The sequence below is a fragment of the Streptomyces sp. NPDC002701 genome (genome assembly GCF_042889045.1).
In the GTDB taxonomy this organism is placed as follows: domain Bacteria; phylum Actinomycetota; class Actinomycetes; order Streptomycetales; family Streptomycetaceae; genus Streptomyces.
Map to the genome: position 1 here is coordinate 1 of NZ_JBIAQL010000007.1, position 115343 is coordinate 115343.

Genomic DNA, 115343 nt, shown 5'->3' on the forward strand with positions numbered 1-115343 from the left:
ACGAATTCCGGCGTCACACCCCACGACTCCACCAGCCGGTACAGCGCCACCTCGATCGCGAACAGCGCGGGCTGCGTGTACCCGGTCGTGTCCAGCAGGGAGCTGTCCCGCGAGCCCTCCTCGGCGAACAGCACCTCCCGCAGCGGACGGTCGAGCCGCGGGTCCAGCAGCGCGAGCACCTCGTCCAGTGCCGCCGCGAACACCGGGAAGCGCGCGTACAGGTCACGCCCCATCCCCGCGCGCTGCGAACCCTGACCGGAGAACAGGACCGCGAGCCGGCGCTCGACGGCACGGCCCCGGGCCACCTCGACAGGGTCGCCCTCAGCGCCGGCCAGCAGGACGACGCGGTGGTCGAAGGAGGAGCGGCCGGTGGCGAGGGAGTAACCCAGGTCGAGCGCGGACGCGTCGAGCGCGGTGACGCGCTCCAGCTGTCCCGGCAGCGCTTCCTCGGTACGGGCGGAGACGGGCCACGGCACGACGCCGGGGGTGACCTCCGGGTCCGCCACCTGCGCCTCCAGGGGCTGCGGCTCCGGCTGTTCCAGGATCACGTGGGCGTTGGTGCCGCTGAGTCCGAAGGAGGACACACCGGCCCGCCATGGGCGCCCGGTCTCGGGCCAGGCGGTCTCCTCGGTGAGCAGGCGGACCGCTCCGGCCGCCCAGTCGACGTGGGTCGACGGCCGGTCGATGTGCAGGGACTTGGGCAGCGCGCCGTGGCGCATGGCGAGCACCATCTTGATGACGCCGGCGACACCGGCGGCGGCCTGGGTGTGGCCGATGTTCGACTTGATGGAGCCGAGCAGCAGCGGCCGGTCCTCGGGCCGGTCCCTGCCGTAGGTGGCGAGGAGGGCCTGCGCCTCGATCGGGTCGCCCAGGGTGGTACCGGTGCCGTGTGCCTCGACCGCGTCGACCTCGGCGGCACCCAGTCCGGCGCTCGCCAGGGCCTGGCGGATGACGCGCTGCTGGGAAGGGCCGTTCGGGGCGGTGAGGCCGTTGGAGGCGCCGTCCTGGTTGATGGCGGAGCCCCGGACCACGGCCAGTACCTCGTGGCCGTTGCGCCGGGCGTCGGAGAGGCGTTCCAGGACGAGCATGCCGACGCCCTCGGACCAGCCGGTGCCGTCGGCGGCGTCCGCGAACGCCTTGCACAGGCCGTCGCCGGCCAGGCCGCCCTGCCGGGTGAACCCGGAGAAGTTCATCGGGGTCGACAGCACGGTGACCCCGCCCGCGAGGGCGAGAGAGCTCTCCCCGCTGCGCAGCGACTGGGCGGCGAGGTGGAGCGCGACGAGCGAGGAGGAGCACGCGGTGTCGACGGTGAGCGCCGGGCCCTCCAGACCGAGGGCGTAGGAGACCCGGCCGGAGATGACGCTGGTGGCCAGGCCGGTGCTCGCGTGTCCCTCCACGTCCTCGCGGGACGTCATGACGAGGTTGGCGTAGTCCTGGCCGGTGGTGCCGACGAAGATGCCGGTGGCGCTGCCGCGCAGGCCGGCGGGGTCGATGCCCGCGCGCTCGAACGCCTCCCAGGAGGTCTCCAGGAGGAGCCGCTGCTGCGGGTCCATCGCCAGGGCCTCGCGCGGGGAGATCCCGAAGAACCCGGCGTCGAAGCCGCCGACGTCGTGCAGGAAGCCGCCGCGGCGGGTGGCGCTGACACCGCGGTTGTCGTGACCGCCGCCGAACAGGGCGTCCAGGTCCCAGCCGCGGTCGGTCGGGAACCCGGTGATGCGGTCCTCGCCACCGGCGAGCATCCGCCACAGGTCGTCCGGGGTGGTGACGCCACCGGGCATCCGGCAGGCCATGCCGACGATGACGACCGGGTCGTCGGCGACGTCGGCCGCCACGACGGGCGTGCCGGTCTCGCCGTGCTCGTCGAGCAGTTCGGCCACCAGGTGCTCGGCGAGGCCGTGCGGGGTGGGGTAGTCGAAGACCAGGGTGGCGGTGAGGCGCAGACCGGTGACGGTGGTCAGTCGGTTGCGCAGTTCGACGGCGGTGAGCGAGTCGAAGCCCAGCTCGCGGAACTCCCGGCCGGGTTCGACGGCCTTGGCCGAGGCGTGCCCGAGCACGGCGGCCGCTTCGGCGCGGACCAGTTCGACGGCGTGGCGGACCCTGTCCTCCGGGGCGAGCTGGAGGAGGTGGCGGGCGAGGTCGGCCGCGGTGCTCGCGCCGCCGGTGGCGGTCGCGGCGGCACGACGGGTGCCGCGTACCAGATTCCGCAGCAGCGGCGGGACGGCTCCGGGTATCCGGGTGTCGCCGGAGGTGGCGCCGATGACGACGACCAGGGGTTCGTCGGAGCCGGTGGCCGTGTCGAAGAGGGTCAGACCTCGCTCGACGGGGAGCGGCGCGGCGCCGGAGGCGGCGATGCGCTGCATGTCCGCCTCGGAGAGCGTGCCGGTCATGCCGGCGGACTGTTCCCAGGCGCCCCAGGCCAGGGACTGGCCGGGCAGCCCCTCGGCCGCGCGGTGCTGGGCCAGGGCGTCCATGAAGACGTTGGCCGCCGCGTAGTTGGCCTGCCCCGCACTGCCCATCACCCCGGACACCGAGGAGAACATCACGAACGCCGCAAGGTCCAGGCCACGGGTCAGCTCGTGCAGGTGCCAGGCCGCATCCACCTTCGGCCGCAGCACGGCCGACAGCCGCTCCTGCGACAGTGATGTGACCACCCCGTCGTCGAGGACGCCCGCGGTGTGGACGACAGCGGTCAGCGGGTGCTCGGCCGGTACGGCGCCGATGAGGGCGGCGGTGGCGTCACGGTCGGCGGTGTCGCAGGCGGTGACGGTGACCTCGGCACCCAACTCACGGAGCTCTGCCGCGAGTTCGGTGGCGCCGGGGGCGTCCGCACCGCGCCGGCTGGTCAGCAGCAGGTGCCGCATACCGGCGGCGGCGAAGCGACGGGCCAGATGCCCGCCCAGAGCACCGGTACCGCCGGTGATCAGCACCGTGCCCTCGGGGTCCCAGCGCGGCGGCATGGACAGCACGATCTTCCCGATGTGCTTGGCCTGGCTCATGAACCGGAACGCCTCACGCGCCCGCCGCACATCCCACACCCGCACCGGCAACGGCCGCAGCACACCCCCGGCGAAGAGGTCCAGCAACTCGCCCAGCAGTTCACCGGTCCGCTCCGGACCCGCCTCACCCAGGTCGAAGGCCCGGTACCGCACATCCCCGACCGACTCCGGGTCACGGATGTCGGTCTTGCCCATCTCCAGGAACCGGCCCCCGGACGCCGTGATCCGCAGCGACGCGTCCACGAACTCACCCGCCAGCGCGTTCAGCACCACATCCATGCCGCGACCGCCGGTGACCGCACGGAACCTCTCCTCGAAACCCACATCACGCGACGACGCGATGTGCTCCTCGTCCAGCCCGAGACCCCGCAGGGTGTCCCACTTGCCCTCACTCGCCGTCGCGAACACCTCGGCACCCAGATGACGCGCCAACTGCACCGCCGCCATCCCCACACCACCCGCACCGGCGTGGATCAGCACCCGCTCCCCCGCCGACAGACCGGCCAGGTCACGGAAGGCGTACAGCGCCGTCAGGAACACCAGCGGCACCGACGCCGCCGTCTCGTCGCTCCACTCCGCCGGGGCGGGGGCGAGGTATCGCTCGTCGACGAGGACCTGGTCCGCGAGGCCGCCGGGCACCATGCCCGTCACCCGGTCGCCGACCGCGAGGCCGGTCACCTCGGGGCCCGCGGCGGTGACGACACCGGCCGCCTCGGAACCGAGCAGCCCGGCCTCGCCGGGGTACATGCCCAGCGCGTTGAGCACGTCACGGAAGTTGAGGCCCGCGGCCCGCACCTCGATGCGCACCTGGCGGCCCGTGGGCTCGTCCAGGGCCTCGGGGGCGGGGACGAGGGCGAGGCCGTCGATGCTGCCCGGGGCGGTGCTGTCCAGGCGCCACGGCAGTCCGGGTACGGGCAGGAGGCCCGCGCCGGTGGTGAGTCGGGCCAGCCGTGCGACCAGCAGGGCGTCGTCCCGTACGGCGAACTGGGTGTCGCCGTCCGCCAGCAGGGCCGGGAGCCGTGCGAGGACGTCGTCGGAGGGGGCGTCCGTTCCGGGGTCCAGGTCGAGCAGGGCGAAGCGGCCGGGGTTCTCGGCCTCGGCGGTGCGGACCAGGCCGTGCGCGGCGGCGGCCGCGAGGTCCCGGACGGTCCCGGGGGCCCCGGCGGCGACGGCACCGCGGGTGACGAAGACCAGGCGTCCGGCGTCGGCGTCCAACTCCAGCCACTGGCGCACCAGTTCCAGGGTGCGGGCGGTGAGGGCGTGGACGGCGGCCGGGGTGTCGCCGTCGGGGCTGTGCAGCGGGACCAGTACCAGGTCGGGGGCCGGGGTGCGGGCGGCGGCCTCGGCGAGACCGGTCACGGGGGCGGGCCAGGAGGCGTCGGCGCCGAGGGTGACCGGGCGTACGGCGGTGGTGGTGCCGTCGTCCGGGGCTGGCACCCATTCCAGGCGGAGCAGTCCGTCCTGTTCGCCGCGGTGCAGGGCGGGGGCGTGCAGTGCGGAGGGGGCGCGCAGGGTCAGCGACTCGGCGGAGAGCACCGGGGCGCCCTCGACGTCGACGGCGGCGATGGACACCGAGTCCTCGCCGACGCGGGCCACGCGGACCCGGACGACGGAGGCGCCGCCCGCGTGCAGGGAGACCCCGGACCAGGAGAACGGGACGAGCTTCTTGCCGTCGCCGAGGCCGGCGAAGCCGACGGACTGCACGGCGGCGTCCAGCAGGGCGGGGTGCATGCCGTAGTACTCGGCGTCGTCGACCTGTGCGGGCAGGGCGACCTCGACGAAGGCTTCGTCGCCGCGGGTCCACACGGCGCGCAGGCCCTGGAAGACGGGTCCGTACTCGGTGCGTTCGTAGAAGCCCTCCAGGTCGGCGGCGACGGCGCCGCGCGGCGGCCAGACGGTGGCGTCGAAGCCGGCGGTGCGCTCGCCCGTGGTCAGCAGGCCGGAGGCGTGTTCGGTCCACCGCTGCTCGGGGTCGTCGACCGTCTGGGAGTAGACGGTGACGGGGCGGGCGCCGCGCTCGTCGGGGGCGCCGACCAGGACCTGGACGACGGCGGCGGAGTTCTCGGTGAGGACGAGGGGCTTGGCGAGGGTGAGTTCGTCGATGCGGTCGCAGCCGACCTGGTCGCCGGCGCGGACCGCGAGCTCCAGGAAGCCGGTGGCGGGGAAGGCCGCCATGCCGCCGACGGTGTGGTCCATCAGCCAGGGGTGCGTCTGGGCGGAGAGGCGTCCGGTGAACAGGACGCCGTCCGTGCCGGCCAGGGAGACGGCGGCGCCGAGCAGCGGGTGCTCGGCGGAGACCAGGCCCGCGGCGCTGACGTCGCCGGCGGCGGCCATCAGCACCGGCCAGTAACGCTCGTGCTGCCAGCTGTAGGTGGGCAGGTCGGTGCGGCGGGCGCCGGTACCGTCGAAGCAGGCCGTCCAGTCGACGTCGACGCCTGCCGTGTGCAGCCGGGCCAGGGCGGTGAGGAGGCAGCGCTCCTCCGCGCGGTCCTTGCGCAGCACCGGTACGGCCACCGTGCCGTGGTCCTCGACGGTCTGCTGGACGAGGGCGGCGAGTACGCCGTCGGGTCCGAGTTCGAGGAAGGCGTTGGCGCCGGCGTCGGTGAGGGCGCGGATCCCGTCGGCGAAGCGGACGGTCGCGCGGACGTGGTCCACCCAGTAGTCGGGGCTGGTGAGCAGGTGTTCGTCGGCGAGGGCGCCGGTGACGTTGGAGACGACCGGGAGGAGGGGTTCGTGGTAGGTGAGGCTCTCGGCGACGCGGCGGAACTCCGCGAGCATCGGTTCCATGAGCGGCGAGTGGAAGGCGTGACTGACCGTCAGGCGCTGGGTCTTGCGGCCGTCGGCGGCGAACGCGGCGGCGAGGGCGAGGACTTCGCACTCCTCGCCCGCGAGGACGACGGAGTCGGGGCCGTTGACGGCGGCCAGGGCGACACCGGCGGTCAGCCGCGGCGCGACCTCGGCCTCGGTGGCCTGCACGGCCACCATGGCGCCCCCCGCGGGCAGTTCCTGCATGAGGCGGGCGCGGGCGGCGACCAGCGTGCAGGCGTCCGCCAGGGAGAAGACGCCCGCCACGTGCGCGGCGGTGATCTCCCCGATGGAGTGGCCGGCGACGAACTCGGGGGTCACACCCCATGACTCGACCAGGCGGTGGAGGGCGACCTCGACGGCGAACAGGGCGGGCTGGGTGCAGCCGGTGGTGTCGAGGAGCGCGGCCTCGGGGGTGCGGCGGCCGGCGAACAGCACCTCGCGCAGGGGGCGTTCGAGGTGCGGGTCGAGCAGTTCCAGGACCTCGTCGAGGGCCGCCGCGAACACCGGGAAGCGCGCGTACAGTTCGCGCCCCATCCCGGCACGCTGTGAGCCCTGGCCGGAGAACAGCACCGCCAGGGAGCGTTCGGCGGCGTGCGCGCGGGCCGCCTCGGTGCGGACACCGTCGACGCCGGTGAGCAGGACGGCGCGGTGCTCGAAGGTGGAGCGGCCGGTCGCCAGGGAGTGGCCGATGTCGAGGGGGGTGGCGCCGGTGAGGGCGGTGAGCCGGGCGATCTGGTCGTCGAGGGCGGCCTCGGAGCGGGCGGAGACCGGCCACGGCACGACGGCCGGTACGGCCACCGGTTCGGGCTCGGCCGAGGATTCCGGCGCCGGGGCCGGTTCGGCCTGTTCCAGGACCACGTGGGCGTTGGTGCCGCTGATGCCGAAGGAGGAGACGCCGACGCGGCGGGGCCGTCCGGTCTCGGGCCACTCGGTGCGGTCGGTGAGCAGCCGGACGGATCCGGAGGTCCAGTCGACGTGCCGGGAGGGGCGGTCGGCGTGCAGGGTCTTCGGCAGGACCCCGTGGCGCATCGCCATGACCATCTTGATGACACCGGCGACCCCGGCGGCGGCCTGCGCGTGGCCGATGTTCGACTTGACGGACCCGAGCAGCAGGGGGCTCTCCGCGGGCCGGTCCTGGCCGTACGTGGCCAGCAGGGCCTGGGCCTCGATGGGGTCGCCGAGCGGGGTGCCGGTGCCGTGCGCCTCGACGGCGTCGACGTCGGCGGGGGTGAGGCCGGCCGCGCCCAGGGCCTGGCCGATGACGCGCTGCTGCGCGGGCCCGTTGGGTGCGGTGAAGCCGTTGGAGGCGCCGTCCTGGTTGACGGCGGAGCCACGGATCACGGCGAGGACGGGGTGGCCGTTGCGGCGGGCGTCGGACAGCTTCTCCAGCAGGAGCACGCCGACGCCCTCGGACCAGCCGGTGCCGTCGGCGTCGTCGGAGAAAGCCTTGCAGCGGCCGTCGCCGGCCAGTCCGCCCTGGCGGCTGAACTCCAGCAGCGAGCCGGGCGCCGACATCACGTTGACGCCGCCCGCGAGGGCGAGGCCGCACTCGCCGGCGCGCAGGGCGTGGGCGGCGGCGTGCAGGGCGACGAGCGAGGAGGAGCAGGCCGTGTCGACGGTGACCGCGGGGCCCTCAAGACCCAGGGTGTACGACAGCCGTCCTGAGGTGGCGCTGGCGGCGATGCCGGTGCCGATGTCGCCGGTGGCGTCGCCCAGGGAGCGGATCAGGAGGTACGCGTAGTCCTGGCCGTTGGTGCCGACGAACACGCCGGTGGGGCTGGAGCGCAGCGACCGGGGGTCGATGCCGGCGCGCTCGATCGCCTCCCAGGAGGTCTCCAGGAGGAGCCGCTGCTGCGGGTCCATGGAGACGGCCTCGCGCGGGGAGACGCCGAAGAACGCGGCGTCGAAGTCGGCGACCGAGTCGAGGAATCCGCCGCGCTGGCTGACGGAGTGGCCGCGGGCGTCGACGCCCGCGTCCCGCAGCGCGTCCAGGTCCCAGCCGCGGTCGGTGGGGAAGCCGGAGACGGCGTCGGTGCCGGAGGAGACGAGGTCCCACAGGTCCTCGGGGGAGGTGACGCCTCCGGGGTAGCGGCAGCTCATCGCGACGATCGCGATGGGCTCCGAGGCCGCGGCGGCGAGTTCGCGGTTCTGCCGCCTGAGGCGCTCGGTCTCCTTCAGCGAGGCCCGGAGAGCTTCGACAACTTTTTCGCTGGGCGTGGTCATGGTAGCTCCGTCAGTCCCGCTCTTCGTCAGGGTTGCCGTTGAGTGCCGCCTGCACCAGGTCGTCGATCTCCATGGCGTCGATCGACACGTCGTACGTGTCGTCGGCGGCGTCGGGGACCGCGGTGTCCTGGCCGGTGCCGGGTGCGGCCGGGGCCTGCCCGGCGAGTTGCAGCAGCTGCTCCAGGAGGCCGCTCTCGCGCAGCCGGTCCAGGGGGACACCGGCGAGGGCGGCACGCACGGCGCTCTCGTCGGCACCGGTGCCGGTGGCGCTCGCGGCACCGGCGGTACCGGCGGCCAGGAGCTGCTGGAGGATGTGCCCGGCGAGGGCGGCGGGGGTGGGGTGGTCGAACACGAGGGTGGCGGACAGGGCGAGTCCGGTGGCGGCGTTGAGCTGGTTGCGCAGCTCGACGGCGCCGAGGGAGTCGAATCCGAGGTCACGGAAGGCCCGGTCGGGGCCGACCTGGTCGGTACCGGGGTGGCCGAGGACCTCGGCGGCGCGTTCCCGCACCAGGGTGAGGACCGGCTGGACGCGGCGGCCCTCGGGCAGCCGGGCCAGCCGCTCACGCAGGGCGGGGCCGGCAGCCCGCGCGTCGCGTTCGCCGGCGGACGCGGTGGTGAGGGCGGTTCGGACGGGCATCTCGGCCAGCAGGCTGCTCGGCCGGACGCCGGTGAAGGCGCGGACGAACCGCTCGGGGTCGACGTCGGCGACGACGGCGACCGGGTCGGTGCCGGTGACGACCTGACGCAGCGCCAGGACGGCGAGGTCCGGGTCGAGCGGCCGGATGCCGGTGCGCCGGGCGAGGGCGGCGGCGCGCTCCCCGCCGGCCATGCCGTCGCCGTCCCAGGCGCCGTACGCGACGGAGGTGGCGGGCAGTCCTTCGGCGCGGCGGCGTTCGGCGAGGGCGTCGAGGACCGCGTTGGCCGCGGCGTAGGTGCCCTGGCCGGGGTTGCCGACCGCGGCGGACGCGGAGGAGAACAGCGCGAACACCTCCGGGTCGTGGGCGCGGGTCAGTTCGTCGAGCAGCAGCGCCGAGGTGACCTTGGCGCGGAACACCGGGGCGAACCGCTCCGGGGTGAGGCCGTCCAGGACGCCGTCGTCGAGGACGCCCGCGGTGTGGACGACGCCGGTGAGCGGCGCGTCCTCGGGCAGCTCCGCCAGGACGGCGGCCAGGGCGTCCCGGTCGGCGGTGTCGCAGGCGGTGATGACGGGTTCGGCGCCGAGCGCGCGCAGGTCGGCGGCGAGTTCGGCGGCGCCGGGCGCGTCGGGTCCGCGGCGGCTCAGCAGCAGCAGGCGGCGGGCGCCGGCGCCGGCCAGCCGGCGGGCGGTGCGGGCGCCGAGGGCGCCGGTGCCGCCGGTGATCAGGACGGTGCCGGTGGGCTGCCAGTCGCGGGGGGTGCCGGGCCGGACGGCGGCGAGGCGGCGGCCGAAGACCGCGCCGGGCCGGACGGCGAGCTGGTCCTCGCCCTCGGGGTCGGCGAGGACGGCGGCGAGGCGTTCGGCGGTCCGCCCGTCGAGGGTGACGGGCAGGTCGACGGTACCGCCCCAGCGCTGCGGGTGCTCCAGCGCGGCGACCCGGCCGAGTCCGTGGACGGCGGCCTGGAGCGGCGCGGCGACGGTCTCGGCGGGCGCGACGGAGGCGGCGCCACGGGTGAGGCACCACAGCGGGGCATCGGTGCGGGCGTCCCCGAGCGCCTGGACCAGGGTGGCGGTCAGGGCGGCGCCGAGGGGGGTGCCGTCGTCGGAGAGGCCACGGACGGCGGTGTCCGCGCCGGCGGACCGTCCGGGGACGGCCTCTTCGGCTACCGGCTCTGCGTCGACCGTCTCTGTGTCGACCGGCTCTCCGGCGAGGGCGAGCAGCGAGACCACGCCGGTGAACGGGCCCGACGCGTCGAGCCGTTCGCGGACGGCGGCGGCGAGCGTGGCGCGGTCCTGGCCCGCTTCGACCTCGAGCGTCACGGCGCCGGGGCCGAGGATCCGCAGGACTCGCGCGGTCCACGGGTCACCGGCGTGGCCGGCGGGCACCGCGGCGAGCCAGGTCCCGGTGGGCGTGCCGGTGCTGGCGCGGTTCAGGGGCCGCCAGGCGATGCGCTGGCGCCAGCCGTCCACGGTGGCCTGGTCGCCGTGCTTGCGGCGCCAGTCGCGCAGGGCCGGCAGGACGCGGGAGAGCGCGTCGCCGTCGACGCCCAGCTCCCCGGCGAGGGAGTCGAACTCCTCGTCCTGGACGGCGGACCAGAAGGCCGCGTCGCCCGCGGTCCCGGTGTCCTCCGGCGACTTGGCGGTTTCGGCGGCCGGAGCCTCGTCGGGCCAGAACCGCTGCCGGCGGAACGCGTACGTCGGCAGGTCGACGCGGCGGGCGCCGGTGCCGGCCAGGAGCGCGGTCCAGTCGACGCGCTGGCCGGCGGCGTGCAGCCGGGCCACCGCCGTGATCAGGGAGCGCTCCTCGCCGCGTCCGGTGCGCAGCGCCGGGACGACCGCCGGGGCGGGGCGGTTCTCGTCGGCGAGGGTGTCCAGGGTGTCCTGCGCCAGGGAGCACAGGACACCGTCGGGGCCGAGTTCGAGGTAGCGGGTGGCGCCGCGGGCCACGAGGGTACGGACACCGTCGCCGAAGCGGACCGCGCGGCGCACGTGCGCTACCCAGTACCCGGGGTCGCACACCTGCTCGTCGGTGGCCGGTTCCCCGGTGAGGTTCGACACCAGGGGCAGCTTCGGCGGGGTGTACGACACGCTACGGGTGACCCGTTCGAAGTCCTGCAGCATGGCGTCCATGTGCAGTGAGTGAAATGCATGGCTGACCCGCAAACGCCTAGTCTTGCGGCCGAGTGCGGCGAACTCGTCGGCGAGCGCGGTCACCGCGTCCTCGTCGCCGGAGACCACCACGGCCTCCGGGCCGTTGACGGCGGCCAGGGAGAGCCGGTCGGTCAGGCGCGGGAGAACCTCGTCCTCGGCGGCGCGGACCGCCAGCATGGCGCCGCCGGCGGGCAGGGCCTGCATCAGCCGGGCGCGGGCGGCGACGATCCGGCAGGCGTCCGCCAGGGAGAACACCCCGGCCACGTGCGCGGCCGCGATCTCCCCGACGGAGTGGCCGGCCAGCAGGTCGGGGCGTACACCCCAGGACCCGAGCAGCCGGTGCAGGGCCACGCCGAGCGCGAACAGGGCGGGCTGGGTCCAGCCGGTGCTGTCCAGGAGGTCCGCCTCGGCGGTGCCCTCCTCGGCGAACATCACCTCGCGCAGCGGACGTTCGAGCTCCTGGTCGAAGTGGGCCAGGACCTCGTCCAGGGCCGCCGCGAACACCGGGAAGCGGGCGTACAGGGTGCGGCCCGCGCCGGCCCGCTGGGAGCCCTGGCCGGGGAAGAGGAACGCGGTCCGGCCGCCGGGGGCCGCACGGCCGCGCAGCACCGCGGCGTCACCGCGGTCCTCGGCCAGGGCCGTGAGCGCGTCGAGCAGTTCGTCCCGCCCGGCGACGGCGAGCACGGCGCGGTGTTCGAAGGCCGAGCGGGTGGTGCCGAGGGAGAGCGCCAGGTCCGCCGTGGTCGGCCGGTCCTGCGAACCGGCGGCGAGCAGCCGGTCGCGGAGCCGTGCGGCCTGGTCGGGCAGGGCGTCCGCGGTGGCGGCGGAGAGGGGCACGGGCAGCAGGCGTACGGTGCCGTCCCCCGTGCCCGTGTCCATGTCTGTGCCCGTGTCCGTGTCTGTGCCCGTGTCCGTGTCCGTACCGGTGGGGGTGGGGGCCTGTTCCAGGATGACGTGGGCGTTGGTGCCGCTGGCGCCGAAGGAGGACACGGCCGCGCGGCGCGGACGTCCGGTCTCGGGCCAGTCGGCCGCCTCGGTCAACAGGTGTACGGCGTCCGGGTCCCAGGCGACGTGGCGGGAGGGCCGGTCGACGTGCAGGGTGCGGGGCAGGGTGCCGTGCCGCATCGCGAGGACCATCTTGATGATCCCGGCGACGCCGGACGCGGCCTGGGTGTGCCCGATGTTCGACTTGACCGAGCCGAGCAGCAGCGGCCGCCGCGGGTCGCGCTCGCGGCCGTATGTCGCCAGCAGGGCCTGGGCCTCGATCGGGTCGCCCAGGGTGGTGCCGGTGCCGTGCGCCTCCACCGCGTCGACCTCGCGGGCGGTGAGCCCCGCGGCGGCCAGTGCCTTGCGGATGACCCGCTGCTGGGAGGGGCCGTTGGGGGCGGTCAGGCCGTTGGAGGCGCCGTCCTGGTTGATGGCCGAGCCGCGCAGGACCGCAAGGACCTCGTGGCCGCGGCGGCGCGCCTCGGACAGACGCTCCACGACGAGCATGCCCACGCCCTCGGCCCAGGCGGTGCCGTCGGCCGCGTCGGAGAAGGGCTTGCAGCGGCCGTCCGGGGAGAGCGCCCCCATCTCGCCGAACTCGACGAAGCCGACCGGGGTGGACATCACGGTGACACCGCCGGCAAGGGCGAGGGAGCACTCGCCGCCGCGGATCGCCTGGGCGGCGAGATGCAGGGCCGTCAGGGAGGACGAGCAGGCGGTGTCGACGCTGACGGAGGGGCCCTCCAGGCCCAGGGTGTAGGAGAGCCGGCCGGAGAGCAGGCTCGCCGACTGGGCGGTCTCCACGTGCCCGGACTGGCCGATGACGGGGCGGTAGTCGCCGCTGCCGCCGCCGACGAAGACACCGGTGTCGCCGCCGCGCAGTACGGCGGGGTCGATGCCGGCCCGCTCCAGGGCCTCCCAGGCGGCCTGGAGCACGATCCGCTGCTGCGGGTCGATGACCAGGGCCTCGCGCGGGGAGATCCCGAAGAAGGCGGGGTCGAAGTCGGCGACGTCGTAGAGGAAGCCGCCCTCGCGGGTGACGCTGCGGCCGCGGCCGTCCCGGTCGCCGTGCAGGAGCCGTTCGAGGTCCCAGCCGCGGTCGGTGGGGAAGCCGCCGATGGCGTCGGTCCCGGCGCCGAGTGCCTCCCACAGGTCCTCGGGCGAGCGGATGTCACCCGGGTAGCGGCAGCTCATGCCGACGATGACGATCGGGTCGTCGGCGTCCGCGCCGGGACCGGCCGTGGACCGGGCGGCGGTGGCGGCCTCCTCACCGAGGAGCCCGCCGAGCAGTTCACCGAGGAGGTGTCCGGCGAGCGCGGTGGGCGTCGGGTAGTCGAAGACGAGCGTCGCGGGCAGGGTGAGCCCGGTGGCGGAGGCGAGCCGGTTGCGCAGGTCGACCGCGGTCAGCGAGTCGAAGCCCAGGTCCTTGAAGGCGTGGTCGGCCGGTACGGAGGCGGCGCCGGAGTGGCCGAGGACCACGGCGACCTCGGTGAGCACCAGGTCCAGCAGGGCGCGTTCGCGGTCGGTCCGGTCCAGCGGGCGCAGCCGGTCCCGCAGACCGGCCGCCGTACCGGTGTCGCCGGCCTCGCCGTGGCCGCCCGCGTCGCGCAGGGCCGCACGGACCTCGGGCAGCGCGGTGAACAGCCGGCCCGGACGGGTCCGGGTGAACGCCGGGGCGAACCGGTCCCAGACCACGTCCGCCACGGTCACGGAGGCGGGGGCCGCGGGTTCCGCGGCGGCCTCGCCGACCACCCCGGCGAGGGCGGCCAGGGCGCGGTCCGGCTCCATGGCGGGCAGCCCGTTGGCGCGCAGGTGGGCGGCGAGCCCGTCGGGTCCGGCACCCTGCCAGGCGCCCCAGGAGACGGAGACCGCGTTGGTGCCGCGGGCGCGGTGCGCCTGGACGAGGGCGTCCAGGGCGGCACCCGCGGCGGCGCCCTGGCCCTGTCCGCTGACGCCCCAGACGGCGGAGATGGAGCCGAAGACGACGAACGCGTCCAGGGTCCGCTCCCCCACGGCGGCCGTCAGCGCGTCGTACGCGGCGCGCACGGCTGCCACCTCCACAAACTCCACGGACTCCACGGAGGGCTCCCCCGTGTCGCCGGTGTGGACGACGGCGGTGAGCGGCCGGTCCGCCGGCAGGGCGGCGACGGCCTCGGCGAGCGGACCCGCGTCGGCCGGGTCGGTGTGGTGGACGGTGGTCAGGACCGCGCCCGCCGCCTCGATCTCGGCGCGGAGTTGCTCGAAGGCTTCGTCCGCCGGGTCCGTAGGACCGGCCAGCAGGATCCCGGCGGCGCCCTGCGCCACGAGCCGGCGGGCGACGTGGCCGCCGAAGCCCTCCGGGCCGCCGGTGACCAGGACGGTACCGGCGGGACGCCAGACGGCGCCGGGGTGCTGGGCGGCGGCCCGCGTCAGACGCCGGCCGAAGGCACCGGAGGCGCGCAGCGCCACCTGGTCCTCGGAGGCACCGTCCATCGCGGAACCGCCTGTCGCGGTACCGGTCGTCGCCGGTCCGTCCGTCGTCGCGCCCGTCAGCACGGCGCGGAGGCGGTCGGCGGTCCGGGCGTCGTCGACGTGGTCCACGTCGACGAGCCCGCCCCAGCGCGACGGCTCCTCCAGGGCGAGGACCCGGCCGAGCCCCCAGAGCGCGGCCTGCCCGGGATCGGCCGCCTCGTCGGAGCGGCCCACGCAGACCGCGCCGCGGGTGACGCACCACAGCGGCGCGTCGATCCCGGCTCCCAGGAGCCGCAGCAGGACGTCGGGCCGGGCGGGGCCGTCGGTCTCGCCCGCGCCCCCGGTGTCGGCGGCGAGCAGGGAGAGGACACCGGCGTACGCGGTTCCGTCGGCCGCCGCGCCGAGCAGGGCGGCGGTGCCCTCCTCGTCACCGGCCGGGACGGTGAGCCGTACCGCGTCCTCGCCCAACGCCCCGGCGAGGGTCTCCGCCCACGGGTCGCCGTCGAGCGCGGCCGGGGTCAGGACCAGCCACCGTCCGCCGGTGCCGGCCGGTTCGGTGCCGGCCGGTGCCGTGCCCGTCAGGGGCTGCCAGGTCACCCGGTAGCGCCAGCCGTCCAGGAGCGAGCGCTCGGACAGACCCCGGCGCCAGGTGGACAGGGCGGGCAGCACGCCGGAGAGGACCTCGTCGTCCAGGTCGAGAGTGGCGGACAGGGACTCCAGGTCCCCGCGCTCCACGGCCGCCCAGAACGCGGTGTCGACCGGGTCCTGACCGGTACCCGTACCGGCGCCGGAGGCCGGCTCGGGCCAGTAGTGCTCGCGCTGGAAGGCGTACGTCGGCAGGTCGGTGCGCCGGGCACCGGTGCCCTCGAACCAGGCGGCCCAGTCGACGCGTACACCGGCCGTGTGCAGCCGGGCCAGCGCGGTGAGCAGGGCGCGCTCCTCGTCGCGGTCCTTGCGCAGCGCGGGTACGACGGGGCTGCCGTCGGTGTCGTCGGTGGTGTCGAGCACGCGGGCGGCCATGCCGGCCAGCACGCCGTCGGGGCCGATCTCCAGGAACGCGTCGGCGCCGGCGCCGGTGAGGGCGCGCACCCCGTCGGCGAACCGGACGGTCTCCCGGACGTGCCGCACCCAGTACTCGGGGGCGGTCAGCTGTCCGGGCTCGGCGAGCGCACCGGTGACGTTGGAGACGACCGGGATGCGCGGCTCTGCGTACTCCAGGGTCTGGGCGACGCGGCGGAACTCCGCGAGCATCGGCTCCATCAGCGGCGAGTGGAAGGCGTGGCTGACCGACAGCCGCTGCGTCTTGCGGCCCTCGGCGGCGAACTCGGCCGTCAGCGCAGTCACTTCGGCTTCCGGACCGGCGACGACCACGGAGTCAGGCCCGTTGACGGCGGCCAGCGACACCCCCTCGGTCAGCCGTCCGGCGGCCTCCTCCTCGGTGGCCTGCACGGCCACCATCGCACCGCCCGCGGGCAGTTCCTGCATCAGCCGGGCTCGTGCGGCGACCAGCGTGCAGGCGTCCTCCAGGGAGAACACCCCCGCCACGTGCGCGGCCGCGATCTCCCCGATGGAGTGACCGGCGACGAACTCGGGGCTCACACCCCACGACTCCACGAGCCGGTACAGCGCCACCTCGACGGCGAACAGCGCGGGCTGGGCGTAGCCGGTGGTGTCCAGCAGGGCCGCCTCGTCGGTGCCCTCCTCCGCGAACAGCACCTCGCTCAGCGGGCGTTCCAGGTCGGCGTCCAGCCGGGCCGTCACCGCGTCCAGCGCCGCCGCGAACTCCGGGAAGCGGGCGTACAGTTCGCGCCCCATTCCCACGCGCTGCGAGCCCTGGCCGGAGAAGAGGACGGCGAGCCTGCGCTCGGCGGCGCGGTCGCGGAGGGTCTCCACGGGTTCGCCGTCGGGCGTCACCAGGAGGACCGCGCGGTGGGCGAAGGCGGAGCGGCCGGTGGCCAGGCTGTAGGCGGTGTCGAGGGCGGGGACCCCGGGCCGTTCCTGCGTGAAGGAGGTCAGCCGGGCGGCCTGGGCGGACAGCGCCGCCTCGGAGCGGGCGGAGAGCGGCCACGGCACGACGGCCGGAACGACCGCGGGCTCCGCGGGAGCCTGCGGCTCGGTGGTGGCCGGTGCGGGCTGTTCCAGGATCACGTGGGCGTTGGTGCCGCTGACGCCGAAGGCGGAGACACCCGCGCGGCGCGGACGGTCGGCCGTGGGCCAGTCCCGGTGCTCGCGCAGCAGTTCCACCGTGCCGCCGGACCAGTCGACGTGCGAGGAGGGGGCGTCCACGTGCAGGGTGCGCGGGAGTTCGCCGTGGCCGAGGGCGAGGACGGTCTTGATGACACCGGCGACGCCGGCCGCGGCCTGGGTGTGGCCGAGGTTGGACTTGACCGTGCCGAGCAGCAGCGGCCGTCCCGGCTCGCGGCCCTCGCCGTAGGCGGCGATCAGGGCCTCGGCCTCGATCGGGTCGCCCAGGGTGGTGCCGGTGCCGTGCGCCTCGACGGCGTCCACGTCGGCCGGGGTGAGCCGGGCGTCGGCCAGGGCCTGGCGGATGACGCGCTGCTGGGCGCGGCCGTTGGGGGCGGTGAGGCCGTTGGAGGCGCCGTCCTGGTTGACGGCGGAGCCGCTGAGGACCGCGAGGACGGGGTGGCCGTTGCGGCGGGCGTCGGACAGCCGCTCCAGGACCAGCACGCCGGCGCCCTCGCCCCAGGCGGTGCCGTCGGCGGAGTCGGCGAACGCCTTGCAGCGGCCGTCGCCCGCCAGCCCGCCCTGCGCGGTGAACTCCACGAAGGCGTCGGGGCTGGACATCACGGAGACGCCACCCGCGAGGACCAAGGAGCACTCGCCGGAGCGCAGCGCGCCCGCACCCATGTGCAGGGCGACCAGGGCGGAGGAGCAGGCGGTGTCGACGGTGACCGCCGGGCCCTCAAGGCCGAGGGTGTACGACAGCCGGCCCGACATCACGCTGGCGGTGGTGCCGGTGGCCGCGTGGCCCTGCACGTCGGTGGTGCCGCGGCGCAGCATGGTGGCGTAGTCCTGGCCGTTGGTGCCGACGAACACGCCGGTGGCGCTGGAGCGCAGTCCCTGCGGGTCGATGCCGGCCCGCTCCAGGGCCTCCCAGGAGGTCTCCAGGAGGAGCCGCTGCTGCGGGTCCATCGCCAGGGCCTCGCGCGGGGAGATGCCGAAGAAGGGGGCGTCGAAGAGTCCGGCCCCGTCGAGGAAGCCGCCCTCCAGGGTGGCGGAGCCGCCCCGGGCGAGGGCCTCCAGGTCCCAGCCGCGGTCGGCGGGGAAGCCGGAGACGGCGTCGCGGCCCTCCGCGAGGAGACGCCACAGGTCCTCGGGCGACTCGACACCGCCGGGGAAGCGGCAGCCCATGCCGACCACGACCACCGGGTCGTCGTCCGTGGCGCGGCCCGGCGTGCCCGCGGTGCCCCGGCCCGCGGCCGGTTCGGGCAGGTCGCCCACGATCTCGGTGAGGAGGTGGGCGGCGAGGTCGCGGGCGGTGGGGTGGTCGTAGACGAGGGTCGCGGGCAGCCGCAGACCGGTGGTGGCGGTCAGGGTGTTGCGCAGTTCGACCGTGGTGAGCGAGTCGAAGCCGAGGTCGGTGAAGGCGCGGTCGGGTTCGACGGCGTCCGGGTCGGGGTGGCCGAGCACGGCGGCGACCTGGGTGCGCAGGAAGTCCAGGACGTACCGTTCGCGGGCCGCTCCGGTCAGGGCCGCGACCTGGCGGCGCAGGACCGGTTCGGTGTCGGCGGAGGCGCCGTTCGCGCCGCCGGTGGCGCGCAGTTCGGGCAGGTCGCCGACGAGGGTCCGGTTCGGGGCGAAGACGGCGGCGTAGCGCTGCCAGTCGATGTCGGCGACGACGAGGGCGGTGTCGCCGTGGCCGACGGCGGTGTCGAGGGCGGCGAGGGCGTCCTCGGGGCTCATCGGGGTGAAGCCGCCGCGGCGGACCCGGTCCTCGACGCCGGTGCCGTCGCCCGCCATGCCGGTGCCGGACCAGGGGCCCCAGGCCACCGAGGTGGCGGGCAGGCCCTGGTCGCGCCGGTGCTCGGCGAGGGCGTCGAGGTAGGCGTTGGCGGCGGCGTAGTTGCCCTGTCCGGCGGCGCCGAGGGCGCCCGCGGTCGAGGAGAACAGTACGAAGTCGGTGCAGGCGGGGCCGAGGTCGCGGGTCAGCTCGTGCAGGTGCGCGGCGGAGCGGGCCTTGGCGTCGAGGACGGTGGCGAAGCGCTCGGGGGTGAGCGTGTCGAGGAGCCCGTCGTCGAGGACACCCGCGGCGTGCACGACCGCGGTGAGCGGGTGTTCCTCGGGTACGGCTGCCAGGAGTGCGGCGAGCGCGTCCCGGTCGGCGGTGTCGCAGGCGGCGACGGTGACCTCGGCGCCCGACTCGCGCAGCTCGGCGGCGAGTTCGGCGGCGCCGGGGGCGTCCGGGCCGCGCCGGCCGGCGAGCAGCAGGTGCGGGGTGCCGCGCCCGGCGAGCAGCCGGGCGACGTGGGCGCCGAGGGCGCCGGTGCCGCCGGTGATCAAGGCGGTGCCCTCGGGGGCGAACGGGCGGGGCGCCGGGCCCTGGGGGGCGGGGTGGTGGGCCAGGCGCCGTGCGTAGGTGGCGGAGGCGCGGACGGCGAGCTGGTTCTCCTCGCCGGGTGTGGCGAGCAGGTGGGCGAGGCGGCGTACGACCCGTTCGTCGGTCTGCTCGGGCAGGTCGACCAGGGTGAGGCGGCGCTCGGGGTGCTCCAGGGCGGCGACGCGGCCGAGGCCCCAGAGGGCGGCCTGGCCGGGGTGGGCGAGGTGGTCGGCGCGCCCGGTGCTGACGGCCTGCCGGGTGAGCACCCAGACGGGGGCGGTGATCCCGGCCTGGTCGAGGGCGGTCAGGGCGGCGGCGGTGGGCGCGAGCGCGGCGGTGCCGGCCGGGTCGTGCGCCGGGTCGGCGGCGGTGCCGGTGAGGGCGAGCAGGGCGAGGACGCCGGTGAACCCGCCCTCGGGGCGCGGCAGTTCACGCAGGGCCTCGGCGAGCGCCTCGCGGTCGGTGGTGTCGGCGGCGAGGTCGACGGTGTCCAGGCCGAGGGTGTCCAGGACCGCGGCGGCGCCGGGGGCGAGGGGTCCGGCCGGGCGCAGGAGCAGCCAGGTGCCGTCGGGGCGGCCGGTGGGGGCGCCGTCGAGCGGCTTCCACACGATGCGGTGGCGGCGGCCGTCGGCGGCGGCCCGCTCGGTGCGGCGGCGCCGCCACGAGGACAGGGCGGGCACCAGTGCGGTCAGTGTCTCGTCGTCCAGGCCGAGGTCGGCGCCGAGCGCGGGCAGGTCGCCGCGTTCGACGGCGGCCCAGAACGCGGCGTCCGCGCCGGTGTCGGCGGGTGCGCCTGCGGTGGCCGGGGTGAAGGTGGTGTCGGGCCAGTAGCGGCTGCGCTGGAAGGCGTACGTCGGCAGGTCGACGCGGCGGGCGCCGGTGCCGTGCAGGGTGCCGGTCCAGTCGACGGTGGTGCCGTGGACGTGCAGCCGGGCGAGGGCGGCGGTGAGGGAGGGCACCTCGTCGCGGTCGCGGCGCAGCGCGGGGACAGTGGTGAGGGGCACGGTGCCGTCCGTCCCCTCGGTGTCGCCGTCGAGGACGGCGCGGGCCGCGGCGGACAGGGTGCCGTCGGGGCCGAGTTCCAGGAACGAGGCCACACCCCGGCCGCGCAGGGTGCGTACCGCGTCGGCGAACCGGACGGTGGCGCGGACCTGGTTCACCCAGTACTCGGGTGAGCGCAGTTCCTCCGAGGTCGCGAGGTCGCCGGTGACGGTGGAGACGACCGGCAGGAGCGGCGCCTCGTAGGTGAGGCCGCGGGCCACGCGGGCGAAGTCGCCGAGCATGGCGTCCATGCGCGGCGAGTGGAAGGCGTGGCTGACCCGCAGGGCGCGGGTGCGGCGGCCGTCCGCGGCGAGGCGGGCGGCGACGTCCGCGACCGGCTCCTCGTCGCCCGCGATCACCACCGCGCGGGGGCCGTTGACGGCGGCGAGGGAGACGCGGTCCGCCAGACCCTCCAGGAGGGGCAGCACCTCGTCCTCGGCGGCCTCGACGGCGACCATGGCGCCGCCGGCCGGGAGGGCGGCCATGAGCCGGCCGCGGGCGGCGACGAGGGTACAGGCGTCCTCCAGGGAGAACACGCCGGCCACGTGGGCCGCGGCGATCTCGCCGATGGAGTGTCCCGCCACACCGTCCGGGGTGACGCCCCAGGACTCGACGAGCCGGTACAGGGCCACTTCGAGGGCGAACAGGGCGGGCTGGGTGTAGGCGGTGTCGTGCAGGAGGGCGGCCTCGGGGGTGTCCTCGGCGGCGAACAGCACCTCGCGCAGCGGGCGGTCGAGTTCCTGGTCGAAGCGGGTGAGGACGGCGTCCAGGGCTTCGGCGAAGACCGGGTGGCGGTCGTACAGTCCGCGGCCCATGGCGGCGCGCTGGCTGCCCTGGCCGGTGAAGAGGAAGGCCAGGCGGCCGCGGGCCGGGACGCCGGTGAGGAGGGCGCCGTCGGGGGTGTCGTCGCGCAGGGCGGCCAGCGCGCGCAGCAGCCCGTCGCGGTCGTCGGCGAGGACGGCGGCCCGGTGTTCCAGCGCGGTGCGGGTGGTGGCCAGCGAGTGGGCCAGGTCCGTCAGCGGCAGCGCGGGGCGGTCCGTGAGGTGGTCGAGGAGGCGGCCGGCCTGTTCGCGCAGGGCGGCGGCGGTGCGGGCGGAGAGCACGACGGGCACGCCGGCGGGCAGGGCGTCCGCGTCGGCGGCGGGGGCCGGGGCCTGCGCGGGCCGGGACTGCTCGGAGGCCCCTTCCGGTTCCGGGGCCTGTTCCACGATGGTGTGGACGTTGGTGCCGGAGAGTCCGAAGGAGGAGACGCCGGCCCGGTAGGGGCGGCCGGTCTCGGGCCAGGGCACGGTGTCGGTTGCCAGGTCGATGGCACCGGAGGTCCAGTCGACGTGGCTGGAGGGCGTGTCCACGTGCAGGGTGCGCGGGACGGTGCCGTGGCGCATCGCCATGACCATCTTCATGACCCCGGCGATACCGGAGGCCATCTGGGTGTGGCCGATGTTGGACTTCACCGAGCCGAGCAGCAGCGGCCGGTCGCCGGGCCGGTCCTGGCCGTACGTCGACAGCAGGGCCTGCGCCTCGATCGGGTCGCCGAGGGCGGTGCCGGTGCCGTGGCCCTCGACCACGTCCACCTCGGCCGGGGTGAGCCCGGCACTGGCGAGGGCCTGGCGGATGACGCGGGCCTGGGAGGGTCCGTTGGGTGCGGTGAGGCCGTTGGAGGCGCCGTCCTGGTTGACGGCGGAGCCGCGGATCACGGCGAGGACGGGGTGGCCGTTGCGGCGGGCGTCGGAGAGGCGCTCGACCAGGACCAGACCGACGCCCTCGGCGAGGCTCATGCCGTCGGCGCCCTCGGCGTACGCCTTGCAGCGCCCGTCGGGGGCCATGGCGCGCTGGCGGCTGAAACCGGTGAACGCCTGCGGGGTGGCCATGACGCTGACGCCGCCGGCCAGGGCGAGCGTGGACTCGCCGTTGCGCAGCGACTGGCAGGCCAGGTGCAGCGCGACCAGTGAGGAGGAGCAGGCGGTGTCCAGGGTGACCGCCGGGCCCTCCAGGCCGAAGGTGTAGGCGAGGCGGCCGGACATCACGCTGGAGATGGTGCCGGTGATGAGGTGGCCCTCGGCGCCCTCGGAACTGGCGCCGCCCGCCGTGTAGTCCTGGTAGCTGGCGCCGATGAAGGTGCCGGTGGCGCTGGAGCGCAGGGTCGCGGGGTCGATCCCGGCGCGTTCGATGACCTCCCAGCCGGTCTCCAGGAGGAGCCGCTGCTGCGGGTCCATGGCGAGGGCCTCGCGCGGGGAGATGCCGAAGAAGCCGGCGTCGAAGTCGGCGACGTCGTGCAGGAAGCCGCCCTGCGTGGAGTACGTGGTGCCGGGCCGGTCGGGGTCCGGGTCGTAGAGGGCGTCGGCGTCCCAGCCGCGGTCGGCGGGGAAGCCGGTGATGGCGTCGCCGCCGGCGGCGACGAGGTCCCACAGGGCCTCGGGCGAGCTGATGCCGCCCGGGTAGCGGCAGCTCATGGCCACGACGGCGATCGGCTCGTCGTCGGTGGCGGCCGTGCGGCGCTCCGGTGCGCCGCCCTCGGCGGCGGGGCCGCCGATCAGGCCGCGCAGGTACCCGACGAGGGTGAGCGGGTCCGGGTAGTCGAACACCATGGTGCTGGGCAGGGTGAGGCCGGTGACGGCGGCGAGCCGGTTGCGCAGGTCGACCGCGGTGAGCGAGTCGAAGCCGACGTCGCGGAAGGCGCGCCGCTCGGACAGCACCTCCGGGGAGGCGTGGCCGAGGACGGTGGCGGCCTCGGAGCGCACCAGGTCGAGCAGGAGGCGGTCCTGTTCGCCGGCGGGCAGGGCGCGCAGCCGGGTGGTGAACTCGCCGCCCTCGGCGGCACGGGTCGCGCTCTCCTCGGTGAGCCGGCGGACCTCGGGCACGTCCTCGAAGAGGTCGGTGGGCCGCGAGGAGGTGAACACCGGGTGGTAGCGGTCCCAGTCGACGTCGGCGACGGCGAGCGCGCCCTCGTCGCCGTCGAGGACCTGCCGCAGTCCGGCCAGGGCCAGCTTCGGGTCCATGAACTCCAGGCCGCTGCGGCGGATCTGGCCGGGGTCGACGCGGCCGAGCTTCATGTCGTCTGCCCAGATGCCCCAGGAGATCGCGATGCCGTGGGCGCCGCGGGCACGCCGGTGCTCGGCGAGGGCGTTGAGGTGGGCGTTGGCGGCGACGTACGCGGCGTGCCGGCCGCTGCCCCACATGCCGGCGGTGGAGGAGTACAGCACGAACGCGTCGAGCTGCTCGTCGTCGAGGAGTTCGTCCAGGTGCGCGGCGCCTGCGGTCTTGGCGTGCACGACCTTGGCGAACGCGTCGAGACCGGTCTCGTCCAGGGACTGCAGCTCGATGACGGCGGCGGTGTGGAAGACGCTGCGCACCGTGCGGCCCTCGGCGGCGAGGCCGTCCAGGAGGGCCGCGACGGCGTCGCGGTCGGCGACGTCGCAGGCGGCGACGGTGACGGCGCAGCCGCGCTCGGCGAGTTCGGCGACGAGGTCGGCGGCGCCGGGGGCGTCCGCGCCGCGGCGGCTGGTGAGCACCAGGTCGCGGGCGCCCTGGTCGGCGAGCCAGCGGGCCAGGTGGGGGCCGAGGGTGCCGGTGCCGCCGGTGACCAGGACGGTGCCGCGCGGGGTCCAGGCGCCGGAGCCGGTGGGCGCGGGGGCCGGGGTGATGCGGCGGGCGAGGACGCCGGAGGCGCGGACGGCGAGCTGGTCCTCGCCGGTGGTGCCGGCGAGGAGAGCGGCGAGGCGTTCGCCGGTCCGCCGGTCCAGGGTGCCGGGCAGGTCGACGGTGCCGCCCCAGCGCTCGGGGTGTTCCAGGGCGGCGGTCCAGCCGAGGCCCTGGATCATGGCCTGGGCCGGGCGGGTGAGGCGGTCGGCGCGGCCGGTGGAGACGGCGCCCCGGGTGAGGGCCCAGACGGGTGCCTCGACCGCGGCGTCGCCGAGTGCCTGCACCAGGACGACGCTGAGGGCGAGGCCGGTGGTCAGCACCGGGTGGGCGGCGCCGGTGTCCTCGGCGTCGGCCAGCAGGGACACCACTCCTGAGAGGGCCGACGCCGCGGTCAGGGCGCGCAGCCGGTCCGCGAGGGCGTCCCGGTCGGTGTCGGCGGGCGTGAGGACGAGGGGCAGCACCTCGGCGCCGGCCGCGGTCAGGGCGTCCGCGACGGAGGCGGCGTACGCGGGGTCGGTGCCGTCGGCGGTGACGAGCAGCCAGTTGCCGTCCAGGGCGGTGTCGGGGAGCGTGCCGAGCGGCTTCCAGGTGGCGCGGTAGCGCCAGGAGCCGACGGTGGAGCGCTCACGGCGCCCGCGGCGCCAGGTGGACAGGGCGGGCAGCAGCGGGGCGAGCGCGTCGCGGTCCAGGTGGAGCCGGGAGGCGAGGGAGTCCACGTCCTCCTGCTCGACCTCGGACCAGAACTCGGCGTCCGCCGGGTCCCCTTCGTCGGCGCCCTGCGAGCGGTCGGCCACCGCCCACAGGTGTTCGCGCTGGAAGGCGTACGTGGGCAGGGGTGTCCTGCGGGCCCCGGTCCCGGCGTAGACGGTGCTCCAGTCGGCGCGGCCGCCGCGGACCCACTGTTCGGCGAGGGAGGTCAGGAAGCGGGCGGTGGTGCCCTGGTCGCGGCGCAGGGTGCCGACGGCGGCGACCGGCCGGCCGGTGTCCTCGGCGGTGGCCTGGACGGCCATGGTCAGCACCGGGTGCGGGCTGATCTCGACGAAGACGGTGTGCTCGGTGTCGAGCAGGGCGCGCACGGCGTCCTCGAAGCGGACGGTCTGCCGCAGGTTGCGGTACCAGTAGGCGGCGTCCGTACCGGTGGCATCGAGCGGGGCCGCGGTGACGGTGGAGTGGAAGGGCACGCGGGGCGTGCGGGGCGTCACCGGGGCGAGTACGTCGAGAAGTTCGGCCTCGATGCGTTCGACCTGCGGCGAGTGGGAGGCGTAGTCCACGGCGACGCGGCGGGCGCGCAGGTCGCGGGCGGTGAACTCGGCCTGGAGGGCGACAAGGGCCTCGGGGGTACCGGCGAGGACGACGGAGCGGGGGCCGTTGACGGCGGCGACGGAGACCGCGCCCTCGTAGGGCGTCAGGTACCCCTCGGCCTCGGCGGCGGACACCTGTACGGACATCATGCCGCCGGCGCCGGCGAGGACGCGGCCGATGGCCTGGGAACGCAGGGCGACGACGCGGGCGCCGTCGTCCAGGGAGAGCGCGCCGGAGACGACGGCGGCGGCGATCTCGCCCTGGGAGTGGCCGATCACGGCGTCGGGGGTGACGCCGTGGGCGCGCCACAGCTCCGCCAGGGAGACCATGACGGCCCAGGTGGCGGGCTGGACGACGTCGACGCGGTCCAGGGTGGGGGCGCCGTCCACCTGGCGGACGACGTCGGTCAGGGACCAGTCGGTGTACGCGGACAGGGCGGCGGCGCACTCGTGGAAGCGTTCGGCGAAGACCGGTGAGGTGTCGAGGAGTTCGGCGCCCATGCCGGTCCACTGGGAGCCCTGGCCGGGGAAGACGAACACGGTGCGGCCGTCGGTGTCGGCGGTGCCGTGGACGACCTGGGCGGTGGGCTCGCCGGCGCCGAACGCGCTGAGCGCGTCGGTGAGTTCGGTGGTGCCGGCGCCGAGGGCGACGGCCCGGTGCTCCAGCACGGAGCGCGCGGTGATCAGGGTGTGGCCGACGTCGGCGGGGTGCGGCACGGGTCCGGTGGTGAGGTGGTCGGCGAGGTTGGCGGCCTGGCCGCGCAGGGCGGCGGGAGCGGCGGCGGACAGGATCCACGGCAGGGTGCCGCCCGCCGGGAGGGCGGGTTCGGGGGCCGGTGCGGGTTCCTCCGTGACGGGCGCCTGTTCCAGGATGGCGTGCGCGTTGGTGCCGCTGATGCCGAAGGAGGACACCGCGCAGCGCAGCGGGCGGTCGTCCCGGCTCCACCCGGTGTTCTCGGTGATCAGGCGGACGGCGCCGCCGGACCAGTCGATGTGGCTGGAGGGCTCGTCGGCGTGCAGGGTGCGCGGCAGTTCGCCGTGGCGCATCGCCTGGACCATCTTGATGATGCCGGCGACGCCCGCGGCGGACTGGGTGTGGCCGATGTTGGACTTCACCGAGCCCAGCAGCAGGGGCTGTTCGGGGTCGCGTCCCTGGCCGTACGTCGCCAGCAGGGCCTGCGCCTCGATGGGGTCGCCGAGGGCGGTGCCGGTGCCGTGCGCCTCGACGGCGTCGACGTCGGCGGTGGTGAGCCCCGCGGCGCTCAGGGCCTGGCGGATGACGCGTACCTGGGAGGGGCCGTTGGGCGCGGTGAGGCCGTTGCTCGCGCCGTCCTGGTTGATGGCGGAGCCGCGGACCACGGCGAGGACCTCGTGGCCGTTGCGGCGGGCGTCGGAGAGCCGCTCCAGGACGAGCATGCCGATGCCCTCGGCGAGCGTCATGCCGTCGGCGTCCTCGGAGAACGCCTTGCAGCGGCCGTCGCGGGCGAGGGCCCGCTGCCGGGAGAACGCGATGAACGGCATCGGGTTGGTCATGACGGTGGCACCGCCGGCCAGGGCGAGCGTGGACTCGCCGTTGCGCAGCGACTGGCAGGCCAGGTGCAGCGCGACCAGTGAGGAGGAGCAGGCGGTGTCGACGGTGACCGCCGGGCCCTCAAGACCGAAGGAGTAGGCGAGGCGGCCGGACAGGACGCTGGGGCTGGAGCCGGTGACGACGTGGCCCGCGGAGCCGTCGTCCATGCCGACGCCGTAGTCCTGGTAGGTGGAGCCGATGAAGGTGCCGGTGGGCGTGGAGTGCACCGACGCCGGATCGATGCCCGCGTGCTCGAACGCCTCCCAGGTGGTCTCCAGGAGCAGGCGCTGCTGCGGGTCCATGGAGACGGCCTCGCGCGGCGAGATACCGAAGAAGCCCGCGTCGAACTCGCCCGCGTCGTGCAGGAAACCGCCCTGCGTGGAGTACGTGGTGCCGGGCCGGTCGGGGTCCGGGTCGTACAGGGCGTCGGCGTCCCAGCCGCGGTTGACGGGGAAGTCGGAGATCGTGTCGGTGTTGTCGGCGACCAGCTTCCAGAACGCGTCGGCGGAGCGGGCACCGCCCGGGAAGCGGCAGCTCATGCCGATGATGGCGATGGGCTCGTCGGTGACGGCGGCTCCGGTGGCGGGGGTGGCCGCGTCGGCGGCGGTGCCGAGGAGTTCGTCCCGCAGGTGGCGGGCGAGGGCGACGGGGCTCGGGTAGTCGAAGACCAGGGTGGAGGGCAGGGCGAGCCCGGTGAGGGCGGCGAGCCGCTTGCGCAGCTCCACCGCGGTCAGCGAGTCGAAGCCGGCGTCCCGGAAGGCGCGCTTGGCGGGGACGCCCTCGGCGGAGGTGTGGCCGAGGACGACGGCCGCCTCGGAACGCACCAGGTCGAGCAGCAGCCGCTCCTGCTCCTCGCCGGTGAGACCGCCGAGCCGGCCGGCCAGCTCGGCGGAGGAGGAAGAGGAGGAAGAGTGGGTGGCGTCCGGGGCGGCGAGGGCGCCCACGCTGTCGATGGCGTCGAAGAGGCGGCTGGCGCGGGCGGCGGTGAAGACCGGGTGGTACTGCTCCCAGTCGACGTCGGCGACGGTGACGGCGGCCTCGCCCCGTACGACGGCACGGCGCAGCTCGGTCATGGCGGTGGCCGGCTGCAGGAGCCGCAGACCGGTGCGTTCGAGGCCCTCGGAGACCGACCGGTGGGCGCTGGCCATGCCGATCTCGGCCCAGGGGCCCCAGGCGACGGAGGTGGCGGCCAGGCCGCGGGAGCGGCGGTTCTCGGCGAGCGCGTCGAGGTAGGCGTTGGCGGCGGCGTAGGCGCTCTGGCCCGCACTGCCCCAGACACCGGCGACGGACGAGACCAGGACGAAGAAGTCGAGGTCGTGGCCGTCGAGCAGGTCGTCGAGGTGGGCGGCACCGAGGGTCTTGGCGGCCATGGCCGCGGCGACCTCGGACAGTTCGGTGGCGGCGAGCGGCGCGGCCTGGCCGACACCGGCGGCGTGCACGACGCCGGTGAGGGGCGCGTCCTCGGGCACCCCGGCGAGCACGGCGACGAGCGCGCCGCGGTCGGCGGCGTCGCAGGCGACGAGGGTGACGCGGGCGCCGAGTTCCTCCAGTTCCGTGCGGAGTTCGGCGGCGCCGGGGGCGTCGGGGCCGCGGCGGCCGGTGAGGATCAGGTGGGCGGCGCCGGACCGGGCGAGCCAGCGCGCGGCCTCGGCGCCCAGTCCGCCGGTGCCGCCGGTGATCAGGACGGTGCCGGAGGCGGTGAACTCGTCCTCGCGGGGCAGGTCGTCGCCGGGGTGGCGCACGACGCGGCGGGCGAGCGTACCGCCGGCGCGGACGGCGAGCTGGTCCTCGCCGGCGCGGGTGGCGAGCACGCTGACGAGGTGCTGGACGGCCGGGGCGTCGAGGACCTGCGGCAGGTCGACCAGGCCGCTCCACTGCTCGGGCCGTTCCAGGGCGGCGACCCGGCCGAGGCCCCAGGCGGCGGCGCGGGCGGGGTGGGTGAGGGGGTCGCCGGGGCCGGTGGAGACGGCGCCGCGGGTCACGGTCCACAGCGGGGCGGTGACGCCGGTGTCGCCGAGGGCCTGGGCGAGAACGACCCCGAGTGCGAAGCCGACCGGGAGCCCGCCAGCGAAAGCGTCCGAGGGGGCGGGTGCGTCGGAGCCGACGGGAGCGTCGAGGTCGGCGGCAACGCCGGAGCTCGTACGGGTGTCGGCGGCGGGCCGGGCGGTGTCGGCGAGCGGCAGCAGGGAGAGCACACCACTGATGCCGGGGGCGCCCTCGGCCGCGGCGTCCTGGACGGCGGCGCGCAGGGTGGCGGCGAGGTGGTCGCGGTCGAGGTGGCTCCCGTCCAGGACGAGGCGTTCGACGACGGCACCGTGGCCGCGCAGGGCGGCCAGCACCTCGGCGGCCTCGTCGGAACCGGCCTCCTCCGAACCGGTGGCGTCCGAACCGGTGCCGTTGGGACCGGTGGCGTCCGGACCGGCCTCGGTGGCGGCGGTGGTGACGGCGAGCCAGGTGCCGTCGAGGACGGGGGCGCCCTCGGCGGCGGCGGGGTGCCAGGCGACCCGGTAGCGGGCGGCGTCGAGGACGGCCCGTTCCTGGCGGGCGCGCCGCCAGGACGACAGTGACGGCAGCAGCGCGTAGAGGGAGGCGTGCTCCTCGTCGCGCAGGCCGAGCAGACCGGCGAGGGAGGCGGCGTCGCCGTGTTCGACGGCGCTCCACAGTGCGGCGTCGGCCGGGTCGGTGGCCCCCTCGGCGGTGCGGCGCACGGTGGGCGCGGTGGTGTCGGGCCAGTACGTCTCGTGCTGGAAGGCGTAGCTGGGCAGTTCGACCGCGGTGGCGCCGGTGCCGGCGTGGACGGCGGCCCAGTCGACGCGGACGCCGCGCACGTGCAGGCGGGCCAGTGCGGTGAGGGCGGACTCGTCCTCGGGGCGGCCGGTGCGCAGCAGCGGGACGGCGTCGACGGATATCTCGTCGCCGAGGGTGTCCTGGGCGGCGGCGCACAGCGAGCCGCCGGGACCGAGTTCGAGATAGGTGGCGGCGCCCGCCTCGTGGGCGGCGACCACCGCGTCGGCGAACCGGACGGTGGACCGGACGTGCCGTACCCAGTAGCCGGCGGTGCGCAGGTCGTCGCCCTCGGCGGGGCGGCCGGTGAGGTCGCAGACCACGGGCACGGTCGGCTCGTGGTACGTGAGTCCCTCGGCGACCTCGCGGAAGGCGTCCAGCATCGCGTCGGTGCGGGGCGAGTGGAAGGCGTGGCTGACCCGCAGGCGGCGGGTGGTGCGGCCGAGCCCGGCGAAGTGCTCGGCGATCCGGGCGGCGGGCTCCTCGTCGCCGGAGACGACCACCGCCGAGGGGCCGTTGACGGCGGCGAGCGCGACCTGGTCCTCCTGCCCCGCGAGGAGCGGCAGCACCTCCTCCTCGGACGCCTGGAGCGACCACATGGCGCCGCCCTCGGGGAGGGCCTGCATGAGGCGGGCGCGGGCGGCGACCAGCGCGCACGCGTCCTCCAGGGTGAGGACGCCCGCGGCGTGGGCGGCGCTGATCCCGCCGATGGAGTGGCCGAGCAGCACGCCGGGACGTACGCCCCAGGAGCGGACGAGCCGGTACAGGGCGGTCTCCAGCGCGAACAGCGCGGGCTGGGTCCAGCCGGTCTCGTACAGGGCGGCGGCGCCGGGGGTGCCCTCCTGGGCGAACAGCACGTCCTTGAGGGAGCCGTGCGGGGCGCCCTCCGGGGTGTCGAGGAGCAACGGGTCGAGGCGGGCGACGACCTCGTCGAGGGCCTCGGCGAACACCGGGTACCGCTCGTACAGTTCGCGGCCGGTGCCGGGGCGCTGGCTGCCCTGGCCGGTGAAGAGCAGGGCGGTGCGGCCCGCGCCGCCGGTCTCGCCGAGGACCAGCGCCGCGTCGGGCCGGTCGGCGGCCAGCGCGGTGAGGGCGCGGCGGGCGTCGTCGGCGGTGCCGACGACGACGGCGCGCTGCTCGAAGGCCGGGCGGGTGGTGGCCAGCGAGAGGGTGAGGTCGGCGGGGGCGGCGCCGGGACGGGCGTCGAGGTGGGCGAGGAGGCGGGCGGCCTGGGCGCGCAGCGCGGGACGGGTGCGGCCGGACAGCGTCCAGGGCAGGACGGCCGCCTCGGTGGTCCCGGTGGCGGCGGAGGTGTCGACGGCGGCGGGGTCGCCCTGTTCGAGGACGACGTGCGCGTTGGTGCCGCTGAAGCCGAAGGAGGAGACGCCGGCGCGGCGCGGACGGCCGGTCTCGGGCCAGGCGGTGTGCTCCTGGACGAGGGTGACCGCGCCCGCCTCCCAGTCGACGTGCCGGGAGGGCTCGCCGGCGTGCAGGGTGCGCGGCAGCTCGCCGTGGCGCATCGCCTGCACCATCTTGATGACCCCGGCGACACCGGCGGCGGCCTGGGTGTGCCCCAGGTTGGACTTCACCGAGCCCAGCAGCAGCGGCCGCTCGGGGTCCCGGTCCTGGCCGTACGTCGCCAGCAGGGCCTGCGCCTCGATGGGGTCGCCGAGCGGGGTGCCGGTGCCGTGCGCCTCGACGGCGTCGACGTCGGCGGTGGTCAGACCGGCGGCGCCGAGCGCCTGGCGGATGACGCGCTGCTGCGAGGGGCCGTTGGGGGCGGTCAGCCCGTTGGAGGCGCCGTCCTGGTTGACGGCCGAGCCGCGCACCACGGCCAGGACGCGGTGGCCGTTGCGGCGCGCGTCGGAGAGCCGCTCCAGGACGAGCATGCCGACGCCCTCGGACCAGCCCACGCCGTCGGCCCCGTCGGAGAACGCCTTGCAGCGGCCGTCGAGTGACAGACCGCGCTGGCGGGAGAACTCGATCAGGGAGGTCGGGGTGGACATCACGGTGACGCCGCCGGCCAGGGCGAGTGAGCACTCCCCCGACCGCAGGGCCTGCATCGCCCAGTGCATGGCGACCAGGGACGAGGAGCACGCGGTGTCGACGGTGACCGCCGGGCCCTCCAGGCCGAGGGCATACGAGACCCGGCCGGAGGCGATGCTCGGCGCGGTGCCGCTGCCCTGGTGGCCCTCGAAGCGCTCGTCGGCGAGGGTCGCCGAGTAGTCGCTGTACATGACGCCGGCGAAGACACCGGTCTGGCTGCCGCGCAACGCCACCGGGTCGATACCGGCGTGCTCGACGGCGGTCCAGGACGCCTCCAGGAGCAGCCGCTGCTGGGAGTCGGTGGCGAGCGCCTCACGCGGGCTCATCCCGAAGAACCCGGCGTCGAACTCGCCCGCCTCGTGCAGGAATCCGCCGTGGCGGGTGTACGAGGTGCCCGGGTGGTCCGGGTCGGGGTGGTACAGGTGGTCGAGGTCCCAGCCACGGTTGACGGGCAGTCCGCCGATCGCGTCGGTGCCCTCGGTGACCAGGCGCCACAGGTCGTCGGGCGAGCCGACGCCGCCGGGGTAGCGGCAGCTCATGCCGACGATGACGATCGGGTCGTCGGCGCCGGCGGCGGCACGACCCTGCGGGGCGGCGCCGGACGCGGCGGCCCCGGGGGCGGCGGCCCCGGGGGCGGTGTCGGTCAGTTCCCGCAGGAGGTGGCCGGCGAGGGCGGCGACGGTCGGGTAGTCGAAGATGACGGTCGCGGAGGTGCGCAGACCGGTGGCGGCGGCCAGCCGGTTGCGCAGTTCGACGGCGGTCAGCGAGTCGAACCCGAGGTCCTGGAAGGCCCGTTCGGCGTCGATGTCGTGCGCGGAGGCGTGTCCGAGCACGATGGCCGTCTGGGCGCGGACCAGGTCGACGACGGCCTCGGTACGGGCCTCCTCGTCGAGCCGGGACAGCCGCTGGGCGAGGCCCAGGGCGGTTCCGGAGCCGGTGCGCACGGTACGGCGGGTCCGGGTGCGGACGAGGCCGCGCAGCAGCGGCGGCACGTCGTCGGCAGAGGGTCCGCGCAGGACGGCGAGGTCCAGACGGGCCGGGACGACGGTGGCGCGGGGCAGCGCGAGGGAGGCGTCGAACAGGGCGAGGCCCTGCTCGACGGTGAGCGGGGGCGTGCCGGAGCGGGACATGCGCTCCAGGTCCCGCGCGGACAGCTCGCCGGTCATGCCGCCGGTGGGCACCCAGGGCCCCCAGCCCAGGGAGAGGCCGGGCAGGCCCGCGTCACGGCGCAGGGTGGCGACGGCGTCCAGGAAGGCGTTGCCCGCGGCGTAGTTGGCCTGGGCGGGGGCGCCGGTGGTGCCGGCGAGGGAGCTGAACACGACGAACGCGGCGAGGTCCAGGCCGGCGGTGGCCCGGTGCAGGTGCCACACGGCGTCGGCCTTGGGCCGCAGGACCGCGGCGAGGCGGTCCTCGGTGAGGGATTCCACGAGGCCGTCGTCGAGGGTGCCGGCGGTGTGCACGACGGCGGTGACGGGGTGGTCGGCGGGCACGGAGGCGAACAGCCGCTCCACCGCCCGCGGATCGGCGGCGTCGCAGGCGGCGAGGGTGACCTCGGCGCCCGACTCGCGCAGTTCCGCGAGGAGTTCGGCCGCGCCTGGGGCGTCGGGGCCGCGGCGGCCGGCGAGCAGCAAATGCCGTACGCCGTGCTCGGTGACCAGGTGACGGGCGAGCACGGCGCCCAGGCCGCCGGTGCCGCCGGTGACGACGACGGTGCCGTCGGGGTTCCAGGGCGCGACGGTGTCGCCGTCGCCGGGGCGGACCCGGGTGAGGCGGGCGCCGAGCACCGCGCCGTCGCGCAGGGCGGTCTGCGGCTCGTCGCCGGCCAGGGCGGCGACGAGTCCGGCGGGCAGGTCGTCCGCGGGCGCGCCGGGGTCGAGGTCGAGCAGGCCGAAGCGGCCGGGGTGTTCGGTCTGGGCGGAGCGCACCAGGCCCCAGACGGCCGCGGCGGCCGGGTCGGTGACACCGCTGCCGCCCGCGGCGACCGCGCCCCGCGTGACGAACACCAGCCGGGAGCCGTCCGGGGCGTCCCCGGCGAGCCACTGCTGCACCTGCCCGAGGACACGCGCGGTGAGGGCGTGGACGGCGGCGGGTACGCCTTCGCCGACGAGTACGCCGTCACCGGCGGGTACGCCGTCACCTGCACCCGTGACGGGCGCGAGCACCAGCGCGGGCGTGTCGGCGCCGAAGACGGGTTCGGTTGCGGTTGCGGTTCCGGTGGTGGCTCCGGCTCCGGCTCCGGCGAGGACGCTGACCGGGGTTCCGGCGGCCGTGAGGGCGGCCGCGAGCCGGTACGGGTCGGTGCCGAGCAGGCCGACGGTACCGGTGAGGTCCTCGTCGGCGGAGCCGGAGGTGCGGGCCCAGTCGAGCGCGAACAGGGCGTCCCGTTCCAGCGCGGTCGCGGCGGCACCGCGTGCGTCGGGGGCGGACCGCAGCACCAGGGAGCCGACGGTGGCGACGGGCGCGCCCGTGGTGTCGGCGACGGCCAGGGTGACGGCGTCGTCGCCCGCCGGGGTGATGCGCACCCGGGCCTCGGCGGCGCCGCTCGCGTGCAGGGTGACGTCCTGCCAGGCGAAGGGCAGCCCGCCGCGGGCGTCCTCGCCGAGCGGGGCGAGGGCGGTGACGTGCAGGGCGGCGTCGAGCAGCGCGGGGTGCAGACCGAAGGAGGCGGCGTCGCCGGCCGGTCCGGCGTCGAGCGCGACCTCGGCGAAGGTCTCCTCGCCGCGCCGCCAGACGGCGCGCAGGCCGCGGAAGGCGGGCCCGTAGGAGAAGCCGGCTTCGGCGAGACCGTCGTAGAAGCCGTCGAGTACGACGGACTCGGCGTCCTGCGGCGGCCAGACCGCGGCGTCGAAGCCCCCGGCCTCCCCGGCGCTGCGGTCACCGGGGGCGAGGGTGCCTGCGGCGTGCTGGGTCCAGGGCCGGTCCTCGTCGCCGTCGGGGCGGGAGTACAGGCTCAGGGTGCGGCGACCGGTCTCGTCGGGGCTGCCGATCCACACCTGGACCTGGACCCCGCCGTCCTCGGGCAGGGCGAGCGGCGCGGCCAGGGTGAGGTCCTCGACGCGCTCGCAGCCGACCTCGTCGCCGGCCCGCACTGCCAGCTCCAGGAAGGCGGTCCCGGCCAGCAGGACGGTGCCGCGCACCGCGTGGTCGGCGAGCCAGGGGTGGGTGCGTACCGAGAGGCGGCCGGTGAGGAGCAGGCCGTCGGAGTTGGCGAGGGTGACGGCGGCGGCCAGCAGCGGGTGGTGGGCGGCGCCGAGTCCCGCGGACCGCAGGTCGCCGGGGAGCCCGGTGACGCCCTTGGGCCAGAAGCGGCGGTGCTGGAAGGCGTAGGTCGGCAGGTCGGCGCGGGCGGCACCGGTGTTCTCGAACCAGCCCTTCCAGCGCGGGGCGGTGCCTCGCAGGTAGAGGCCGGTCGCGGCCTCGGTGAGGGCGGTGGCCTCGGGGCGGTCCTTGCGCAGCGCGGGCAGCACGGCGGCGGGCTCGTGTCCCTGGGCGTCCAGGACGGTGCGGGTGAGGGCGGCGAGGGTGGCGTCGGGGCCGAGTTCGAGGAAGAGGCCCGTGCCGTGTCCGGCCAGCCAGGAGACGCCGTCGGCGAAGCGCACGGCGTGGCGGACGTGGTCGGTCCAGTGGCCGGCGGAGGTCAGTTGCTCGACGGTGGCGGGCGCGCCGGTCAGGTTGGAGACGACCGGGATGGTGGGCGCCTGCGGGGAGAGTCCGGCGACGACCGTCCGGAACTCGTCCAGCATCGGGTCCATGAGCGGCGAGTGGAAGGCGTGGGACACCCGCAGGCGGCGGGTGCGGCGGCCCAGGGCGGCGATGTGTCCGGCCACGGCCTCGACCGCGTCGCGCTCACCGGCGACCACCACGGCGGAGGGGCCGTTGACGGCGGCGACGGAGACCTGTCCGGCGTGTTCGGCGACGAGCGGCGCGACCTCGTCCTCGGTGGCCTCCAGGGACACCATCGCGCCGCCCTCGGGCAGCGCCTGCATGAGCCGGCCGCGCGCCAGCACCAGGGTGCAGGCGTCCTCCAGGGTGAACACCCCGGCCACGTGGGCGGCGGCGATCTCCCCGACGGAGTGGCCGGTGAGGTGGTCCGGGACGACTCCCCAGGACTCGACGAGCCGGTAGAGGGCCACTTCGAGGGCGAACAGGGCGGGCTGGGCGTACTCGGTCCGGTCGAGCAGGGCGGCCTCGTCGCTGCCCTCCTCGGCGAACATCAGGGTGCGCAGCGGCCGGTCGAGCCCGGCGTCGAGGTGGCTCAGTGTCTCGTCGAGGGCGCGGGCGAAGACCGGGAAGCGTAGCGACAACTCGCGTCCCATGCCCGGCCGTTGGGAGCCCTGGCCGGAGAAGAGGACGGCGAGCTTGGTCCGGCCGCGCAGCTGGTGGGTGGTGAGGCCGGGGGCGTCCTCGCCCGCGGCGAGCGCGGTGAGGAGCGCGACGGCGGTGTCCCGGTCGGCGGTGGTGAACGCCGCCCGGTGCTCGAAGGCCGAGCGGGTGGTGGCCAGGGCGTGCGAGACGTCCAGGGCGGGCAGTCCGGGGTGGGCGGCGAGGTGGTCGAGGAGCCGGCCGGCCTGGGCGCGCAGCGCCTCGGGGGTGCGGCCGGACAGGAGCCAGGGCAGTGCCCCGGCCTCGATCGTCTCGGCGGCCTCGGCGGTCTGGGCGGGGGCGGCCTGGTCGTCGCCCTCGGTCCCGGCGGGGCGTTCGGCCGGGGCCTCCTCGATGATGGTGTGCGCGTTGGTGCCGGACAGCCCGAAGGAGGAGACGCCCGCGCGGCGGGGGGTGTTCTCGCGGCGCGGCCAGGGGACGGATTCGGTGAGCAGCCGGACGTTGCCCTCGGTCCAGTCGACATGGCTGGAGGGCCGGTCCACGTGGAGCGTGCGGGGCAGCAGGTCGTGGCGCATCGCCAGGACCGTCTTGATGATGCCGGCGATCCCGGCGGCGGCCTGGGTGTGACTGATGTTGGACTTCACCGAGCCCAGCAGCAGCGGCCGTTCGGGGTCGCGTCCCTGGCCGTACGTCGCCAACAGCGCCTGGGCCTCCACCGGGTCGCCGAGGACGGTACCGGTGCCGTGCGCCTCCACCACGTCGACGTCGGCGGTGGTCAGCCGGGCGCTGACGAGGGCGGACTCGATGACGCGCTGCTGGGAGGGGCCGTTGGGGGCGGTCAGCCCGTTGGAGGCGCCGTCCTGGTTGACGGCGGAGCCGCGGACGACGGCCAGGACGTGGTGGCCGTTGCGGCGGGCCTCGGAGAGCCGTTCCAGGACGAGGACGCCGACGCCTTCGGACCAGCCGGTGCCGTCGGCGGCGTCGGCGAAGGACTTGCAGCGGCCGTCGCCGGCCAGACCGCCCTGGCGGGCGAACTCGACGAAGGTGGTGGGGCTCGCCATCACGGTGACGCCCGCCGCGAGCGCCAGCGAGCACTCCCCCGCGCGCAGCGACTGGGCGGCCAGGTGCACGGCGACCAGGGAGGAGGAGCAGGCGGTGTCGACGGTCACGGCCGGGCCGACGGCGCCGAAGAAGTAGGAGAGGCGGCCGGACAGGATGCTGGTGGCGTTGCCGGTGAGCTGGAAGCCCTGCACGTCGTCGTCGGGGCCGACCCGGTAGTCCTGCGGCATGGCGCCGACGAACATGCCGGTACGGCTGCCGCGTACGCCCGCGGGGTCGATGCCGGCCCGCTCGAACGCCTCCCAGCCGGTCTCCAGGAGCAGGCGCTGCTGCGGGTCCATGGACAGCGCCTCGCGGGGCGAGATGCCGAAGAAGTCCGGGTCGAAGGCGGGCGCGTCGTGCAGGAAGCCGCCCGCGAAGTCGGCCGGGCCGTCGCCGACGGCCGCCTCCCAGCCGCGGTCGGCGGGCATGGCGGTGATGCCGTCCTCGCCGGCGACCAGCATCCGCCACAGGTCCTCGGGGCTGCTGACACCGCCCGGGTAGCGGCAGCTCATCCCGACGATCGCGATGGGCTCGGTCGCCGCGGCCTCCAGCTCGCTCACCCGCTGCCGGGAGCGCTTCAGGTCCGCGCTCGCCCGCCGGAGGTAGTCCCGGAGCTTCTGTTCCTTGTCCATATCAACGCAACCCATCTGGAAGAAGACCGGCGGACGGCTGGCGGTCCGACGTGGACACCGGGCGCCCGGGGCGGCCGTACGGCACCGGTACGGCCGGGGTGTCCGGGGTGTCCGAAAGTGGGAGGACGGCTGGGGGCGGGACCGCGGCGGTCCGCCCGGAGCGGTGTCTCACGTGTGTCCGGGAGAGGGCGGGGTGCCGCGCCGCGGGCGGCGGTCCCCTGGCGATCCCCCGGCACGCGGGCGGGCGGGCAGCGCCCGGACCGCTCCTTCGGAGCACGCACCCGGTGCGCGTGCCGTGCACACAGTTCCGCTGACCATGGGCCCAGTCTGCGGCGGCCCGGCTTTGGAAATCCCTAGTGTGTGACGGCCGGGTGCGCGGCACGTCCCACCGGTGCGGTACGCGGCAGGGCCCGCCCGGTGCACCGTCGGGCGGGCCCTGCCCGTGACCGGGCGCCCAGGACGTTCCGCCGGGCCTACCAGTTGCCCATGGGACCGGTGGAGCCGGTGGCGAGGAGGCGGCTGTAGTCACGCTCGCGGGACGCCTGGCGCAGGTCGGACTCGACCATCATGCGCATCAGTTCCTCGAAGTCGACCTCGGGCTCCCAGCCGAGCTCCCGGCGGGCGTTGCCCGAGTCCGCGCAGAGCGTCTCCACCTCGGCGGGGCGGACGAGTCCCGGGTCGACGACCACGTGGTCCCGCCAGTCGAGACCGACGTGCTCGAACGCGATACGGGCGGCGTCCCGGACCTGGTGCATGGCGCCGGTGCCCACCACGTAGTCCCCGGGCTCCTCCTGCTGGAGCATCAGGTGCATGGCGCGGACGTAGTCGCCGGCGAAGCCCCAGTCGCGCTCGGCGTCGAGGTTGCCGAGGCTGAGCTTGTCCATCATGCCGAGCTTGATCTGCGCGACCGCGAGCGAGATCTTGCGGGTGACGAACTCCGCGCCGCGGCGCGGGGACTCGTGGTTGAACAGGATGCCCGAGACGCCGTACATCCCGTACGACTCACGGTAGTTGCGGGTGATGTAGTGGCCGAACGCCTTGGCGACGCCGTACGGGCTGCGGGGATGCAGAGAGGTGGTCTCCCGCTGCGGGCTCTCCGCCACCTGGCCGTACATCTCGGAGGAGGACGCCTGGTAGAAGCGGATCTGGCCGCGGGCGGTGCCACCGGAGGACTTGCTGAGGCCGGACACCATCCGTACGGCCTCCAGCATGCGCAGCACACCGGTGCCGTTCACCTCCGTCACCAGTTCGGGCTGCTGCCAGGACATGGGGACGAAGGAGATGGCTCCCAGGTTGTAGACCTCGTCGGGCTGGACCAGGTCCACGGCCGACACCAGACTGCCCTGGTCCATGAGGTCGCCGTCCGCGAAGGACAGTTCGGGGATCAGCTTGGCGATCCGGTCCTTACGGGGGTTGGCCTGTCCCCGGCAGAGCCCCCACACCTGGTAGCCCAGGCCGAGGAGGTGTTCCGCCAGGTACGAGCCGTCCTGTCCGGTGATTCCGGTGATGAGTGCACGCTTGGACATCTTCCCTCTTTCCACCGCCACGGTGAGGACCGGTCGGGCGGATGTCCGCGCCGGTGGGGCGGACTGATCGACACCCAATGCGTCCCGTGCGTGCCGGGCGGACGGTGTTCGCCCACGTCGGAGCACGCGACGCACGGCCTGCGCTCACGAGCCGTCCTCGTCGCAGCCATGCAAGCACGGGCGGAGCTAAGGAATTTGCGAGTCTTCGAGCGCACCCCGGCCGGCCCGAACCGGCTGCAACCGACAGGTAAGCCGCACACCTGCGCACGTACCGTCGTGGTCGTCGGCCGGGTCCCTCCACTCCTCGGCGGGCCGCGTGGCGGTCGCGCCGCGCGATCAGGGCTCAGTCGACCCTGACCACGTACTTGCCCCGCACCCCGCCGGCCTCCAGCGCCCGGTGTGCCGCGGCTGTCTCCTCCAGCGGGAAGACCGTGTCCACCACCGGCCGCAGTCTCCCCTCCGTCACCTGGCGGGCGAGGTCGTCGAAGAGCGCCCGCCCGGGGTTGCCGCTGAAGAAGCGCACCCGGCGGCGGCCGTACAGAGCGCTGCCCGCGATGTAGCCCAGGGAGGCGGCGGGCCGTGTGAGGTCGAAGGCGATGGTGACCATGCGTCCGCCGGGACCGAGCAGGTGCCGGAAGGTCCGCAGGTCGCTGCCCGCGGTGTCGAGGACGACGTCGAACAGACCCAGTTGCGAGGGCCGGACGGTCCGGTGGTCGACGGCGTGGCGGGCGCCGAGCGCGCGGACGAGGTCGAGGTTTTCGGCGCGGGCCAGCGCCGTGACCTCGGCGCCGTACGCCTGACCGAGCTGGACGGCGGCGTTGCCGACCCCGCCCGCCGCGCCGCGTACGAGGAGGCGTTCGCCGGAACGCAGTGTGGCCTTGTCGCGCAGCGCGGTGACGGCCGTGGTGGCCACCGGGAGTGCCGCCGCGTCGACGAGGTCCAGCCCGTCCGGGACCCGGCCGAGCCGCTCGGCCCGTACGGTCACGTACTCGGCGGCGCTGCCGAATCCGGAGCGGCCCAGGATGCCCCACACCCGGTCGCCGACCGTGAAGCCCGTCGTGCCGGTGCCGAGGGCGGCCACCTCTCCGGTGAGGTCGAGGCCGATGCGCTGGGGGAACGTGCGGCCGGTGAGGAGGCGGACCCTGCCCGCACGGGCCGCGAGTTCGCCGCCGTTGACGCTGAACGCACGTACGCGCACGAGGACCTCGCCGGGTGCCGGTTCGGGGCGTGGTATCCGTCCCACGTACAGCACCTCGGGGCCGCCGTACCGGTCGAAGAGTACGGCTCTCATCATGCGGTCGTTCATCGTTCCCACCTTCGTCACCAGCGGTCGTGCGGGGATCTCGGCGCGAGCGTAGGCTGGGAAACGGACGACATCGTCCGTTTGTGTCGGAGGTGAGAGACAGTGGTGGGGGAATCCTCTCGGATCACGAGTCGGGACGGGCTGCGCGCGGACGCCCGGCGCAACCGGGAGCGCATCCTCGTCGCCGCCCGCGCGGTCTTCGCCGAGCACGGCATTGACGCGCCCATGGCGACCGTGGCCCGGTGGGCCGGGGTCGGCGTGGCGACGCTGTACCGGCACTTCCCGACCCGCGATGCCCTGGTGCGGGCCGCGTTCGCACGGCAGACGGAGATCTGCGGCCGGGCACTGGCCGAGGCGCTGGCCGACCCCGATCCGTGGCGGGGCTTCCAGCGGCTGGTCGAGACGGTCTGCGAACTCCAGCGGGAGGAACGGGGGTTCCCGGCGGCGTTCGTCACGGTCTTCCCCGACAGCACGGCGGAGCAGGCGCGGGTCCGGGAACAGGCCGAGCGGGACCTGCTGACCTTGATCCGCAGGGCGCAGGCGGCGGGCGCGCTGCGGGCGGACTTCCACCCCTCCGACCTCGGCGTCGCCCTGTTGTCGCACTGCGGGCTGGTCACCGCGCTGCCGCACGACCGGGCGGCGTCCCGGCGGCTGGTGGCGTTTCTGCTCCAGTCGTTCCGCGCCGAGGCGGCCCATCAGGCGCTGCCCCCGCCCAGCACCCTGTCACTGCGCAGTCTTCCGCTCGCGGCCGACGACTCCAGGAGACCGAGGGCTTCACGGGCCTGAGGCGCGGCGGCGCCCGCCGCGGAAGCGGCCCTGCCCGGCGGGGGAGGCAAGACAGGGCCGCGCACCGGGGCACCGTGAGCTCTCCAGTCACGCGGCTCTGAGCGAGCCGCCGAGATCCGGCAGCGCCCCTATGGGCGACTATCGCACTGGAACACATTCCCCTGGCATATTTCAGCCACGGTCGAAGCAGCTGGTGACACGCCCCGCCGGCTCCCACGACGGCGGCGGTGACCGAAGCGGTTACTGGGCGGGCGGGGTCTTGAGTTCCTCGACAACTGCCTTGCTCCGTACGGCGAGCAGCCGCGGTCACCCTTCGGAGCCCTTCTCGACTGGCCGGATGCGACCGGCCGGAGCGCAACGGCGGTGTCTGCGGTGCCCCTGAGGCGGAAGTGACGGGTGTTGTCAGAGGGGACCGCTAGCGTCTCGGACGACTGCCCGACCGCTTCCGCGGCGGCCGGTCTCCCCAACAACCACGAGGAGCGCCCCAGATGGCCCCTGTTCTGGTCGATTTCGCGACCCGGCCCGCCGAGTTGTCGAACGCCGTCGCCCGCCATCACCGATGTGTGATCGCCTCCTCGTACGTCGCGGTGACGGCCGGCGGCCACCTCAAGGTCGACTTCGCGGTGGACGGCGGGGAGGACACCCAGGAGTCGGTCCTGCGCGTCACGGTGCTCGGCTCGGCCGTCCCCATGGACGTCGCGCTCAACGACGAGGTGGTGACCGAGGGGTTCTCCCTGCCCGACGACGGCGATCCGGGCGGCGTGCGGGAGTACCTGCTGAGCGTGCCGGGCAAAGCCCTCCGGCAGGGAGTCAACGTCCTCCGGATGAGCAACGCGGGCAGCGCCGGCGACGGCGACGGCCTGCTGCGGATACGGACGATCACGGTGGACCCCGCCGAGGACGCCGGCCGTGCGGAGCGTGTCGTCGCGGCCAGGACGGGTGGGCGGGCCGTCTGGACCTTCGCCACCGAGCGGCGCGTCCTGGACGCGCCCACCTGGCAGCCGGGGCCGCGCCTGCTGTTCCACCTCGACCGGGGAGAGGGGGACGCCGCCACCCGGCTGTCCTGGCGTGGGACCGACGGCGCGGAGTCGGCCGTCGCGTTCCGCAGCGATCTGTCCGGTTTCCACGGCCACTTCCGGGCCGCCGACGGCGTCATCGGCGAACTGCGGGGCACGCTCACCGAGCGCAGGACCGCCGCGGAGGGCGACGGCCTCCGCGGCCATCACTTCACCACCGAGGAGGAGCGCGACGGCGTGTGGCGCCCTGTCGGCCGACTGCGTCTGCTGCTCGACGACGGCGGCGCGCCGGTGGAGCGCGTGTCGTGGAGCGACCGCCGGGGCGACGCGGCCTCGCTCACGCTGCGGACCGCTGTCACGGGAGTGTCCGGTTCGCCGGCCACCGGCGAGCGGCGGGACGTCACCGGGAAGGTGTCCAGGGTGGAGGCCAGCGAGGAGTTCGACGAATGGGGCGAGGTGGCGGCCAATCTCCTGCACCGGGCGAGCGACAAGTGGCTGGCCCACGAGGACTCCGCCGACCTGGAGTTCACCTTCGACAGCCCGGTCGCCGTCACCGCGTACAGCCTGACCTCCGCCAACGACTGCTCCGACCGCGACCCGTCGGACTGGTTCCTGGAGGGCTCCCACGACGGTAGGACCTGGGCACGGCTGGACACCCGGGAGAACGAGCGGTTCGGCAGGCGCTTCGACACCAGGGAGTTCTCGTTCCCCAACTCCGTGGGGTACCGGCACTACCGTCTGCGCATCACCGCCAACTCGGGTGCGGACGAGACGCAGTTGTCCCGCGTGCAGTTCTTCGGCGTCGAGGGTGGTGACACACCCCCGCAGCCCGGGGTCTGCGACTTCGTCGGCTACCGGCAGGGCGCCGGTGCGGAACCCGTGGGCTACCGCGGCACGAGGCTCCCCGCCCCCGTGGCGGGACCGGCGGACGAGGACGACTCGGACGGGGAGCAGTTGCTCGCGGGAGACTTCTCCGCCACCGCCCGGAGCTTGGAGGACGCCGCGCACCTCCTCGACCGGCTGACCCGGTACCTGCGCCCCTGACGTCCGCGTGGCGGCCCCGGCCCCGCTGGGCACCGAGGAGCCACACACCGAGAGAGCCGCACGCAGAAGGAGCCGCACACCGAAGTGTGCGGCTCCTTGCCGACCGGGTCAGCGGTCGCGCAGCTTGCGGGCCGGGAGGGCGACGGTGGCCGCCGCCTTGAGGGTCTCCTCGTCGTTGGCGAAGGCGGCCAGCGCCTCGTTGTCGTCGAGGTCACCGCCGGGCCACGGGCGCGTGGTCAGGACGAGACACGCACAGCCCCGCTCCGCGACGGCCTTCAGCCACTCCGCCGAGGGGACGATCTGGGCGTTGATCTGCGGCATGGTGAGGACGATCGAGCCGTCCACGACGAGCAGGCTGATCGGCAGGGCCGGGCGGGTGGAGGCGTCGACGAGACCCTCCTCCGTGGAGAGCCCGGCGTTGTGGAGCAACTGCGCGACGGAGGCCGACGAGCCCTCCGGGCCCTGCTCGCCGTCCCCGAGGGAGCAGGCGAGGATGTAGGGAACATTGCCCTGAGGGGTCTCGCGGCTCCAGGACATGGCCACGAGCGTGCCCAGTTCGGCGGAGCGCACCGGGCGCGCTTCTGTTGAGTTCGAGGTCATCCGGGAACCGTATCGACGCCACGCGGGCCGGCCCGCCCACGCTCACCCGACCGGGCGACACCCCCGCGCAGCTCCACCCGAACGAAGGACGAACGGCCGTACGGGCAAGGGCCCCACCGGTGGGGCGGCCGGGCGCGGACAGGTGCGGACGGGGGCGGGGACGAGGGTGCGGACGGGTGCGGAAAGGCGCTCAGAGACGGACTAGCCGGCGCAGGGCGAGACGCGCGAGGGGGGGGCGTAGGCGACCAGCGCGAGCAGTGGTCCCTGCATCACGAGCCGCGTCTCGGCGCCGGCGCCGGTTCCGGTGCCGCCGCGTCGTGGGCGCACGTCGTGCAGGAGCCGCACCCGCCAGCTCCAGCTGCGCCGTTCGTGGTCGACATCCTCGATGACAAAGGCGACGGCGGGACCGAGTACGGGCTCGACACTCCCCCGTGCCCCGGGCGCGATGTACGCCGTATCCGTGTGCACCGCCCGGATCTGCGGCGACCAGTCGGGCCACTGCTGGAAGTCGGTGTAGCGCCGCCACACCGTGCCGACCGGGGCGGGCCCGGCGGCCCGCAGGTTCAGCGTGGCCATGGACGGGGCCGGCAGACGGTGTGTCCGGCCGGCGGACGGCCGGCGCCGGGTGGTGCCGCACTCACCCGGCACCGTCCCGCAGGTACGAGGCCAGGGCCTTGCCCGGCCGGAAGGCGGCCGTCCCGTCTGCGCCGTGGAAGTCGCCGAAGCTGCCCAGGACGACCGTCTCCCCCGCCCTGACGGCCTCGGCGATCAGACCGGGATGTTCCACGGTCCCGAACAGCGCGTCCAGTACGCGCTCGACGTCCTGCGGTGCGAGCCGCTCGGCGTCTCCCGCCGCTCCGGTCCGGCCCGCGGTCTTCTCGATGAGCTGGTGCTTGTCCATGCGCCGAACCTGTATCCCGTCATGGTGCTCGAACGCCCGCGAACCCTGTCGTCGCGTACCCGGGTTTTCGAGGAGCGAAGTGCTTCCCCACCACGATCACGGCTGAGAGCGTTCGGCGCACCTCGCCGCGAAGGGTGTCCTCATGCTGTCACCTTCGTTGGTGATCAAGACATGACGCAGCGATGTGGGAACAGTGGCCTCGGCCGCGGGCCGACCGGGACAGGAATACCGGATTCGACGGGTCTCGAAAACGAATCAAGCACGCCGTGCTGAATTGTGCGGCGCAGCGAGACTTCGTGCTGCGCCGAACCAGAATTCCGACGTGCGAAAAGATGACTTCTTTTTTCAACCTGGATGGCTGCCGTTTCGGGTCGTTTATTCAGTCACGACACACATACGGTCACTTTCCGACCGCAAAGGAGTTCTCCGTGTCCAGTGTGTTCGAAGTGCCTAATCCGTCCGCCGACTGCGCGACTTCTTCCTTTTCATCCCATCGCTTTCTGATCCGTACGCGACGGGTTCTCTCGCTCGGTTCGGCGGCCGTGGCGATGCTGTGCGCCTCGGCGGCGTCACCGCCGTCCCCCCAGCCGGCCGACCCGCCGCCCGCACAGTCCGCGCAGTCCGCGACCGAGCGGGATTTCCCGATGCGCATCATCGCCTATGTGGCGAACAGCGGCTCGGCGAGTGTCTCCTCCTTCGACGTCCGGCTGGAGAGACCCGTCACCACCACGCCGGTCGGCAACGGCCCGACCGGCGTGGGCGCGGCTCCCGACGGATCCCACGTCTACGTGGCGAACGGCCTGTCCGACAGCGTCTCCTTCATCGAGACCACGGGTCACAAGGTCGTGGCGACCGTACCCGTCGGCAAGTACCCCTTCGCCGCCATGCCCAGCCGGGACGGCAAACGCGTGCTGACCGCGGACTGGGGCAGCGACACGGTGTCCGTCATCGACACGGCCACCCGGCAGGTCACGGCGACCACGCCGGTCGGCGAACTTCCCCACAGCATCACCACCATTCCCGACGGGAGGGCATTCGTCACCAACAGCGGAACCAATGACATCACCGTGCTGTCCAAAACCAACCAGGTGGAAACCCGCATTCCCGTGGGGGATTTCCCCAGCGGCATCACCAGCACCCGGGGCGGGGAAAAAGTATATGCCGCCAATACCGGCTCCGGCAGTATCTCGGTCATCGATGCCGCCACCGCCAAAGTGACGGCGACGTGGCCGGTCGGAAAGGCCCCACTGGGCCTTGCCGTGAGCCCGGACGGACAACGCCTCTACGCCGCCGATTCCGCGGCCGACGTACTGTTGATCATCGACACCGCCACGGGCGGAGTCCTCGCACGCGTCCCCGTGGGCAAGACACCACAAGGCGTGGCCATCAGCCCCGGCGGAAGCCGGGTATGGGTCACCAACGAGGCGTCCGACACCGTTTCCGTGGTCGATCCGGCGACGGCGAAAGTACGCACCACCCTGCCCACCGGACATCTCCCGGAAGGCATCGCGATCACTCCGCGATGAGAGCGCACTCCTGCCGGTGCACCGGCGGCTCGCCGGTCCGAGCCGCCGGGCCTTACGGCGAGGCACGCACCGCACAAGGGGCGCGGGTCGTCGTGCTCCCTGCTGTCCGCGGCCGGGGACATGCGGCGCCGCCGACCCCACGCGACTCCCGCAGGCTCAGCCGCTGCGCGCCGGGGTGGCCGGGCTGGACCGGAGACGGCGTTCAGTGGCTCCGCGTCGCGCTGATGACGTGGTCGATCGCCGTGCCGACGTCCTCGGCGACATGGGTCGGCCGGTAGGACTCATGGGACCACACCTGACCGTTCGCCACCCAAATACTGCGCAGAGCAAGGGCGTTGGCGCCGGCGATGTCGGCATGCGCGGAGTCACCGATGACCCATGCGCCGGTGAGTGGCATCCCGACGGTACGTGCGGCCGCGTGGAAGATCTCCGGTTCGGGCTTCTTGCAACCGACCTGCTCGGAGATCACCCAGCCTTCGACAAGACGGTCGAGTCCGGTGCGTCGGATCTTGGTCTCCTGCTGCGCGGTACGGCCGTTGGTGACGATCACGCAGGTCCAGCCCGCGGTACGGGCCTTGTCCAGGGCGTTGCGGGCCGCGTCCGTCAGCACGACGCGACCGGCCGCGCCGCGGTCGAGCAGGGCGTGGACGGCCGTGGCCGGCACCTGACCCCGATACCGGTCGGTCATGGCCGCGGCCACCTCGTGACGGGCGGCGTAGCCACCGGCGTCGACAGCCATGACCCACGGCAACTCCGCCTCGGGCAAATGGTTTTCGGAGAGGAAGGCGAAGACGGCGTCACGGAAGGCGCCGTCGCGGTCGATCAGTGTGTTGTCGAGGTCCAGCAGCAGCAACGGCATGGCCGGCAGTACATCACGGACGCCGAGGTCGAGCGGTCAGGATGTCCCTCGCGGGGAGGGCTCCACCGGCCGCTTCCGCGACGCCTCCGCGACGGGTCGGAGACGGGTCCTCGTCGCGTCCGTGGACAAGGTCGGTTTCCGCGGCTGATCGCCGGGCACGCGATCAATGACCGGCCGTACAGCGGCACATCAGATCCGGCGCGAGCGCCGGAGAAGAACGGAGGCTCATCATGTTGAAGGCGATCGCAGACGTTCTTCGGTCCATCGGCGGGGCCGTCGCCACCGTCGTCACCCTGCCGTTCCGGGCGGTGGCCCGGCTGTTCGGCGGCGCCTCCAGCTCCGCGCACGGCCACCACTGACACACCGGTCCGCGTGTTTGTGCGCGGACACCTTGCAGGACCGAGCCCGGCTGGACCTACCCGTCCAGCCGGGCTCACGTCTCGGTGTCCGCTGCGTCGGCTTTCGGAGGAGCGGGTGCCGGCGCGGCTGCGGGCCCTGACGCGCGTGCCGGTGCGGGGGCGGGTGCGGACAAGGCATCGGTGTCGTCGATGACGTCCCGGGCGACCTTGCTGAGCAGGATCCGGTGGTGCCGGGCGTGACGGCGCAGGGAGTCGAAGGCATGGTTGAGGGTGATCTTGTGGCGGGCGGCGAGGATACCTTTTGCCTGCTCGATGACGATGCGGCTCTGCAGGGCGGTGTGGAGCTGCTCGTTGACGGTGTGCTGCTGGCGGATGGTGCGGGCCTGGATCAGACCGATGGTGGCGGCGTCCGCGAGTGCCTGGGCGAGGGCCAGGTCGTCGGCGTCCAGTGGCCGGTCGCGGGTGTGCAGCAGGAGGAGGCTGCCGATGTTGTCCTGACGCAGGCGCATCGGCAGGGCGGTGGCGCGGAGGTAGCCGGCGCGCTGGAGGTGTGGCGTGAACCGCGGCCAGCGGGCGGCCGAGTCGGCCGGGCCCTGCGCGGTGACCAGCCGGGCGGTGTGGTGGGCGTCCGCGGCCGGACCCTGGCCACAGGCGGCCTCCAGCACCTGCTGCAGGCCGGGGCCGGGATCGCAGGGCGCGACGCTGTGCAGGCGGGGACCGGGGTGGTCCAGGAAGACCGCGGCGTCGGTGTCCTCCAGGAGCTCCTGGCAGCGCACCGTCATCTGGTGCAGGAAGTCGATGACGTCGAAGTCCTCGACCAGGGTGTCGGCCAGTTCCACGAACGTGCGGAGGATGTGCTGCTGCCTGCTCATGCTGTACTCCTAGGCTCCCGCGCAGAACGTGGTTGGTGCGGCCCAGCGGGTCGGCTGGTCGAGGTCATCGCGGCAGCTCCCGCCGGATGACGGCGTGGGCGGTGTCCGTCAGGGACATGCCTGAGGTGTATGCCTGGGCGCGCAGCCGGTCCAGGGCTTCGGCGAGCGGGATCCGGAGCTTCTCGCTGAGGACCCCGGTGGCCTGGTGCACTTCCGTGCGGTGCAGGTCCACCGCTCCCGCGTGGCCGGGTCCGCTGCCGTGCTCACTGCCGGCCGGCCAGTGGTTCAGGACGTGCTGGGCCAGTGTGTCGGCGACCAGCCAGCCTTCGGTGGACTGCTGCGGGGTGAGCGGGCCGGGCGTGCGCCGGTAGCCCGTCATCGTCCCGACCAGGACGGCGCCGATGTGAACGGGCCAGACGAACAGGGCCTCGATCCCCAACTGCCCCGCCTCCGCCGCGTACTGCGGCCACTGCCGGGCCAGCACCCGCCCGAGATCGGGCACTTGCCGTACCGCCGCCTCGTCCTGGAGGAACAGACCGGGGCCCTGCCCCAGGACGAACTGCAGATCTTCCAGGCGCTCGCTGGTCGTGTCGCTGAACCACACCAGCTCCTGACCCAGGGAGACGGCCATCCCGCCCAGGCCCAGTGCCTGGGCGCAGGCGACCGCCCACACCCGACGCTGCTCGTCGTCAGCCGCCCCGTGCAGGCTGTCCAAGAGTTCCTGGACCGTAGAGCCCATGTCCGCACACGCCTCTCGTCGGTGCTCCTCGGTACGGCCCGACCGGCGTCCGCCGCACCCTGCCACCGTAGCGGTCGAGCTACGCCGCGTGACGACTCGTCAACAGAACTGCGCCTTTGTAGCCGCAGGAGCGTCCGGGTCGGACGCGAAGGCAGTACGCTGCTGCGCCCCGAGGGCCTGTCGAGGGCACAGCGTTTCAGCGTGAAGATGAAGTCGCCGGAGTGCTCCGATCCGCCGGTGTCGAGGCGCCAGGCGCCGTCCCAGCCGAGGGCGATGCGATTTCGGCGCTGCACGACCGGATTCGGCAGCACGGTCATGGCGTACGGCGACGTCGCCCCACCGGTTTTCGCGCGTCCCGCGCCACGGCCGAGCCCGTTGGAACAGGAGTGCGGGTGTGACAACCGCGTTCGGCGACAAAGGGGTTCCAGTCAGGCATGTCGTCGTTTTCGTTTCGGGCACATCTCCGGGAAGGGAGTCGGCCGCACCGACATGCCCGTATGGAGCGACGGCCCACCGGTCGCGGGCGGTCGGCCCAGGTGGAGGCGGTGTCACCGGTGCGCCATGACATCGCCGTCGGCACGCCTCGTGGAGCAGTGCCCGATCGAACGGTGTGTGGGGTTGGATTTCCGCGTCGTCGCGTTGCACAACAGCCCCTCGCCGCACGCCTTTCGAGGCAGAGGGTGTGCAGAGGCGTCCCCTCCGGGTTCCGGCGACGGAGCCCGCCCATTCACGAAAGGGGCAAGGCTTGTGCCCTTGCGACTGGTTGGCGATGTGGTCCTCGCGGTGGTTCCCGTGCGGACACCGGGCAGCGGCGAGCACAGGGACGGGCGCACGTGACGCGCGAGGTGTCCGGACGTCCCCGCGACGCCACGTCCATGACGCAGCTGCCGCTGGACTTCGAGGCGTTCCACCGCATACACCGACCCGTGTACGTGCGGTGGGCCCGCATGTACTTACGGCACCGAGCCGATGCCGAGGAGGCCGTCGACTGCGCCTTCGAGCAGCTGCTGGTGTCCTGGCCCGCCGTGCTGGCCAAGGAGAGCCCGGCCGCGTACGCCTGGCGGGTGATGAAGAACCGCACGATCGACGCGGCGCGAGCTCGCGGACGCCGCGCGTACCCGGTCGACACGAACGCGTTCGAGACCACCGCGCTGCGTCAGGTGGTGGATCCCATAGGCCAGCTCGAGGAGAGCATCAGCCTGTACCGGGCCATCTGCGACCTGCCCGAGCGGCAGCGGGACGTCGTCGTGCTCCTCTACAGCTACGGGTTGTCCCCGGCCGAGGCGGCAGACCATCTGGGCATCACACCGGCGGGTGTGCGCTCCACCGCCCGTCACGCACGCCGCCGGCTCCGGGAAGCGCTGGGACTGACCGAGGAGGGACCCGCCGATGACGCGCATTGACCAGCTCCTCGCCCGAGCCCGCCTGGTCGACGAACCGTACTCGTCGAAGGACATCGATGCCGCCGCCGCCCGCATCGCCGTCCGCGCCGCCCGCCGCGCCCTCCCGCAGAAGGCGGGTGCGGGCCGGGAGCAGCCCGACGAGCGGCCGGAGCCGGCCGACGGCGCCCCGATGGGCGCGGCACGGGATCTGACCGTCCTGTGCGAGACCGCGGTGGCCGACACCGGAGCCATCGCCCACCTCGGACGTTTCATCGGTTCCCTGCCCGAGCCACGTGGCGCCCGGGTGCTGGGCTGCATCCTCCAGCTCACCGACCAGGAGGACTCCGCACGCTTCTGGTGGCAGTACGCCGCCGGCGCGGGAGACCGCGTCGCCACCTACTGCCTGCACCTGCAGCACCTCGTCCACGGCGAGCGGCCGGAGGCCCGCTGGTGGCACGAGCAGACCGGTGCCGATCTCCAGCCCACCCCCGACGGTCCCCGGGACGACGTCGCCACCATGTTGCGCGTGCTGCGCGTCCTGCACACCCGGCGGGCGGGGGAACACCTGTCCGGACTGCTCACCCGGCTGTCGCAGGCGGGCGCCGTCTTCGACTACATCCCCGCCGCCCTCTCCTACACCGGCGACGCCATCGACCTGCCCCTGCCCGACCCGGACTTCACCGACCACATCACCACCCTCACGGCCCGGCCCTCCCCCGGCACCACCCGCGAGCGCGCCGAACCGCCCTCTCCCCCGCTGCCCGCCCGCGTCCGCCCGGCCCGCCGCACCCCGCCCTCCCGTACGCCACCCTCCCGTACGCCGGTGGCACCGGCCCCCTCATCCGCGCCCCGGCGGTGGCACGACAGCGGCGGCCCCTACGGTCACGTCCAGCGCACCGGCGACATCACCAGTGTCTGGCGCCGCAGGCTGGCCTGGCAGATGTTCTTCGACCACTGCGACACCTGCCGCGCCTGCGACCCCTCCGGCGTCCCCTGTCCCGCCTACCTCTGTGTCACTCCCAGCACCATGATCGACGTGATCGTCGCGGGCGGCCCGCCCCCCACCGGCATGAAGCGCCACCCCATCCGGTGCGCTCCCGACCGCCGCGCTCAGGACTGACCGCGTCCGTGCGCCCCGTCGGTGGCGCGCACCTCCGTCACCGCCGGGAGGCACTACGGCGTTCCGCTCCCGGGGTGGCCCGGCGACGCCACGGTCAGGAATCCGCGCAGGTACCCGGCCACGGTGTCCAGGTGACTTTCGAGCAGGAAGTGTCCGCCGCCGGGAACGAGGTGGATCTCCGCGTTCGGCAGGTCCCGTGCGAAGGCGCGCGCTCCGGCGGGGCCGAAGATCTCGTCCGCCGCGCCCCAGACGGCGAGGAGCGGGACCTGGCTTTCCCGGAAGTAGGCGTGCACCTGGGGGTAGAGGGGTGGATTGCTGGCGTAGTCGCGGAACAGGGCCAGCTGTACGAGGTCGTTGCCGGGCCGGTTGACCTCGCGGTGGTCGGCGGCCCAGGTGTCGGGGTCGACCAGTTCGGGCCGGTCCACTCCGTGCAGGTACTGCCAGCGGATGGCGTCGAGCGAGAGGGCGGTACGGACGCCCGGTTCGGTCCGAGGACCCGGGTCCTCGCAGTACGCCCAGAGGGGCTTCCAGAAGTCAGGTACGAAGCCGTCCTCGTAGGCGTTGCCGTTCTGGGTGATCACGGCGGTGATCGCTTCCGGGGTGCGCAGGGCCAGCCGCCAGCCGATGGGCGCGCCGTAGTCCTGGACGTAGATGGCGTAGCGGGTGACGTCGAGCTGGTCGAGAAGGGCTTCGGTGATGTCGGTCAGGGAGTCGAAGGTGTAGGTGAACTCCTCCACGGAAGGGGCGTCGGAGTTGCCGAAGCCGAGGTGGTCGGGGGCGATGACGCGGAAGCGATCGGCGAGCGCCGGGACGAGGTTGCGGAACATGCGGGAGCTGGACGGGAATCCGTGCAGAAGGACGACCGTGGGCGCCTCGCGTGCCCCTGCCTCGCGGTAGAAGACGCGATGTCCCCGCACTGTCGCGTACCGGTGACGTATCTCGACCATGACTAACCCCTTCAAAGCCCTTTGGTGGTTACCTGTCGACGTCCAGTAGACCGTCCGTGAGGTAACCTGTCAAACACCTTGATGGGGTTAGCTGGGAAAGGGGAGGTCCGTGCTCCACGACGACGTCCTGATGCAGGCGCTGAACAGCACTCCTGTGGTGGACGGCCGACGCCAGGACCTGTGGCGGGGCGACGACGAGCTGGACAGGTGGGCGCGGGAGCACGGAGGTCTCGGCGGCGACGAGGAGCGCCGCTGGCTGCGCACCGCGCGGGACGCCCTCCAGGCGGTGGAGACCGGCACAACCGCGGAACCGGGTCTGGACGGGGTCCTTTCCGGCGTACGCAAGGTCCCGCAGCCCAGCACGTCCGGAATCGAGTGGCGCCTGGAGGCGCCGCCGGAGCGCAGGCTCGCCGTGGAACTCGTGCTCGCGTGGGCGGACGTCAAGGAGCGCATGCCCGGCCGTCTGCGGCCGTGCGGGAATCCCGAATGCCGCCTCTTCCTCCTGGACCGCAGTCGCGCCAACACCGCACGGTGGTGCTCGATGCAGACCTGCGGGAACCGGCTCAAGGCCCGTCGGCACCAGGCGCGGGCACGCGAGACGCCACGACCCGAGTGACCCGTCGGTTCACCGCTGCGTCTGCGCCAGGGCGACGAGCCCGAGTGCGCGTGCCGTACGTTCGCAGATCTTCGCCGCCAGCACCCCGTCCCGGGCCTGCTCGGGTTGGCCGCGGTCGCACCCTCGGCGAAGAAGCCGCCACCGGGAGCCGGGGCGGCCGGGGCCGTGGCGAGGAGGACCACCGACGCCGGCCGCCTTCTCCGGCGTCTGGGCGAACAGGACGCCGGCCACGGACGCGACCTTTTGTCGTACGCCCACCGCGCACCGGCACCCAACGAGGTGGACGGACACACCGGTCTCCGGCACGGCGGGCCGGCGGGTACGACAGGCAGGCACAGCGGGCACGGCAGGCGCGGCGACCAGATCGATACCCAAAGCCGGCAGAGGCCGATGCTCTGTGCCCGCAGAGGCCGATGTCCCGTGCCGGCGGGTGTCAGCGTCCGGTCGTCGAGGAACCCCGCTGTTCCTTCAGCCCTTTGCCGCTCTCGGGGCGCCGGGTGAGCACGAGCGGACCTGTCTCCGTGATGGCGACCGTGTGCTCGGAATGAGCGGTGCGCGAACCGTCGGCCGAGCGGATCGTCCAGCCGTCCGGGTCATACACGATCTTGTCGGTGCCGGCGGCGAACCAGGGCTCGATGGCGATCGTCAGGCCGGGACGCAGCTTCCAGCCCCGCCCCGGGCGACCGTCGTTCGGGATGTGCAGGTCCTCGTGCATCGTGCGGCCGATACCGTGACCGCCGAACTCCAGATTGACCGGGTAGCCGTACTCCGCGGCGACCGCGCCGATGGCCGCCGAGATGTCCCCGAGCCTGTTCCCCGGCTGGGCGACCTCGATCGCGGCCTCCAGGGCGACCTCGGTGGCCTCGATCAGCCGCAGGTCGTCCTCGGCCGGGGTGCCGACGACGACGGAGTGGGCCGAGTCCGCGGCCCAGCCGTCGATGGTCACCGCCATGTCCATGGTCAGCAGGTCCCCGTCGCGCAGCTTGTAACTGTGCGGCAGGCCGTGCAGCACGGCGTCGTTCACCGACAGACACACCACGTTACGGAACGGGCCCTTGCCGAACGAGGGCTCGTAGTCCCAGTAGCAGGACTCGGCGCCGCGCTCCTTGATCCGGCGCCGGGCATGATGCTCCAGGTCCAGCAGATTGACCCCCACCTCGGCGAGGTCGGCGAGCTCGGCCAGCACCTGACCGACGAACTGTCCCGTGACATGCATACGCTCGATGTCTCTGGGAGATTTGTGCTCGATCACTGCGATCCTCGATTCCCGGTGCGGTCGACCGGTATATTTATACCAGAGGGTGGACTGGTTGCCCGCCGAACACCCGCGGCCCTAGCATGTGCGCATGGTTCGCCACCCGCTCGCCCCCGAACAGATCGAGGCGGGCCGACGCCTCGGGGCCGCACTGCGCTCCGCCCGAGCCGGACGCAGCCCCGTCGAAGTGGCCCTGGCGGCCGAGATCTCCCCGGAGACGCTCCGCAAGATCGAGACCGGCCGGCTGCCGACACCCGCGTTCGGCACCATCGTCCGGCTCAGCGAGGTACTCGGCGTACCGCTGTCCGAACTCGCCGCCATCTGGCGTACCGCCCCCGCCCTGAGCCAGGCTTCCTAGCCGCACGCCCGGCCACCGGACCACCGGGCACGAAACCCTCCAAACGCGCAACCGATGGTTGCGCATCACGGCGGCGCGCCCTACAGTCATAAGCAACCAAAGGTTGCGATTGTTGAGGAGGGCGGAATGGACTACGCCGGCATCGAGCGCGAGATCCACATCGAGGCCACGCCCGAGGTGGTCTACAAGGTCATCAGTACACCCGAACACCTGCGTGAGTGGTGGCCGGACGAGGCGGAGCTCAAACCGGTGCCCGGAGCCACCGGTGTCATCTCGTTCGGGGACACCGCCACGCCGGACGCGAAGGTGGTACCCCTCACGGTGCTGGAGGCCGATCCGCCCCGCCGGTTCTCGTTCCGCTGGGCGTACGACGAGGGTGAGGTCGCCACACCGGACAATTCCTTCCTGGTGGCCTTCGACCTGTTCCCGTCGGGTGCGGGCACACGACTGCGCTTCACCGAGACCGGGTTCAGGGAGAAGTGCGCGCCGGCCGTGCTGGAGCAGCAGTACGGCGAGCACGTCACCGGCTGGGACCACTTCCTGCCCCGCCTGGTCACCCACGCGGCCCGCGTGGTGTCGACGGCGTGAGCGACACCGTCGACGACGAACTGTGGTCGGCGGTGGGCGACCCCACCCGGCGGCGCATGCTGGACCTGCTGCTGGCCTCCGGCGGCGGAACGGCGACCGCCCTGAGCGAGCACCTGCCGGTCACGCGGCAGGCAGTGACCAAACACCTGCACCTGCTCGACCGGGTCGGGCTGGTGCACGCCACCCCGTCCGGCCGCGAGCGCCGCTACCAGGTGGACGAGACGCGGCTCGCTCTCGCGATCGCGCAACTGTCGTCGGTCAGCGCCGCCTGGGACGCCCGGCTGCGCCGCATCAAGCGGATCGCCGAAGCCATCCAGCGCAGCCAGGACGAGACCGGCTGACCACTCCACGAACGACCGCCGCCGCGATCCGTGGCGGCGGGTGACGCAGCGCGCCCGCAGACGGGCGCCCCCACGAGAAGAGGCAGTGACATGGTGGACATCCTGCACAGGATCGGGGTCACGTCGACTCCCGACTCCGTCTACACGGCTCTGACCACGATCAGCGGTCTTTCGGGCTGGTGGACCGAGGACACCGACGGCAGCGGCGACGTGGGCGAAGTGATCCGGTTCCGCTTCCGGGGCGCGCCGGCCCCTGGCGGGTTCGACATGAAGGTCCTGGAGGCCGAGCCCGCCGAGCTCGTGCTCTGGGAGGTCGTCGACGGCCCGGCGGAGTGGATCGGCACACAGGTCCGCTTCGAGCTCAAGCAGGAGGACGACTACACGATCGTGCTGTTCCGGCACGGAGGCTGGAAGGAGCCGGGGGAGTTCATGCACCACTGCAGCACCAAGTGGGCCACCTTCCTGATGAGCCTGAAGAAGCTCGTCGAGACCGGTGAGGGCGAGCCGGCGCCACACGATGTCAGGATCAGCAACTGGCACTGACGCGAGTCCCGGACCGTCCGCCACCACCGCTCTTGACCTGGAGCGCGCTCCAGATACGAGCATGTTCGGCATGAACACCACTGACCCTCAGATCGTCCTGGGGACACCTCAGATCGTCCTCGGGACGATGGACTTCGGCACCCGCGTCGACGCCGACCGGGCCTTCGCCCTCCTCGACACCTTCGTCGCCGGCGGCGGTGTCTGGCTCGACACCGCGAACTGCTACTCCTTCTGGGCCGACCCCAGCGGCGTCGGCGGCGCCAGCGAGCGCGTCATCGGCGCGTGGCTCAGGGCACGCCCGGGTGCGCGCGACGCGGTGCGGATCGCGACGAAGGTCCGGCAGAACCCACTCGTCGCGCACTCCTGGCCGCAGAGCGCCGAAGGGCTGTCCGCGCGCGCCGTCCACGCCGGCGTGGAGGAGAGCCTGGGACGCCTGGGAGTCGATCACGTCGACATGCTGTGGGCCCATGCCGAGGACCGGGGCGTGCCGCTCGACGAGACCGTCGGCGCCTTCGGCGAGCTGGTCGCGAAAGGGGTGACCGCGCGGGTCGGAGCGGCGAACCACGCCGCCTGGCGCGTCGAGCGGGCCCGGTCACTCGCGCGGGAGCAGGGCGTGGAGCCGTGGACGGCCCTGCAACTGCGCCACTCGCTCGTCCAGCCGCGACCGCTCACCCCCCTCGCCGAGGCCGGCCATCGCATGCTTGCGGCCGAGGACCTGGACCTCGCGCGGTCGGAAGGGCTCACCGTGTGGTCGTACAGCTCGCTGATGTGGGGTTCCTACGTACGGGCGGACAAGCCGCTCCCGAAAACCTATGATCACCCCGGAACGACCCGGGTGCTCGCGGTCCTGGACGACGTCGCGCGCGAGCTCTCGGTTACGAGGAACCAGGTCGTCCTGGCCTGGCTGATGCGGCAGGGGATCGATCCCATCGTCGGTACGAGTCAGGTCGGGCAGATCGAGGAGGCGCTCGACGCACGGCGGGTGCGGCTCACCGACGAGCACCTGGCGCGCTTCAGCGAGGTGCGATGACACGGCAGTCGGCGAGGGAACCCATGACCACCCACACCCCGGCAACGGCCGCGGACCGCACCGGTGTCTCCATCGACACCCTCCGCTACTACGAGCGTGAAGGGCTCATCGGCCCGATCCGGCGCACCGCCGGCGGGCGCCGGGAGTACACCGAGGACGACCTCTTCTGGATCGGCCTGGTCACGTGCTTCCGTGAGGCCGGCCTCGGCATCGCGGACCTGCGGGGATTCGTCGCCATCCTGCGCGCCGAGCACCCTCCGCAGGATCGGGTCGCCTTCCTGCGCGAGCGCCGTACCGCCCTGGAAGAACGGGTGACGGCGCTGGGCAAGGCGATAGGGATCCTGGACGAGAAGATCGCGTACTACAGCTGAGTGCCGGGGAGCACGGCACGCGTCTCGCTCCCCGGCCACGACGTCACGACTTCCCGACTTCCCGGCAGGGTGCCGGGGTCACCAGGGGATGACACCGTCGTCCTCGAAGAAGGAACCGGTCGGGCCGCCGTCCGGGAGCGTGGCGAGCCGGATCGCGGTGGCGGCGCCCTGCTCAGGGGTCCGGGGTCCTTGGAAGCCGGTGAAGTCGGTCGCGACCAGGCCCGGGCAGGCGGCGTTGATCAGGATGTTCGTATCGGCGAGGTGTCGGGCGTACTGCACGGTGACGGCGTTGAGGAAGGACTTCGACGGCGAGTAGGCCGCCATGACGGGACCGATCTCGATGTCCGGGTCCGCCTGCCGGGTCAGGGAGGCGACGGCACTGGAGACGTTGACGATGCGTGGCGACGTCGAGCGCCGCAGGAGCGGCAGCATCGCGTTGGTCACCCGGATGACACCGATGACGTTGATCTCCACGACCGAGCGGACCACGTCCAGGTCGAGCGTGGTCGGATCCTGTACCCACCCCGGGCCCGTCGGTCCTGAGATTCCGGCGTTGTTGACCAGCACGTCCAGGCGTCCGGCCTGCCGTTCGACGAGTGCGGCGGCATCCACGGCACTCCGGTCGCCGGTCACGTCCAACGGCACCCCGAACGCGTCCACCCCGGCGGCGCGCAGCTTCTCCACGGCCGTCCCGCGCCGCGTCTCGTCACGGGCTCCCACACCGACGCGGTACCCGCGGGCACCCAGCCCGGCCGCGATCTCGTATCCGATTCCCTTGTTCGCGCCGGTCACCAGCGCGATCTTCGTTTCGCTCATGTCGTTGATGTTCACTCGCGGCCGGGCGGCGCATCCAACACCGATACGGTGCTCTGTCATACCCGGTGGGTATCACTGACGTAGGCTGCGGTGATGGACGCCTTGGAGACCCGCGAGCTGAGGTACTTCATGGCTGTCGCGGAGGAACTGCACTTCGGCCGTGCCGCCGAGCGTCTCGGCATGACGCAGCCACCGCTGTCCCGGGCCATACGGCAGCTCGAGCGGCGTCTCGGCGTCACCCTGCTCAGACGCAACCGCCGCGGTGTCTCCCTGACCGGCGCGGGGGAAGTCCTGCTGCACGAGGGCCGAGCGGCTCTCGACGCGACCACCGCTGCCGCACGCCGCACCCGGCGCGCGGGCGGCGCCGACGGCCCGGGCGCTCCGCGCAGCCGCCTGGTGCTGGCGGTGAAGGCCGCCGCGTCGCACGAACTGCTGCAGAAACTCCTCGACGCCTACGCGGCCGAGCCCGGGGCCGCCGAGATCGAGGTGCTGCCGTGCGGGCTGTGCGACCAGGAGGAGTTGCTGCGTGACGGACGCGCCGACGTGGCGCTCATGCACGCGCCGTTCAACACGCTCGCCGGGTTCGACAGCGAGGCGCTGCTGACCGAGGGACAGAGCGCCGTCCTGCCCACCGGGCATCCCCTCGCCGCACGGAAGAGCCTGTCCCTGGCCGAGGTCAGCGACATCCCCGGTCTGCCGCTCGCCCGCTGGCCCCGCCACGGAACGTACGCGCCCGGCCCGGGCCCCGAGATCCGCGACCAGACGCAGCTGGCCCAACTCATCGCCCTCGGCCGCACCGTGGCCGTCTACCCCGACTCGGCCTGCTCCTGGCTGTGGGCCGAGCACACGGCGGTCCCCCTGACCGACGCTCCCCCCGTCGTCACCCACATCGCCTGGCCCGCCCACAGCCGCTCACTCGCCCTCGCGGCACTGATCCGCACGGCGACACAACTATGATCACGGCCACGGGGAGACCGAGCGGCGGACGCCGAACGACACGCCTGGCGTGTCACTATGGGGACAGCCGTGGGGCAAGAGGCCATGTACATACGGCAGTTGGGGCGGGACCATGTCGGCTGGGATCCCCATGTGGGCGGCTGGGATCCCCATGTGGGCGACGCCGTCTGTGCCCGCCGGCCGGCGGGGAACTCCGTCGCACAGGAACGGCTGCGGCGCCGTCCCGGCCGAGCGGCCCGGCTGCGCGGGGTCCGACGGTGGTCCGATCCCGTTCGTTCTTGAGGGCGCGGGCGTGCTGATGCGAGAGTAGGGCGCCGTGCCCGTGCCGAGCGGGCAGGTCCCGGCGGGCTGCCGCAGACTGGCACTGTGTCCTTCGGGTCCGGCGCTCCCCCACGGCGGGAGCACCCCGCTCCGGAGCCGCGACGTCCCGCCGGTGCCTCGCACAGCCGTGGGACGCCCCGTGGAGGGTCTGCGAAGACTGCGCGCGCAGGTGCTTGCAATGATCCAACCGGGGTACTGCAACAGATTCGTGTTCAGACCAAGGAGGGACATGGACGGCCTCGCCGCTCCCGGCACGGGAGACAGACCCATGCTCGGGCAGCAGGAGCTGTCCGGGGTCCTGCTGCGGGAAGCCCTGGAGAACGTGGCGGCGTCCGCCGTCGTCGTCGACGACGACGGGCTCATCGTCGCCGCCAACAGCGCGGCCCAGAGGCTGCTCGGCAGAGCTGCCGCGCAGCTGATCGGGCATGACTCCCACGACCTGCTGCACCGCAACAAGCACGGGCACTCCGTGCCCCGTACCCGCTGCGACATACGGAACGCTCTCCTCACCCGCGCGACCAGGCACGGCAACGCCGAGTGGTTCGTCCGCGGGGACGGGGTCCTCGTGCAGCTGTCCTGGCTGATCACGCCGTACACGACGGCCGCGGGCGTCACAGGCGCGCTGGCGCTGCTGTACGAGCAGGAGAAGACGTACAAGAGCGACGACAGGCACTCCGCGCCGCTGACGGAACTGGACCGCCTGGCCCTGCTGGCGGAGACGACCACGCAGCTCACCTCCACCCTGGACGTCGACGAGGCACTGCACCGGCTGGCGGCCCTGACCGTGCCACGGCTGGCGGACTGGGCGGTGTTCGACCTCCTCACCGAACACGACGAAGTACGGCGTGTCCTGGTGATGGAGTACAAGGACGGCATCCTCATCGAGCGCGAAGACCTGCAGGGCCCGATGCCTCCCGTGCCGTCACAGTCCCCGATGCCGCTGTCCCGGGCCCTGCGCGGCGCCGCCTCCTCCCTGGCCGGGCCCGCCACCTACCAGGGCCCGCCCGACTCGGGCATCGCGGTCGAGCAGCAGCGCCTGTTCACCGAGACGGGCATGCACTCCGCCGCCATCGCCCCCATCCGGGGACTGCGTGACGTACTCGGCGCCCTGACCCTCGGCCGGGCACAGCGGCACGATCCCTTCACCCCCTCCGACCTGCCCCTGCTGGAGGACCTCACCCGGCGGACCGGCCTGGCGCTGGACAACGCCCGCCTGTACCAGCGCCAGCGCAAGGTCGCCGAGACCATGCAACGCCACCTGCTGCCCCAGCTCCCCTCCCTGCCCGGCCTCGAGATGGCCGCGCGGTACCTGCCCGCTCCGGACGCCTCCTCCGTGGGCGGCGACTGGTACGACGCCTTCGCTCTCGCCGGCCCTGCCCACGCACTGGCCATCGGCGACGTCGTGGGCCACGATCTCGACGCCGCCGCCGGTATGGCGCAGGTCCGCAACATGCTGCGCGCCTTCGCCTGGTCCCATCCGCAGGCCGCCCCGAGCGACATCGTCACACGGCTGGACGAGGCCGTGATGCACATCGCCGAAGTACCGATGGCGACCATGATCCTCGGCAGGCTCACACCGGGCGAGGACGCACTGTGGCGGCTGCACTGGACGAACGCGGGCCACCCGCCGCCCCTGCTCGTCACCCATGACGGTCAGGCCGGCTACCTCGACGAGGCCCACGGCATACTGCTCGGGACCGGAGTGAACCGCCCTCGCCCCGACGCCGTCACCGTCCTGCCGCCCCTGGCCACGCTCCTGCTCTACACCGACGGGCTGGTCGAATCACCGCACCACTCCATCGACCACGGGCTCGACCGGCTGCGCCGCCACGCGGCGTCCCTCGCCCACCGCCCTCTGGACTCCTTCTGCGATCTCCTGCTGGACCAGGTCCGCCCCAGCGACAACGACGACGACGTCGCCCTGATCGCGCTGCGCACGCCCTCTCTCGCCGAGGAGTGACAACTGGCCCGGGGCGGCCGCCCTCGGAACAACCGGACGAAGAGCGATGAGTCTCGCCGTGGTCACCGGTCTGTATCCCGGATACACGACGCACGACTGACGTGCGACCGCACCCGAGGAGACCATCATGACCGCTCCCTACACCTTCGACGTCTTCTCCAGCCTGGACGGCTTCGGTGCCGCCGGCGGCGACTGGACCGGCTACTGGGGCAAGCAGGGCCCCGAACTTCTCGACCACCGCCTCGCCCAGTACAGCGAGCAGCAGCGGATGGTCTTCGGGGCCAACACGTACCGGGCGTTCGCGCGGATGCTGGCCGAGAGCACCGAGGAGTCCGAGGTACGTGACCCCTGGGTCACGCGGATGCGGAACCTCCCGGCAACGGTGGTGTCGACCACCCTCGAAGGGGCCCTCGACTGGGCGGACGCGACCCTCGTGCACGGCGACGCCGTCGATGTCGTCGCCCGGCTCAAGGAGGAGTCCGAGGTGCCGTTGCGCTCGCACGGCAGCCTGTCGATGAACCGCGCCCTGCTGGCCGCCGGCCTGGTCGACCGCGTCCAGGTGACGCTCTTCCCGGTGATCACCGGCCGGACCGGGCTCGACCCGATCTTCCGGGGCGCGGCCGACTTCGACCTCGAACTGATCGAGCACCGAACCCTCGACAGCCACATCCAGGAGCTCGTCTACCGGCCCGCCCTGCACACCTGAGTCCGGCCTCGCACTCCGCCCGGCGAAGGGCTGGGAGGCCGGAAGGCGACCTCAGCCGAACCGGAGGATGCGCGGGGCGAAGGTGCCCTCGGGACCGTCGGCGCGGCCGACCGACCACACCGTGCCGGTGCCCGGCACCGGTGCCAGCCGCAGCGCCCAGGACTCACCTTCCCCGGCCACCGCCGGTTCGCTGTGCCCGGTGAAGGACTGGCCGTCCCAGGCAAGGAAGTCCGGCCCCGGGACGAGCGGCGGATAGCTGCCGGGCGGGCCCGCCTTCTGCGAGCGGGCCACCGCGACCCACCCCAGCGCGCCGGACGTGGTGGGTGCCAGCGAGCTGATCGAGCCGTAGTCGGTGGGCACGGTCACCCGGCTCCACGTCTGCCCGTCCCAGCGGACCAGCAGTGGCGGTATCGGCCGGCCCACCGGGCCGCCGACGAACCCGGCCGTGCCACCCGCCCACACCTCCGTCGGTGAAACGGCCAGCACACTGCTCACGGCCGAGCGCGGGAACCCGTCCACGATCGTCTGCTGCCACGCGGTGCCGTTCCAGTGCGACACGGCCGCACCCGAACCGGTGGCGCCCGCGGCCCATACGTCGTCGGCCGCCAGGATGTGCAGGCCGTACACGTGTCCCGGCGGTACCGGCACGTCCCGCCAGGCCCGCCCGTCCCAGCGCAGCAGTGCCTGCGCGCCGTCCCGCGAACCGGTCAGCCAGATCTCGCCCCCGCCGGCGACGACTCCGGTCGGTACGACTCCGCGCGGCGACCGGCTCTCGTACCAGGAGCTGCCGTCGAAGCGCAGCAGGCGGGCGCCGCCGGCCGAGTCGCGGCCGACCGTCCAGACAGCGGTCGGCGAGGTCGCGGCGATGGACAGCAGCTCGCCCTGCCAGTCGATCCCGGGCAGACTCTGCCGCTGCCAGGCGGTTCCGTCCCAGCGCAGGAGCAGCGGGAAGCCCGGCCTCGCGACCGACGGCGTCCGCGCCCACCGCCCACGCCCGGTCCGGTCCCGACGCCACAGCCTCGTACAGCGCGGCCTGCGGGCGTACCTGTGCCGGCACCGGAACGTGTTGCCAGGACCGGGTGTCCGCCGCGGCCGAGGTCATCACGGTCACCATGGTCATGACAGCAGCGAGGGCGGCGAGGAGAAGTCGGCGTGCCATGGTCAGCCTCCCAGCCGCTCGCTCATCAGGTGGGGTTTCGAGCCGTAGATCTCGGCGGTCCCGAAGGACAGCAGCGAACGCCCGGCCCGCGCCAGGGCACGCGGCTTGACGTCGATGCCGCCGGTGCGCTCCGGGCCGTAGGAGAAGGTGGTGCGCGGGCCGTCCACCCGTGCGTACTTCGACTGGAACGCGCGGTCGCTGCGCACCGGCAGCCACAGCGCGCCGTCCGGGCCGCGCACCATCGCCTCGGTGTAGGTGTCGCCCAGCGGCGGGTAAGTGGTGCGCCAGGCGCGTCCGTTCCAGGTCAGCAGGTAGGTGCGGGCCACGCCGTCGGTGTACCGGCTGCCGCCGGCCGTGACCCGGCCGGACGGTTCGAGCACGATCGTGTGCACGTTGCTGTCCGGGGGCAGCGGTACGTTCGCGTCCCGCCACTTCGTGCCGTCCCAGCGCAGAACGGTGGTTCCGGTGCTGGTGTCCGCCCATGCCCAGGCGTCGTCGGCGGTCCGCGCGGTGATCCCCATCAGGTAGTGCACACCGTCCGGGGTGGACTGTGCCGTCCAGCCGGAACCGTCGTAGTGCAACACCTTCAGCCCGGTGTCGTCCTCACCGACCACCCACGCGGCACCCGGTACGGCGGCGAAGTCCTGGTACACCCACAGTGTGTGCGGCAGCGGGACGGTACTCCAGGATCCGGCCGACCGGCGCAGGATCTCTCCCTCGTCGGCGTGCTGATGAAAGATCCACACCTCCTCGCCGACGAACTGCACCGTGCCGAGCCACCCGGGCTCACCGGCGCCGGGGAAGGTGGTGTCCCGGCTCCACGCCACGCCGTCCCACCGGTACAGCATCGGCCGCAGTCCGTCGGCGGCGTGCTCGTACCCGGTCGCCCACGCCTCCCCCGGCCCGCGGGCGGCCAGGTCGGACACCGTCACCGGCGGGGCCGCCGCGGGTACCGGCAGCGCCGACCACGCCGGCGTCACGGCCGCGGCCGGCGACATCACCGTGACACACGCCATGACCAGGCAGACGACGACCGCACGGAGACCGTTCACGAGCCCCCCAAAGCACGAAGGTCGCACAGCCTACGGCCGTCACGCCCCCGCGGACAGACGGCATTCGGCCGATCACCGACGGTCGCCGCGAGGGTGGTCCCACGCCGCGTTGCGCGAAGGGTTGACGGCTTGTCATGGCCGCTCTAACTTTTCTGACGTCCGTTCGAAGTACAGGACTACGTTCGAAATATCGGACACGCATCAGGGTGCGCCCCACGCGTCGCCCGACCGCCGCCGCACCCCGAACGACCGCTGCCGCACCGCCCCGGACGACCGGCGGGCGCTCCCCGGTCTCAGAAAGGGCCGCATCATGTCCCCCTCGGTCAACAGACGGCGCCTCCTCCAGCTCACCGGTGCCACGGCCGTCGCCTCCGCCGCCGGATCCCTGGGCGGCGCGTCTCCCGCCCGGGCCGCCCTTCCCCCGGTCCGGGCCGACATCGGGGTGTCCGCGCATCCCTTCGACGCCGGCCAGGTGCGGCTCACCGCGAGCCGGTGGCTGGACAACCAGAACCGCACGATCAGCTACCTGCGGTTCGTCGACACCAACCGGTTGCTCTACAACTTCCGCGCCAATCACAGGCTGTCGACCAACGGGGCCGCACCCACCGGGGGCTGGGACGCGCCGGACTTCCCCTTCCGTACGCATGTCCAGGGCCATTTACTGACCGCCTGGGCACAGGTGTACGCCGTGACGGGGGACACCGTCTGCCGGGACAAGGCCACCCACATGGTCGCGGAGCTGGCCAAGTGCCAGGCCAACAACGGCGCCGCCGGGTTCGGCGCCGGATATCTGTCGGGCTATCCCGAGTCGGAGTTCACCGCCCTCGAACAGCGGACCCTGACCAACGGCAACGTGCCGTACTACACCATCCACAAGACCCTCGTCGGTCTGCTGGACGTGTGGCGGCTCATCGGCAGCACCCAGGCCCGCGACGTGCTGCTGGCGCTGGCCGGCTGGGTGGACCGGCGCACCGGACGGCTGAGCGCCCAGCAGATGCAGGCCATGCTGGGCACCGAGTTCGGCGGCATGAACACCGTACTGGCCGATCTCTACCAGCAGACCGGTGACGCACGGTGGCTCACCGCCGCCCAGCGCTTCGACCACGCCGCGGTGTTCGACCCCCTGGCCGCGGGCCAGGACCGGCTCAGCGGGCTGCACGCCAACACCCAGGTGCCGAAGTGGATCGGGGCCGTCCGGGAGTACAAGGCCACGGGGACCACGCGCTACCGGGACATCGCCACCAACGCCTGGAACATCTGCGTGGACGCGCACACCTACGCGATCGGCGGCAACAGCCAGGCGGAGCACTTCCGCGCGCCCGACGCCATCGCCGCCCACCTGAACCAGGACACCTGCGAGAGCTGCAACACCTTCAACATGCTCACCCTCACCCGTGAGTTGTTCGCCCTGACCCCGGACAGGGCGGCCCTGTTCGACTTCTACGAGCAGGCGTGGCTGAACCACATGATCGGCCAGCAGAACCCGGCCGACGGCCACGGCCACGTCACGTACTTCACCCCGCTCAACCCCGGAGGCCGGCGTGGCGTGGGCCCCGCGTGGGGCGGCGGCACCTGGAGCACCGACTACGGCACCTTCTGGTGCTGCCAGGGCACCGGCCTGGAGATGCACACCCGGCTGATGGACTCCGTCTACTTCCACAACGGCAGCACACTGAGCGTGAACCTGTTCGTGCCCTCGGTGCTCACCTGGTCGCAGCGCGGGATCACGGTCACCCAGACCACGTCGTTCCCGGTCGGAGACACCACGACCCTCCAGGTCACCGGCAGCGCCGCCGGCACCTGGACGATGCGCATCCGCATCCCCGGCTGGACCAGCGGGGCCACGGTCAGCGTCAACGGCGTGGCACAGACCGTCGCCACCACTCCCGGCAGCTACGCGGCCCTGACCCGCTCCTGGGCCGCCGGCGACACGGTCACCGTCCGCCTGCCCATGCGGATCGTCCTGCGAGCGGCGAACGACAACGCGAACGTCGCCGCGGTCACCTACGGGCCGGTGGTCCTGTCCGGCAACTACGGCAACAGCGCGCTCGGTTCCCTCCCGGCGCTGGACGCCTCCTCGATCACCAGGACCAGCGGCGGCTCACTCTCTTTCACCGCCACCGCCAACGGCTCCACCGTCGGCCTGGGGCCGTTCCACGACGCGCACGGACACAACTACACCGTCTACTGGAACACCAGTGGCACCGGCACGGTCCGCCTGGTCAACGTGGGCAGCGGGCTCGTGCTGGGAATCCAGGACATGTCCACGGCCGACGGGGGCCGTGCCCTGCAGTGGAACGACTCCGGAACAGCCGATCACCACTGGGAAGTGATCGAGGACGGCACCGCCGTCCGCTTCCGCAACGCCCACAGCGGCAAGGTGCTCGGTGTGCAGGACATGTCCACGGCGAACGGCGCGGCCGTCCTGCAGTGGTCCGACAACGGCACCGCCGACCACCGGTGGACGCTGCTCGACCAGGGTGACGGAACCTTCAGGATCCGCAACGTCCACAGCGGCAAGCTGCTCGCCGTCGCGGGCAACTCGACCGCGGTCGGCGCCTTCGCGGTCCAGGACGCGGACGACGGTACCGCCGACAACCGGTGGCGCCTCGTGCGCGGTTGACCCTGGGGCGTCAGAGGTGGCCGTCCGGGTTCCGCGGATGCCCTGTGAGGAGGAAGCGGGCCAGGTCGACGACGGGCATGTTCTGCGCCTGTGCCATGGTGCGCGCAAGGGGTAGGCGAAGGCGGCACTCACCCCGATGTCGGCCGCGGCCTCGCCGAACTGCGGCCACGCGGCGCCGGACCGGTCGAGGGCGGGCACGAGGGTGCCTTCGCCGGTGTCGAACGCGGTCAGGGACGGGCCCTCCCCGGTGAGGTACTGCAGTTCCTCGGCGCGCCGGCCGCAAGGAGAAGTGGCTGCGAGCTGCAGATGCTCCGGCCCGCTGCCGTGCAGCGTGATCACCGCGGCATCGGTCACGGGCAGTTCCCGGACCGCTGCCGCGCACACCGCGGCGGCACACCCGCCGTGACCCGACCGGCGGGCGGCATGGAGGATCGCGTGCCACAGCGCATCGCGCCGAGCCACGGCCGCCGGCGTCACGCCGGCCGTTCCCGCCAGGTCGCCCGGGGTCGCCCGCCCTGCGGCGACCGCCCGGGCGGCACGCTCGTAGCGGGCGCGGGCCACCATCGCGCGCCCCAGCAACGCGGGCGGCGGACGCGCCGCCTCGCCCACGTCGCCGCCGCGTGCGCGGCGCAGCGCCTCGTGGACGGCGGTCACGTCCTCGACGTGGTGCAGGGCGCCCACGATGCGGCCGTCGGCGGCCAGGGTGAGTCGACCGGGTTCCATGCCTTGCGGCGAAAGGCACCGAAGGCGCCGGGTTCGGGGATGTCGTAGCGCTGGATCCCCATGTCGTCGGGTGCCCCCAGGCGCAGCACCCGCTCCAGGGAGGCGGTGAGGTTGCGCACGCCGGTGGCGGTGGCGTCCGCGGGGTCGTCCGGGAACGCGTCGAACATGAACGCGCCGATCAGCTCGTCACGCAACCGTCCGGTGGCTCGCAGTACCTCGTGCACCGGCACTCACCTGCCGGACTCCGGGACCGGAACGGAGGTCTGCCCGCAGAACAGCCCGCCGGCGAGGTCCCTCGGCAGCCGTCGCACTAGTGCGCGCCCGTCCGGCGTGCCGTGTCGCTTCGTGAGAGTCGCATGAGACAGGCCGGGCCGGGTACCTCAGCCGAGTACGCAATTGCGAAGGTGGACAGAGACATTGCAGTCGATCGACGGTGACAGCGAAGACAGGCCGGACGCTCCGCAGGGCATCTCCACCGCCATGCCCTTGAGCGGCGACGCCTCCTGCATCGCCGACGCACGTCAGTTCGCGGCCGCCTTCCTCGGCCGCGCACGGGCCGAGCACGGCGTGGCCGTGTCGGCCCGTGCCATGGACGTCACCCAGCTGGTGGTCAGCGAGCTGGTCACCAACGCCCGCAAACACGCCCCCGGCCCCGCCCTCGTGGAACTGCGCGTCACCGGCGCCCTGGTCGAGGTGACCGTGCGGGACACCGTCCGGGTCCGGCCCGCCGTCGGCGCGGTCGATCCCGAGCGGATCGGGCGGCACGGTCTGGAGATCGTCCAGGCCCTCGCCGAGGAGTTCCACATACATCTCGAACCGGCCGGAAAGCGGGTCACCGCCCGCATCGCGCTGGCCGACCCCTCCGACAGCGGCCCCGACGACACCGGCCGCCTCCCACGGCCCCCCGGCGACACCTGTTCCGCCTGACATTCCCGCGCGTGTACGGTCCCCGCCGGTGTCCGGCACACACGCCCTCGACGGACCTGCCCGACTCCCCCGCCCGAAGCCCTGCCGTCAGCCGCCGCTGCGCAGCCGGGGTGCCACGGGGCAGGTGTTTCCGGTGATGTGCTCGCGCGGGTCCCGGCAGGCAAATATGCGCTTCCGGCGGGCGGACAGGCCGCTCGCACGGTGGCACGCTGGTAGGAGTCGGCCGCCGCCGCGCGGGCAACGGCGGCCGGGGCGCGAGGGATCGGGACTCCCCCTTCGATCGGTTCCTCGCGCGAGGTGCCCCCCTGGCGATGCGAGACGGCGGGAGTCGCCTCGCTGGGCGCGCCGGAGGGCGGAGGCTGGAGCCGCGTTGTCGGCGATGCGGCTCCAGCCGGCCACGAGTGTTCGGTCACGGCTCGGGGGCTGGGAGCCGGCGGTGCGGGCTTGAGCGCCCGACGTCGCCTGTTCGGAGAGTAGAAGGAAACCGGGGCGAGCGGAAGCTGCCGGTACCGGCGGGCCCCGGGCCGCCCTGGCCCACGACGTGTCCAGGGACCCGACCCCGCCCGACCGCCGTCCCCGACCGCCCGTCGGCGAGGAAGCCCGCCGCGATCCGTGGGTCACTCGTGTCCGGTGAACATGTCGATCAGGCTGTGGGGCGTGCCGGGACCGTAGAGCACCTCGTGGAGCTCCGTGCCCTCGGCGGCGGCCGCGGCGCTGCGGGGGAACATGGCCTGCTCGTAGGCGGTGAGCGCGGTCTCGATGTCGTCGGGGTGGGTGGCGAGGGCCGCGCCGAGTTCGGCGCCGTCGTACATGGCCAGGTTGGCGCCTTCGCCGTTCGGGATCGAGAGGTGCGCGGCGTCGCCGAGCAGGGTCACTCCCGGCACCCGGTCCCACCGGTGCTCGACGGGCAGCGCGCTGACCGGGCGCAGGACCGGTGTGGTCTCGCCGTCGGTGATCAGCGCGGTGAGCTCCGGCGCCCAGCCGTCGAACTCCCCCGCGACGCGAGCGGTGGCCGCGGCGGGATCGGTGAGATCGAGGGCGGCGAACCACTCCTGTGACCGGGTGAGCATGACGTAGGTGTGCAGGGTGCCGCCGCTCTCCCGATGGGCCAGCAGCCCCTTGCCCGGCGCGAGTGCGAACAGCGACCCGCTGCCGACCGCCTTCGCGGTGGCCGGGTGCCTGGTGTCGCCGTCGAACAGATAGGTCTCGACGAACGACATCCCGCTGTACTCGGGTGTCGTGGCGGAGAGCAGCGGCCGGATCCGGGACCACGCGCCGTCCGCGCCGACGAGCAGGCTCGTGGTGACGGTGGCGCCGTCGGCGAAGGTCACCTCGTGGCGGCCCTCTCCCAGGGCACGGGTGCCACTGACCTTGTGCCCCCACCGGACGGTGCCGGGCGGCAGCGAGTCGAGCAGCAGCTGTCGCAGCTCGCCGCGCAGCACCTCGGGGCGGCCGCCCGTGCCGTCGTCGGTCTGGTCGAACAGGACGGCCCCGTCGTGGTCGAGGACCTGTATCGCCTGGCGGCCCTCCAGGACGAGGCCACGGAACTGGTCCAGCAGGCCCGCCGCCCGCAGGGCCCGCTGGCCGTTCTCCTCGTGGATGTCGAGCATCCCGCCCTGGGACCGGGCCCTCGGCGATGCCTCCGCCTCGTAGACCGCGGCCCGGATGCCGTGGACGTGCAGGACGCGGGCCAGGGTCAGCCCGCCGAGCCCCGCGCCGATGATCGTGATGTCAGTGGTCATGGTGGTTCCTCGCGTGTCGCGCTTCCGCCAGGAGGACACCTGGCCGGCCATGTCTGGAACGTCGTTCCACCATTTAGACTGGAACGACGTTCCAGAGTTGTCAAGCTGGAACGGCGTTCCACGCCTGTGTCAGGATGGGCGCATGGCAGCCAGGACACGTCGTGCGGAGCGACGGGAGGAGCCGCTCTCCCGGGAGCGCATCGTCGGGGCCGCGATCGAGCTTCTCGACGCGGCGGGCGAGGGAGGACTCACGTTCCGGGCACTGGCGGCGCGTCTTGCCACGGGCCCCGGCGCGATCTACTGGCACGTCACGGGCAAGGACGAGCTCCTCGGCGCCGCCACGGACGCCGTCGTCGCCGACGCGATGGCCGCCGGTACCGCCGACGCGACGCCGCAGGAGGCGATCCGCGCCCTCGCGCTCGGCGTGTTCGACGCCATCGAGGCCCATCCGTGGATCGGCACGCACATCGCCCGCGCCCCGGCGCAGTCACCCATGCTGCGGGTCTTCGAACACATCGGACGCCAGATCCAGGCGCTCGGCGTACCCCATGCCGCCCGGTTCACGGCCGCCTCCGCGCTGCTGAACTACATCCTCGGCATGGGCGGACAGAACGCGGCCGAGGCCCGCACCCACCAGGCGCACCTGCCGGACACGAGCCGCACCGAGTTCCTCGACACCGTCTCGGCCGCCTGGAAAGAGCTCGATCCCGACGAATTCGCGTTCATCAGGACCATCGCGGACCAGCTGCGCGATCACGACGACCGCACCGAGTTCCTCGCGGGCATCGACCTCATCCTGACCGGCATCGTCGCCGGCCTGGAACCGGCCGACCGGGCGGGGTCCTAGATCGCGTCCGCACGCCCGGGGATCCGCGCCCTCGGTCCGCCTACTCGGCGCGCCCGACGACCCTCTCGAGGGTCTCCTCGGTGAGGGTGTCCGGGACGTGGATGCCGGGGGCCGGCTCGTACGCCTGGCCACGGACGGCGCCGCCGGGGAACTCGGCGGTGTGGAGGTTGAAGTACCAGTTCCGCGGGTTCGCCTTGATGCCCTCCAGCAGGTCCTGATCGGCGACCGTGACCGTCCCGTGGGCGAACTTCGTGCCGTCCTCCAGCTTCTCCGTGAAGAACGGGATCTTCACCTCGCCGTTGACGCCCTTCGCACCCTTGTGCAGGTGGCCCAGGGTCGGCGTCCCGGTCCCGGTGAAGGTGAACGCGTAGGAGACCTGGTCGCCCTGGATCCGCATGAGGGCGAGCGCGCGGCCGTCCTTGTCACCCACGGCCGGACCGCCCTCGACCGGCACCTCTGCGGCTCCGTCGAGGACCGAGCCGAAGAAGGCCGCGTCCGGCCTGTTCTTGTCCCACCGGCCGGCACCCCGCGCCGCGTCGCTCCCGGCGCCGTGCTCCGTACCGGCCGACGCGTGCCCACCGGCGGGCGAACCCCCGGTGCCGGTGCCGACACCGGTCGCGGCGTCCTCACCGTCACAGGCGGTCAGAAGAAACGCGCCGACGACGACTGACGCGGCGATCATCCCAAAGCGCTTGCTCTGCATGGCGTTCACGGCCTCTCGGGTAAGGGACCACGGCTGTCGCGCGGTCCGTCACCCTTCACACGGACGGCCCGCACGGCCCCATTCACCCGATGACACGCCTGAGACATGCCCGGGACGACGTACGGTCACTCGGTACGCGATCCCGACACGGCAACCGCGTCGAGCGGCCCCGCACGGCGAGTTGCGGACCCCGGAGTCGACGCGGGGCGCCGCCCGCCCGGGCCGTCAGGACCGGCGGCAGCCGGTGTGTCCTACGCCGCGCCGGGCCCGTCGAGGAGGCGAAGCAGCACGGCGGCCTCCGCACGCAGCCTCTCGGCCCGGTCGGCGTGCACGGGCGCGGTCAACTGCGCGGCGGCATCGAGTCGTTCGGCGGCCTCGGCGCGCACGACGGCCACCACGGCGTGCTCGCTCAGCTCACGCCGCTCCGCCTCGGTGGTTCCGGCACCGGCCGGCGACTCCTCGATGGCCTGCCCGCGGAGTTCGGCCTCGCCCACGGGCACCGCCTCGGCGTTGTCCAGCGCGGCCAGAGTCGCGCGCAGGGCACTCACCGCGACCTTGTCACGGGAGCGCATCGCTTCCGGCAGTGCTTGACGCATACGAAGACGCAAAGACATGCCCGTGACCTTATGGCGGCGAGCCCGGCCTTCTCAAAGCGACAACCGCCCGCACGACCGCCGCCGGAGCGCGGCCCCGCGCCGAAGCACACCGAAGCGATCCCCGCTTATTGACAGGGACACGCCCCCACGAGACTCTCGGGAGAGCGCTCTCCAAGCCGAGCCGCATGAGGTCGGCCTTCCCCCGCCCGCCAGGAGCACCCGTGTTCAGACCTTTCCCAGCCGTGTCCGGCCGTCCACGGGCCGGGCTCCTGCTCACCGCTGTCGGCGCCCTCCTGGCGTCGTCCGCCGGCCTCGCCGCGGCCGTCGAGGCCCCCACCGCCTCCGTGGCCGAAACCCTGCTGTCGCAGGGGAAGACCGCCACCGCCTCCTCCCACGAGGGTGACGGCCTCTCCGCGGGTGCGGCCGTCGACGGCGACCGCACCGGCACGCGGTGGGCCAGCCGGTGGAGCGATCCGCAGTGGCTCCAGGTCGACCTCGGCAGGACGGCCGACCTCAGCCGCGCCGTCCTGACCTGGGAGTCCGCCTACGCCACGTCGTACGAGATCCAGGTGTCCGACGACGCCGCCGGCTGGCGGACCGTGAAGACCGTCGCCCAGGGGGACGGCGGCACCGACGAACTCGCCCTCTCGGGCTCCGGCCGCTACGTGCGGATGCTCGGCACGGCGCGGTCCGGCGGATACGGGTACTCGCTCTGGGAGTTCCAGGTCTACGGCACCACCGAGGGCACTCCCCCGCCGGCCGGCGGCGCGGTCGAGGTGACCGGCACACAGGGGAACTGGCAGCTCCAGGTGGGCGGGCAGCCCTACACGGTGAAGGGGCTCACCTGGGGACCGTCCGTCGCCGACGCCCCCAGGTACCTGCCCGACCTGCGGTCCATGGGGGTCAACACCATCCGCACCTGGGGCACCGACGGCTCCACCAGGCCCCTGCTCGACACCGCCCAGGCCAACGGCATCCGTGTCGTCAACGGGTTCTGGCTGCAGCCGGGCGGCGGCCCCGGCAGCGGCGGCTGCGTCGACTACGTCACCGACACCACGTACAAGACCAACTCACTGAACGAGTTCGCCACCTGGGTCGACACCTACGAGACCCATCCGGCCACGCTGATGTGGAACGTCGGCAACGAATCCGTCCTCGGCCTGCAGAACTGCTACAGCGGGGACGAGCTGGAGCGGCAGCGCAACGCCTACACCACGTTCGTCAACGACGTCGCCAGGAGGATCCACTCCATCGACCCCGACCACCCCGTCACCTCCACCGACGCGTGGACCGGCGCCTGGCCCTACTACAAACGCAACGCCCCCGACCTGGACCTGTACGCGATGAACTCCTACGGCCATGTCTGTGACGTACAGAAGGACTGGGAGGCCGGCGGCTACACCAAGCCGTACATCATCACGGAGACCGGGCCGGCCGGCGAGTGGGAGGTCCCCGACGACGCCAACGGCGTCCCGGACCAGCCCACCGACGTGCAGAACGCCCAGGGGTACACCAAGGCGTGGAACTGCGTCACCGCCCATCGAGGGGTCGCGCTCGGCGCGACGATGTTCCACTACGGCATCGAGCACGACTTCGGCGGCGTCTGGTTCAACCTGCTGCCCGGCGGACTCAAGAGACTCTCGTACTACGCGGTCAAGCAGGCGTACGCCGGTTCGACGGCCGGTGACAACACGCCTCCCGTGATCTCGGGCATGACGGTCGCCCCGGCCTCGTCCGCGCCGGCCGGCCAGGAGTTCGCCGTACGCGCCGACGTCCGCGACCCCGACGACGACCCGCTCACCTACAAGATCTTCCTCAGCGGCACCTACGCGAACGGTGACAAGGGCCTGGTGGAGGCCAGGTGGCGGTCCACCGGCAACGGCACGTTCGCGGTCACCGCGCCGGACAAGCTCGGCGTGTGGAAGGTCTACGTCCGCGCCGAGGACGGCCACGGCAACGCCGGCTTCGAGACCAGGTCGGTCCGGGTGGTCGCACCGCCGGTCGTCGGGACCAACGTGGCCCTGAACAGACCGACCACCGCCTCTTCCTACCAGGCCGAGTACGGCGACTGCCCCTGCACCCCGGCGAAGGCCACCGACGGCCGGGCCGACACCCGCTGGGCCAGCGACTGGAGCGACCCGCAGTCCCTCCAGGTGGACCTGGGCGCCCGTACCGCCATCCGTACGCTGCAACTCCAGTGGGACCCGGCGTACGCCAAGTCGTACCAGGTGCAGCTGTCCGACGACGGCAGCACCTGGCGCACCGTCCACTCGACCACCGGCGGCAACGGTGACGTGGACACCGTCGACATCGGGCAGACGGCCCGTCATGTCCGGCTGCATCTGACGGCGCGCGGCACCGGCTGGGGCTACTCGCTGCACGAGTTCGGCGTCTACGCCTGACCGCGGGGACGTGACCCCGCCGACACCGGCCGTCCGCCACGTCACGCGCTGTCAACACCCCCGCCACCCTTCACCTTCCCCCCACCATTTCAAGCAGAGGGGTTCTCCATGAGAGGCACGACAGGCATGAGAGGCACGAGAAAGTTCTCGGCACTGCTCATCAGCACGGCGCTGGCGGCGACCGCCCTCGGCGTGGGCTCGATCGTCACGGCCGCCGCCCCGGACGCGGCGGCCACCACCGTGGCGGCGCAGGCCCCGCACTCCGGTCATTCCATGGCCGCGTCGACCCGCGCCTCGGGCGACGACCCGGACGGCGACGGCTACATTCCGGCGAACCCGCCCGTCACCGGCGTGACACCGTCGGACCGGACGCCGACGCCCCGCTACTTCCACGAGTTCCAGGCCAACTGCTCCGTCACCCACACCGCGCCCGACGACCCCATCGTCTACCCCGGGCAGTCCGGCAGGTCCCACGACCACACGTTCATGGGCAACACCTCGACCGACGCCCACAGCGTCACCGCCTCGCTGTACGGCGGCGACACGGTCTGCAAGGCGCCCGGTGACGCCTCGGCGTACTGGATGCCATCGCTGTTCAAGGACGACACGAAGGTCCTGCCGACCGGCCCCCAGGTCATCTACTACAAAGCGGGGGTCACCGACTACACCAGCGTCCGCCCGTTCCCCAAGGGGCTCCGCTACGTCGTGGGCAACCCGACGCAGAGCGCGGCGGAGTTCCGGGCGCACAAGGGCTGGGTGGAGGGCTGGGAGTGCGGTGACAGCTTCCGCAATGTGGACTTCCCGGCCAACTGCCCGGCGGGCACCCAGCTCAACCTGCGTATGCAGGCGCCCAGTTGCTGGGACGGCCGGTATCTCGACACCCCCGACCACCAGAGTCACATGGCGTATCCGCAGGTGAAGCCCGGCACGAACGACAATGTCTGTCCCGCGAGCCATCCGGTGGCGCTGCCGATGATCGAGTTCAAGATGGCGTTCCCGGTCGACGGGGACATGTCCCAGGTCAGGCTGGCGAGCGGGCGCGGTCACTCGTTCCACTACGACTTCTTCAACGCGTGGCACGAACCGACGCTCAGAGCCCTGGTCGACCACTGCATCGTCGGCGGCCTGCAGTGCGACGCGCGCGGGTACGACCAGACCCACCCGGAGGCCGGCGCCGCCCTGAACGCGGACTACCGCCTGCCGTGACGCCCTCCCCCCCTCGGATCCCCGGTCCGTCCCGTCTCCAGCCCCGGCGGGACGGGCCGGGTCCGCCGGTGCCCGCACGCCCGAGGGGGCGAAGGGATGAAGGGACGAAGGGGCCGAGGTTCTGAAGGGCGGACGGCGCTACGCCGACGCGCGGACGACGAGTTCGGGATCGAAGATCACGGCGGTGGGCTCGGTGCGCGTCCCCTCGATCTCCTCCTGGAGCAGGCGCGCCATGTCGGCCGCCATCTCCTCCAGCGGCTGGCGCACCGTGGTCAGTGGCGGGCCCGGGGCGAGGGCCGCGCTGGAGTCGTCGAAGCCGATCACCGCGACGTCCTCGGGGACCCTGCGCCCCCGCTCCCGCAGTGCGTCGCAGACACCGCGGGCCATCAGGTCGTTGGCGGCGAACACCCCGTCGATGTCCGGGTGTTCGTCCAGCAGACGGACGAGGGCCGACGCCCCGCTGTCGGCGGTGAACCCGCCCTCCGCGACGGGCACGTACGGACGGCCGTTGCGTTCCATCGTCTCCCGGAACCCGGACAGGCGGTCCTGCGCGGCAGGCAGGTCGAGCGGCCCCGTGACGGTGGCCGGGCGCCGGCAGCCGCGCGCCAGCAGGTGTTCGGCGGCCAGCCGTGCCCCTTCCCGGTGCGCCAGGTCCACATAGGTCACGGGAACCGGCACGCCCGGCCGCGCGAAGAGCACGCACGGCAGCCGTTCGGCGACCAGCTTCGCGGGCAACGGGTCCTGCGCGTGCGTGGAGAAGACCAGCGCGCCGTCCGCGCTGCCCTGCCGCAGATAGGCCACCACCTCCTGGCGTGCCGTCGCGGTCTCGGCGAACATCAGCACCGGGTACATCGACCGCGGACGCAGGAAACCCACGACACCGCTCACCACCCGGCCGAAGAACGGATCGGCGAGCGCTCTCGCGGCGAACGCGTTCTGCTCGGCGTCGGAGTCGTCCCCCGCTCCGGAGACCACCAGGGCGATGGTCTGGGCGCGCCGGGTCACCAGGGCACGGGCGGCGCTGTTGGGGGCGTAGCCGGTCCGTTCGATCGCGTCCCGCACCGCCTGCCGGATCGCGGGGTCGACGTTGCGGATGCCGTTGACCACCCGGGAGACGGTGGCGCGGGAGACGCCCGCCTCCCGGGCGACGTCCTCGAGTCTCGGGGCGCGTCTGGTCATGCCGGTACCCTACCGGCGTGCTCCGGGGCGTGATCAGCCGCGCGGCAGACGCTCTCCAGCAGCACGCGGACTCCCTTCCGCGGGCACTTCGACGGACGCGGTCAGGGGCAGTTCCCCGGCCGACGGACCCACGTGCACCTCGTAGCCGCCCGGCTCGGTACGCCAGCCCCGCTCCTCCGTCGACCAGTGGCGCAGTGCGCGGTCCGGTATCCGGACCACCGCGGTGGCCGTCTCCCCCGGTGCCGCCTCGACCGCGGCGTAGCCGGCCAGCCAGCGGTACGGCCGCTCCACCGCCGAAGCGGGCCTGGCCAGGTAGACCTGGACGACTTCCCTGCCCCGCCGGCGCCCCGTGTTGCGGACCCGTACGGAGACGGTACGGACGCCGCCTTGCGCGGGAGCGGACACGGCGGCGGCCCGGTAGGCCCAGGTCGTGTAGCCGAGGCCGTGTCCGAACCAGTACGCGGGCCGGCGTCCCGCGCGCAGCCAGGCACGGTGTCCGATGTGCAGGCCCTCGCCGTAGCGGAGTACACCTTCCTCGGGACGGGTCGTGGTGACCGGCGTGTCCGCGAGGCAGGTGCCCCAGGTGGTCGGCAGGCGGCCACCCGGCTCGGTCCGGCCGAACAGCACGTCGGCCAGGCCACTGCCCGCCTCCTGCCCCGGCAGCCAGGTCAGCAGCACGGCCGCGGCGTCCGCGCGCCACGGCATCTCCACCGGGGCACCGGAGTTGACCACGACCACCGTGCGCGGGTTGGCGGCCGTCACCGCCCGTACGAGCGCGTCCTGGTGGCCGGGGAGCGCGAGTGTCGTACGGTCGCGGCCCTCGGACTCGCTGTCCGGGGTGGTGCCCACGAACACGAGTGCCACGTCGGCCGTCCGGGCGGCTTCGGCCGCCTCCCTGATCGCGGCGGCGGGGTCCGGGCGGGGCGGGGCGGCGGTCACCAGGGTGGCTCGTCCGGTGCCGTCGGCGAGTTCACGGCGGGCCAGGACCAGCACGGGCCGGCCGGCGGTCAGGCGGGCCGTCCCGTAGTGGCAGGGCGGGCTGACGTGCACCACGGCCGGGTCGTCCGACACGCACGGGAACACACCGTCGACCACGGGATGTCCGTCGACCGTGAGTGTCATCCTGCCGAAGCCGCCGACGCCGAAGGTCCACTCTCCGCCGGTCCCGGGGTGCAGCAGGGCGCTGATCTCCACCGTGCGGGCGCCCGGCGGCAGGGGCGGTTCGAGCCGGCGGCCGGTCCGGTGGTGTCCGGCGTACAGTTCGCGTCCGTCGCCGTCGAGCACCCGCAGCCGTACTCCGCCGCGACCGGTGTGCGGGTCGCGGCAGGCCGGTGCGGACAGGGGTGGTGGCGCGGTCAGGGCCGGGCCGGGAGCGTGGACGACGCGTGCGGTGCCGGCGAGGTCGGCGCGCAGGGCGTCGAGCGGCGTCGTCACGCGGTGCGGGTGGACGGCGGCGCTGCCGCCGCCCTGGACCCGGGGCTCCGCCGCGTGCGCGCCGATCACCGCGACCGAGGTCAGCGTGGCCGGGTCCAGCGGCAGTACGCCTCGGTTGCCCAGCAGCACCGAACCGGCGGCCACCGCCCGGCGCAGCAGGGCGCGGGCCTCCTGCCGCGGGGGTGTGGGGAGCGTCGTGGGGCGGTGGAGTGCGCCGACCCGGTCGGCGAGCCGCAGCAGGCGGCCCGCCTTGTCGTCGACGACGGCCGACGGAACCCGTCCGTCCTCGACCGCCCTGACCAGCGCGTCGCCCCAGGGGCCGGCGGGTCCGGGCATGACGAGGTCCTGTGCGGCCCGGGCGGACGCCTCGGTGGAGCGCACCGCGCCCCAGTCGGAGACGACGACACCGTCGAAGTTCCATTCGTCCTTGAGCGGCCGGGCGAGCAGTGGGCTCTCCGTCAGCGGGACGCCGTCGACCCGGTTGTAACCGGACATGACCAGCCATACGCCCGCCCGTACGGCGGCTTCGAAGGGTGCGAGGTAGACCTCGCGGAGCGTGCGTTCGTCCACCTTCACGTCGACGGTGAGCCGGTCCGTCTCGGAGTCGTTGGCCACGTAGTGCTTGGCGGTGGCGGCGGCGCCGTGTGCCTGGATGCCCCGGACGAGGGCCGCGCCGGTGCGGCCGGTCAGTTCCGGGTCCTCGGAGAAGCACTCGAAGTGGCGTCCGCCCAGGGGTGACCGGTGGAGGTTCAGGGTGGGGGCCAGGACGACGTCCACGCCCTTGCGGCGCGCCTCCGCGGCGAGCACGGATCCCAGTTCCCCGACCAGATCGTCGTCCCACATCGCGCCGATCGCGGAGGCGCAGGGCAGCAGCAGGGAGGTGTCGGTCTCGTCCCAGGTCGGCCCTCGCACTCCGGCCGGCCCGTCGGACATCGTCATGCCGCGCAGTCCGACGGCCGGTTCGTCCGCGGTGCGCCAGTTCGTCGTACCTGTGAGCAGACGGACCTTCTGGTCCAGGTCCAGCTTGTCCAGCAGTCGCGTGAGTTCCTCGTGCGTCACGGAGCCCCCTCGTCACGCGCCCGTCCAGGACTCGGGAGAGCGCTCTCCGAGAGCATCGTCAAATGCGGGTCATGTGTCAACGCGGCGGGGGGCGGAGCTGTCGACGCGACGGGACGCTCAGCTGTCGACGGGAGGAGCCGTGGGCGCGGCGGGGCGCGGAGCCGTGGGGGGTGACATGGCGACGTGGCGTCTGCGATGACCGCGGTGACCGTGATCATGGTCGGCGGTGCCCTGGCCGGAACTCGTTCTCGCGCGGAGGCGCCGACGGTCGTCGTGGCCCATGCCGGACAACCGTTGTGGGCCCCCGGCCGTCCTACGGGACGACGCGGGTGCCATCGGTTCGTCCCAGTGCGCCGAATGCCGCCCGAGTGATGATCCGGGGGCCCGGTGGGACGGCGTGACCGGTTCTTCCCGGCGATCGTGACCGGCCTTTCCCGGCGATCGTGGAGGCGGCTGATGGGGGACGAGAGCGCGCGCAGGGCGGGCAGGCCCGAGCGGCCGCTGGATCCGGAGTCGGGTCCGGTGGCGCGCTTCGCCTGGGAGCTGCGGCAGCTCCGCGCGGAGGCCGGCTCCCCCAGCTACCGAGTGCTGGCCCGGCGGGCCCACTACGCGCCGAGCACCCTCGCCGAGGCCGCCCAGGGGAACCGGCTGCCCACCCTGGAGGCCGCCGTGGCGCTGGCCACGGCGTGCGGCGGTGACCGGGACGAGTGGACCGCGCGCTGGCGCGCGGTGGCCGCGCTGGTCGAGCCGGGCACCTCGGCCGGGCACCCGAGGAATCGAGAGGCGGCCGGCTCCCAGGAGTGCCCCTACCCCGGGCTGGCTTCCTTCGAGGCGGCGGACGCCCGTTACTTCTTCGGCCGTGACGCCCTCGTGGAGCAGTTGACACGACACGTGACGGGGTCCGGCCCGACCGGTGTGATCGCCCTGTTCGGCGTCTCGGGCAGCGGCAAGTCCTCACTGGTCCGCGCGGGTCTGCTGCCCCGACTCGGCACCGCGTGGCAGCACATGCTCCTCACCCCCGGTGCCGGCCCCCTGGACGGACTCGCCGCTGCCGTCGCCGCACTGACCGGCGCCGACAAGGGGGCTCTGCGCGACGCGTTCGCGACCGATCCCAAGGCCCTGCGCCTGGCCCTGAGCGACTGGACGAGCGGCCGCCCGTCGCAGTCCCGCGTCCTGCTGGTCGTCGACCAGTTCGAGGAAGCGTTCACCATGGGGGCGTCCCCGCAGGAGCGTGACCTCTTCCTGGCCCTGCTCGCCGACACCGCACAAGCCGCCGACGACCGGGTCCGCCTGCTCCTGGTGACCCGCGCCGACTTCTACGCCCACTGCAGCAGACACCCCCGTCTGGTCGCCGCTCTGCGTGACGGCGTCCACCTGCCCGTCGGCCCTCTGAGCGACGAGGAGCTGACCTCGGTCATCGCCGGTCCGGCCCGGCTCACCGGCCGCACCGTCGACCCCGCCCTGGCCGAGGCCCTCCGGACGGACACCGCCGAACAGCCCGGCGCTCTGGCGCTGTTGGCCCACGCCCTGCGGCAGACCTGGCTGCGGCACACCGGGAACCAACTGCGGCTCGCCGACTACCAGGCCGGCGGTGGCGTACGGGGAGCCGTCGCGCAGAGCGCCGAGCAGGTGTACGCGAGCGGCACACCGGCCCAGCAGCGGCTGCTGCGCGCGGTGTTCCTGCGTCTGACCGTGCTCGGTGACGGAACGGACGACACCCGCCGCCGGATCCGCCGTGCCGAGCTGCACGGACTCGCGAACCCGGCCGAGACCGACCGGCTGCTCGACGAACTGGCCCGGGCCCGCCTGGTGGTGCTGGGCGAGGACACGGTCGATGTCGCGCACGAAGCGGTCATCGCCGCCTGGCCCCGCCTCCGGCGCTGGCTGGTCGACGACCGGGACGCCCTGCGGGCCCACCGGCGCCTGACGCAGGCGGCCGGCGTCTGGCACGAGTCGGGACGCGACCGCAGCACCCTCTACCGCGGCAGCCAACTGCGCACGGCCACCGCCTGGATGGGCGAACACCCCGGCCAGCTCAACGAACAGGAGACGGCCTTCCTCACCGCCGGTCTCGCGGCCCACCGGCGGCGCCGGTGGGTTGCGAGGTCCTTGACCGCCACGGTGACCGTGCTCGCTGTACTGGCCATGGTCGCAGCGGTGCTCGCCGCCCATGGCCAGCGGGAGGCCGGCCGCCAGCGGGATCTGGCGCTGTCGCGGAGCGTCGCGGCGCAGGCGTCCGCGGTACGGCAGGCCGACCCGGCGCTGTCCGTCCAGCTGAGCCTGGCCGCCCATCGGCTGGCGCCCACGGTCGAGGCCCGCAGCAGTCTGCTCAGCGCCTTCGCCCAGCCCTACGCGACCCGTCTGACCGGCCACCGTGACCACGTGAACACCATGGTGTTCGCGCCGGGTGGCGCTCTGGCGGCGACCGCGTCCCGGGACGGCACGTCCGTCCTGTGGGAGACCCATGACCCTCGCCGTCCGCGCAGGGTGAGCACGCTGCGGGGGCACACCGCGAATGTGTCCTCCGCCGCCTTCGCCCCCGACGGACGCACTCTGGCCACCACCGGCTGGGACGACCTGACGCTGCTGTGGGATGTCACACGACCGGCCGCGCCCCGCCTGCGCGCCACACTGCCGGGACACGGCAACGACGTGAACACGGCCGCTTTCTCCGCCGACGGCCACCTGCTGGCGACCGGCAGCACCGACCGCACGGTACGCCTGTGGGACGCGGCGACGGCCGGCAGCACCACGCGGCCCCTCGCCGTGCTGCGGGGGCACAAGGACGCGGTCATCGCTGCCGCGTTCGCTCCGCGCGGCCGGATCCTCGCGACAGCCGACTGGACGGGATCGGTACGGCTGTGGGACGTCTCCGCGCCGGCCGGGCCGCGCACGCTGAGTGTCCTGCCCCGGGCCGGCGGGCCCGTCACCGCCGCGTTCGCACCCGTCGGACATCTGCTGGTGACGGCGGGCCAGGACCGGACGGTGCGGCTGTGGGACGTCGGCGATCCGGGCCGCCCGCGGCGGACCGCGGCCCTGCGCGGGCACACGGACGCCGTCCGGGCCGTGCGGATCAGTCCCGACGGCACCCGCCTCGTCACCGCGGGCGCCGACCACTCGCTCCTGCTGTGGAGGGTGCGGGACGGACGCGTGCCGGGCGGACCCAGGGTCCTGGAGGGTCACACCGATGCCGTCGTCTCGGTCGACTTCAGCCCCGACGGACGGTTCCTCGCGTCGTCGAGCGACGACCGCACCGCCCGGCTGTGGGACCTGTCCGGTCCGTGGTTCACCGGACACACCGACTCCGTGTACGGCGTGGCCGTCCGTCCGGACGGCGGTCTGGCGGCCTCGGCCGGCTACGACCGCACCGTACGCCTGTGGCCGGTCACCGGTTCCGGTCGGCGCCGGGCCGGCGAGGTCCTGGCCGGGCACGGGGAAGCCGTGAACAGCGTGGACTTCGACCGGACGGGTACGGTGCTGGCCTCCGCCTCCGCCGACAGGACCGTACGGCTGTGGAACGTCACCGATCCGGCCTCTCCGCGGGCCACCGCCGTGCTGCGTGACCACACGGACGCGGTCAACATCGCCGTCTTCGACCGCGGCCGGGACAAGGTGCTGCTCACCGGTGGTACCGACCGTGCCGCCCGGCTGTGGGACGTCGGCGACCGACGGCACCCGCGCGTCCTGTCGAGGCTCACCGGTCACACCGACGCCATCAACTCCGCCGTGCTGCGCGGGGGTCTGGCGGTCACCGCCTCGGCCGACCACACGGCGCGGCTCTGGGACGTCGCCGACCCGCGCCGGCCGCGGCCCGTGGCGATCCTGCGCGGGCACACGGACGCGGTGAAGTCGGCCGCGCTCAGCCCTGACGGACGCCGGCTGGCCACGGCCTCCGCGGACCGCACGGTACGGCTGTGGGACATCGGCGACAGGGCCCGTCCGAAGGCGCTGCGTACCCTGACGGGGCACGTCAACACCGTCCACGCCGTCGCCTACAGCGCGGACGGACGCTTCCTGGCCTCGGCCGGAGCGGACCATGCCGTACGGGTCTGGAGCCTCGACGGCGCCGCTGTCCCGAAGCCCTACGCGACACTGACCGGCCATCGCGACACCGTCGACACGCTCGCCTTCACCGCCCGCGGCCACACCCTGCTCACCGGCAGCCTGGACTCCGACGCCCTGATGTGGACGCTCGATCCGGGGCGCGTCTCGCGGCAGATCTGCGAGAAGGCGGATCCGCCGCTCGGCGCGGACGAGTGGCGCACGCATCTGCCGGGCACACCGGTCCAGCGCCTGTGCTGAGCCGGAGATCCGTTCCCCGACCGGCTTGCGGACAAAGCTCCGGACAACCTCGTGCCCGCTGGAAAGCGCAGGTCACAGCTCTGTGCGGGGGCGGAACACCGGGCAGCCGAGGCTTGACCGCCGCCACGCGCCTTGGCAGCCTCTCGGCTCCGGCAGCACTCGCCCGGAGCTGACATGCGTGTGACGACAGGAGAAGCGTATGACCGAGTGGATCCTGGCATTCGATGCCGACTGCGGTTTCTGCGAGGAAGTGGCGGAGCGCACCCGAGGATCCGTGGGCGCGAGGCTCACCACGGCGGGGCTCACCGAGCCGCGGATCCGTGGCCTGCGCGAACGCGCGCTGGGCGGAACTCCCGTCTGGGCCCCGACCCTGCTGGCCGTCGACGGCGACCACGTACGCGCCTGGACCGGAACCGCGCTCTCCGTCCGGTTGGCACGGCTGCTGGGGCCCGTGGACTCGTTACGGGTCGTCCAGGCACTCCGGGAGATCGAGGGCCTGGGGCGGCCGAGCCGCCGAGGTGTCCTCAAGGTCGTACCAGGTCTGGCTCTCGGAACGTTCCTCGTCACCGGGGGCCTGGCGGCGTCACCCGCGCAGGCGGTGGCCCACGCCACGGGCAGCAGGGCGTCACGATGGGTGAAGGCCCACCGTGACCGGCTGCCCGTCGGTTACGCGGAGTTCGTCTCCCATCCCGTCGAGTACCGGCGGGCCATCTACGGCGCACTGCCCGTGCCGGCCCGCAGTGATCTGTGGGCGGCACACTTCGCGCACCATCGCAGGACGCACCCCGGGCTGTCACCCGCGCAGTCGGCCGTACTGGACGACGCGACCCGCTCGGTGGCACGGCTCGTCTCGGGGCGCGCGGGACAACCGGACGCGGCGTCCCTGGAGAGGTCCGCTCTGGCCGTCTTCTCCCATGACGAGGTCCACGCCATCCTCGGCACACTCGGCCCCGTCGGCACGCAGGACGCCGCTCCCCGGCGCGCGCGGGAGGTCATGGACTGCAACTCCCGGTGCGGGGGCAGCGGCCACTGCGACATGGTGTGCTACTCGGGACCGCAGTGGTGCAACTGGACCGATTTCGGCTGCGGCCCGCTCTGGCTGGCACCGTGCAGCGGCGTCTGCGCGCCATGAGCGACCTGTACCAGTCCCAGTACCAGCACCGGCGCTCCGCGTCGCTGACGCCCACGAGGACCGGCTCCTGACGGAACCGGGCAGGAGCGGGGCATTCGATGGGGAACGGTGGGAACACGCACCCCATGACACAGTCCAATGACGAAAAGCCCACGTCCCACACCCCCGGTTCCCAGCCGAGCGTCCACCCGGGTTCCGATGATCCGCAGACGATCACGGCGCCGACGCCGCCCGTCGCGTGGAGCAGCAACCCGCCGGACGAAGCCGACCTCGTGGACGAGGAGGACGAGTCGCAGCGGTCTCGTACCGGCGAAGAACCGAGGACGACGTCTCAGGACGGCTGACCCCGCCGGGGATGCGCCGGACACCACTGATACGCACAAGGGCCGGGCTCAGTTCCGTGTTGCGGAACCGGCCCGGCCCTCACCCGCCTCCGGCGCCGGCCGGCACGAGGTCACCTGCCCCTGTCGGCCACCCGTGCGAGGCCGGTACGGCTCATGGCGTGCGGAACTGCTCCACCAGGGCCGCGTATCCGTCGGCACCGTGACCGGCGGCCGCCGCTCGCTCGGCCAGTGCCCTGACGAGCTTCGGCAGTTCGGCGTTGACACCGAGTGACTCGCTCTCCTCGACGACGTGCGCCATCGCCGCCAGGTGGGTGTCGACGGTGCCGTCGTCGGCCGGGTAGACCCCGGCGTCGACCTGGCGCGCGTAGCCCGGCAGCCAGCCGGCCACCGAGCCGATGGCCGTCTGCGCGAGGGGCAGGTACGCCGTGGCGGACACACCGGCCGTACCGAGGATCGCCGCGCCGTTGAGGAAGCCGTCGAGCATGCCCCACATGAGGACGAGCGTGGCCATCTCGTGCGTGGCCGAGAGGCCGGGCTCCTCGCCGAGGTGGAGGCCCGTGCCGAGACCGGCCAGCGTCCGCTCGTGGGCGTCGTACAGCGGTCGCGGTCCGCTGTAGGCGAGCAGCGCGTCGGCCGTGCCGACGGCCTCGGGGACGGCCATGATCCCGCCGTCGAGGTAGCCGCCGCCGCGGCGCGCCACCTCCGCGGCGAGCGCCCGGGCACGCGAGGGCGTGCCCGAGGTCAGGTTCACCACGACGCGGCCGTCGAGCGGTCCGTCGAGGACGTCCGCGACGGCGTCGTAGTCCGACACGCAGACCACCACGAGCGGGGCGGCCGCGATCGCGGCGGCGGGGGACTCGGCGAGCGTCGCGCCCCGGGTGACGAGGTCGTCCGCCCTGGACGCCGTGCGGTTCCACACGGTCGTCGGGTGCCCCGCGCGCAGGAACGCCCCGGCGAGGGCGCCGCCCATCAGTCCGAGACCCAGAACCGTGACGGGTGTGCCGGTGTGCATCATGTGCTCCTTCTCTCTTCGGTGGCACAATCGTCAACGTTCACACCGGTATGAAGGTCAAGTGGTCAAGGGGCCGGGAATCAAGGGGAGACGCGGGTGCTGATCGGGGAGTTGAGCCGGCGGACCGGGGTGAACCCGCACCAGCTGCGGTACTACGAGGCGCAGGGCCTGCTGGTGCCCGAGCGCGGGGACAACGGCTACCGCGAATTCGGTGACGACGCCGTGCTGACGGTGGCACAGATCAGGAAGCTGCTCGACGCCGGGCTGTCGACGCAGGAGATCGGGTATCTCCAGCCGTGCGTCACCGGCGCGGCCCCCGATCTGAAACCCTGTCCGGAGACCCTGGACCTGCTGCGGGCGCGCATCGCGGGACTGGACGAGCGGATCGACACGCTCGTCCGGTCCCGGCAGACGCTGAGGGAGTACCTGGCGGCCACGGAGCGGCGACTGGCCGGCCAGTGAGCCGTGTCGGCCCGCGCCGCGGCCGGTGATCCCCTCCGCCCGCTACAGCTCGTCGGCGAAGACCTCCGCCAGTTCGCGCCACTCGGGGCGCGGCAGGCCGGCGCCGCCCTCCTCGGCGGTCAGTACCTGGAGAGCGACGTGGTCGGCTCCGGCGTCGAAGTACTCGCGGGTCCGCGCCCGCACGCGCTCGGCGTCGCCGAGGGCGAAGAGGCCGTCGAGCAGGCGGACGCTGCCCCCCTCCTCGAAGTCGCTCTCGGAGAAGCCCAGACGCAGCAGGTTGTTGGTGTAGTTGGGCAGCTTGAGGTACAGGCTCAGCATGTTCCGTGCGGTGGTACGAGCCCGGTCGAGGTCGGTGTCGAGCACGACGGAGACCTCCGGGGCGAGCAGCGCGTCGGGGCCGAGCGCCTCGCGTGCCTCCGCCGTGTGCTCGGTGGTGACGAGATACGGGTGCGCTCCGGAGGCCCGGTCGGCCGCCAGCTTCAGCATCTTCGGGCCGAGCGCCGCCAGTACCCGGCGTCCGCCGCCCGAGGACGCGGTGGCGGCGTCCAGGGCGTCGAGGTAGGCCACCATCGCGCTGTACGGTTTCGCGTACTGCGGCGCCAGCAGGCCGTGGCTGACGCCGAGGCCCAGGACGAACCGCTCACGCTGGCCGGCGTCCAGCGCCGCGATCCGCGCGGCCACCTCCTCGGCCGTGTGCTCCCAGATGCTCAGGATGCCGGTGGCGACGGTGACCGTACGGGTGGCGGCGAGGACGGCCGCGGCGTCGTCGGGTGACGGGTTGCCGCCCAGCCACAGCGTGCCGTACCCGACCTCTTCGAGTTCGGCGACCGCCTCCGCGATCGCCCTCCTGCCGGCGTCGTCCGTTCCCGAGCCGCGCAGGGCGCCGCTCCAGATGCCGATGCGTCCGAGTGTCTGCCGAGTCTCCGAAGTCATGCCGTGGTCAACGGTGGTCCCGTGCCCCCTGTTCCCGGGCCGGCGACGATTCGCCCGGCCGGCCGTCGAAGATCAGCCGGCCGACGCCGGGTTTGAAAACGCCGGCGCGGAACACCCGGCTTCTTGACAAGACTTTTATACGACCAGGTAGGAGACACTCATCATGGGCATCATCGCGTGGATTCTCATCGGTCTGCTCGCGGGCCTCATCGCCAAGGCGCTCATGCCCGGCAAGGACCCGGGCGGCATCATCATCACGATGCTCATCGGTATCGCCGGCGGTCTCCTCGGCGGCTGGCTCGGCAAGGTCCTCTTCGGCGTCGACTCCATCGACGGCTTCTTCGACATCTCCACCTGGATCGCCGCCATCGTCGGCTCGATCATCCTCCTCGCCCTGTACCGGGTCTTCACCGGAAACCGTCGCCGCAGCCACGCCTGACCCCACCTTCCACATCCTGCAGAAACGGCTCCGCCCTCCCCCGAGGACGGAGCCGTTTCCCGTACCCGGCGCGGGCCGCCCTCCGGCCTCGGTGGCCAACCGTCGTTCGACCTCGTCCGAGACGGGGCATCGACGGGGGGACCGGGATCGGCCACGAGTACGGGAGAACGCCCATGAGGATCGTCATCACCGGCGGCTTCGGCTTTCTGGGACGGCGGGTCGCCGACGCCCTGCGCACGCGGCGGACCCTGTGCGGTGCGCCCGTCGAACGGCTGGTGCTCGCCGACCGGTTCGTACCGGCCGGGACGCCGGTGGCACACGACCCCTTGGTTGAGGTCGTCCAGGGCGACCTGCGCGAGCGCCTCGACACCGTCTTCGCGCAGCCCGTGGACCTGCTGATCCATCTGGCGTCGGCCGTCTCGGCCGAGTGCGAGAGCGACTTCGACCTCGGTATGAGCGCCAATCTGGACACCACCCGTGCGCTGCTGGACGCCGCCCGCGCCCAGTCGGCCACCGGCGGGCCGACGCCCCGGGTGGTGTTCTCCAGCAGCATCGCGGTCTACGGCTCCGACCCCGCGCTGCCGCTGCCGCCCGTGGTCAGCGAGTCGACGCTGCCCACGCCGCAGTCCAGCTACGGGACGCAGAAGCGCGTCTGCGAGCAGCTGATCGCCGAATACACGCGCCGGGGTTTCGTCGACGGACGCGTGGCGCGTCTCATGACCGTCTCGGTGCGGTCGGGCAGGCCGAACGCGGCCGCCTCCGGCTTCCTGTCCGGCATCGTCCGTGAACCCCTCTCCGGCCTGCCCGCCGTCTGCCCCGTCGATCCCCGCCTGCCGGTCGCCCTTGCCTCGCCGCGGCGCACCGTGGAGGGCATCCTGCGTATCGCCGAGGCCGAACGCGGCACCGGCCCCGGCGAGTTCACAGGCGGGCTTCCGGTCAATCTGCCGGCCCTGACGGTCACGGTCGCCGAGATGCTGGACACACTGCGCCGGGTGGCGGGTGACTCCGTCGCCGACCTGGTGACCGTCGTGCCCGATCCCGCCGTGGAGGCCATCGTCGGCTCCTGGCCCGCCGTCTTCGATCCCACGCGCGCCACGGCGCTCGGCCTCCGCCCCGACGACAGCTTCGAGTCGGTCCTGCGGGCGTACGTCGAGGACCACCCCGAAGCCGTCACGGCCGCGACGACCGGGCCCTGACGGACGGGCGGACGACCACCACCCCCTTTCTTGAGCAACCGATCCAGATCGATTACGGTGGAGCCATGGCAAGGACCCGGGAGTTCGACACCGAGGCGGCGGTGAGCCGCGCCATGGAGCTGTTCTGGCGGCGCGGCTACGAGGCCACCTCGGTACGCGATCTGACCCAGCACCTGGGGATCGGACAGGGCTCCCTGTATGCCGCGTTCGGCGACAAGGAGGGCCTGTACCGGGCGGCGCTCGACCACTACCGCAGCACCCTCGCGGCGGCCGCCCTGCGCAGTCTGGAGGAGGGCGCCGACGCCCGGTCCGCCATCCGCACGATGCTGGTCGAGCGGGTCCGGATCGCCGTGACGGACGACGGCCGGGGCTGCCTGGCCGTCAATGCCGCGTGCGAGCGCCTGCCGGAGGACGCGGCGACCCGGCGCACCGTCCGGGACATGCAGGACGCCAGCCGGGACGCGCTGGCCGAGGTGTTGCGGACCGCACTGGAGCGGGGCGAGATCACGGCGCGGCACGACCCGTACACACTGGCCGGCTTCCTCGTGACGTTCCTCAACGGACTCCTGGTCTCTTCGAAGATCACCCCCGACGTCCACGCCGTCGAGCCCTTCGTGGAGGTCGCCCTGGCCGCCCTCGACTGACTTCTTCACGCCCTCAAACTGTATCGAGCGATCCATAAAAGGCACCGGAACCCGTACGAAGGAAGCAGTCATGCCCCTCGCACCCGCCCCGAGCACACCCGCCCTCGACGGCAGCCGCTGGAACACCTTTCCCACTGCCGGCACCACCCTGACCGCCCGTGGGCTCCTCACCGCCACGGAGCCGCTGCTGCGGGGCGTCATCGATCACACCGTCCTCACCGGCGCCGATCGCGAGGTCCTGGAGGAGCAGATCCGCGCGACACTCGCCCTCGGCACCCGCGAGACCTCCCTGCCGCTGGCCGTCGGCCCGGACAGCGCCTCGACGGCACGCGAACTGGGCGCGCGGGCGGGCGACGTCACCCTGGACGCCACCGGCCAGGACGATCTCGTCGTCCTCGCCCTCCTCGGCCGGCTCTACCCGGAGAACGTCTCGCTGCGCCCCGCCGGCCGTCCCGCTGCCCGGACCGCCCCGCAGGGCACCGGACCGAGCCGCCTGGTGACGCTCGTCGACCCTCCGCGCACCCACTGACCGCGACGTACGACAGAAAGGTGCCAGACATGATGTTCGACCATGCCGGAACGCCCCTCCGTACGGGCCGGGCCGCCGTCAACGGCACGAGCCTGCACTACCGCACGGCCGGGTCCGGCCCCGCCGTGGTGCTTCTGCACGGGGTGCCGAAGACCGGCTACCACTGGCGCCACCTCGTCCCGCGGCTGACGCCCCACCACACCGTCGTGGTGCCGGACCTTCGCGGTCTCGGCGACTCCGCCCGGCCCGCGGACGGCTACGACTCCGCGACGATGAGCGACGACATCGCCGAGCTGATGGCCCACCTCGGGCACGCGAATTACACCGTGGCGGGCGAGGACTGGGGAGCGGTGGTCGGGTACCAGCTCGCCGCCCGCCACCGCGACCGTGTCACCGCCCTCGTGTTCGCCGAGGCCCTGTTCCCCGGTTTCGGCTTCGAGGACCACACCGCCCTCACCCCCGAGAACGTCTCCAGCGGCATGCATCTGTGGCATCTGGGCTTCTACTTCCAGCCGGACATCCCTGAGATGCTGATCGCCGGACACGAGCGCGAGCTGATCACCTACATGATCAAGTTCGAGCGCAGCCACCCCGACACCGCCACCCCCGACGCGGTCGACGAGTACGTGCGCTGCTACTCGATGCCGGGCGGCATCCGCGCGATGCTCTCGATCTACCGGGCGATGCTCGTCGACGCCGAACAGAACCGGCGGGCCGCACAGCAGAAACTGGACATCCCGGTCCTGGCACTCGGCGGCTCCGCGTTCATCGGCGACCGCAACGAGTCCCAGATGCGGCTCATGGCCCACGAGGTCACCGGACACGTCTTCGACGCCGGGCACGACCTGGCGGAGGAGGTGCCGGACGAGCTGGCCGACGTCGTCCTCCCGTTCCTGGCCGCACACCGCTAGCACCCATGCAGAGCGGTGTCCGTCGGTCGTCCCGCTCGTTGCCCCTGCCGTGAGAGAAGGTCGATACGGAGAGGCGTCCATGTTTGCGGCGGAGCGGGAGCCGCGCCTGGTGCTGGACGGGGTCCACCGGTCCTACGGGAGTCGCGCCGTTCTGCGGGGCGTCGACCTGACCGTCCGCGCGGGCTCCCTGGTCGGGATCGTGGGCGAGAACGGGGCGGGCAAGAGCACCCTGCTGCGGGTGGTGGTGGGCGAACTGAGAGCGAGCCGCGGTGAGGTGTGGCGTGCGGGCGAGGTGGGCTACTGCCCCCAGCGGACCGTACTGAATCCCCTGTTGAGCGTGGCCCAGCACCTGCAGCTGTTCCGGGTCGCCTACCGGCTGCCGCACGTCCGCCGGGCGCACGCACTGCTGGACACGCTCGGCTGCGCCGACCGGCTGGCGGACCGGGCCGGAAGCCTGTCCGGCGGGACGCAGCAGAAACTCAACCTCGTCCTGGCCCTGATGCACGATCCGCCGCTGCTCGTACTGGACGAGCCGTACCAGGGTTTCGACTGGGACACGCATCAGCGCTTCTGGCGGCTCGCGCACACCCTGCGGGACGGCGGCCAGTCCATCGTCGTCGTCTCCCATCTGATCCACGACCTGGACCACTTCGACGCCGTGCACCGGCTGAGCGACGGCGTGCTGCACGAGGGAGGAGCGACCGCATGAGCAGGCGGGCAGCGGGATTCACGACGGCGCTGCGCTTCACCCTGGCCGCACACGTCCGCAACCGGCTGGCCCTCGTGCTGGCCGTCACCTTCATCCCGCTGTGGATCCTCGTGGTGCGCGAGACCGCGTACCACGCCGGGCTGCACTTCCAGAACCACCCGGCGGGCGGGTACCTCACGGCCGACAACAACCGTGCCACGCAGGTGAACTGCGCGCTCAACGCGGTGACGGTGATCGTCGGCTTCATGATGTTCATGGAGACGTTCCAGTCCGGCCCCCTGGACCGCCGCCTGGTCCTCGCCGGCTATCCACGGCGGCACCTGACGGCGGGCAGAGTCGTCTCCCTGCTCGCCGTCTCCGGGGCCCTGGCCCTTTACACCGCCCTGCTGCTGCACCTGTCCTTTCGGCAGGAACAGTTCTGGCGGCTGGCGCTCGCCGTCCTGATGGCGAACCTGGCCTACGGCGGCATCGGGATCATGCTGGGCACACTCCTGCGCGGAGAGCTGGAGGGCTTCTTCGTGATCATCATGCTGAGCCTGATGGACGCCGCCCTGCAGAACCCGGGCATGAACCCGCTGGCCGATCAGCCGGGACTTGAGCTGCTGCCCATGTACACCTCCTCCCAACTCGCCTACGCCGCCGCCTTCGACACCGCGTACGACCACACGTACCTGCTCGGCGGTCTCGTGTGGTGCGTCCTGACCACGGCCACCGGACTGCTCTTCTTCTCGCTGCGCACCCGTGGGTATCGCCGGGTCCGCGCCCCGGCGGCACCCGCGCCGTCTCATGACGTTCCTCTGCGGGAGTGAGGACTTCGCCCCGCGTGCGGCGTATCTCCGGCGGTCATCCGTCGTTGACCGCTACGTGAACGAGGGATGCCCGACCGGCCAGGCCGCCACCGACACCCATACCCACGAACCGGGCAGACTCGGCGAACCCGATACGGAAAGGTGGCAGCGGGAGATGGCAACCCGCCTGGAGGAGCACCTCGCGTGTCTCTACGCGCCGACGCCGCAGCATCCGGAGGCGTGGATCCCCGCAGGGGTCGTGGCCGGTCTCGGCGCCGACGTGTGCGACCGCATCGGTCTACGCCTCCACCAGGCATTGGCCGAGCCGGTACGGCATCTCGTGGACGCGGGCGGCCGGCGGTGGCGCCCCGGGCTGGTGGCCGAGGCCATCGAGGTGCTCGGCGGGGACAGCGAGCGGTACGGACCCATGTGCGCCGCACTGGAGCTGGCCCACACCGGCTCACTGATGGTCGACGACGTGCAGGACGACTCGCCCCTGCGCCGCGGCCTGCCGACCGCGCACGGCGTCTTCGGTGTGGCGACTGCGCTCAACGCGGGAACGAACGCCTACTTCGCCATGGACCGTGCCATCAGGATGACCCTGGCGGACGATCCCCTCCTGGGCGGCGCCCTGCGGGACGCCTTCCTGGCCGCCCTGCGCTCGGCACACGCCGGGCAGGCGCTCGACATCACGGGCCACCACACGGAGATGGAGCACGCGGTGGCCACCGGGGACGCACGCCAGGTCCTGGAACTGGTCCGCCTGTCGCACCGGCTCAAGTCGGGCGCCATGCCGGCGGCGGGGTTCGAGTTCGCCGCCCTGCTCACGGGGGCGGGCGAGGACCTGCGCCAGGCGCTCGTCGCCTTCGGTGAAGCGGTCGGCACCGCCTACCAGATCACCGACGACGTCGCCGACCTCACCGGTGTCACCCACCACGGCAACAGCACCAAGCAGGTCGGCGAGGACGTGCGCAACGGCAAGGTGACGATGCCGCTGGCACACGCCGTCACCCGGCTTCCCGCCGACCGCCTCCGCGACCTGTGGGACGTCGTCCGCACCCCGACGGCGAGCGAACAGGAGCGCGCCGACGTGCGGTCGGCGCTCCTCGACTGCGGCGCCGCGACGGTCTGCGCCCAGGAGGCCGACGCCCTGCTGCACCGGGCCTGGGACCGGCTGGAAGCCGTTCTGCCCCGCTCGCCCCGGGTTCAGCGGCTGCGGGACATGGCCTGGCGCACGGTCCACGGCAGAACGGTCGCCTGACCACCTGCGCCGGGACGAGGGCGCGCCGCGCCCGCCCGCCCGCCCGCCCGCCCGCCCTCTGATGATCACATCGCGAGACAGCCTTGCGTCACGGCCCTGACCAGGCGTTGTCTCGCACGGTGAGTAAGGAACAGCCTCAGCACCACGACAACGGCGCCACCCCGGACGACCGCTCCGCCCGCCGCGCCGTCACCGTCTTCCCCGTACTCGTCCTCGTCGCCGGCGCCATCGGCCTGCTGCTGCCGGACACCTTCGCCGGCTGGGGCGAGTCGGTGCCGTACCTCCTGGGTGTGGTGATGTTCTGCATGGGCATCACGATGACCCCGCAGGACTTCCGCGGTGTCGCCGCACGACCCTGGGCGGTGGCCCTCGGGCTGGTCGCGCACTACGTCATCATGCCGGGACTGGGCTGGATCATCGCCCACCTGCTGCAGCTCCCGCCGCAGCTCGCGGCTGGCGTCATCCTCGTCGGCTGTGCCCCCAGCGGCACCGCCTCCAACGTGGTGACGTACCTGGCGCGCGGCGACGTCGCGCTGTCCGTCTCGGTGGCCACCGTCTCCACGCTCGTGGCACCGCTGGTCACCCCGCCGCTGACGCTGCTGCTGGCGGGTGAGTACCTGCCCGTCGACGCCGGCTCCATGGTCGGCGACATCCTCAAGACCGTTCTGCTGCCGGTCCTCGCGGGGCTGGCCGTACGGCTCCTGGCAGGCCGTCATGTCCAGCGGGCCCTGCCGGTGCTGCCCTGGCTGTCCGCCGTGACCATCGGCGTGATCGTGACCGTGGTGGTGGCCGGGAGCGCCGACGTCATCAAGTCGGCGGCACTGCTGGTGTTCGTCGCCGTCGTGCTCCACAACGGCCTCGGTCTGGCACTGGGCTACGGCGCGGGACGGCTCAGCGGGATGGGCGAGCCGGCCAGCCGCGCCATGGCCTTCGAGGTCGGCATGCAGAACTCGGGGCTGGCGGCCTCCCTGGCCACCGCCCACTTCAGCCCGCTGGCCGCGCTGCCCGCCGCGGTCTTCTCCGTCTGGCACAACATCTCCGGCTCCCTCGTCGCCGCCTGGCTGTCGCGCCGCGGGCGCTGACCCGGGTCGGCGGGGCGGACACGCGTCTGCGGATGCGCGCACGGGTGTCCTGGACGAGCCTGGAGTCATGACAGATCCGCGCGTGCCCCCAGAGGAGACGCCGCCCGTCGAGGGCTCGACCGCCGAAGCGCACGAGGAACGCGCGGACGGAGGCGTGTGGGAGCACCCCGGCGTCTGGGTCTGGCTGATCGTCTTCGGCGCCGTGATCGTCGCGGCCTACTTCGTCGCCCGCGTCTTCTATCTCTAGGTCGTGCAGGGTGCGCGGGTCGCACAGGTCGGGCAGGTCGCACAGGTCGCGTGCGGCTGTGCTCGTCTACGACGGGGACTGCGGGTTCTGCACCACGGCGGTGCGTGTCATCGAGCGGCGCGTACGTCCGCGCTGCGAGACCGTCCCCTGGCAGCGGGCCGACCTCGCCGCGTTCGGCGTGCCCGAGGAGCGTGCCCGGCACGAGGTGCTGTGGGTGTCGCCGAACGGAACGGTTCACGGCGGTACCCGGGCCGTGGCGAAGCTGCTGCTGAGCGCGGGCGCCGGGTGGCGCCTCGTGGGGGCGGTCCTCACGCTGCCGCCGGCGCGTTGGGTCGCGCTCGGCGTCTACCGCCTCGTGGCGGACAACCGTTCGCGGCTGCCCGGACGAACCGAGGCATGCGAACCGCTCGACCGGCGGACACCCCGCACGTAGTCCGGAGCTGTTCCGGCCTCCCCGCCCGGCCGACACGGCGGACAACGAGCTACGCGGCCGCTTCGCGGCCCGCTCGGGTCGGCGGACCTCGTGCTCGCCCCGCAGGGCGTCGGCGACCACGTCGACCACCTCCTGACCGCCCGAGCGGTCGCCGCCGTCGCGCCCGCCCCGCGCACAGGCTGGTGGCGCGACCTGCCGTACGCCGCCCGCACTCCGCGGGCGGACACCGGATCCCGGCACGGCGGGCGCGAGGGGACCGGCGAGGTGACGGTCGGCATCGACACGGTCCTGCCGGTCAAGACCGCGGCGGCGGAGTGCTACACGACTCAGCTCGCCTTCCAGTTCGGCGACGGCCAGCACATCGGCGAGGCCCTGTCCGCCATAGCCCGGGCCGAGGCCCGCCGCACCGGATCGCCCCACCCGCAGGGCGAGACGCTGCGGGCCGGCCGGCTCGCCCGCCGCGTGCTGGAAGAGCCGATCCGGTCTTTGTGACGTGTGAACCAGGGCGGTTCGCTGCCCGCACCCGGCGACATGAAAGGATTCCCCCATGTCTACCAACGTCTACTTCGACATCACCATCGACGGCACGGCCTCGGGCCGGATCGTCTTCAAGCTGTACGACGACGTCGTCCCCAAGACGGCACAGAACTTCCGTGAGCTGGCCACCGGCCAGCACGGCTACGGGTACGAGGGCTCCGGCTTCCACCGTGTCATCCCGGAGTTCATGCTCCAGGGCGGCGACTTCACCCGGGGCGACGGCACCGGCGGCAAGAGCATCTACGGCGCGAAGTTCGACGACGAGAACTTCAAGCTCAGGCACGACAAGCCGTTCCTGCTGTCCATGGCGAACTCCGGCCCCAACAGCAACGGCTCGCAGTTCTTCATCACCACGGTGCTCACGCCGTGGCTGGACGGCAAGCACGTGGTCTTCGGCGAGGTCGTCGAGGGCCAGGACCTGGTCAAGAAGATCGAGTCCCTGGGCTCGCAGTCCGGTACCACCCGCGCGAAGATCGTGATCGCCTCCTCGGGCGCCCTGGACGCGTAACACCTGCGCTTCGGGGGCTCTGGGCTTTTCGGCTCAGCCCGCCCGAAAGGTTCGGCTCGGACGCATCCGGTCGACCGGGCGGCCCAGCGGGAAGCTGTGGCCGCCCGGTCGCGTTCGGCGCCGCGATCGCGGGCGCGAGCGCGTCCGGCTCAGGCGTTCAGCGCCGCCAGCACCGTGGACCTCGCCTCCTCCTGCACCCGGCTCAGGTGATCCGGGCCGAGGAACGACTCCGCGTAGATCTTGTAGACGTCCTCGGTGCCCGACGGACGGGCCGCGAACCAGGCGTTGGCGGTGGCGACCTTGACCCCGCCGAGGGCAGCTCCGTTGCCGGGCGCCTCCGTGAGCACCGAGGTCACCGGCTCGCCGGCGAGGGTGTCGGCGGTGACCTGGCGCGGCGACAACTTCGCCAGCAGCGCCTTCTCCTCGCGGGAGGCCGGCGCGTCGACGCGCGCGTAGGCGGGGGCGCCGAAGCGCTCGGTGAGCCGCGCGTAGTGCTCCGAGGGCGTCCTGCCGGTGACGGCCGTGATCTCGGAGGCGAGCAGGGCCAGGGTGATGCCGTCCTTGTCGGTGGTCCACACCGAGCCGTCGCGGCGCAGGAACGACGCGCCCGCCGACTCCTCGCCGCCGAAGCCGAGCGTCGCGTCGGACAGGCCGTCCACGAACCACTTGAAGCCGACCGGGACCTCGACCAGCTGCCGGCCGACGTCCGCCGCGACCCGGTCGATCATGCCGGACGACACCAGGGTCTTGCCGATCCCGGCGTCCGCGGGCCACTGCTCGCGGTGCGAGAACAGGTACGAGATCGCCACGGCCAGATAGTGGTTGGGGTTCATCAGGCCACCGTCCGGCGTGACGATGCCGTGCCGGTCGGCGTCGGCGTCGTTGCCGGTGGCGATGTCGAACCGGTCGCGCTGCTCGATGAGCGAGGCCATGGCGTACGGCGAGGAGCAGTCCATGCGGATCCTGCCGTCCCAGTCCAGCGTCATGAAACGCCAGGTGGGGTCGGTGAGCGGGTTCACCACGGTCAGGTCGAGCCGGTGCTGTTCGGCGATCCGTCCCCAGTAGGCGACGGAGGCGCCCCCCAGCGGGTCGGCGCCGATCCGCACGCCGGCGGCCCGGATCGCCTCCAGGTCGAGCACGTTCGGCAGGTCGGCCACATAGGTGCCGAGGAAGTCGTACCGGCCGGTGCCGGGTGCGGCGAGGGCGCGGGGCCAGGGCATGCGCCGTACGTTCTTCAGGCCGCCGGTGATGATCTCGTTGGCACGGTCCTGGATCCAGGACGTCGCCTCGGAGCCGGCCGGGCCGCCGCTCGGCGGGTTGTACTTGAAGCCGCCGTCGGCCGGCGGATTGTGCGAGGGCGTGACCACCACGCCGTCGGCGAGGCCGGACGTGCGGTTCCGGTTGTGGGCGAGGATGGCGTGGGAGACCGCCGGGGTGGGCGTGTAGCCGTCGGCCTGGTCGATGAGGACGGTCACGTCGTTGGCGGCGAACACCTCCAGTGCCGTGACCCGCGCGGGCTCGGACAGGGCATGGGTGTCGGCCCCGAGGAAGAGCGGGCCGTCGGTGCCCTGGGCGGCGCGGTACTCGCAGATGGCCTGGCTGGTGGCCGCGATGTGATCCTCGTTGAACGCCACCGCGAGGGACGAACCCCGGTGTCCCGAGGTGCCGAAGGCCACCCGCTGCCCCGGCTCGGCCGGATCGGGGTGCAGCGCGTAGTACGCCGTGACCAGGCGGGCCACATCCACAAGGTCCTCGGGCCCAGCGACCTGCCCCGCTCGCGCGTCCTGCATTTCCCCGCTCCTCCGTAAGTGTCGACCGTTACCGACATCTGCCCACCGTACGGCGCGTCACGCCGACGAGGACGGGATGCCGCGCACGGGCGCGGCCGGGGCGGCGCTTCCGTCCGCCTCCCCCGCCGCCCCCGTCGTCGCGCGCAGGTGCTCGATGCCCGTGTCGAGCGCCGCCCTGAGATGAGTCGAGTCGCCCGTGGACATCATGACGACGACGCCTCCCTGGACGCCCGCCAGCAGCGCGGCGGCGGTCCGGTCCACGTCCAGGGACAGCGAGACCAGGCCGTTCGCCTGGAGGGCGCGGATGCCGTCGGCGAGCTGTCGCTGCCACTGGCGCATCAGCTCCGTGACGATCGCCCGGGCACCGGGGCGGGACCTCCCGACCTGGAGGAACAGGGCGCCCAGCTGGCAGTGGTCGCCCTGTCGTTCGTAGCGTTCCACCACGACGTCCCGCCACCGCTGCCAGGACTCCCACGAGTCCAGGCGACCGAGGTGGGGCTGCTGGTCCTCCAGGACACGGTCCGCCTCGTACCGGGCCACGGCCAGCAGCAGTTCGTCCTTGCCCTCGGGGAAGTAGTGGAAGAGCTGGCTCTTGCTGGTGCCGGTACGGCCGCGGATGTCATCGAGCGTCGTGAGGGCGACTCCCTGCTCGCGCAGCACCTCGGCCGCCCCCTCGACGATGCGGGCCCGGGTGGCACGGCCCTTCACGGTCGGCGCATCGGGCATCCGGCCTCCTTCTCTCGCGTCCCACGGTACCGCCATTCTGGACTTGCCGGTCCATTTTCTGCGACGCACAGTGGTCCGCACACCGCGCAGACAAGGGAGATCGCGTCATGAACGGACGACTGCGGAACAAGACGGCGCTGGTCACGGGTTCGACCAGCAACATCGGACAGGCGATCGCGGAGGCGTTCGCGGCCGAGGGCGCTCACGTCATCGTGTCCGGGCGCAACCGGGAACGGGGAACCCGGGTCGTCGAAGGGATCCGCGCGGCCGGCGGCCGGGCCGACTTCGTGGTGGCGGACCTCGACGGCAGCGCGCGGGCCTCACGGGAGCTGGCCGACCGGGCCCGTGACTCCCTGGGCGGGCGGATCGACATCCTGGTGAACAACGCCGGCATCTACCCGTCCTCCGACACCGCCCACACCGACGAGGCGACGTTCGACTCGGTCTACGCGGTGAACGTGAAGGCACCGTTCTTCCTCACCGCCGCCGTCGTCCCGATGATGACGCGGTCCGGCGGCGGGACGGTCATCAATCTGGGGTCGTGGATCGCGCGCCTGGGCGTCCCCTCCGCCGCCCTCTACAGCTCCACCAAGGGAGCCGTGGAGACGCTGACGCGGGCCTGGGCCGCGGAGTTCGGCCCCCTGGGCGTCCGGGTGAACGCCCTCTCGCCGGGCGTGATCCTGCCTCCGGCCCCGGAAGGCAGCGAGCCGCACCTCGGCGAGATCATGATGAGGGGCACCCCGGCCGGCACCGTCGGCACACCCGACGCGGTCGCGCATGCCGCGGTCTGGCTGGCCGGCGACGAAGCGGCCTTCGTCCACGGAACCGTGGTGGACGTCGACGGCGGCAGGACGGGAGCCGCGGTCGTCGCCGCGTAGCACGGGCGCGGTCGGTGACGCCCCTGCGTCCCGACGGGAGGCGGACGTGCCCCTGCGGCCTCCCGCGGCCGCAGGGGCACGCGTTCAGGCGTCGCTCAGCTGGAGGCTCTGCGTCTCGTGCCAGCCGTGCGCCGCGAGGCGCCCCGGGAGGTCGAGGTCGGGTCCCGCCCGCAGGGTCAGCCGCAGAGGGGGTGGCAGCGTACGGGCAGCGCCGACCAGTGTCTCCAGTGCGCTCTGGGAGAGGTAGTGGAGACCGGTGAGATCGACGGTCACGTCTCTGTGCCGCCTTCGGCAGGCCAGCAGCGCCAGGTGCAGGGGGATCTTGTGCGCTCCCATGACCTGGCCGTAGAGCTTGATGCCCGGCTCGGGGCCCAGGGGCATGATGAACATCAGGTCGTCGGCGAAATACTTGGACATGGCCGGATTCCTCAGCATGATGCACCGTCAGGGGAGGACAGGGCGACCGGGTCCGGGACCGGGCCGCGGCGGTCCCTCGCGCGATATCGGAGAAGCGGGCTCAAGGTCCCGCGGAACACAGCCGCTGACGTAGGGGCGCCCCTCGGACCCCGAGTGATCGCCGGACCACGGCGCCGTAGCAACGGACAACCGCCGGTTCACGGACTGCCGTCAGCGTAGGCCCGAATATGCCGGTGGCGACAGCCTGTTTCAGGGCGAACACGTATGGCCGTTCACGGCATTTCGGTACGTGCCGCCGCGTCGCGTCGATCCGGTGCGCACTCGGTGTCGATGACTCCCTGGGCGACTCCGCTGAGCGGCCCGTGAGGAACTGCGTCCTACCGTCGCCGGGTCACCGCTCCAGGGCCTGTTCCAGCGTGGGGTAGCACGGGATGATCGCGTCGAGGCCGACCATCTTCATCACGCGCAGCACGGGCACCTGGGCGCCGGCCACCCGTACCCAGCCCTCGGTGGCCGCGGCGGCCTTGTAGGCGACGATCAGCAGGTTGATGCCGCTGGAGTCCATGAAGGGCACGTCGGAGAGGTCGGCCACGGTCCGCGACGGCCTGACGCCGGCGGGCGGCGCCAGGATGTGCTCGACCCGGTGACGTGCGTCGTGGTCCAGGTCACCGCGCAGGGTGACGACGTGCACGCCGTCGTCGGTGAGGTAGCTGGTGGGCAGGGGGTCGGGCGGTGCTGCGTGCGACTGCGTCACGGTGTCCTCGTACTGCGTTCGCTGGTACGCGCCCGGGCCCGGGCACGCGCCGCGAGCCTGCTTCGAGCGTGCCCATGGACTCGCTCGACCGGTCGGCCCGATGCTGTAAGGGTCGCACGGGGCGGACCATGTCGGGTACCGCGGCGGACACGCGATCGCGAAGGTGGACACAGACGTGCACTCGGTCAACGGCGGTGGCGGTCCGGACGCTCCTGGCATCTCCACGGCCATGCGGCTCCGCGGCGACGGCTCCTGTATCTCCGCGGCACGTCACCTCGCGGCCGACTTCCTCAACCGCGCGCACGCCGACCGGGACGTGCCGGTCTCCGCCCATGCCCTGGACCTCACGCAACTGGTGGTGAGCGAACTGGTCACCAACGCCCGCAGACACGCTCCCGGCCCCGCGCAGATGGAACTGCGGATCGCCGGTGCCACCGTGGAGGTCACCGTGCGGGACAGCGTCCGCGCACGGCCGGTCGTCCGCTCCGCCGATCCCGAGCGGATCGGCGGTCACGGCCTGGAGATCGTCCGGGCCCTCGCCGAGAGCTTCCAGGTCCGCCTGGAAGCGTCCGGCAAACGCGTCACCGCCCGCATCGCCCTGTCCGACACGTCCCAGGCAGCCGCGGACCCGAGCTGATCCAGAAGAAACGCCCTAGGCCGGCCCGACGGGTTCCAGGCGGACCACGACCGCCTTCGACGTCGGCTGGTTGCTCTTGTCCGCCACGCTGTCCAGCGGGACCAGGACGTTGGTCTCGGGGTAGTACGCGGCCGCGCACCCCCGGGTGGTGGGGTAGGGGACCACGCGGAAGTTCTCGGCGCGGCGCTCGGCGCTGTCGGCCCACACGCTCACCAGGTCGACGTGCTGCCCCTCGGTGAGGCCCAGTCCGGCCACGTCCTCCGGGTTGACGAGCACCACCCGGCGGCTTCCGTGGATGCCCCGGTAGCGGTCGTTGGACGTGTAGGGGACGGTGTTCCACTGGTCGTGGGAGCGCAGGGTCTGCAGCAACAGGTGCCCCTCGGGCGCCTGCAGCATCGCGAAGTCGTTGGTCGTGAACAACGCCTTGCCGACGTCGTTGTGGTAAACGCCCTCGTTGACCGGGTTCGGCAACTGGATGCCCCCGGGGCGCGTCACCCGCCGGTTGAAGTCGTGCAGCCCCGGGACGATGCGGGAGATACGGTCACGGATCGCGCCGTAGTCGGCCTCGAACTGCTCCCAGGGGATGTCGCCCGTACCGTCCAGGGTGTGGCGGGCGAGCCGGCACAGGATGGAGATCTCACTGAGCAGCAGTGGGGAGGCGGGCTGCAGGCGCCCTTGGGAGGTGTGCACCTCGCTCATCGAGTTCTCGACGGTGACGAACTGCTCCCCGTCGGCCTGGACGTCCCGTTCGGTGCGGCCGAGGGTCGGCAGGATCAGCGCGGTCTCGCCGCACACGGTGTGGGACCGGTTGAGCTTGGTGGAGATGTGGGCCGTGAGACGGCAGTTGCGCATGGCCTCTTCGGTGATCTCGCTGTCCGGGGCGGCCCGGACGAAGTTGCCGGCCAGGGCGAGGAAGAACTTCACACGGCCCTCGCGCATCGCCCTGATCGCGTTGACGGAGTCCAGCCCGTGGGCGCGCGGCGGGTCGAAGGCGAACTCCGCCTGGAGGGCGTCCAGGAAGTCGTCCGGCATCTGTTCCCAGATGCCCATCGTGCGGTCGCCCTGCACGTTGCTGTGCCCGCGTACGGGGCAGGCGCCGGTGCCGGTCCTGCCGACGTTCCCGCGCAGCAGCAGGAAGTTGACGATCTCCCGGATGGTGGGGACCGCGTGCTTGTGCTGGGTGATCCCCATCGCCCAGCAGACGATGACGCGTTCGCTGCGCAGCACCTCGTCCCGGACCTGCTCGATCTCCTCGCGGGTCAGGCCGGTCGCGGCGAGGATGTCGTGCCACTCGACGGTGCGGGCGTGCTCGGCGAACTCCTCGAAGCCCTTGGTGTCGGTACGGATGAAGTCGTGGGCGAGCACCTGGCCCGGCCGCGCGTCCTCGGCCTCCAGCAGCAGCCGGTTGATCCCCTGGAACAGCGCCAGGTCGCCTCCGTTGCGGATGTGGAGGAACCGGTCGGCGATCTGGGTGCCCTTGCCGATCACCCCGCTGGGCTTCTGCGGGTTCTTGAACCTCAGCAGTCCGGCCTCGGGGAGGGGGTTCACCGCGATGATGCGGGCCCCGTTCCGCTTGGCCTGCTCCAGGGCGGACAGCTGGCGCGGGTGGTTGGTTCCGGGGTTCTGTCCCACCACGAAGATCAGGTCGGCGTGGTGCAGGTCGTCGAGGCTGACCGTTCCCTTGCCGGTGCCGAGCGTCTCGTGCAGGGCGAAGCCGCTGGACTCGTGGCACATGTTGCTGCAGTCGGGCAGGTTGTTGGTACCCAGCGCCCTGACGAACAGCTGCAGGAGGAACGCGGCCTCGTTGCTGGCCCTGCCCGAGGTGTAGAACACGGCCTCGTCGGGGGTGTCGAGCGCCTTCAGTTCCGCGGCGAGCAGGTCGAAGGCGTCGTGCCAGCTGATCGGCTGGTACGAGTCGGAGCCCGGCCGTTTGACCATCGGCTCGGTGAGCCGTCCCTGCTGGTTCAGCCACTGGTCGGAGCGGCGGCCCAGCTCGGAGACCGTGTGCCTGCGGAAGAACTCGGCGGTGACCCGCCGTGACGTCGCCTCGTCGTTGATGTGCTTGGCGCCGTTCTCGCAGTACTCGTTGCGGTGCCGGTGGCCCGGCGAGGGATCGGCCCAGGCGCACCCGGGACAGTCGATGCCACCCACCTGGTTCATGGTCAGCAGCGTCTCCCCGGTACGCCGGGGGGAGGTCTCCTCCAGGGAGTACTCCAGGGCGTGCACCACCGCGGGCACGCCTGCGGCCCACTTCTTCGGCGGGGTCACGGTCAGAGTCTCGTCCGGTTCGTCGCCGGGCGCCTTCTTCATCGGGTCTGCCTCTCGCTCACGCTGCTGCCGTACACGTACACGTACACGTACGCGGCCGACGGGCCGACGCGGGCCCCGGCCCGGGATCAGCCGACGGGCCAGCGGGCCACCCGGCTCCTGTGCGGCTTCGGTTCGTCGGGCCGTACGCGTCCGTCGCTGATGGTGCCCCGCCAGGCCCCGCTCTCCGCGCCGAGCCCTTCGATGTACGTCTTGAAGTGCCGGAGCTCTCGGCGTACGACACGGCTGACCAGCTTGGGGAGGCCACCCAGCACGCCGGTGGCGGCGTGCGGACCGACCTCGATCTCGATCCGGACCGTGACCGCCGTACCGTCCTCCGCGGTGGGCCGGAAGGACACCTCGCCGCTGTGGACAGTGTGCCGTTCGAGACTTCGCCAGGTCACGTGGGAGTCGGGTTCCTGTTCCACGATCTCGGCCTGGAACTCGCGGCGCAGCGGTCCGGCCCCGAGCGTCCAGGTGAGGAGCGCGGGCCGGACCTGATCGACCTTCTTCACCACGGTCATGAACCGGGGAAAGCTCTTGAACTGGGTCCACTGGTTGTACGCGGTACGCACCGGGACCGCGACCTCGATCGTTTCCTCAACGCTGTACATGGCCCACCCATCGTCAGGCGCCGTTCGCCTCAGTCTCGTCGCACGTCCGGCAGGTCGCCACACGTCGCTCCCGCCCCTGGCGGACCGACGGCCCGCCGCCGGCCGGCCTCGGCACGCGCCCCGTCCTCGCCGCGCACCCGGGTACCCGTCATCCGGATTCCCTAACGAGGGACGGGACGCGCCTCGATCGTCAGGACTTCCCCGGTCAGCGCCTGGGGCCCGCGAGGGCGTAGGCGGCGGTACCGACGACGGTGAGCGTCAGGGCCGTCCAGGTGCCCGCGGCCGTGCCGGGCGGCAGCAGCATCCAGGTCGCCACCTGCATCGGCACACCGGTCGAGGGCGGGGCGAAGAACGAGAACGCGAGCCAGGCGAACGGCAGCGTCCACGCGTAGTGGCCTCCCGAGAGCGCCGCGCCCAGGGCGGCCAGGCCCATCAGGCCCGCGCTGTCCCGGACGACGAACGCGGTGGTGGCCATGGACTCGCCCAGTGTCTGTACGGTCAGCAGCGTCGCGGCGACGACCGCCCCGGCGAGCAGCACGTGCGCCGCTCTGCGGGGCACCCAGCGGATCGCGGCCGTCCGGTCCAGCGCGGGGTCCTGCCCGCTGAGTCCGACCGAAGCGGCCATCGCCCCGGCAGCGAGGACGAGTGCGGGCAGCCGCGGATCGGCGGGCTCCCCGCCGCCGTCCCGGGTGAGTGCCCACACCGTCACCGCGCTGATCAGCAGCGCGGCGAGCGACGCGGGTATCTGCCGTGAGCGCGCGTACAGCGTCAGCCATCTCATCGGGACTCACCGCCCGTCAGGGCGCCGAGCACGTCGCTCTCGCAGGAGAGCGCGGCGGCGCGCATCGCGTTGATCCGTGCGAGCTGTTCGTCCTGCGGCAGGGCTTTGAGCTTCTGCCAGACGGGACGGGCCTCGGCCAGTTGTTCGGCCGGGCGGCGGCCGGTGCCACCGAGCGGTTCGAGGCCGTCACCGGTGACCCAGCCCACCGCGATGATCTGCGAGGCGGCGTCGGTGGTGCCGCTCCAGCCGACGGGGATGCACGCCGGCACCATGCTCTGGGCGATCAGGGCCCGGGTCAGTTCCTCGCCCTTCGCGGCGGTGATGATGCCGTCGTCGAAGTCGAAGAGGACGGTCTCGCGGGACCACCGCGGCATGGAGCCCTCGGGCAGCACGGCGGCGTTCTCCCGGACCGAGACCGGCGCCCGGTCGCCCAGGGCAGCGTGCAGCAGGCGCAGCGCCTTCTTCCCGGGACCCGCCAGGCCGGCGAGCCGTGCCTGCTGTGTCTTCGTCACGCACACCGGTCCTTCGCACACCAGCTCCGCGGCGGCCTCGTCGACGACGTACATCCGGCCCGGGTCGGAGGGCAGCACGAGCAGGGCCGTCACCGCGCCCGCCAGGACGGGTGTCAGGGCGATCAGCCGGGCGCGCCAGGTCGCGGCGACCAGCAGCGCGAAGCCGGTCGCGGCCATACCGAGCAGCCAGACCGTCTGCCCGAGGTGTACGGAGGCGGAGAGTGTGACGAGTGCGTCACGCACCTCCTCCAGCGTCGGCGACAGCAGCGAGACCCGGTTCGGCTCCGTGTCCGTGAACCCGTCCGCCGTGGTCGTCTCCGTCCGGCCCAGGGACATGTGCATGAGAGCCGTGAACACGAAGGCGCACATGGTCAGTGCGGGCGGGGTGAGCGGGGACGGCAGTGCGCGTCCGGCCCCCATGCCCAGTACGGACCCCGCGACGAGGAAGAGCGCCCCCACCAGCGAGATCGGCAGCCAGCCGAGATGCGTGTACTCGGTGTTGCCGAGCACCTGGACCCCGCCCGCCAGGACCAGGAGCGCGAAGGCCCCGGCCAGCGTGCACGCCGTCGTGCCCGTCAGTGCGGCGGCGCGGTGCCAGGCGGGCCGTGGCGTGCTCGTCAGCAGGTCGTACATCTTGGAGCGGTGGTCGCGCAGGCCCTGCAGTGCCCCGAGCCCCACGGCCAGCGGCCACAGGTAGAACAGCAGGGAGCGGGTCCACATGGCCAGAGGTGTCCACTGGGCCGTCCACGCCGCGGTGCCGTTCCACCACGCGGCGGTGTCCAGCAGGTACAGGAAGGCCAGCGCCGGAACCAGGACCACGGCGCCGGCCCACGGGGCGACGGAACGCCTCAGTTCGATGCGCAGAACGCGGCTGTTCACCAGGTGCCTCTCTCCTGAACGGGGTTCTGCAGCAGCGCCGAGTAGCCGCGCTCCAGAGGGCTGTCGCCCACGTGCTCGGGGCCGCCCGCCGCCGCCAGTTCGTCCGGGGTGCCCTGGAAGACCAGCCGGCCCTCGGCGAAGAGCACCACGTCGGTGCAGGCGATGGCGACGTCCTCCACCAGATGGGTCGAGACGAGCACACAGCTGTCCGTACCCAGCTCCTGCAGCAGCTCGCGAAAGCGCAGCCGCTGCGCCGGGTCCAGGCCGACCGTGGGCTCGTCGAGGAGCAGGACCGTCGGGTCGTTGACGATGGCCTGGGCGATGCCGACCCTGCGCACCATGCCGCCCGACAGGGTCTTCATCCTGTCGTCGGCGCGGTCCGCCAGACCCACCCGCTCCACGGCGCGCTGCACCGCTGCGGGGATGTCCGTCTTCGGCACCTCCTTCAGCCACGCCATGTACTCGACGAACTCGCGCACCGTGAAGCGCTTGTAGTAGCCGAACTCCTGCGGCAGATAACCGATCCGGCGGCGCAGCGCACGGTGCTCGCCCCTGCCGCCCGCGGATTCGCCGAGTATCTCCAGGGTGCCCTCGGTGGGGCGCAGCACGGTCGCCAGTGTCCGGATGAGGGTGGTCTTGCCCGCCCCGTTGGGACCGAGGAGTCCGTGTACGCCGGTGCCGAGCCGCAGGTCGAGGCCGTCGACGGCCATCCGTTCTCTGCCGACCTTGACCTTCAGCCCGGTTGCCTGGATCTCCCAGGCATAGGCAGTCGGCGCGATGTCGGCCGCGCTCACCGCGGATGTCATGTGGTGTTCCTTTCCTGTGGTCATCGGTGGGCTTTCAGTCCGGCGTACGCGCCTCTGCGGGCGATCACGACACCGGTGCCGAGGGTGAGGAGCAGCGCCCACACGGGCAGCCCGTCCGTCTGCAGCGTGACGGCCGTACGGCTGGTGGCCAGGGTCGGCGCCACGACGACGGCGGCCCACACGGCGGCCAGCGCGACGGCGGCGCGGGTCACCCCGACGACACCGCCGAGCGCCAGGGTCGCCGCGGTGAAGGCCAGGCAGGGCAGCAGCCACTGAGCCACCATCACGCCCGTCGCCCAGCCGCCCACCAGCAGCGCGGGGACGACCACGCCGAGCACGGACGCGGTGCGCCGCAACACCAGGTAGAGCCCGGCCCTGGGCACCGAGGCGGTCAGTTCGTACGCCGGGTCCAGACCGCGCGACCAGGACGCCGCGACGCCGAGCACGGGCAGGACCGGCGCGAACAGCAGCACCAGTGACACCTCGCCGGAGCCGGTGCCGGCCAGGTCGAGCAGCAGGGCCAGCAGGGTCACCCCCAGGACCATGGCCAGCCACGGCACCATCGTGGGCGTCAGCCACCTCGACACCCGGGCCGTCCAGCGCCGTCCGCGCGGCATGGTGGCGGTGACCGGCAGCCTGGCTTCGAGGCCGGACCACACGGTGTCCACCAGTGCGGCGACGGCGGGCACGTGGGCGGCGACGGCGGCCGCCAGCCGGTCGCGGCAGACCCGGCATGCCTCCAGGTGTGCCTCCACGGCCCACACCTCGTCGGCGGCGAGGCCGGTGCCGCCGCGCGCGTACCCCTCGATGATCCGTGCCGACGCGTGTTCCCCGCTCATGCCAGCGCCCTCCGCATCGCGATCCGGGCCCGGCGGGCACGGGTCTTGACCGTGCCTTCGGGCAGTCCGAGCAGGACCGCGGTCTCCCGGACGGACAGCCCGTCGAGCACCATGGCCTGCAGTACCTGTCTCAACTCCGGGGCGAGGCACCGCAGCGCGTCCCCGACCTCACCGCCGACGGTCGCCGCCATGGCCTCTTCCTCGGCGGCGGGCGCCGCGTCGGGCACGGCGGCGGCCGGGGGCGGCTCCGCGTGGTGGGCCCTGCGCCGGAAGGCGTCGACCAGGCGGCGCGCCGCGATGGTCCACAGCCAGCCGGTGGCCGTCCCTCCGACGCCGGCCCCGGCGAACGCACCCGCGGCCCGCCACACCGCCAGGTAGGTCTCCTGCATGACCTCCGCGACGATCTGCTCGTCGACGCAGCGGCGGCGCAGCCGCACGGCGATCCACGGCGACGTACGCCGGTACAACTCCTCGAACGCGGCACGGTCGCCCTTGGCCACCAGCCGGACGAGACGTTCCTCGTCCAGCTCGTGCGGCGCTGCCTTGACTGATCTCACACCCGCTAGACGCCGGGGCCGGGCCGCAGGTTTTCGTTCCGGCGTGATCCGCGTCACATGCCCGTCGGCGCCCGATCCGGAGATCCGGGCGCCGACGGTGGACGATCCCGGCCCGAGCCTGTCGCGCCCCGGGCGCACGGAAACGCCCTGGGCCGCAGAAACGCCCTAGGTCCGCAGACCTGAGGAGGTCACCGGCAAGGGGTTCCGTCGTCCTCGCGCCACGTCACGTCGGTGACGGACACGGGCACGGTGAAGTAGCTTCCCTGGTGCCTGCTGACACACGCCGTGTACGCGGGTCCCTGCCCCTCGTCCTGGACGAGGACGTACGTCATCGTGACGTCGCGGGACGTGTTGTTGTAATAGATGTGGCCGCGTGCACTGCCGGACCATTCGGCGTCGGTCGCCAGCGACGGAGCCATATCGGTGTCGCCGTACCACCAATCGGGCCAGACGCAGAACGTGCCTTCCTGGCAGTTGCCGGGAGACCAGGCCGACGCGCTGGGCGCCGAGGCCATGACTCCGAGGAAGGCGGCGGGTATTGCCGCGAGGGCCATTGCTCTTAACCGCATGGAAACTCCATTCGTGAAGGATCACATTTACGCTAACGCGAAAAAGAGCTTCTTCCGGGCTAAGGAGAAATTGTCCGGTAAACCGTACGGCCGAGCGATCTGCTCACTCGATCGTGAGTTCTTCCCTTTTCACGCGCGGTGTCCCGCGATGCTCGAAAAGGCGGCGTGTGACCGACGTCGTCCCGGATGAACGCAGGTGGGGAGAACGCATGTCGCAAGAAGCGCAACGGCGCGGGAGCCTGGACGGTCAGGGACTGCTCCTGGCGGCCGGGCTGGCCGACCTGGCGGTGAGCACGCTGGGTTCGGCCCTCGGGACGGTGCGGGGGCTGCTGCGCCGCGCGGACGCCGCGGAGCTGGCCGACGAGGCCGAGCACGAACTCACGGCGCGCGGACGCCTGCTGCTGGACCGGTACGCGGTCGTACCCCCGGCCCATCTGGAGATCCTCGCCCGGCACGCCCTGGCGCGGAAGGCCGCCGATGACGGCTGACCGGTGGGAGCCGGTGGCGTTCAAGGCCCGTGTCGACGAGGTGCTGCGCCGGTTCGTGGCCCAGGAGGCCGACGAGTTCGCGGCGATCGATCCCGTCCTGGACCCGGTGGCCGGGCAGCTGGAGGCAGCGGTCGCGAACGGCAAGCGGCTGCGCGCGGCCTTCTGCTACTGGGGGTGGCGTGCGGTGGGCCAGCCGGACAGCGACGCACTGGTGCGGGCCGCCGCGTCCATGGAACTGGTGCACGCCGCCGCGGTGGTGCACGACGACCTCATCGACGACAGCCCGCTGCGGCACGGACAGCCCACGGCCCACATCGCCCTGCGCGACACCGTGGTCCGGCGCCCGGGAGCCGATGCCGACACCGCCGCGCGGTCGCTCGCGATGCTGGTGGGCAATCTGCTGATGGCGCTGGCCGGTCAGCTGTTCGCCACCAGCGGTCTGCCCGCCGCGTATCTCGTCCGGGCCCGCCCGCTGTGGTCGGTGATGGCCCGCGAACTGATCGCGGGGGAATGCCTGGAGATCCTGCGCACCGGGGCCGGTCCGGACACCGGGGCGTCGCTGAAGGTGATCCGGTACAAGACCGCCAAGTACACGGTCGAGCAGCCGTTGCTGATCGGGGGCGCGCTGGCCGGGGCGAGCGGGCGGCTGCGCGAGGGCTACTCCTCGTACGGGCTGCCGCTGGGCGAGGCGTTCCAGCTCCGGGACGATCTGCTCGGCCTGTTCGGGGACGCGGAACTCACCGGCAAGGCCAACGCCGACGACCTGCGCGGCCAGCGGCCCACGGCGCTGCTGGCAGAGACCTGGCGCCTCGCCGGCGACAGTGAGCGGAAACTGCTGCGCGCCCTGCTGGGGCGGGGCGACCTGGACGGAGACGGGCTGGAGGCGGTGCGCGAGGTGATGCGCCGGCTGAGGGCGCCCGACCGCATCGAGGACATGATCAGGGCACGGGTCGACGAGGCACTGGACGCCCTCCGGGGGCTGGACGTACCGACGCAGGCCGCCACCGCCCTGACCGTGCTCGCGCACTCGGTGACGGCCCGCCTGTCCTGATCGCGCACCGCATGCCGCGGACCGGACCCACGTCCTTCCGTGATGCCGTTGCCCGCCACCGCCGCAGCGGACCGTCCAGCGAAACCGAGGAGCCCTGTCATGACCTACACCGAGGCATCGATGAACGCCCTGCGGCAGGAGGGCGACGAACTCGCCGACGCCACCGTCGCCGAGCTGTTCGCCCGCGGGGAGGTGGGGAAGTTCAACACCCTGATGCGTTACGTGTCCACCGTCGGCGCTCCCCTGCCGGACGGACTGCCCGACGTGGCGCGCGAGTACCTGGAGGCCACCAGCACCCCACCGGCGTGGGTGGACTGGTCGGAGATGGAGAAGGCCCGGCTGTTCTTCATCGACAACAACGTGCACATCTCCACCGCGCTGTCCTTCGCCTCCATGCCCGCCTGCTACGTCGTCCCGCACGTGGCGAAGCTGCTGTCGGCCACCCACGGGCTGAAGTACCCCTCCAAACGCCTCGCCGAGACAGGCCAGTTCACCGTCTACCTCATGCAGCCCGACGCCTTCGAGGCCGGCAGCCGCTTCATCCCCGCCGCCCAGAAGGTCCGCCTCCTGCACGCCTCCATCCGCCACCACCTGCGGCGCGAGAACCGCTGGGACACCGGGGCCGACGGCACGCCGATCTGCCAGGAGGACGTGATCGGCGGGCAGATGTTCTTCTCCCTGCTGGTACTGGACAGCCTGCACCGCCTCGGCGTCCACATGTCGGCGGAAGGCGCGGAAGCCTACTACTACGCCTGGCGCGTCGTCGGGGCCATGCTCGGCGTCGACCAGGACGCCGTCCCCAAGACCCTCGACGACGCCCGCGAGTTCCTCGACCTGTACATGATCCGGCACATGGGGCCTTCCCCGGAGGGCACACACCTGACCAGGCAACTGCTCGACCTCTACGAGGAGGTGGTGCCCGGCACCTTCTTCGACCCGGTCGTCGGCGCCCTCATCCGCCATCTCATCGGCGACACCTGCGCCGACTGGCTCGAAGTCCCCCGCACCCCGTGGGACACCGCCGTCAAGGCCGTGCCCCACCTCCTCGGTGTCCTGGAGACCATCGAGGACAGCTCCCCGCTCGGCGCCTGGGCCCTGGACCGCCTCGGCCACCTCACCACCGTCCTCGAACTGTCCTCGCTGACCCGCGGACGCGTCATGCACTACGCCATTCCCGAACAGCTGAAGAAGGACTACGGCTACTCCACCACGGTGCACCGCACCCGCCGGTGGACCCCGCCGGCCGCCACGGTCTCCTGACCACCGCCCCCATCCCGTGCCCCGCGGACCGCAGGTCACCAGCAGTCGGTAACCGCCCGCCCGTCAGGGCAAGTTCTACGCTTTCACTCGAACGTCGACAACGACGGTGTGCGGCACGCTCTTCACTGCGCCGCACGCCGGCTCGGGTGCAAGGGTGGGTCAGAGTGGCCGATACGGTCCATGAGGTCGGTACGCGCGTGGTGCTGATAGAGAGCATTCCCCTGATCCTCGGCGGCTTGCGTTCCGCGCTGGAGGAAGGGGGGATCACCGTTGCCGCAGGGACCCACGACCCGCACGCCGGTGTGCGGGCGGCACGGGAGGAGAAGCCCGACGTGGTCATCGTCGACCTCGACCTGCCCGCCCGCGCGGGCGTCGGGGCGCTCCAGCAACTGCGCCGGCAGGACCCCGCACTGGGACTGATCGCCTCGGTGTCCCCGGAGCGTGACGACGACAGCCTGCTGCTGACCACGCTGCTGGCGGGGGCCACCGGCTACCTGCGCAAGGACACGGAGACGGCGGACCTCCTGCGCACCGTGCGGGCCGTCCAGCGGGGGTACCTCACGCTGGGTCCACGGGCCGGCGGCGACTTCTCCGCCCTTCTGGTACGCCTGGCGGAGGCCGACAGGACTCTCCCGTTCCCGGCGTTGACGGACCGGGAACGGGAGGTGCTGCGGCTGGTCTCGTTCGGCTACGGAAACCGGCGCATAGCGCAGGAGTTGTTCATATCGGAGAAGACCGTGCGCAACTACGTCTCGGCCATCCTTCCGAAGATCCAGGTGTCCAGCCGGCTGGAGGCCATCGTGTCCGCCCGGCTGGCCGGCCTGGAGACGGCCGGCCCCGGCACGAGTTCGGCAGGTGTGTAGGCCCACCGGCGGAACACCTGAACGGTGTGAACGGCCCGCTATGTGCCGTGCGTGACGAGGCCCGCGGCCACCAGGCCGCGCACACTGTCGCCCACCTGCCGGCCGGCGTCCGCCGAGCCGGGGGGAAGACCGGCCGCCCTGGCATACGCCGTGTGCAGCGAGTCGAGGTCACGGCCGTCGCACAGGGAGTAGACCGTCCACGAGCGCGCGTTCAGCCAGTGCATCCGGGCCGATTCCGCGGGGCTGACGACGAGTTGCCCCAGACCGGGCAGCGCGCATGCGTCCACGGGTGCGACGCGCCGGAGGGCGCCTCCCGCGGGAACCTCCGGTGACTGCCCTGGCTCCGCCCGTCCTTCGGTCGCCGTGGTCCGGTCACGGGGCAGCGGCGCGTCGTCGTCCACCAGCCGGAGCGCGGTGAGCAGCCAGCGGGCGAACCGGTGCCCGTTCTCGGTGAGTGCCTCTTCCGGCAGCGAGAGCATGCACTCGGCGAGGTAGCGGGCCCGTTCCGCGCTGGTCCGGTACCGGCCGCTCCGGGCGGCGGGGGTGCCGGGGCTGGGCTCGTCGAGGTCCTCGGCCGTCGGAGGCGCCCCGAACCTCTGCCGGACCGCCGCACTCGCGCCGGACGCGGCGGCGCGGAAGACCAGCAGATGGACGTAGAAGTGGAGGGCGACGATCACCCGGATGACCGTCCAGGAACCGATCCGCCAGGGGATCGGGACGCGCTCGGTGGCGTTGTTGACCACGGAGCCGGTACGGAGCGCGTCGAAGAGCTTGAGATGGGCGCCCTCGTGCAGCAGGCTCTCGGCGGCCAGCCACGGGGACGCACAGCGTTCGGGTGCCAGCAGCACGGTCGAGGGGAGCGGGTCGCCGCCCGACATGGACTGCAGGGGGCCTTCCTCGCTCTCCCTGTGGGTGAAGCCCACCATGGTGACGTGTCCCAGTACACCGGCTCCCGCGGCGGGCAGCAGCGTCGCCAGAAGCTCCGCGCCCTCCGCGAGGACGGCACGGACGTCGTCCGTCGGAGTGACCGGGCCTGCCGCCCCGCTGTCGCCGAGCGCGCCGCGGTACAGCTCCATGAGGCGCTCGGCCAGCTTCTCCTGGGAGCGGCCGTGCGGCGCGGGTTCGGTGAGTGTCCAGGCGTCTCCCAGCCCCGGCCAGGCACGCAGGTGCGGATCGCTGAGTGCTTCACACGGCCCGGTGGGAGACGGGGTGTCCGCCTCCGGACCGGCCATGTGGTCCCGTACGAAGGCGCCAAACGAACTCCGCCCGGACCGGCCGCCCTCAAGTCGTGCGAGGTCGACCTCGAAGCAGTTGCGCAGCACCGGGTCGTACAGCAGCGGCCGGAGGCGTTCGTCGCTCGCCGCGGCCGTCGTCCGCAGCACGTCGGCCGCCGCGTCGTCC

Annotated in this window: 81 protein-coding genes (1 of these 81 running past the window's edge); 44 read left to right on the forward strand and 37 right to left on the reverse strand. The window is 73.1% G+C overall.

Annotated features, from left to right (window positions below; genetic code table 11):
• From ACFYXC_RS20520 to ACFYXC_RS20535, 4 genes are all read right to left on the reverse strand, one after another.
• Positions 1 to 8027, reverse strand: an 8027-nt coding sequence (locus tag ACFYXC_RS20520) for an SDR family NAD(P)-dependent oxidoreductase (protein ID WP_389553513.1), incomplete at its 3' end; no start/stop codon positions are given.
• 10 nt (positions 8028 to 8037) lie between these two features.
• The gene (locus ACFYXC_RS20525) at positions 8038 to 37251 is read right to left on the reverse strand and encodes a type I polyketide synthase (RefSeq protein WP_389553515.1); all 29214 of its coding nucleotides are present in this window, start codon (positions 37249 to 37251) and stop codon (positions 8038 to 8040) included.
• A gap of 473 nt (positions 37252 to 37724) precedes the next feature.
• Positions 37725 to 38777, reverse strand: a complete 1053-nt coding sequence (locus ACFYXC_RS20530) for a GDP-mannose 4,6-dehydratase (protein WP_388919437.1) — start codon at positions 38775 to 38777, stop codon at positions 37725 to 37727.
• Positions 38778 to 39120: 343 nt separating this feature from the next.
• Positions 39121 to 40083, reverse strand: a complete 963-nt coding sequence (locus ACFYXC_RS20535) for an NAD(P)-dependent alcohol dehydrogenase (protein WP_389553518.1) — start codon at positions 40081 to 40083, stop codon at positions 39121 to 39123.
• Between the two features lie 102 nt (positions 40084 to 40185).
• Here ACFYXC_RS20535 and ACFYXC_RS20540 point away from each other — a divergent pair, with 102 nt between their 5' ends.
• Positions 40186 to 40866: a TetR/AcrR family transcriptional regulator gene (locus ACFYXC_RS20540; protein ID WP_389553520.1), complete on the forward strand. Its 681-nt coding sequence runs from the start codon at positions 40186 to 40188 to the stop codon at positions 40864 to 40866.
• Positions 40867 to 41354: 488 nt separating this feature from the next.
• On the forward strand, positions 41355 to 42926 hold the full coding sequence (locus ACFYXC_RS20545) for a discoidin domain-containing protein (protein ID WP_389553522.1): 1572 nt from the start codon (positions 41355 to 41357) through the stop codon (positions 42924 to 42926).
• A gap of 108 nt (positions 42927 to 43034) precedes the next feature.
• Here ACFYXC_RS20545 and ACFYXC_RS20550 read toward each other — a convergent pair whose 3' ends face one another.
• The 3 genes from ACFYXC_RS20550 to ACFYXC_RS20560 all read right to left on the reverse strand — a co-directional run bounded on the left by ACFYXC_RS20550 (position 43035) and on the right by ACFYXC_RS20560 (position 44427).
• Positions 43035 to 43526, reverse strand: a complete 492-nt coding sequence (locus ACFYXC_RS20550) for a DUF5949 family protein (RefSeq protein ID WP_389553524.1) — start codon at positions 43524 to 43526, stop codon at positions 43035 to 43037.
• 201 nt (positions 43527 to 43727) lie between these two features.
• Positions 43728 to 44102, reverse strand: coding sequence for an SRPBCC family protein (locus ACFYXC_RS20555; RefSeq protein WP_389553526.1), 375 nt, complete (start codon positions 44100 to 44102; stop codon positions 43728 to 43730).
• 61 nt (positions 44103 to 44163) lie between these two features.
• Entirely contained in the window at positions 44164 to 44427 is a 264-nt protein-coding gene (locus ACFYXC_RS20560; protein WP_389553527.1) for an HU family DNA-binding protein, read from the reverse strand.
• 428 nt (positions 44428 to 44855) lie between these two features.
• Here ACFYXC_RS20560 and ACFYXC_RS20565 point away from each other — a divergent pair, with 428 nt between their 5' ends.
• A complete protein-coding gene (locus tag ACFYXC_RS20565; protein WP_389553528.1) occupies positions 44856 to 45953 on the forward strand; it encodes a beta-propeller fold lactonase family protein in 1098 nt (365 codons plus the stop codon).
• A gap of 202 nt (positions 45954 to 46155) precedes the next feature.
• Here ACFYXC_RS20565 and ACFYXC_RS20570 read toward each other — a convergent pair whose 3' ends face one another.
• Complete coding sequence (locus ACFYXC_RS20570; protein ID WP_389553529.1) at positions 46156 to 46812, reverse strand: HAD family hydrolase; 657 nt, start codon at positions 46810 to 46812, stop codon at positions 46156 to 46158.
• 230 nt (positions 46813 to 47042) lie between these two features.
• Between ACFYXC_RS20570 and ACFYXC_RS20575 the strand changes: the two genes are divergently transcribed.
• Positions 47043 to 47171, forward strand: a complete 129-nt coding sequence (locus tag ACFYXC_RS20575) for an LPFR motif small protein (protein ID WP_254644124.1) — start codon at positions 47043 to 47045, stop codon at positions 47169 to 47171.
• Positions 47172 to 47245: 74 nt separating this feature from the next.
• Here ACFYXC_RS20575 and ACFYXC_RS20580 read toward each other — a convergent pair whose 3' ends face one another.
• Together ACFYXC_RS20580 and ACFYXC_RS20585 are read right to left on the reverse strand one after the other, a co-directional pair.
• Positions 47246 to 48043, reverse strand: coding sequence for an ANTAR domain-containing protein (locus ACFYXC_RS20580; protein ID WP_389553530.1), 798 nt, complete (start codon positions 48041 to 48043; stop codon positions 47246 to 47248).
• Between the two features lie 64 nt (positions 48044 to 48107).
• Positions 48108 to 48782, reverse strand: coding sequence for an ANTAR domain-containing protein (locus ACFYXC_RS20585; protein ID WP_389553531.1), 675 nt, complete (start codon positions 48780 to 48782; stop codon positions 48108 to 48110).
• 875 nt (positions 48783 to 49657) lie between these two features.
• On the opposite strand from ACFYXC_RS20585, the gene ACFYXC_RS20590 reads away from it, so the two are divergent.
• Positions 49658 to 50185, forward strand: coding sequence for a sigma-70 family RNA polymerase sigma factor (locus tag ACFYXC_RS20590; protein WP_389553532.1), 528 nt, complete (start codon positions 49658 to 49660; stop codon positions 50183 to 50185).
• A complete protein-coding gene (locus ACFYXC_RS20595; protein WP_389553533.1) occupies positions 50172 to 51284 on the forward strand; it encodes a hypothetical protein in 1113 nt (370 codons plus the stop codon). The genes ACFYXC_RS20590 and ACFYXC_RS20595 overlap by 14 nt, the downstream gene beginning before the upstream one ends.
• Positions 51285 to 51337: 53 nt before the next feature.
• On the opposite strand, the gene ACFYXC_RS20600 is transcribed toward ACFYXC_RS20595, so the two are convergent.
• Entirely contained in the window at positions 51338 to 52231 is an 894-nt protein-coding gene (locus tag ACFYXC_RS20600; RefSeq protein ID WP_389553534.1) for an alpha/beta fold hydrolase, read from the reverse strand.
• A gap of 130 nt (positions 52232 to 52361) precedes the next feature.
• Here ACFYXC_RS20600 and ACFYXC_RS20605 point away from each other — a divergent pair, with 130 nt between their 5' ends.
• The gene (locus tag ACFYXC_RS20605; RefSeq protein ID WP_389553737.1) at positions 52362 to 52847 is read left to right on the forward strand and encodes a CGNR zinc finger domain-containing protein; all 486 of its coding nucleotides are present in this window, start codon (positions 52362 to 52364) and stop codon (positions 52845 to 52847) included.
• Between the two features lie 9 nt (positions 52848 to 52856).
• On the opposite strand, the gene ACFYXC_RS20610 is transcribed toward ACFYXC_RS20605, so the two are convergent.
• Both ACFYXC_RS20610 and map read right to left on the reverse strand, forming a co-directional pair.
• A complete protein-coding gene (locus tag ACFYXC_RS20610; RefSeq protein ID WP_389553535.1) occupies positions 52857 to 53078 on the reverse strand; it encodes a hypothetical protein in 222 nt (73 codons plus the stop codon).
• Between the two features lie 202 nt (positions 53079 to 53280).
• The gene (map, locus tag ACFYXC_RS20615) at positions 53281 to 54099 is read right to left on the reverse strand and encodes a type I methionyl aminopeptidase (protein ID WP_388919392.1); all 819 of its coding nucleotides are present in this window, start codon (positions 54097 to 54099) and stop codon (positions 53281 to 53283) included.
• Between the two features lie 94 nt (positions 54100 to 54193).
• On the opposite strand from map, the gene ACFYXC_RS20620 reads away from it, so the two are divergent.
• From ACFYXC_RS20620 to ACFYXC_RS20645, 6 genes are all read left to right on the forward strand, one after another.
• Positions 54194 to 54460, forward strand: coding sequence for a helix-turn-helix domain-containing protein (locus ACFYXC_RS20620; protein WP_388919389.1), 267 nt, complete (start codon positions 54194 to 54196; stop codon positions 54458 to 54460).
• 126 nt (positions 54461 to 54586) lie between these two features.
• Positions 54587 to 55048, forward strand: a complete 462-nt coding sequence (locus ACFYXC_RS20625) for an SRPBCC domain-containing protein (protein ID WP_389553536.1) — start codon at positions 54587 to 54589, stop codon at positions 55046 to 55048.
• Positions 55045 to 55389, forward strand: coding sequence for an ArsR/SmtB family transcription factor (locus ACFYXC_RS20630; protein WP_388919383.1), 345 nt, complete (start codon positions 55045 to 55047; stop codon positions 55387 to 55389). Before ACFYXC_RS20625 ends, ACFYXC_RS20630 begins: the two co-directional genes overlap by 4 nt.
• 90 nt (positions 55390 to 55479) lie before the next feature.
• Entirely contained in the window at positions 55480 to 55932 is a 453-nt protein-coding gene (locus ACFYXC_RS20635; protein ID WP_389553537.1) for an SRPBCC domain-containing protein, read from the forward strand.
• A 61-nt stretch (positions 55933 to 55993) separates the two neighbouring features.
• Positions 55994 to 56962 carry an aldo/keto reductase gene (locus ACFYXC_RS20640; RefSeq protein ID WP_389553538.1) on the forward strand — a complete coding sequence of 323 codons (969 nt, stop codon included), beginning with the start codon at positions 55994 to 55996 and terminating at the stop codon, positions 56960 to 56962.
• A gap of 23 nt (positions 56963 to 56985) precedes the next feature.
• Complete coding sequence (locus ACFYXC_RS20645; protein ID WP_389553539.1) at positions 56986 to 57333, forward strand: MerR family transcriptional regulator; 348 nt, start codon at positions 56986 to 56988, stop codon at positions 57331 to 57333.
• A 78-nt stretch (positions 57334 to 57411) separates the two neighbouring features.
• Here ACFYXC_RS20645 and ACFYXC_RS20650 read toward each other — a convergent pair whose 3' ends face one another.
• Positions 57412 to 58149, reverse strand: a complete 738-nt coding sequence (locus tag ACFYXC_RS20650; protein ID WP_388919371.1) for an SDR family oxidoreductase — start codon at positions 58147 to 58149, stop codon at positions 57412 to 57414.
• A gap of 93 nt (positions 58150 to 58242) precedes the next feature.
• On the opposite strand from ACFYXC_RS20650, the gene ACFYXC_RS20655 reads away from it, so the two are divergent.
• From ACFYXC_RS20655 to ACFYXC_RS20665, 3 genes are all read left to right on the forward strand, one after another.
• A complete protein-coding gene (locus ACFYXC_RS20655; protein WP_389553540.1) occupies positions 58243 to 59106 on the forward strand; it encodes a LysR family transcriptional regulator in 864 nt (287 codons plus the stop codon).
• 550 nt (positions 59107 to 59656) lie between these two features.
• Positions 59657 to 61387, forward strand: a complete 1731-nt coding sequence (locus tag ACFYXC_RS20660; RefSeq protein ID WP_389553541.1) for a SpoIIE family protein phosphatase — start codon at positions 59657 to 59659, stop codon at positions 61385 to 61387.
• A 127-nt stretch (positions 61388 to 61514) separates the two neighbouring features.
• The gene (locus ACFYXC_RS20665; RefSeq protein ID WP_389553542.1) at positions 61515 to 62093 is read left to right on the forward strand and encodes a dihydrofolate reductase family protein; all 579 of its coding nucleotides are present in this window, start codon (positions 61515 to 61517) and stop codon (positions 62091 to 62093) included.
• A 51-nt stretch (positions 62094 to 62144) separates the two neighbouring features.
• Here ACFYXC_RS20665 and ACFYXC_RS20670 read toward each other — a convergent pair whose 3' ends face one another.
• Together ACFYXC_RS20670 and ACFYXC_RS20675 are read right to left on the reverse strand one after the other, a co-directional pair.
• Positions 62145 to 62741 (reverse strand): hypothetical protein, encoded by a 597-nt coding sequence (locus ACFYXC_RS20670; RefSeq protein ID WP_389553543.1) that lies wholly within the window; start codon positions 62739 to 62741, stop codon positions 62145 to 62147.
• A 513-nt stretch (positions 62742 to 63254) separates the two neighbouring features.
• Positions 63255 to 64304 carry a hypothetical protein gene (locus ACFYXC_RS20675; RefSeq protein ID WP_389553544.1) on the reverse strand — a complete coding sequence of 350 codons (1050 nt, stop codon included), beginning with the start codon at positions 64302 to 64304 and terminating at the stop codon, positions 63255 to 63257.
• Between the two features lie 310 nt (positions 64305 to 64614).
• Here ACFYXC_RS20675 and ACFYXC_RS20680 point away from each other — a divergent pair, with 310 nt between their 5' ends.
• Positions 64615 to 66927 carry a beta-L-arabinofuranosidase domain-containing protein gene (locus ACFYXC_RS20680; RefSeq protein WP_389553545.1) on the forward strand — a complete coding sequence of 771 codons (2313 nt, stop codon included), beginning with the start codon at positions 64615 to 64617 and terminating at the stop codon, positions 66925 to 66927.
• 650 nt (positions 66928 to 67577) lie between these two features.
• Here ACFYXC_RS20680 and ACFYXC_RS20685 read toward each other — a convergent pair.
• On the reverse strand, positions 67578 to 67874 hold the full coding sequence (locus ACFYXC_RS20685) for a hypothetical protein (protein ID WP_389553546.1): 297 nt from the start codon (positions 67872 to 67874) through the stop codon (positions 67578 to 67580).
• A 193-nt stretch (positions 67875 to 68067) separates the two neighbouring features.
• On the opposite strand from ACFYXC_RS20685, the gene ACFYXC_RS20690 reads away from it, so the two are divergent.
• Positions 68068 to 68577: an ATP-binding protein gene (locus tag ACFYXC_RS20690; protein WP_389553547.1), complete on the forward strand. Its 510-nt coding sequence runs from the start codon at positions 68068 to 68070 to the stop codon at positions 68575 to 68577.
• A 617-nt stretch (positions 68578 to 69194) separates the two neighbouring features.
• On the opposite strand, the gene ACFYXC_RS20695 is transcribed toward ACFYXC_RS20690, so the two are convergent.
• Positions 69195 to 70319 (reverse strand): FAD-dependent oxidoreductase, encoded by a 1125-nt coding sequence (locus ACFYXC_RS20695; RefSeq protein ID WP_389553548.1) that lies wholly within the window; start codon positions 70317 to 70319, stop codon positions 69195 to 69197.
• Positions 70320 to 70461: 142 nt separating this feature from the next.
• Here ACFYXC_RS20695 and ACFYXC_RS20700 point away from each other — a divergent pair, with 142 nt between their 5' ends.
• Positions 70462 to 71166, forward strand: a complete 705-nt coding sequence (locus ACFYXC_RS20700; protein WP_388919347.1) for a TetR/AcrR family transcriptional regulator — start codon at positions 70462 to 70464, stop codon at positions 71164 to 71166.
• A gap of 40 nt (positions 71167 to 71206) precedes the next feature.
• On the opposite strand, the gene ACFYXC_RS20705 is transcribed toward ACFYXC_RS20700, so the two are convergent.
• Both ACFYXC_RS20705 and ACFYXC_RS20710 read right to left on the reverse strand, forming a co-directional pair.
• Positions 71207 to 71869, reverse strand: coding sequence for a CHRD domain-containing protein (locus tag ACFYXC_RS20705; protein WP_389553738.1), 663 nt, complete (start codon positions 71867 to 71869; stop codon positions 71207 to 71209).
• 251 nt (positions 71870 to 72120) lie between these two features.
• The gene (locus tag ACFYXC_RS20710; RefSeq protein ID WP_389553739.1) at positions 72121 to 72441 is read right to left on the reverse strand and encodes a hypothetical protein; all 321 of its coding nucleotides are present in this window, start codon (positions 72439 to 72441) and stop codon (positions 72121 to 72123) included.
• A gap of 209 nt (positions 72442 to 72650) precedes the next feature.
• Here ACFYXC_RS20710 and ACFYXC_RS20715 point away from each other — a divergent pair, with 209 nt between their 5' ends.
• Together ACFYXC_RS20715 and ACFYXC_RS20720 are read left to right on the forward strand one after the other, a co-directional pair.
• On the forward strand, positions 72651 to 74867 hold the full coding sequence (locus ACFYXC_RS20715; RefSeq protein WP_389553549.1) for a discoidin domain-containing protein: 2217 nt from the start codon (positions 72651 to 72653) through the stop codon (positions 74865 to 74867).
• Between the two features lie 126 nt (positions 74868 to 74993).
• Positions 74994 to 76073, forward strand: coding sequence for a DUF1996 domain-containing protein (locus ACFYXC_RS20720; RefSeq protein ID WP_389553550.1), 1080 nt, complete (start codon positions 74994 to 74996; stop codon positions 76071 to 76073).
• A 138-nt stretch (positions 76074 to 76211) separates the two neighbouring features.
• On the opposite strand, the gene ACFYXC_RS20725 is transcribed toward ACFYXC_RS20720, so the two are convergent.
• Both ACFYXC_RS20725 and ACFYXC_RS20730 read right to left on the reverse strand, forming a co-directional pair.
• Complete coding sequence (locus ACFYXC_RS20725) at positions 76212 to 77252, reverse strand: LacI family DNA-binding transcriptional regulator (protein ID WP_388919338.1); 1041 nt, start codon at positions 77250 to 77252, stop codon at positions 76212 to 76214.
• A 33-nt stretch (positions 77253 to 77285) separates the two neighbouring features.
• The gene (locus ACFYXC_RS20730) at positions 77286 to 79745 is read right to left on the reverse strand and encodes a beta-glucosidase (protein ID WP_389553551.1); all 2460 of its coding nucleotides are present in this window, start codon (positions 79743 to 79745) and stop codon (positions 77286 to 77288) included.
• 456 nt (positions 79746 to 80201) lie between these two features.
• On the opposite strand from ACFYXC_RS20730, the gene ACFYXC_RS20735 reads away from it, so the two are divergent.
• From ACFYXC_RS20735 to ACFYXC_RS20745, 3 genes are all read left to right on the forward strand, one after another.
• Positions 80202 to 84047: a hypothetical protein gene (locus ACFYXC_RS20735; RefSeq protein WP_389553552.1), complete on the forward strand. Its 3846-nt coding sequence runs from the start codon at positions 80202 to 80204 to the stop codon at positions 84045 to 84047.
• Between the two features lie 199 nt (positions 84048 to 84246).
• Positions 84247 to 85179 carry a bacteriocin fulvocin C-related protein gene (locus tag ACFYXC_RS20740; protein ID WP_389553553.1) on the forward strand — a complete coding sequence of 311 codons (933 nt, stop codon included), beginning with the start codon at positions 84247 to 84249 and terminating at the stop codon, positions 85177 to 85179.
• Positions 85180 to 85304: 125 nt separating this feature from the next.
• A complete protein-coding gene (locus ACFYXC_RS20745; protein WP_388919323.1) occupies positions 85305 to 85523 on the forward strand; it encodes a hypothetical protein in 219 nt (72 codons plus the stop codon).
• Between the two features lie 151 nt (positions 85524 to 85674).
• On the opposite strand, the gene ACFYXC_RS20750 is transcribed toward ACFYXC_RS20745, so the two are convergent.
• On the reverse strand, positions 85675 to 86538 hold the full coding sequence (locus tag ACFYXC_RS20750) for an NAD(P)-dependent oxidoreductase (protein ID WP_389553554.1): 864 nt from the start codon (positions 86536 to 86538) through the stop codon (positions 85675 to 85677).
• Positions 86539 to 86631: 93 nt separating this feature from the next.
• On the opposite strand from ACFYXC_RS20750, the gene ACFYXC_RS20755 reads away from it, so the two are divergent.
• Complete coding sequence (locus tag ACFYXC_RS20755) at positions 86632 to 86997, forward strand: MerR family transcriptional regulator (RefSeq protein ID WP_389553555.1); 366 nt, start codon at positions 86632 to 86634, stop codon at positions 86995 to 86997.
• A gap of 42 nt (positions 86998 to 87039) precedes the next feature.
• Here ACFYXC_RS20755 and ACFYXC_RS20760 read toward each other — a convergent pair whose 3' ends face one another.
• Positions 87040 to 87930 carry an LLM class F420-dependent oxidoreductase gene (locus ACFYXC_RS20760; protein WP_389553556.1) on the reverse strand — a complete coding sequence of 297 codons (891 nt, stop codon included), beginning with the start codon at positions 87928 to 87930 and terminating at the stop codon, positions 87040 to 87042.
• Positions 87931 to 88093: 163 nt separating this feature from the next.
• On the opposite strand from ACFYXC_RS20760, the gene ACFYXC_RS20765 reads away from it, so the two are divergent.
• From ACFYXC_RS20765 to ACFYXC_RS20825, 13 genes are all read left to right on the forward strand, one after another.
• A complete protein-coding gene (locus ACFYXC_RS20765) occupies positions 88094 to 88369 on the forward strand; it encodes a GlsB/YeaQ/YmgE family stress response membrane protein (RefSeq protein ID WP_389553557.1) in 276 nt (91 codons plus the stop codon).
• A 173-nt stretch (positions 88370 to 88542) separates the two neighbouring features.
• Positions 88543 to 89565 carry a D-erythronate dehydrogenase gene (denD, locus tag ACFYXC_RS20770; RefSeq protein ID WP_389553558.1) on the forward strand — a complete coding sequence of 341 codons (1023 nt, stop codon included), beginning with the start codon at positions 88543 to 88545 and terminating at the stop codon, positions 89563 to 89565.
• Positions 89566 to 89630: 65 nt separating this feature from the next.
• The gene (locus ACFYXC_RS20775; RefSeq protein ID WP_388919308.1) at positions 89631 to 90209 is read left to right on the forward strand and encodes a TetR/AcrR family transcriptional regulator; all 579 of its coding nucleotides are present in this window, start codon (positions 89631 to 89633) and stop codon (positions 90207 to 90209) included.
• A gap of 70 nt (positions 90210 to 90279) precedes the next feature.
• Positions 90280 to 90738: a hypothetical protein gene (locus ACFYXC_RS20780; protein WP_389553559.1), complete on the forward strand. Its 459-nt coding sequence runs from the start codon at positions 90280 to 90282 to the stop codon at positions 90736 to 90738.
• 29 nt (positions 90739 to 90767) lie between these two features.
• Complete coding sequence (locus ACFYXC_RS20785) at positions 90768 to 91649, forward strand: alpha/beta fold hydrolase (protein ID WP_389553560.1); 882 nt, start codon at positions 90768 to 90770, stop codon at positions 91647 to 91649.
• Between the two features lie 79 nt (positions 91650 to 91728).
• On the forward strand, positions 91729 to 92358 hold the full coding sequence (locus tag ACFYXC_RS20790; RefSeq protein WP_389553561.1) for an ATP-binding cassette domain-containing protein: 630 nt from the start codon (positions 91729 to 91731) through the stop codon (positions 92356 to 92358).
• Positions 92355 to 93167, forward strand: a complete 813-nt coding sequence (locus tag ACFYXC_RS20795; protein WP_389553562.1) for a hypothetical protein — start codon at positions 92355 to 92357, stop codon at positions 93165 to 93167. Before ACFYXC_RS20790 ends, ACFYXC_RS20795 begins: the two co-directional genes overlap by 4 nt.
• 154 nt (positions 93168 to 93321) lie before the next feature.
• Positions 93322 to 94407 (forward strand): polyprenyl synthetase family protein, encoded by a 1086-nt coding sequence (locus ACFYXC_RS20800; protein ID WP_389553563.1) that lies wholly within the window; start codon positions 93322 to 93324, stop codon positions 94405 to 94407.
• A gap of 119 nt (positions 94408 to 94526) precedes the next feature.
• Positions 94527 to 95489, forward strand: coding sequence for a bile acid:sodium symporter family protein (locus ACFYXC_RS20805; RefSeq protein ID WP_388919295.1), 963 nt, complete (start codon positions 94527 to 94529; stop codon positions 95487 to 95489).
• 67 nt (positions 95490 to 95556) lie between these two features.
• Complete coding sequence (locus ACFYXC_RS20810) at positions 95557 to 95736, forward strand: DUF6480 family protein (RefSeq protein WP_388919292.1); 180 nt, start codon at positions 95557 to 95559, stop codon at positions 95734 to 95736.
• Between the two features lie 58 nt (positions 95737 to 95794).
• The gene (locus ACFYXC_RS20815; RefSeq protein WP_389553564.1) at positions 95795 to 96169 is read left to right on the forward strand and encodes a thiol-disulfide oxidoreductase DCC family protein; all 375 of its coding nucleotides are present in this window, start codon (positions 95795 to 95797) and stop codon (positions 96167 to 96169) included.
• A 90-nt stretch (positions 96170 to 96259) separates the two neighbouring features.
• Entirely contained in the window at positions 96260 to 96661 is a 402-nt protein-coding gene (locus ACFYXC_RS20820) for a hypothetical protein (protein ID WP_389553565.1), read from the forward strand.
• Between the two features lie 55 nt (positions 96662 to 96716).
• On the forward strand, positions 96717 to 97214 hold the full coding sequence (locus ACFYXC_RS20825; protein ID WP_388919277.1) for a peptidylprolyl isomerase: 498 nt from the start codon (positions 96717 to 96719) through the stop codon (positions 97212 to 97214).
• A 149-nt stretch (positions 97215 to 97363) separates the two neighbouring features.
• Here ACFYXC_RS20825 and pgm read toward each other — a convergent pair whose 3' ends face one another.
• Positions 97364 to 99004 carry a phosphoglucomutase (alpha-D-glucose-1,6-bisphosphate-dependent) gene (pgm, locus tag ACFYXC_RS20830; RefSeq protein ID WP_389553566.1) on the reverse strand — a complete coding sequence of 547 codons (1641 nt, stop codon included), beginning with the start codon at positions 99002 to 99004 and terminating at the stop codon, positions 97364 to 97366.
• A 57-nt stretch (positions 99005 to 99061) separates the two neighbouring features.
• Positions 99062 to 99730: a TetR/AcrR family transcriptional regulator gene (locus ACFYXC_RS20835; protein ID WP_389553567.1), complete on the reverse strand. Its 669-nt coding sequence runs from the start codon at positions 99728 to 99730 to the stop codon at positions 99062 to 99064.
• A gap of 107 nt (positions 99731 to 99837) precedes the next feature.
• Here ACFYXC_RS20835 and ACFYXC_RS20840 point away from each other — a divergent pair, with 107 nt between their 5' ends.
• Positions 99838 to 100608 carry an SDR family NAD(P)-dependent oxidoreductase gene (locus ACFYXC_RS20840; RefSeq protein ID WP_389553568.1) on the forward strand — a complete coding sequence of 257 codons (771 nt, stop codon included), beginning with the start codon at positions 99838 to 99840 and terminating at the stop codon, positions 100606 to 100608.
• Positions 100609 to 100692: 84 nt separating this feature from the next.
• Here the strand turns inward: ACFYXC_RS20840 and ACFYXC_RS20845 are convergent, their stop codons facing one another.
• Positions 100693 to 101025, reverse strand: a complete 333-nt coding sequence (locus ACFYXC_RS20845) for a hypothetical protein (protein WP_389553569.1) — start codon at positions 101023 to 101025, stop codon at positions 100693 to 100695.
• A gap of 391 nt (positions 101026 to 101416) precedes the next feature.
• The gene (locus tag ACFYXC_RS20850) at positions 101417 to 101779 is read right to left on the reverse strand and encodes an STAS domain-containing protein (RefSeq protein WP_389553570.1); all 363 of its coding nucleotides are present in this window, start codon (positions 101777 to 101779) and stop codon (positions 101417 to 101419) included.
• A 175-nt stretch (positions 101780 to 101954) separates the two neighbouring features.
• On the opposite strand from ACFYXC_RS20850, the gene ACFYXC_RS20855 reads away from it, so the two are divergent.
• On the forward strand, positions 101955 to 102416 hold the full coding sequence (locus tag ACFYXC_RS20855; protein WP_389553571.1) for an ATP-binding protein: 462 nt from the start codon (positions 101955 to 101957) through the stop codon (positions 102414 to 102416).
• A 15-nt stretch (positions 102417 to 102431) separates the two neighbouring features.
• Here ACFYXC_RS20855 and ACFYXC_RS20860 read toward each other — a convergent pair whose 3' ends face one another.
• The 8 genes from ACFYXC_RS20860 to ACFYXC_RS20895 form a co-directional block, all read right to left on the reverse strand.
• Positions 102432 to 104726: an FdhF/YdeP family oxidoreductase gene (locus tag ACFYXC_RS20860; protein WP_389553572.1), complete on the reverse strand. Its 2295-nt coding sequence runs from the start codon at positions 104724 to 104726 to the stop codon at positions 102432 to 102434.
• Between the two features lie 86 nt (positions 104727 to 104812).
• Complete coding sequence (locus tag ACFYXC_RS20865) at positions 104813 to 105337, reverse strand: SRPBCC family protein (protein ID WP_388919253.1); 525 nt, start codon at positions 105335 to 105337, stop codon at positions 104813 to 104815.
• 205 nt (positions 105338 to 105542) lie between these two features.
• Positions 105543 to 106118, reverse strand: a complete 576-nt coding sequence (locus ACFYXC_RS20870; protein ID WP_389553573.1) for a hypothetical protein — start codon at positions 106116 to 106118, stop codon at positions 105543 to 105545.
• Positions 106115 to 107509: a hypothetical protein gene (locus tag ACFYXC_RS20875; protein WP_389553574.1), complete on the reverse strand. Its 1395-nt coding sequence runs from the start codon at positions 107507 to 107509 to the stop codon at positions 106115 to 106117. The genes ACFYXC_RS20870 and ACFYXC_RS20875 overlap by 4 nt, the downstream gene beginning before the upstream one ends.
• Positions 107506 to 108339, reverse strand: a complete 834-nt coding sequence (locus ACFYXC_RS20880) for an ABC transporter ATP-binding protein (protein WP_389553575.1) — start codon at positions 108337 to 108339, stop codon at positions 107506 to 107508. Before ACFYXC_RS20880 ends, ACFYXC_RS20875 begins: the two co-directional genes overlap by 4 nt.
• On the reverse strand, positions 108336 to 109154 hold the full coding sequence (locus tag ACFYXC_RS20885; RefSeq protein WP_388919242.1) for a zf-HC2 domain-containing protein: 819 nt from the start codon (positions 109152 to 109154) through the stop codon (positions 108336 to 108338). Before ACFYXC_RS20885 ends, ACFYXC_RS20880 begins: the two co-directional genes overlap by 4 nt.
• Positions 109151 to 109711, reverse strand: a complete 561-nt coding sequence (locus tag ACFYXC_RS20890) for an RNA polymerase sigma factor (RefSeq protein WP_388919239.1) — start codon at positions 109709 to 109711, stop codon at positions 109151 to 109153. Before ACFYXC_RS20890 ends, ACFYXC_RS20885 begins: the two co-directional genes overlap by 4 nt.
• A gap of 188 nt (positions 109712 to 109899) precedes the next feature.
• Positions 109900 to 110280: a hypothetical protein gene (locus tag ACFYXC_RS20895; RefSeq protein ID WP_389553576.1), complete on the reverse strand. Its 381-nt coding sequence runs from the start codon at positions 110278 to 110280 to the stop codon at positions 109900 to 109902.
• A gap of 209 nt (positions 110281 to 110489) precedes the next feature.
• On the opposite strand from ACFYXC_RS20895, the gene ACFYXC_RS20900 reads away from it, so the two are divergent.
• From ACFYXC_RS20900 to ACFYXC_RS20915, 4 genes are all read left to right on the forward strand, one after another.
• Entirely contained in the window at positions 110490 to 110768 is a 279-nt protein-coding gene (locus ACFYXC_RS20900) for a polyprenyl synthetase (RefSeq protein WP_388919234.1), read from the forward strand.
• Complete coding sequence (locus ACFYXC_RS20905; protein WP_389553577.1) at positions 110758 to 111819, forward strand: polyprenyl synthetase family protein; 1062 nt, start codon at positions 110758 to 110760, stop codon at positions 111817 to 111819. Before ACFYXC_RS20900 ends, ACFYXC_RS20905 begins: the two co-directional genes overlap by 11 nt.
• A gap of 99 nt (positions 111820 to 111918) precedes the next feature.
• Positions 111919 to 113079 (forward strand): oxygenase MpaB family protein, encoded by a 1161-nt coding sequence (locus tag ACFYXC_RS20910; protein WP_389553578.1) that lies wholly within the window; start codon positions 111919 to 111921, stop codon positions 113077 to 113079.
• A 164-nt stretch (positions 113080 to 113243) separates the two neighbouring features.
• Positions 113244 to 113942, forward strand: coding sequence for a LuxR C-terminal-related transcriptional regulator (locus ACFYXC_RS20915; RefSeq protein WP_389553579.1), 699 nt, complete (start codon positions 113244 to 113246; stop codon positions 113940 to 113942).
• A 38-nt stretch (positions 113943 to 113980) separates the two neighbouring features.
• Here ACFYXC_RS20915 and ACFYXC_RS20920 read toward each other — a convergent pair whose 3' ends face one another.
• Positions 113981 to 115343 carry the 3' portion of an aKG-HExxH-type peptide beta-hydroxylase gene (locus tag ACFYXC_RS20920; RefSeq protein WP_389553580.1) on the reverse strand. It continues 155 nt past the right edge of the window, so the window shows 1363 of its 1518 coding nt (coding positions 156–1518); the start codon falls outside the window, past its right edge — the gene reads right to left on this strand; its stop codon occupies positions 113981 to 113983.

Excerpts from the sequence above, each read along its gene's own strand:
- ACFYXC_RS20525 (WP_389553515.1), bottom strand. The coding sequence starts at position 37,251 with ATGGACAAGGAACAGAAGCTCCGGGACTACCTCCGGCGGGCGAGCGCG.
- ACFYXC_RS20530 (WP_388919437.1), bottom strand. The coding sequence starts at position 38,777 with ATGTCCAAGCGTGCACTCATCACCGGAATCACCGGACAGGACGGCTCG.
- ACFYXC_RS20535 (WP_389553518.1), bottom strand. The coding sequence starts at position 40,083 with ATGAACGACCGCATGATGAGAGCCGTACTCTTCGACCGGTACGGCGGC.
- ACFYXC_RS20545 (WP_389553522.1), top strand. The coding sequence starts at position 41,355 with ATGGCCCCTGTTCTGGTCGATTTCGCGACCCGGCCCGCCGAGTTGTCG.
- ACFYXC_RS20550 (WP_389553524.1), bottom strand. The coding sequence starts at position 43,526 with ATGACCTCGAACTCAACAGAAGCGCGCCCGGTGCGCTCCGCCGAACTG.
- ACFYXC_RS20555 (WP_389553526.1), bottom strand. The coding sequence starts at position 44,102 with ATGGCCACGCTGAACCTGCGGGCCGCCGGGCCCGCCCCGGTCGGCACG.
- ACFYXC_RS20560 (WP_389553527.1), bottom strand. The coding sequence starts at position 44,427 with ATGGACAAGCACCAGCTCATCGAGAAGACCGCGGGCCGGACCGGAGCG.
- ACFYXC_RS20570 (WP_389553529.1), bottom strand. The coding sequence starts at position 46,812 with ATGCCGTTGCTGCTGCTGGACCTCGACAACACACTGATCGACCGCGAC.
- ACFYXC_RS20575 (WP_254644124.1), top strand. The coding sequence starts at position 47,043 with ATGTTGAAGGCGATCGCAGACGTTCTTCGGTCCATCGGCGGGGCCGTC.
- ACFYXC_RS20580 (WP_389553530.1), bottom strand. The coding sequence starts at position 48,043 with ATGAGCAGGCAGCAGCACATCCTCCGCACGTTCGTGGAACTGGCCGAC.
- ACFYXC_RS20585 (WP_389553531.1), bottom strand. The coding sequence starts at position 48,782 with ATGGGCTCTACGGTCCAGGAACTCTTGGACAGCCTGCACGGGGCGGCT.
- ACFYXC_RS20590 (WP_389553532.1), top strand. The coding sequence starts at position 49,658 with ATGACGCAGCTGCCGCTGGACTTCGAGGCGTTCCACCGCATACACCGA.
- ACFYXC_RS20595 (WP_389553533.1), top strand. The coding sequence starts at position 50,172 with ATGACGCGCATTGACCAGCTCCTCGCCCGAGCCCGCCTGGTCGACGAA.
- ACFYXC_RS20600 (WP_389553534.1), bottom strand. The coding sequence starts at position 52,231 with ATGGTCGAGATACGTCACCGGTACGCGACAGTGCGGGGACATCGCGTC.
- ACFYXC_RS20605 (WP_389553737.1), top strand. The coding sequence starts at position 52,362 with ATGCAGGCGCTGAACAGCACTCCTGTGGTGGACGGCCGACGCCAGGAC.
- ACFYXC_RS20620 (WP_388919389.1), top strand. The coding sequence starts at position 54,194 with ATGGTTCGCCACCCGCTCGCCCCCGAACAGATCGAGGCGGGCCGACGC.
- ACFYXC_RS20625 (WP_389553536.1), top strand. The coding sequence starts at position 54,587 with ATGGACTACGCCGGCATCGAGCGCGAGATCCACATCGAGGCCACGCCC.
- ACFYXC_RS20635 (WP_389553537.1), top strand. The coding sequence starts at position 55,480 with ATGGTGGACATCCTGCACAGGATCGGGGTCACGTCGACTCCCGACTCC.
- ACFYXC_RS20640 (WP_389553538.1), top strand. The coding sequence starts at position 55,994 with ATGTTCGGCATGAACACCACTGACCCTCAGATCGTCCTGGGGACACCT.
- ACFYXC_RS20645 (WP_389553539.1), top strand. The coding sequence starts at position 56,986 with ATGACCACCCACACCCCGGCAACGGCCGCGGACCGCACCGGTGTCTCC.
- ACFYXC_RS20650 (WP_388919371.1), bottom strand. The coding sequence starts at position 58,149 with ATGAGCGAAACGAAGATCGCGCTGGTGACCGGCGCGAACAAGGGAATC.
- ACFYXC_RS20655 (WP_389553540.1), top strand. The coding sequence starts at position 58,243 with ATGGACGCCTTGGAGACCCGCGAGCTGAGGTACTTCATGGCTGTCGCG.
- ACFYXC_RS20660 (WP_389553541.1), top strand. The coding sequence starts at position 59,657 with ATGGACGGCCTCGCCGCTCCCGGCACGGGAGACAGACCCATGCTCGGG.
- ACFYXC_RS20665 (WP_389553542.1), top strand. The coding sequence starts at position 61,515 with ATGACCGCTCCCTACACCTTCGACGTCTTCTCCAGCCTGGACGGCTTC.
- ACFYXC_RS20680 (WP_389553545.1), top strand. The coding sequence starts at position 64,615 with ATGTCCCCCTCGGTCAACAGACGGCGCCTCCTCCAGCTCACCGGTGCC.
- ACFYXC_RS20695 (WP_389553548.1), bottom strand. The coding sequence starts at position 70,319 with ATGACCACTGACATCACGATCATCGGCGCGGGGCTCGGCGGGCTGACC.
- ACFYXC_RS20700 (WP_388919347.1), top strand. The coding sequence starts at position 70,462 with ATGGCAGCCAGGACACGTCGTGCGGAGCGACGGGAGGAGCCGCTCTCC.
- ACFYXC_RS20705 (WP_389553738.1), bottom strand. The coding sequence starts at position 71,869 with ATGCAGAGCAAGCGCTTTGGGATGATCGCCGCGTCAGTCGTCGTCGGC.
- ACFYXC_RS20710 (WP_389553739.1), bottom strand. The coding sequence starts at position 72,441 with ATGCGCTCCCGTGACAAGGTCGCGGTGAGTGCCCTGCGCGCGACTCTG.
- ACFYXC_RS20715 (WP_389553549.1), top strand. The coding sequence starts at position 72,651 with ATGAGGTCGGCCTTCCCCCGCCCGCCAGGAGCACCCGTGTTCAGACCT.
- ACFYXC_RS20720 (WP_389553550.1), top strand. The coding sequence starts at position 74,994 with ATGAGAGGCACGAGAAAGTTCTCGGCACTGCTCATCAGCACGGCGCTG.
- ACFYXC_RS20725 (WP_388919338.1), bottom strand. The coding sequence starts at position 77,252 with ATGACCAGACGCGCCCCGAGACTCGAGGACGTCGCCCGGGAGGCGGGC.
- ACFYXC_RS20735 (WP_389553552.1), top strand. The coding sequence starts at position 80,202 with ATGGGGGACGAGAGCGCGCGCAGGGCGGGCAGGCCCGAGCGGCCGCTG.
- ACFYXC_RS20740 (WP_389553553.1), top strand. The coding sequence starts at position 84,247 with ATGACCGAGTGGATCCTGGCATTCGATGCCGACTGCGGTTTCTGCGAG.
- ACFYXC_RS20745 (WP_388919323.1), top strand. The coding sequence starts at position 85,305 with ATGACACAGTCCAATGACGAAAAGCCCACGTCCCACACCCCCGGTTCC.
- ACFYXC_RS20750 (WP_389553554.1), bottom strand. The coding sequence starts at position 86,538 with ATGATGCACACCGGCACACCCGTCACGGTTCTGGGTCTCGGACTGATG.
- ACFYXC_RS20760 (WP_389553556.1), bottom strand. The coding sequence starts at position 87,930 with ATGACTTCGGAGACTCGGCAGACACTCGGACGCATCGGCATCTGGAGC.
- ACFYXC_RS20765 (WP_389553557.1), top strand. The coding sequence starts at position 88,094 with ATGGGCATCATCGCGTGGATTCTCATCGGTCTGCTCGCGGGCCTCATC.
- denD (WP_389553558.1), top strand. The coding sequence starts at position 88,543 with ATGAGGATCGTCATCACCGGCGGCTTCGGCTTTCTGGGACGGCGGGTC.
- ACFYXC_RS20775 (WP_388919308.1), top strand. The coding sequence starts at position 89,631 with ATGGCAAGGACCCGGGAGTTCGACACCGAGGCGGCGGTGAGCCGCGCC.
- ACFYXC_RS20780 (WP_389553559.1), top strand. The coding sequence starts at position 90,280 with ATGCCCCTCGCACCCGCCCCGAGCACACCCGCCCTCGACGGCAGCCGC.
- ACFYXC_RS20785 (WP_389553560.1), top strand. The coding sequence starts at position 90,768 with ATGATGTTCGACCATGCCGGAACGCCCCTCCGTACGGGCCGGGCCGCC.
- ACFYXC_RS20790 (WP_389553561.1), top strand. The coding sequence starts at position 91,729 with ATGTTTGCGGCGGAGCGGGAGCCGCGCCTGGTGCTGGACGGGGTCCAC.
- ACFYXC_RS20795 (WP_389553562.1), top strand. The coding sequence starts at position 92,355 with ATGAGCAGGCGGGCAGCGGGATTCACGACGGCGCTGCGCTTCACCCTG.
- ACFYXC_RS20800 (WP_389553563.1), top strand. The coding sequence starts at position 93,322 with ATGGCAACCCGCCTGGAGGAGCACCTCGCGTGTCTCTACGCGCCGACG.
- ACFYXC_RS20810 (WP_388919292.1), top strand. The coding sequence starts at position 95,557 with ATGACAGATCCGCGCGTGCCCCCAGAGGAGACGCCGCCCGTCGAGGGC.
- ACFYXC_RS20825 (WP_388919277.1), top strand. The coding sequence starts at position 96,717 with ATGTCTACCAACGTCTACTTCGACATCACCATCGACGGCACGGCCTCG.
- pgm (WP_389553566.1), bottom strand. The coding sequence starts at position 99,004 with ATGCAGGACGCGCGAGCGGGGCAGGTCGCTGGGCCCGAGGACCTTGTG.
- ACFYXC_RS20835 (WP_389553567.1), bottom strand. The coding sequence starts at position 99,730 with ATGCCCGATGCGCCGACCGTGAAGGGCCGTGCCACCCGGGCCCGCATC.
- ACFYXC_RS20840 (WP_389553568.1), top strand. The coding sequence starts at position 99,838 with ATGAACGGACGACTGCGGAACAAGACGGCGCTGGTCACGGGTTCGACC.
- ACFYXC_RS20845 (WP_389553569.1), bottom strand. The coding sequence starts at position 101,025 with ATGTCCAAGTATTTCGCCGACGACCTGATGTTCATCATGCCCCTGGGC.
- ACFYXC_RS20860 (WP_389553572.1), bottom strand. The coding sequence starts at position 104,726 with ATGAAGAAGGCGCCCGGCGACGAACCGGACGAGACTCTGACCGTGACC.
- ACFYXC_RS20865 (WP_388919253.1), bottom strand. The coding sequence starts at position 105,337 with ATGTACAGCGTTGAGGAAACGATCGAGGTCGCGGTCCCGGTGCGTACC.
- ACFYXC_RS20870 (WP_389553573.1), bottom strand. The coding sequence starts at position 106,118 with ATGAGATGGCTGACGCTGTACGCGCGCTCACGGCAGATACCCGCGTCG.
- ACFYXC_RS20880 (WP_389553575.1), bottom strand. The coding sequence starts at position 108,339 with ATGACCACAGGAAAGGAACACCACATGACATCCGCGGTGAGCGCGGCC.
- ACFYXC_RS20885 (WP_388919242.1), bottom strand. The coding sequence starts at position 109,154 with ATGAGCGGGGAACACGCGTCGGCACGGATCATCGAGGGGTACGCGCGC.
- ACFYXC_RS20895 (WP_389553576.1), bottom strand. The coding sequence starts at position 110,280 with ATGCGGTTAAGAGCAATGGCCCTCGCGGCAATACCCGCCGCCTTCCTC.
- ACFYXC_RS20900 (WP_388919234.1), top strand. The coding sequence starts at position 110,490 with ATGTCGCAAGAAGCGCAACGGCGCGGGAGCCTGGACGGTCAGGGACTG.
- ACFYXC_RS20905 (WP_389553577.1), top strand. The coding sequence starts at position 110,758 with ATGACGGCTGACCGGTGGGAGCCGGTGGCGTTCAAGGCCCGTGTCGAC.
- ACFYXC_RS20910 (WP_389553578.1), top strand. The coding sequence starts at position 111,919 with ATGACCTACACCGAGGCATCGATGAACGCCCTGCGGCAGGAGGGCGAC.